Origin of the sequence: Psychrobacter cibarius, assembly GCF_904845955.1 — a bacterium.
GTDB classification, from domain to species: Bacteria; Pseudomonadota; Gammaproteobacteria; order Pseudomonadales; family Moraxellaceae; genus Psychrobacter; species Psychrobacter cibarius_B.
Window position 1 is genome coordinate 230,686 of sequence record NZ_CAJGYX010000001.1, and the last position, 115,343, is coordinate 346,028.

The following is a 115,343-nucleotide window of genomic DNA, read 5'->3' on the forward strand; positions in this document are numbered from 1 at the left end:
CAGTTTTTGTTGTTGATTGGGTAGCGTGGTCTGGCGAGCGACACCAGCGGGCATGATTTTTTGATACATCAGGATTGGAGTAGTAGTTTCAGCCGCTGCATTACTATTATTCTTACTCTCATCAGTAACCAACTGTTTAATCAAATAGTCTTTTATTTGATAGGTAGTCAAACTGTCTAAAAACAGCGGCTCTTGCTGCGACAGTGCTTCTTCACCTTGCACCACATGCACCTTTTGAGTACGCAAAAACGCTTTGGCAGGATGGCGCACTTGGTACGCCAATACTCCTTCAACGTCTATCTCTCCAATATTAAATACGCTATCAGATACAGCTTGGGTGAGCACCTGAGTCATATCACTGATATTGCTAGTATCAACAACACCCTCTAATGCCAATAGTTCAACCAATGCAGACAAGGTTTGGTTGTCTACTCGACCTAACTGACCCAAGCCTTGACCAAGCATCTTAGCGATTGCTTCGTACTGTGTCTTTGTGGGCAAGCCAACCAACTGTACCTGCTCACTAGACACTCTGCCCTTTAGTGTATCAAATATAGCTTGCCAAAGCGGCGCAGGCGGAAATTGCTTTTTTTGCGCCAATTTGGTTTTGCGCATGGCTTTACTTAAGAGAATGTCCAGCTCATCAATCATCTCAACAGGGCTGGAATCCTGAGCATTGATATTAACGTTGGCATTGTCATCAATATCAGAAGACGCTTGCTCAGAAACATTCGTACCTTCAATTTCTGTTTCAAACAGACTCTCATGAAAAGGCAGAGCAGGATGCTCAGTCACTAGCCACTGCTTAATCAATTTAGGCAAATAACGCTTGAGACTCTCGGTAGTGGGATCAATATTCTCAGGTAATGTCGCCAGCGAGTTCACCTGCCACTGCACCTCACCTTGCAAGAACTGTAGCAATTCGCTTACTGGGTTGGCTGGCAGGTGCTCGTGGGTGTCCGTCAGGCTTTGACCGTTGTAAAACATCCAGCATGCACTGCGTGCGCACAGCAGGGCATCTAAAAATGCGCCATTGTCATCATCTTCACTGACTCTATCACCGCGACGTGAGTTAGTCGCTTTCATCAAATCATAGCGGTTATCACGGTCACGCCCAGGGAACTCTGAGAGATCCATGTTGAGCATGACCACCAACTCAAAAGGCACGTTCCTTAAAGCACCAAACTTACCAAAGGTAATCACCCCAGTCGGCTCCGCACTGACTTGCTGACTTTCAAGCTCGTTTTCGATACTGTCTAACATAAAGCTCAACTTTAGTGGCAACTGCTCCACACCTGCCAGCTTTTGCTCTACTTCTCTGTTGTCGCTATCACCATTAGAGTACTGTCTATAGTGACGATTGGCTCGCAGACTGAGAGACAAGTGATTTAAATCCATTCATCGCATTGTAGATGGCTCGCATGGTACGTGTTTGATCCACATCACCAAAGTAACGATGAATCACTTGTCTCTCAATCTGATCGAGCCAATCTTCCGCTTTCATTTTTTGTATATGGTCATCCCGTCGTGCGACCAAACCGGTATAAATGCGGCAAAGCGCTTCAACAATCAACGCATCATTTAAGCTGACTTGTGGTAGCGGTAAAGTCATTTCTGGTAAGGCAGTGCTTGGCCATTCATCCTCATCTAAAGGATACAAGCAGTCGCTCAACTCAGCCTCTGGCATGACCAGACCTAGGGTCAATCTGTCTAACGCTTGCGCAAAACTAAAGCGATAGTCATAGTCATTACTATCCAAAGTTTGCTTAAGATGCAGCTCGTCGAAACCGCGAATAAAGCCTGCCTCTACCAACAAATCACAGCCACGGCTCATCTGCTCATGAGTCAGCCCAAAGCTTTCAAATAAAGGAGGCAACATAAGCCAATCTAAGACTTCAGCCGCTTCAAAACGGGCGCTATGGCTACCCAATAGCTTATAAAAACCAATAATAGCTTCCCATAACTGGCGAATGTCCGCATCAACAACACCCGTCACTTTAGCGGGCAAGGTCAAACCATCCTGACCTTTACCATTGACAAAGATAGAACCAATCAGCGCATGATGACGCTCGACATCGGGTAGCAGCACAACAATGTCAGATATATGACGTTTCTTTTCACCAAGTTTGATAGGTTCATTTAACCAACGACCAATCATAATACGCAGCACTTCAAGCTGACGCTGCAAACTATGACACGAATGAATGCTTAGGCTATTATCTTGCGAAGATATTGCCCAAAAACGGTCTACCTCAAAGCGCTTATTCTCTAACGCTTCATCTTCATACCAAGCTGTCTCTGGCTTATCTTCATCAAAGCTAGATTCTATTTGCTTACTTACCGCTTGCGAGACTGTAGCAGCCGTCGCTTGTTGGGTCGATTGCTCATCAAGCATCAGCACATCATTCTGCAAACGCTTTAACAGACTTGGATTGTTTTGGCTGTTTTGAGCGCTACTAGCATTATCAATATACTCAGTAGCAACCCCATGATTAGAACCAATGCTCAGCGTATCATCAAAATTATCTTGCCATTCAACCAGTGCGTCGTCGTATTGCTCATTACCTGACAGGTTAGCAAGCATGGCAAAAGCATCACGCGATTGCTTACCCAAACGCGACAGCAAACTGTGACCATAATCACGCAAGAACACACTCTCAGGGTTAATAATCTGCTGGCGTTGTAACCAAGATTTATCAACAATATCCGCCCAAAACAGCTTTGATGGGTTGTAATGCAATAACATGATATTCATGTACTTCGATAAACGCTGTAAAAAATCAAGCTCGGTCTGTGGCAACTGTTGAATGGTAAAAATGCGCAGTACTTTGGGCAACTGAGCACGCTCATTCGCCTTATTATCTTTCAAAGCCGACCAGAAGACATCTTCAAGTGCCACACGGTGTAGATGAACGTCAGCAAACAAATGCGACCATAAGAATCGTTGGGCGATTTCTAATTCAACATAATGCTCGACCAACCACTCAGGCGTGCCGCGCGCATACTTATCAAAGCGCAGGGATAAGGCGTCTTTATCCGCTATCAACTCACTTACGCTCAACGGCTTGTTTTGCGACCATAATGCCAACCAATCCTCACGGTGAGTCAAATAGCGGTTAAACACCCTAGCCAAATCGCTTGCCAGCTGCCAAATACGGGCATCTTGTTGCGCTTTATCCTGTTGTAAGCTGTCTTGTTGAGCAGTTGCCTGTGGGTCATCAATCAAAGACGCTAACAATGGATGAACTGGATGCTTTTCATCTGCAACAATCGCCTCTTGATAATAAGTCAAATACCCAAACAATCGCCACTGCATTACTGTCGGTGATAACACCGCCACTTCGGGTACATTTAGAGTTGTCGCTTCGGAGTCATTCTCTAACAAATATGCATTATGGCGGGTTAACACATCCTGCATGAGCGTCCACTGATACTGACCCCAAAACTTAGTACGTACCAAGGTACTAATCCCAGCACGACTGGCAATGGTTTTGTCCAACCAATCGCCCAATACCATTGAGGGCACAATAACAATAAAAGGCTCAAAAACAGGCTGATCCTTAGACTGATATTGCACAAGCAGTTGAGCAACAAGGTTTTCGGTGCGGTGCGATTGAATAATGGTAAACATAGAGAATGGTCTAATTGAAGTTATAATATGAGTGATAGTGTGATGTAGACGGTCGTGAATGCCTGAAATGGAATAGCATTTGCGTTAACTCTCTAATGCATATTGATGGCTGCTAAGGAATACCATGAAGGATACTCACCAATCTATGTTTCGCGGTCGTTACTACAATGTATTTCTGCTAGCATGGCTGTCATAAACACGATGCAAATGACAACAACGATTAACTATCATTGCATCATCAGTGATTATTTATAACAATCATAAAATAGGCTGCTGATTAGTGTGCCATCGATAGCTATCGTTTACTAGTATATGTGCCACTATTATAATATCTTACGACAGATAGTGTCGCATTGATAAGTCTCATATTTATGAATAGAGAAGTCAGTGCTGCTGTCAGATCAATTGCTGTAATTTTTATATCCATAACCCTTTTTTAACGGAATAATTTAATACTATGCCCTTGCGTCCCATTGATGCCATTTTCGTTCATCCTAAACGACGTTTATATGTTGTATACTATCGCGGTGAATTATGGCAATTGCCACGTATGAAAATTGACGACAGATCGTGGCAAAACAGACAGCCCTATACTGATGATAGTCGCTCGCTTTATTTGAGCATCCATCAAGCCATTAATGACCCCATACTTGCACAAAAACTGCGAACATTGAATCTGCCTGTCGCAGTGCGTGGGAGCACGCTGCCACGCTTTGAAGCATGGTGGGAAGCCCATGGTTTTGAATGGCTTAAAGACAAGCTTACGATGGGCGAATCGCCATTGGCTGCGCACCAAATAAAAGCCATTGACAATGATGTTACCTCCCCCTCAAACGATCAACCTGTGCTATCCAATCAAAATAGTACAATTAGTCATAAGAATACTAGCGAGAAAAAACTTTTACCTGATTCAGAAACCGATGTTTTTGCAGATATGCTTGCGGACTTAGCAGATGAAGTGTTACACCAACAGCTTTAAAAATAATACGTTATACACCGCATTTTATGTAAACTTGACACAAACCCATTAAGAGAAGAGCAGTAACATATGAGAGACTACAAGCTGCTACTGGCTGGGCTAATTTTACTGCTGCTGATAATCTTTATTGCAATCTTTACGTGGTTATGGAGCAATAACCGTAAAAATATAGACCCCCTACCGATCATGGCAAATGCAAATGAGCCGTCAGCCGCCACTCAAGACGAGGTAAACACCCTCACCGACAGTACTCTGTATATAAAGGCTGAAGAGGATTTACAAGCACCCTTGGACGATATCATCGTTAGCTTCGAATCTCGTTATCCTCATGTGCAGGTTGTGCCAAGTTATGTACCCGCCAGCGACCTCTTAACCTTATCAAACGCCAATCCTAGCGATAATGAACGCTCAGAATTAGGCGCTGATATAGACATGATCATCGCTAACGACAGCCTATCTGCAGACCGCCTCACACCGTTACAAGCAGAGCTAAAAACGTCTCAAGGTAAGATAAACCAAGACAAAGAAAATATCAGCAATACTGATGATAAAAAAGTAGATACTGCTGAGACTGGTGCCATTGAGACTGACAATGCGGAGGCACGTACCCTAAATTCTTTCAGCTATGCATTGAGAGACAAGCAAGCGCTTGAAGGGGTTATTTTGACAGAGAATACTGCTGCTATTAACTTTCGTAATTTTTTACTTTCGAGTACCGGACAAGATATATTAGAAAAGTACGATTATTATAATATCGAAGGTTATAAAAACAGTGTAAATGACTTGTTTAATCCAACATCACGTGCACAAAAAGCAGCAAATACCAACACTGTGAATGTGGGAGTTTCCCAAACTTTGTGTAACTGCTTATAATCCACTAACCGGAGAATAAGCAATGACTACTCAATCTGACATTAAAAAACTGGACGAGCAAATGGCCAGCAGCATGAACAGCTTTGATGATATCAAAGACTTCCAGAAGCAGCTCATGCAGTCGTTTATCGACACTGCCCTTGAAGCTGAGATGGAAGACCATCTTGGCTACCCCAAGCATGAAAAGGCGGATAAGCCAAACAAGCGCAACGGACATACTAGAAAGACCGTCCGCAGTGATAGCGGCGCGCTTGAGATCTCCACCCCAAGAGACCGTGATGGTGACTTTGAACCTGCGTTAGTGCGTAAGCATCAAACCCGTATCAGTGGCCTTGATGATAAAATAATCATGTTTTATGCCAAGGGTCAAACCACCACTGAAATTGTCGAAACCATCAAAGACATCTACGACGTTGATATATCAAGCTCTCTTGTCTCAAGAGTCACGGATAACCTCTTAGATGACATCACCGCATGGCAGAACAGGCCACTGAGCAGCATCTATCCTATCGTCTATTTGGACTGCATCGTCGTGAAGATACGTCAAGACAAGCAGATCATCAACAAGGCTATCTATCTAGCGCTAGGTGTTGCTCTTAACGGTAAAAAAGAGCTGCTTGGTATGTGGTTATCAGAGAATGAGGGCGCTAAGTTCTGGCTGGGCGTTCTCACTGAGCTACAAGACCGCGGAGTACAAGACATCTTAATCGCTTGTGTCGACGGCTTAAAGGGCTTCCCCGATGCTATCAACACCGTTTATCCCAACGCTCAGGTTCAGCTGTGTATCGTGCATATGGTGCGTTACTCCATGAAGTTTGTACCATGGACGGATAAGAAGGCCGTAGCGGCTGATTTAAAGGCCATCTATGGCGCTGATACGCTTGAGATGGCAGAGGCCAATCTTGAGCACTTTGATGAGGTGTGGGGCGAGAAATACCCGCACGTGGTTAAGTCTTGGCGCAATAACTGGGAGGGCTTAACGGTGTTCTTTGGCTACCCTAAAGACATCAGAAAAGCGGTTTATACCACCAATGCGATAGAGTCGCTAAACAGTGTGATTCGGACGGCGGTGAATAAGCGTAAGGTGTTCCCCTCTGATCAGGCTGCATTTAAAGTGGTCTATTTAGCAACTCAGCAGGCATCCAAAAGTGGTCTATGCCCATTCGTAACTGGACGTCTGCTTTAAATCGCTTTATGATTATGTTTGATGATCGTATTAGTAAGCATTTAATCTAAATGGCAGTTACACAGAATTTGGGATGGTCTCGTGAATGTCGCTGACGCCTTGAGTAATGGCAAGTAATGATAAAATCTTTATATTTTGTTGATTGCTTTTATGAGCGATTTTTCCTACAATGTTATTCCAAAATGCGCCTATAGCTCAACAGGATAGAGCAGTTGCCTCCTAAGCGATCGATCGGGGTTCGAGTCCCTGTAGGCGCACTATCAAACATTGTCAAAAGTAATCAAAAGACCTCATGTAGTGGTCAACTAATTTAGGACACCTGATAAGAGGTTTTGATTAAAGTAACGTCTTTCTGTTTCAGCTGGTGTTAAATAATTGTTGAAAGTGTGCGGTCTCACGGTTTGATAGTAGCCCCAGATATAATCACTAATGGCACTTTTAGCCTCAGCGATATTCTCATAACCGCCCTTTGGCATCCACTCTGTTTTGAAGCTTCTAAAGAAGCGCTCAGTTGGGGCGTTATCCCAACAATTTCCACGACGGCTCATACTCTGTGTCATACCGTCGCAATCATCGATTGATTCAGCAAATTTCTTACTGGTGTAATGCGTGCCCTGATCTGAGTGAAATAACACACCACTTGGTTTGAGTCTCGTCTGATACGCCATTTTCAGAGCGTTACCTGTCAGAATACTATCGGGTGAGTCTGAGACACTAAAGCCCACCACACGACGGGCGTACAGGTCTAAAACAACGGCTAGGTAACACCAGCCGCCTTTAATGCGAATATAAGTGACATCGCCCGTCCAGACTTGGTTGGGCGCCGTTGGGCTAAATCTGCGTTTTAAAAGGTTGTCATGGGTTTTATGTTCCTGATCAGCGTGCTTGTATTTGTGGGTCTTGAGCTGGCAACTGACCAGTTTCATTTGCTTCATAATCTTGGCAGCTAAGTAACGCGTTAGCCTAATACTGTGCTCATTCCACAGGATGGCGACAATGGTGCGAGCCCCAGCTGATTGTTTGGAGTCATTGAATATTTGACGTATCAAGGCTTTGAGTTTGACACGTTCAATATCGATAGGCTTAGTCTGTGTACCATAGTAGTAGCTGCTTTTAATGATGCCAAATAAGTCACATAGTCGGCATTTACTGACGCTTTTGTCTTGCTCTGCAAGCTTGCTTATCAGCGATAGCCGTTCAGGCTGTCCAAGGCCAGCAGAGCAGAAGCCTTTTTAATATGTCGCGCTCCATAGTGAGTCGCTTAACCTGCTTACGCAATTCTTGTAGCTCGCGTTGTTCATCCGTTAAAGCGTTGCCGACTTTAGGTGCTTGGCCATTCGTTTCTTGTCGATACTGACTCAGCCATTTCTGCAGGGCGGATTTGCCAATGCCAAGTGAGCTTGCTACATCAGGTATTTTACGCTTATGCTCAGTCACTAAGCTGATGGCTTCAAGCTTGAATTCTCGGGTATATTGATTGCGATTGTTGGTCATACTAGTTTCCTTCTTTGGGTTATTATAACCTCTTAGAAGCTGTCCAATTTTATTATGCCACTACAGTTTCTAGCTGTCTTTGTAAGTCGATACCAGCAAGAGGATGGTTTGGGTAATCTCGCTCTGGGTCAATGCCTACAACAATAGCACTGTTGGCGTTACGCTCGTTTCTTGAATATTGGCTCATGCCATTAGTGACAACACGACCTTCTTCTGATGCGGCGGCAACCACGGTTCCGCCTGGACACATACAGAAGCTATAGACAGAACGACCATTTTTACAATGATGAACCAGTTTGTAATCCGCAGCGCCAAGTATCTCGTTTCCAGCATTGTCACCAAAGCGTGCTTGGTCTATGGTTGACTGTTTATGTTCAATCCTAAAACCAATCGAGAAAGGTTTTGCTTCAACATACACGCCTTTATCATGGATCATTTGGAAGGTATCACGGGCGCTATGACCAACAGCAAGAACAACATGGTTGGTTTTTAAGGTTTCGCCAGTATTAAGGGTCACGCCAGTTACTTTTGAGTCAGTGATGTGCAAGTCGTCTACGCGAGTCGCAAAACGGACTTCACCACCAAGCGCTATAATCTCGGCACGCATTTTTTCTACCATAGTGACTAACTTATAAGTACCTATGTGCGGTTTACTGACAAATAAAATCTCATCTGGTGCGCCAGCTTTTACAAATTCAGTCATGACTTTACGGCCATAATGATTGGGATCTTTCACTTGGCTATATAATTTACCGTCAGAGAAGGTACCTGCTCCGCCTTCACCGAATTGTACGTTAGATTCTGTGTTTAATTTACGCTGACGCCAAAAGCCAAAGGTGTCTTTGGTGCGTTGTCTGACTTCATTACCACGTTCAATGATAATAGGTTTAAAACCCATTTGAGCCAGGGTAAGTGCTGCTAATAAACCACAAGGTCCAAAACCAATAACAACAGGACGCTCAGTTAAATCTTTTGGTGCTTCACCTACATATTTATAACTGGTGTCTGGTGTTGCCTTAACATGGTTGTCTGACTCAAACTGAACCAGTAAATCATTGGTCAAATTCGAATCGGTCAGTGTGATGTCTAGCGTATAAATTAATTGGATATTTCTTTTATTACGAGCATCATAACCACGTTTAAACATCACAAATGACGCCATTTGCTCAGCAGAAATTTTAAGTTTTGTCGTTATCGCAGTCGTTAAATCTTCAGGTGCATGATTTAATGGCAATTTAATTTCAGTTAAACGTATCATTGGTTACTCATAAACTCGTGTAGAAAACAGTCTCGCATTTTACTGGTACTGGTACAAATAAGCGAATAAATATTTTACTTACGCAGGGTGAATTTACGGTTTCTTCAGCATAGATCAGCATCCTATTATAAAAACTAAATGTCAGACTTCATCCCAAGCTAGCTACCAAGCCTAATGGCTAACGTGCTTTAGCTAAAAAAAACCTACCTTTAGTTAAGTTGACATCATTTAGTACGTTTGCTTCTTAATTTCCTTCTGTTCACACTTCCTGAACTCAAAAAAAAACATCGCTTCTGATGTCATCATTTTTTATACCGCTTTAGCATTCCTTAACCAGACATAAATGGTGCATAGAAAATCATAAAAACCAATTATGGTGCACAAAAGTGCCCTAGCTCCTGATAAAGACCAATATTGGTGCATTTGTCTAGTATTTTATATTGGCATAGATATTGAAGTATTAATAATAGTTAGGAATGGCTCGTTCACTCGGCCTACCATGCTGCTACTTTATCTTTCTGGAGAAATATATGTCTTTATTGCCAACGCTTATCACTGCTACTCCTATAAGTACAAATTATCGTATCGACTCAAAATTGACATCACGTTTGTCTCTACTAGCAGTAGCCGTTGTCGGCAGCTTAAGTCTTATGGGTTGTCAAAAACCTGCGGAAACCAGTGCAGAAACCAATTCTACCGCCACAAAAACGGACACCTCTGAGACGGCTGCTACCACTGCGGCAGATGGTGACACCATCAAAGTTGGTATCTTGCATTCTTTATCTGGAACGATGGCCATCTCTGAGACGTCATTAAAAGATACGGCGCTCATGACCATTGATGAAATTAATGCCAATGGCGGTGTGTTAGGTAAGCAGCTAGAGCCAATCGTCGTAGATCCCGCTTCTGATTGGCCGTTATTCGCTGAAAAAGCTCGTCAGCTGTTAACCCAAGATAAGGTGGATGTGATATTTGGGGGTTGGACGTCGGTATCACGTAAGTCTGTGCTACCTGTCGTTGAAGAACTAAATGGCCTCATGTTCTACCCCGTGCAGTATGAGGGTCAAGAACAGTCAGAAAACATCTTCTACACTGGTGCTGCACCAAACCAACAAGCTATTCCTGCCGTTGAATACTTAATGAGTCCAGAGGGTGGTAGTGCAGAACGCTTTGTCTTACTTGGGACAGATTATGTTTATCCTCGGACTACTAACCAGATACTGCGGGCTTTCTTAAAATCTAAAGGCGTCGCTGAAACAGATATCATGGAAGAGTACACCCCTTTCGGTTTTAGCAACTATCAGACCATCGTTGGCAATATTAAAAGCTTCTCTACTGGTAAAAAGACGGCGGTTATCTCTACCATTAATGGGGATTCAAACGTACCTTTTTATCGTGAGCTTGCCAACCAAGGTATTAAAGCGTCTGATATCCCAGTCATGGCATTCTCAGTGGGAGAAGAAGAGCTTCGCGGTATCGATACCAGCTTATTGCAAGGGCATTTAGCGTCATGGAACTACTTTATGTCGGTTAAAAATCCTGTCAACAGCGACTTCACTAAAAAGTATAAGAAATATGCGCTGGATCATAAGCTACCCAATGCTGACAAAGTCGTGACCAATGATCCTATGGAAGCCACCTACGTGGGTATCAATATGTGGAAACAAGCAGTCGAAAAAGCTGGTACGACTAATGTCGATAAAGTGCGCATTAGTATGGGAGGTCAGACTTTTGACGCGCCATCAGGGTATACATTGAAAATGGATGAGGAAAACCATCATTTATGGAAGCCTGTCATGATCGGTCAAATCCGTGCCGATGGTCAGTTCGATGTGATCAGCAAAACTCCAAAAGTCATTCGTGCTGAGCCATGGAGTCAATACATTCCTAAATAAGGTTGTGATCACCCAAGCCTTAGTCCCTAATCCTTAGCCCCTTAATGGTATCAAAACCAGCAACCCTTTAGCTCCTCTACTGATAAAACAGTTTTTAGTAGAGGTTAAAGGAGTGTTGACTGCAAAAAAGGAACCATCATGTCACATTACCCTTCCTATTATAAAAGTGACGCGCAAGCCAATTATTTTAACAAGACTTTTATACTCGCCTTACTATCTTTACTCCTCCTCATTGCTATCACATCAGCTGCTCATGCTCACGAGACATCAGCAGTACACAGCCATGGCGAGAAACTATCGACTAATACTGTGGCAGCGACATCCAATGCTGTAAGTGAAGAGACCTTACTTGCTCAAGACGACACCTTGCTTGCTCAAAACAAGCAGTCTCTTACTACGCCAGCTAATCTTGCGATAAGTAAAGGGGATGCTATCGAGCAGTTCGTTGCTGCTGACTTCACCATTCGCCAAACCATGCTCAACCAGTGGCCGGGGTCAGTTGAGAGTTTGGATACTTTAGTTGAGCTGATAAAAAACGATGAGCTGTACCAAGGTAATGGTGGGCAAACCTACCTACTTAACAGCGAAGATGAGCTATTTACTTATCCTGCTAAGCAGCTGACCACCGAGTGGCCTAGTGACTTGGCGCAAGTGACTTTGACCAATACGCTACGCTCAGCCTTAGTATTTGGACAAGCCAAGGTTAAGCTTGAGTCAAACGATCCTACGCAACGTGTGCAGGCAGTTGCCATCTTAGCGGACAATATCGAACAGCTAGATCCAGCACTCATAAGTACTGCTGCCACTAATGAGGAAGACGACGACGTCAAAACAGCGTTGAGTACTTTACAAGCGAGGATTGATTTTAGAGATGGCGACGTTACTACCCAAATTGCCGCGCTTACTGTGCTCGCTGATAGCGATAGCCCGCAGGTCTTAGTTGATGTCAAAAAAGCATTGACAGCAAATGATATCGATCCTGTACTCAAATCTGCGCTGTTAGACGCTGAAGAAAGTATTGAGCAGCGCATTACCCTCAGTACTTGGATAGGTCATCTATTCACGGGGCTTAGTACGGCAAGTATCTTACTACTGGCGGCATTAGGGCTGGCCATTACTTTTGGGCTACTGGGTGTCATCAATATGGCTCATGGTGAGCTCATTATGATTGGTGCTTACGCCACTTATATGGTGCAAAATCTCTTTCAAGCGTATTTTCCTAGTATGACTGGATGGTATTTGGTTGCCGCTATACCCGTCGCTTTCTTAGTCAGTGCCATTATCGGCATGATTATCGAACGAATCATTATTCGCCCGCTTTACGGTCGTGAGCTTGAAACCTTACTGGCAACCTTCGGTGTCAGTCTGATTCTCATGCAGTTGGTTCGGATGATATTTGGCGCGCAAAATGTCGAAGTCAGCAATGTCGACTGGTTGAGCGGTGCCTATCAAGTGTCTTCTAGCCTTGTACTTCCCTTCAATCGTATCGCTATTATCGGCTTTACCATCATTATTCTTATGCTACTGGTGTACTTACTGAACAAGACTCGCTTTGGGCTATTTGTGCGCGCTGTGACTCAAAACCGGCAAATGGCACGTGCAGTTGGTATCTCATCTGCTCGCATCGATATGTTGGCTTTTGGACTTGGCTCAGGCCTCGCAGGTCTCGCTGGCTGTGCTTTGGCGCAAGTAGGCAATGTCGGACCCGACTTAGGTCAAACTTATATTATTGATGCGTTCTTAGTCGTCGTGGTTGGCGGTGTTGGGCAAGTATGGGGCGCGGTATTGGCATCTTTAGGTCTTGGTGTCAGTGGTACGGTGCTTGAGATTGGCATTGGTGCTGTGATGGCTAAGATTGTGTTACTGGTTCTTGTGATTTTGTTTATTCAAAAACGTCCTCAAGGTTTATTCGCCCTCAAAGGCCGTTTTGTGGATTAAGGAGAACCTCATGCGTTTGACTCAATTATTATCTGATTCCCCACGTAATGCCATTCTGATTGGTTTGTGTTCTTTAGTGCTACTGATATTGCCTTGGCTCCATTTATTACCTGAAACCTCTAGTTTTCACCTGTCTGCTTATTGGATAACTTTGATTGGTAAAATAATGGCGCTCGCCATGGTAGCACTGGCTTTAGACTTGGTCTGGGGCTATGCCGGCATTCTAAGCTTAGGTCATGGTCTTTATTTTGCGCTAGGAGGTTATGCTTTTGGTATGTATTTGACGCGTGAAACTGCTGGCACAGACTTGCCAGACTTTATGCGTTTCTTAAGTTGGACAGAGCTACCGTGGTATTGGGCAGGCACTCAACATTTCTGGTGGGCGATGGCTCTAGTGGTGCTAGTTCCCGGTCTAGTCGCTTTTATCTTTGGCTATTTTGCTTTTCGCTCAAAGATTAAAGGGGTTTATTTTTCGATTATTACTCAGGCCATGACTTACGCGGCAGCCTTATTATTCTTCCGTAACGAAACAGGCTTTGGTGGTAACAATGGTTTCACAGGTTTTACTACGCTACTAGGTTATGACATCACTGCCTCTTCAACGAGGGCTGTACTGTGTTTTACGACTGCTTTGGCGCTGCTACTGTCATATCTTGGACTACGCTATCTGATGAGCCAGCCTTATGGGCGCGTGCTCGGTGCCATTCGTGATAGTGAAAATCGCTTGCAGTATTTAGGCTATCGCACGCTTTGGTACAAGCTTTCAGCTTGGGTATTGTCTGCAATAATAGCTGGTATCGCTGGTGCTCTATATGTACCGCAAGTTGGCATCATTAATCCAGGTGAGATGAACCCCGTCAACTCTATCGAGATGGCAGTATGGGTGGCTGCTGGAGGTAGAGGTTCATTAATCGGTGCCATTGTAGGCGCTGGTACAATTAATGTGATTAAAACGTATTTTACCGTCGCCTATCCGGAGTTTTGGTTACTTATTCTAGGTGGATTATTTGTGGTGGTTACTTTATTTCTCCCTAACGGCATCATTGGCGTACTTGATCGTTTTAAAAAGGAAAAAGAATAATGTTAATAACTAATGCTGCTACTTCCCAAAAAGTTACTAACGATACGCTTGTTAAAAACAATCCTAGTATCAATAATCCAATGAAAAAATCTAAAAATACACCACACATAACGGTCGCAGAAAACATGCCTACCCGACCAGTCACTACTTTGGCTGAAGATTACGGAGATAGCGGAGGCTTAGCGCATCCTGTTCCCAAATCAGGGCCAGATATGAGACATGGTATTGCGCTGTATTTAGAAGACGTTAGCGTGTGGTTTGACTCGTTCCGCGCACTCAATGATTTATCTTTATACATTGAGGCAGGCGAGCTACGCTGCATCATCGGCCCTAATGGCGCAGGCAAAACAACTTTAATGGATGTTATTACGGGTAAAACGCGCCCCACTAAAGGCAGTGCATTTTTCGGTCAAGTACATAATTTAGCCAAACTATCTACCGAAGAAATAGCGGAAGCAGGCATTGGCCGTAAGTTTCAAAAACCTACCGTATTTGAGAAATTTACCGTACTTGATAACTTAATGCTGGCTGCGCCAAAGGACAAACGGGTATCAAAGAGCTGGTTTACTCGTATTGACACAGAAATCCAAGATACCCTTGACTCAACGCTTGATCAAATACGCCTAAAAGAGCTGATTAACAAGCCAGCAGGATTATTGTCTCATGGTCAAAAGCAGTGGCTAGAGATTGGAATGTTACTGATGCAAAGACCAAAACTTATCTTACTTGATGAACCAGTAGCAGGCATGACCGATGCCGAAACTGAACATACCGCTGAGTTATGTCTACGCCTTAAAAAGAATCACACCTTGATCGTGGTTGAGCATGACATGACCTTTATTGATGCCATAAGTGAGAAAGTAACGGTTTTGGCAAATGGCGCTATTTTGGCTGAAGGCACGTTGAGTGAAGTACAGAATAATGAGGCCGTTATTGAGACCTATTTGGGTCGGTAATAAGCTCAGGTCGATAACAAATAGTAACACTTAGAAATAGACCTAAAAAATAGAGGTGCTTATATGTTAGAAATCAATGCCATAAATCAATATTACGGTGGCAGTCACATTTTACGTGATGTCACCCTCGCCGCCCCTGTAGGAGAATGTAGCGTGGTACTGGGTCGTAATGGCGTCGGTAAAACCACCTTGCTTAAATGCTTGATGGGCATCCTACCAATCAAATCAGGTGAGATTTTATTGGACGGTAAGGATATTAGTCAGATGACACCTGAGCAACGTGTGCGCGCAGGACTCGCTTATGTGCCGCAAGGACGTGATATATTTTCTACTTTGACCGTTGAAGAAAACATTCTGATTGGAATGGCGAAATTTTCTCAACGAAAAGCAAGTAAAGTACCCAAACCCTTGTATGATATATTTCCAGTGCTGGACGAGATGAAGCATCGCCGTGGTGGCGATCTATCTGGCGGTCAGCAGCAGCAACTCGCTATTGCTCGTGCGCTTGCATCAGAGCCTCGAGTACTAGTACTTGATGAGCCGACTGAAGGTATCCAACCGTCCATTATTAAAGACATTGGTAGAGTCATTCGTAGTCTTGCTAATAAAGGCGATATGGCAATTGTTTTAGTCGAGCAGTTTTATGAGTTTGCAGAAGAGCTTGCCGATAACTATACCGTGCTTTCTAGAGGACAAGTCGTAGCTCAGGGGGCTGGATGTGACATGGCAAAAAACAATATTCAAGAGTTGGTGGCAATCTAAAAGGAAACTTTATAAAAAGACACTTTATAAAAGGGAATACAATTTTGACTTGGCAATCCTCACTACAGCTCCATTTCGACTGCGCCTCTACTGCTGCAAAAACTCGGCTGTGTCATCGTGCCCATACTGGCGCACTCATGGTGCAGCGCGCGCTGTATCCTGAGCCTGATAGTACTGATAACAGCCAAGCAGGGATTTGCCATATTTATGTGTTGTATCCTCCTGCTGGTATCGCCGATGATGACCGCTTAACATTGGAGTTTAACCTACACTCTAATAGCCATGCGGTGATTACCACCCCTGGAGCCGGAAAATGGTACGGGCAACGCAAATCGTTGCGATCCTCTAGACCCAGCGACTCATCAAAATTTAACAACGGTACTCAATCGGCAAACAGCAACACTTCTAACGACTGTTTTAATGATGTTGTCAGCGCAGAACAGCATATCGACGCCCGCCTCGATGATCACGCTGTCCTTGAATGGCTACCTCAAGAAAGCATTTATTACGATTATTCCAACTCTAATGCCAATAGCCGCTTTTATTTAGCTAAGACAGCAAGTTTATTGACTTGGGATATTGCGGTATTTGGACGTCAAGCGTATCAAGAGACGTTTGCTAATGGTCATTATGCCAACCGCTTAGAGATATGGCGTGAGAGTAATTTATTGGTCAGCGAATGCACCTCCCAGCCAGCAAATACGCGCTGGTTTACCTCACCATTAGGACTGAATAATCAACATGTGCATGGCTCTTTTTGGGCAATACCTAGCACAGAGATCATTGCACCTGAGTTACAGAATAATCCGCTCAAGCTTGGTCAGTATTTAGATGCCACTATTACCGAGATACGCCATCTCATTGATACGCAGTCACTACCTATTCACTGTACTCACAATTTTCAAGGTATTAATTGCCGTTATTTAGGGGTAGATGTGCGTGCCTGCTTTGAGGCTTTTTACCAAGTCCGCGAGCTTATCAGGTCTAAATGGTACAAGCTTGAGCCTCATCGACCGAGAATTTGGGACACCTAATACCATGTGCTCCTGCATACTCTCATCCCTGAACAATGCTGAATCAAACCAGAATGACTCTACTTAGTACATTTAACTTAGCACCTTTACTTTATGAAGATTAAAAACGGTTCATAGTCTTTAAAGCACAATAATTATTAAGGAAGCTTTATGCAATTAAATCCTACAGAGAAAGATAAACTCTTACTATTTACCGCAGGCATGGTGGCGGAACGTCGTAAAAATCGCGGTGTAAAGCTCAATTATCCTGAGTCTATCGCTTACATTAGCATGTTACTAATGGAAGGCGCGCGTGATGGCAAAACCGTGGCGCAACTAATGAGTGAAGGATCCACTTATCTCTCTGCCGATGACGTCATGGAAGGCATTGCAGAGATGATACACGATGTCCAAGTTGAAGCCACTTTCCCCGATGGCACTAAGCTGGTGACGGTACATAACCCCATCGTATAGCTTGCTTGTTGTAAAGCCGTATAAAACGATATTGAACTAGAGCCATTGCCATAAGACGATTAAGGATAATAAAAATGACGATAAAAGCAGGCGAATATAATATTAAAGCAGGCGATATGGCTTTGAATGCTGGTCGATATGTTCAAACCATAACGGTAATCAATACTGGCGACCGCCCTATTCAAATCGGTTCTCACTATCACTTCTATGAAGTCAATGCAGCACTGAGCTTTGATCGAGAGTCGACGCTTGGCTATCGACTCAATATCCTATCTGGCACTGCGGTACGTTTTGAGCCAGGACAAGCGCGCGAAGTGGAACTGGTTGCCATCTCAGGTAGACAGCACATTTATGGTTTTTCAGGCGAGGTTATGGGCGTTGTAGACCCTAAAACCTCTCAAAACACCTCGAAAAAACGCATTGACCGACGTATCTATGCCGAGCATTTTGGCCCTACCACAGGGGATAAGGTACGCTTAGCCGATACGAATTTATGGCTTGAGGTTGAGTATGATTTGACCAGTCATATTGACCACCAGCCTGATATTGATAGCGTCAGCATTGGTGAAGAGGTCAAATTTGGTGGCGGCAAGGTAATCCGCGATGGGATGGGTCAATCACAGCTGCTGGGTGAGCAAATTGCCGATACTATTATTACCAATGCTTTGATTGTGGACTACAGCGGTATCTATAAGGCAGATGTCGCTATTAAGGGCGGTCGCATTAGCGGCATTGGTAAAGCTGGCAACCCTGATATTCAGCCTAATGTGACGTTACCTATTGGCGCGGCTACCGAAATTATCGCAGGAGAAGGTAAAATTTTGACTGCTGGCGGAATCGATAGCCATATTCACTTCATTGCACCTCAGCAATGTGAAACGGCGCTAATGTCTGGTGTGACTACGATGTTAGGCGGTGGTACGGGACCTGCTGAAGGTACTCTTGCCACTACTTGTACGCCTGGTGCCTATCATATTCACAGCATGCTAAAAGCCACCGACTCTATTCCGATGAATATCGGATTCTTGGGTAAAGGCAACGTCAGTTTACCTGCTCCCATTGTTGAGCAGATTGAAGCGGGTGCTATCGGGCTTAAGCTTCATGAAGACTGGGGCTCCACGCCCAAAGCCATTGATAACTGCCTTAGCGTGGCTGAAGAATATGATGTGCAAGTGGCCATTCATACTGATACGTTAAATGAAAGCGGCTATTTAGATAGCACTCTCGGCGCGTTTAAAGACCGCTGTATTCATACCTTCCATACCGAAGGCGCTGGCGGCGGTCATGCCCCAGATATCTTAAAAGCTATTGGCGAAACCAACGTCTTACCCTCATCAACCAACCCGACGCGCCCTTTCACCATTAATACCATTGACGAGCATCTCGACATGCTCATGGTTTGTCATCACTTAAGCCCAGCCATTGCTGAAGATGTCGCTTTTGCCGAGAGTCGTATTCGTAAAGAAACCATTGCCGCCGAAGATATTTTACAAGACATGGGTGCCATCTCCATGATGAGTAGTGACTCGCAAGCGATGGGACGCGTGGGAGAAGTCATTATTCGCACGTGGCAAACGGCTGATAAAATGAAAGCCCAACGCGGTCATCTGGCTCCTGATCAATCAGCTAAAACGGAGCAGTCCTTAGAAAATATCATGCTAAATCCCACTGACTCTAATAGCAGCAATGATAATTTTCGTATCAAACGCTACCTCGCAAAATACACCATCAATCCTGCCATCACTCATGGCATTAGTGACGAAGTGGGATCCATTGAAGTAGATAAATGGGCGGATTTAATTTTATGGTCGCCTGCATTTTTTGGCGTAAAGCCTGACCTTATCATTAAAGGCGGCTTGATTGCGACAGCGTCCATGGGCGACCTCAATGCTTCCATTTCAACCCCGCAGCCTGTGCACTATCGCAGCATGTTTGGTAGCTTCCCCAAAACAGTGGCGCAGACTTGTATCACCTTTATGTCAAGTGCTGCGATAGACAAAGGTGTTGATAGGCAATTAGGGTTAGAAAAGGTCATCAAAGCAGTACATAACATTCGCAAGGTACGCAAACAAGACATGAAATTCAACAGCTACTGTCCTAAGATGGAGGTTAACCCTGAGACTTATGAAGTGTACGCCGATGGTGAGCTGTTGACCTGTGAGCCTGCCGACTATCTACCGATGGCACAGCGCTATTTTTTATTCTAGCTGCTTTTTATTGTCGTGCTGATAATCCACCATCAGCTGTCAACCATCTACTTTAACGGACTATAAACATAATTATGAACATTTATACGCAACGTCTTGATCTATCAACCCTTAGCGCTGAACAACAGGCGATTATTGATAGGCAAAAACAGGCAGAAAACTTTTTATATTTAGATTTCGATACCCGTCAGCGTAGCCGTTTTAAAGCAGAAACACAGCACCACGCAATCATTGGTGTTGATTTACCACGTACGGAAACTATTAAGAATGGCAGTGTACTGGCAGACCATCAAGGCAACTTGATACAGATTATGGCCGCTAATCAAGCCTTAATCGAAGTGACTGCTGATAATGGTTTTGACCTTATGAAAGGCGCTTACCATTTAGGTAATCGTCATGTGCCATTAATGATTACAACTAAGGCCCTGTACTTTGAGCCTGATCATGTTTTAGAAGCGATGTTAAATCAACTTGGACTACATACCCAAGCCGTACAAGCGCCGTTTGAGCCAGAAACGGGTGCCTATAAAGGCAATCAAGGCGGACATTCTCACTCTCATGGTCATAGTCATCATGGTCACGACCATGACCATTCACATACCCACGGCAACTCTCATGACTAATCACGCCACACACTCACAGCAGACTACCTGTACCGCACAAGGTATAAATGATCTGAATAATACAGAAGTAACTGGACTTTTGTTCATTCTGGCGTCAAGTAACCTACCTATTGGCAGTTATACCTACTCGCAAGGCATCGAACCCGCTATTGAGGCAGGGCTGATTCATAATGAAAGCAGTAGTTTAGCGTTTATGAGTGATTATCTGGAGCTGGCATTATGTCGGTATGAGCTACCGCTACTGGCGCTTATGATTGAAGCACTTATGGTTGATGACGTTGCGCTTGCTGACGCTTTAGGTACAGATTACCATGCCAGCCGTGAAAGTAAAGAGTTTGTCTATGAGTCAAGCCAATTGGCTCTTTCTTTATCAGCATGGCTTGGTGATGTCCTTGAGCTCGACGTGCCTGACAGCTTACTTGCCCATGGATTTTTACCCCTCTTTGCCCATATCAGCTCGCACTGGCAGCTTAAGCCTGTACAAGCCTTGACCACCTACGCCTTTGGTCAAATCGAAAATATGGTGTTGGCTGCGGTCAAGACCGTACCGCTTGGGCAAATGGCAGGACAGCGCATTATTTGGCAGCTACAACAGTTATTAAGTCAGCAGATACAGGCATTGGCTGCCAACGTCAAGCAAAGATTTTTGCAAGTTCAAAATATGCCTTTAGAGGCTAACGTAAAGCTGAATCTACTTTATCAAAAGCTACATATGTCCGCTAACCTACCAAATTTAGCCATACTGTCTTGCCAGCATGAAAGGCAATACAGCCGCCTATTTCGCTCTTAATCGCTAATAAACACAACTCTCATCAAGGAACTTTATTTATGGCACTAACACCCAAAGTCGAAAACAAAAATTTAGAAACGACGCTCTCTCCGCTACGTTTAGGCATTGGTGGCCCTGTAGGCTCAGGAAAAACGGCATTGACGCTGAGACTATGTCAACGCCTGCGGGATGACATCAATATGGCAGTGGTGACCAATGATATTTATACCAAAGAAGACTCTGAATTCTTAACCCGCAATGAGGCGATGCCAGCTGAGCGCATTCGCGGTGTTGAAACCGGTGGCTGCCCGCATACTGCCATTCGTGAAGATGCCTCAATTAACTTATCTGCCATCGCCGAATTACAGCAGCAATTTGCAGGTCTTGAGCTCATTATCATCGAGTCTGGTGGTGATAATTTGGCAGCAACTTTTAGCCCTGAATTGTCCGACTTGACACTATATGTCATTGACGTGTCTGCAGGCGATAAAATTCCTCGTAAAGGCGGCCCTGGTATCATGAAATCGGACTTGCTCATTATCAATAAAACCGACCTTGCCCCTTTCGTAGGCGCGTCACTTGAGGTAATGGCACATGATGCCAAAAAATGCGCGGTGATAAGCCTGTGGTATTCAGCAACATGAAAACAGGCGAAGGTCTTGATGACATTGTTGCTTTTATCTTAGATAAAGGCATGTTAAATGTGGCGTAGAATGCCTTAGGTAATGGCATTAATAAGTGCTCTACAAACCGCTGATGGATCAGTGGATTATGAGTCAGTTTTTATATCGATTTGTTTATTTATTAAGGATTTATCATGACAACAGACACAGCCAAAACGATGACACGCAAAAACCTCTTCCAAAAAACCACCATAATCAGTGGCTTAGCGCTGTTATCGTTACTACCAACACTCGCGTTTGCTCACCCTGGGCATGGCTTGATGGCAGCAGATGGCTCATTTGGCCTTTCAATATTGTCTGGTATGTTGCACCCTTTAACTGGGTTCGACCATCTGATGTTAGCGCTGGGCATGGGGATGCTATTTACTCAAATGCACAGCTTTAAAAAAGGCTTTGTAGCACTGTTAATTGGTCTAGTAACAGGATTTTTACTGAGTTTAAGTGTGAGCTTGAATAGCCTGTTTATTGAATACGGTATTCTACTCTCTATCGTACTCCTGACCATGGCACTTATGAGCCGCTACTTTAATGTAGCATTGAATCAAAACCACGAGATGTCCGTCAAAACCGTGTATAAATTCTTAATCATTGGCTTTGGTGCGCTTGCTATGTTCCACGGTGCTGCTCATGCAATCGAAGTGCCTGCAAACAGTAATACCGCTGGCTTCTTTACGGGTATGATTGTGGCCATGCTAGGTCTATATACTATCGGCAAAGGATTTGCCACTTATCTAAACACTCACCTGCAAGACAGCTTGATTATTCAACGTGTTATAGCTGTTGTCGGTTTATGCGGTGTGCTGTTAGGGTAACTTTGTTAATTTATACACAGAGTTATTGAACACGGTAGTAAGTTGAAGTGTAATGCACGCAGGTGACATTATCTAAATTGCCTTGTGACATTGCCTTATGCCCCTGAGCTTATGACAGCTCTTAAAGAAACTCTTAAAGAAATAAGGCCGCGCAAGCACCGCTTAGCTCACAGCAGGATTAGCATTCAAAAAGGTTTGGGCTATAAGAAGCTTTAGATAATAAGTATGAAATGGTCATCAGAAAAAAAGGACAAATTAATGTCCTTTTTCTGGCTTTTGGTTTACTCAATGCTTACCAGCTAAAGCCCATACCCATGCCACCAGAGTTCTCATCTTTCGTGAAAGCACCACCGAGACTAAAGCTGGTATTGGGATTAATGACACGCTGATACCCCAATGAGACCGCTTGCTCGGAGCCCTGAAACCCTGCGCCCACGCCTATACGGTTCTTACCTTGTAAACCTGACGTGCTGGTTGCCATGTTTAACATCGCAGCACTCATCGCACCTTGACGATCAAAACGATCATCAATTTCCTTAAAGCGCTGTCCATTGTCTTGCAGATAATTTTGAATAGAGTCATTTAGAGCATTAAATTTAGTATCAGTATAAGTGTTCGAGGTTTCGATAGCGCTTGTTTTTGCGTCTTGTAACTGACTGACATTGACTGCGTCATTATCAGCGGTACCATTAGCAACATTGATAATCTGACGTTGGTTAAGATCCGAACCAACCGACACTGTGTTTTCACGGTTAGAGCTAGAGACATTGCCGAGTACCACGGCGTTTTTTGCAGTAGTATTGACATTATTACCGAGCACAAAAGTATTGTCGCCAGACACGGTATTATTATTGCCCATACTATAGCTGTTATTGCCACTGACCGTACTTGGATCGCCAATCGCACCTGAATGATTTCCAGTCACTTTATTACCAGTGCCAATGCTGATAGCTTGCTCGCCGATTGCTTGAGCACCATCTCCCATTGCAATAGATTGCTTGCCCTGCGCCGCCGCATTAGCGCCTAAAGCCATTGCGTTGTCTCCACTAGCAATCGCTTCTGCAGACGTACCACCATTGATGCTTAGGTATTTATGCTGTGCAGCAATGTCCTGTTTAACGCTCAATACCTGATCATTCGTATAAATTTGTGACGATGCTAGAGTCTCGGTGGCTTTGCCATCGGTGTAGCCTTTCGATGCGGTTAAAGTTTCAGTTGCTTTGTCGTCGGTGTAACCTTTTGATGCGGTTAAAGTTTCAGTTGCTTTGTCGTCGGTGTAGCCTTTTGATGCAGTCAAAGTCTCGGTTGCTTTGCCGTCGGTATAACCTTTTGAGGCAGTTATAGTTTCGGTTGCTTTGTCGTCGGTGTAGCCTTTTGATGCAGTCAAAGTCTCGGTTGCTTTGCCGTCGGTATAACCTTTTGAGGCAGTTAAGGTTTCGGTTGCTTTGTCGTCGGTGTAACCTTTTGATGCGGTTAAAGTTTCAGTTGCTTTGTCGTCGGTGTAGCCTTTTGATGCAGTCAAAGTCTCGGTTGCTTTGCCGTCGGTATAACCTTTTGAGGCAGTTAAGGTTTCGGTTGCTTTGTCGTCGGTGTAACCTTTTGATGCGGTTAAAGTTTCAGTTGCTTTGTCGTCGGTGTAGCCTTTTGATGCAGTCAAAGTCTCGGTTGCTTTGCCGTCGGTATAACCTTTTGAGGCGGTTAAAGTTTCAGTCGCTTTGTCGTCGGTGTAACCTTTTGATGCGGTTAAAGTTTCAGTTGCTTTGTCGTCGGTGTAGCCTTTTGATGCAGTCAAAGTCTCGGTTGCTTTGCCGTCGGTATAACCTTTTGAGGCGGTTAAAGTTTCAGTCGCTTTGTCGTCGGTATATCGTTTATTTACCGCATCTGTATCATTTATTGCATCTGCCACGTTAGTGATACGTTTTTCGAAACCCTTGCTACCAACTGAAATCGTATCCCTTTCATCTGCAATGGAGAAACTACCGATGGCGGTTGCGCCTGTCGCAGTGGCTTGGCTATTACTGCCAAACACGCTGCTGTCTGTACCTGATGCGGTATTCTGATAACCAACTGTAATACTATAGTCACCCTCTGATGTATTTTCAAAACCGACGGCACTACTGTCCTCACCTGATGCTGTATTATTATAACCGACGGCACTGCTATTTACATTCGAGGCGGTGTTTTTATAGCCAATTGCACTGCTATTTATGTTCGATGCCGTGTTGTTATAACCAAATGCACTACTATAACCCTCTGATGCGATATTATTAGAGCCTACCGCACTGCTATTGATACGCGATGCGGTATTGTTATAACCAACGGCACTACTGTACTTAACTGATGCTTCATTATTAGCACCTAACGCACTACTATAATCACCTGATGCTGCATTAGTATAACCAACCGCACTGCTATAAATACCCGAAGACTCATTAGAAATACCTGTTGCGCTGCTATAACTGCCCTTTGCTTTATTTGCATAGCCTAGCGCAGTAGCTTCACTCAATGCTTCATTATCAATACCTAAAGCACTGCTATTGAGACCGTCTGCTGCATTATTTATTCCACAGGCTAGTGCAATTACACCTGTTGCTGTACTTCCTCCAGAGACAGGATCCGTTACGCATACCACGCCTGCCCACACTGTAGAGCCACTGATCGCTGCAATACTGAAGGCAAGCCCTTTCACAGTCAACATCTTATAGTTATTTGAGCGAGCTATCAGGGCGATAGTGCCAGTCGTGCCGCTGGTCTTACCAACGCTCTTGGTATTTTCAGACACCACCACTATACAACCTAGTGATTGACTCCAAATCTTTTTAAATACTTTATTCATAGCTCGCTCCATAAGTCCAAAAACTACTCGTTGATAAAATCAAGGCTATCTATGTCACTTACATTAACCATGCTCGTAAATGACAGCTGTCACTTATTAAAGCACAAAGCTAACATACCTGTATATTTACATTAAAGGATATTTAATCTTCAGAGCTGTCTTAGATAAGCAAAATAATCTGGGATAGTTTTATGGAGAAATAGCATTATGAGTAAGATTCGCCTACCCAAACGCTCACAGCACAGTTAGCACAACGATTGTTATATCGGTAAGAGTGAGCGCGTCCGGTAGGATTGCAAGTGCCGTTATGGCACTCGCAAGGTCTGGCAGCAGATCAACCTGATGGCGTATCTAAGGAAATTTGGCATGGCATAGAGAATGTTGAACAAGCAACCATTGAGTAGATGGACTGATTTCATAACCCAAACAATCTACCTAAATGATTCACTCACGTAAATCATCCACGACTGCCAACATAGCCACTAATGAGGCTTCCCCTAACTTCATAGAGCGCTCTGGTGACCAACCTGTATCCGCATCGGGGACATTATTGTTATCTATAAATGGCATCTCCAAGGTATTGGCAAGGCAGTCAAAACGTTCGGCAACCCAGTGAGTCGCAAGCGTCATATTCGCTGTACCCGGTGCATCAACGTCATAGCCCTCTTCCGTCTGAAAGTCAGCACTGGCAATCTTTAACACTTCTGAGAATCTATCACGTAGACGCGCGAGGCGGTCGCTATAATTTGGCGTACCCTGCGAGCCAGCAAGGAATACAAAAGGTATTTCTTCATCACCGTGTACATCATAAAATAGATCAACACCCGTTTCTTCCATTTTATTAATGACATGAAAGACTTCAGGGCTGGTTTCCAAATTTGGATTTGACCAAGCACGGTTTAGGTTAGTCCCAACTGCGTTGGTACGCAGATGACCTCTCACGCTGCCATCTGGGTTCATATTGGGCACGATGTAAAAGTTAGCTTTATCTAATAATAATTTACCCGTGGCATTATCACCATCTAACAGGCTATGCAGTAGACCATCGACCAACCATTCAGCCATCGTTTCACCAGGATGTTGACGTGCCGTAATCCAAATATTGCGTTTAGGCGCATCATTATTGCTAGCGCCATCACTAATTTTGACTAAGGTTAAATCGCGATTATCAAGGGTTTCTCCCAAATGCTCTAACGTCACTAATGGATGCATTTGCACCGCTGCTAATAAATCTTGATGACGCTCATCACTGTAAGGGGCAAAAAACGCAATTTGAATGGTTTCACATTCCAACTCTGCCGTTATGGTTAACTTTCCGTCTTTATAAGAGGTGGGTAGACGAAACCAATAGTCGCGATCGTACGACGCCACCGCTTGGTAATTCTCCCACCCTGCAGGGAATGCTGCATCCCCTGCATTCAGAATATTGAGCACATATTGCTCGCCAACCTGACCTGTCAGGCGAAAATTAAACCACTGAAAAAACTCGCCACCGACGTCCGGACGAATAGCCAATTGGACATTTTTTTTATCTTCTAAATTAATAACCTCAATATTACCAGCATCGAAATTAGCAGTGATATGCATAAATTTTCCTTAATTGTTTTTAGATATCTTAGTGAGTATCTGTAAAATACTTGAGCATAAACGATTAAAAACAAGCAGGATAGAGACGCTAACAAATCATCTTAAAAAATAGTAAAAATAATGATTAATAGTTGTAGCATCGCTGCTTTTTTTAATTAAAAGAACGTAAAAACATTCCAAGCATTATGACAGACATAGCATTAGCTAATTTTTTATATTTATCACATTGCTGAATGAATGTGTCAGATTTTGGATATTATAGCTCATAATCCCATATAGCACTGTTCATCATATATAGTACTATTCTCTATAGCTACAAAAGCCACTCAACTGGTAACCACCCTATTATCGTCAAGATAATGTTAAGCAGGGTACTTTGTCCAGGCTCCGAGACGCTCATCGATCCAGACGAGCCTTCCATTACGCTGCTCTACTCGCCAAGTAAGGCCAACCATGCCCTCGTCAAATGCTTTGTGCAGTTTCTGTGCCATCTGTTCACTGTTAATCATTAAACCCATTTCGGTATTGAGCGCAGTCGAACGGAGGTCAAAATTGAACGAGCCAATAAAAATGCGCTTTCCATCTACCGCAAAGGTTTTCGCGTGAAGACTGGCTTTTGACGATCTGAACGCTCCTAGATGGTCAGCGGGTGCACCAGACGCAGCTTGGCTACGTAGCTCAAAAAGGCTGACGCCACTTTCAAGCATGGCCTTGCTTTGTTATTATTTTATTAGCTAGCGAGCTGAAGCTTTTTTACGTTACCCATAAGTGCGCTAAGATTTTTCTCAAGCTTACTTTTTTCTAGCTTCATTCTAACGACAACCTTAATAATCTCATCAGCTATCTCTTTATTGCCTTCAGCCACTGCCTGCTGCAATGCTAGGCCTTCACGCATAATAGAAACCCTTAAAGGCTCGATCTTATAAATAATACGGTTGATAGATTTATGCAGATCCGACTGTCTATAGCACTCTTTTACCTTAGATGATTTATATAAGAGACTGTTTTTATCACTTTTTGCGCGGGCTAGATCGATATAATCAGCCGATATCTTGTCAGCATAATCATCTTGAATACCAATCTCTAAAATATTTTTTACTAATATGATATCGATTTTTTCTAATTCAGTCTCTTTAATGGCACTTTTTAACATTTCAAACAGTCCTTCGTAAATGTTGGGATTAGGGTTGAATTAAGTGGTTATCGCGTATAAAGAGCAAAGCCATCGGCGTCACTATAATTGGCACGTGGATTCGTTGTTTGCGCACTCTTATATTCACACTCGTATAAAAGTTACTTTAACAACCATGCCAATCAATTCGTAATAGAGGTCACTCAAGAATATTTATATATTGATACACTTATGTTCATTCTAACCTAAGAGTACAAGTGTACACAATAGGCATTCAACCCTTTTAATACAAAGGTTATGAAAAGCGGCTATCAAACTGCCATAGATTGATATTTATTTTGAGAATAGTACTGTTGAGGTCTATCAAAATGATGAGGTTAAACAACTCCCTCACTATTAGGAATAGTTTAATGACGCGTGGATTCTTGCTAGACATATCTAAAATAGATTGATGAAATATTTACAAAGAAATGAGTGAGCTACTTTTGCTAAGAAGGAAAAATCACTGGCTCATCGCCATCTTGCCAAGGTTGAAACTTGGTCATGGCTTGTATAAATAATGGATGTGCAAGCCAGTTTTTTAGCCATATTTGCAGTTTAGGATAAGGCAAACTGTAAAAAACGTCGCGATCTACATGAGCAAATTGGCGGACAAATGGCATAATGCCGATATCGGCAATGGTCACACTGTCTCCTAGCAAATAAGTATTTTTAGTAAGCAACTCTTCTAAAATCTGTAGAAATGCTTCTCCTTTTTTCCGATATTCTGTTTGGGTAATTTCAAGATGACGGTCAGTATATTTATAGCGATCTAGCCAATGCTTAAACTCCTGATCGTTTTGCTCAATTAACGTATTACCTTGATGCAAAGTCTTAGGGTTCATCAGCTCTTGTGGATCTTGCTGTTCAAGCGCCCACTCCATTATTTCCCGACTCTCTTCAATCACAACACCATCAGCGATCTGTAAAACTGGCACGGTGCCTTTTGGGCTAATCGCTAGCATGTGCGCAGGTTTGTTTTTCAAGGTGATCTCCCGTAGCTCTACTGGCAACTCGGCAAACAACAGACCGAGACGCGCGCGCATGGCATAAGGACAGCGACGAAAAGAGTAAAGACAAGAAAGGGAGTAAGCAGTCATATATTTTTTCACAGTTAAAACGAGATCAGTAGCCTTAGAATCACTGACATCAAGAGTCATTTAGTTTCGTTACTGATCTCTATTAAGGGTTGGTAAAATTAATACTTCAAAGCATTGAACAAAGCCAGTATCATAGCGACATTGAAAAACCCTTACCTTATTTATTATAAACAAAAGGAAGATATAGTGTCGCAGGCTCAGACAACTATCACAGAAACACCTCATCTCACAAAAGATCAGAACTCTGTATTAAAGATTCTTACGATCATGGGTTACTTGGAAGGTACGTCCTTCTTATTACTACTTTGCATCGCCATGCCGCTAAAGTACATGATGGGTATTGCAGAAGCGGTCACCTACATAGGGATGGCTCATGGCGGATTGTTCATCGCGTATATTTTAATGCTGTTGATAGCCACCACCAAAATCAAAATGCCGCTTTGGGCGATGCCAGCAGGGGTACTCGGATCCTTTTTGCCCCTTGGTCCGTTTATATTCGATCATTTATTAAAAAAGAACTTGAATAAAAAAGCTTAAAACCCCTTCAAAGTAATGTCAAATGACTTACTGAATATGATAAACGTTGGTGATTTTAAGGTATAGCGCTGTTTAAGCGCTGGACGGTATGTATTAATGACTGATCATGATGGCTGATTATAGTTATTCGTCAGTCATTAATTTCCCATAAAAACTATCCACTCACTGCGACTGGTACTTTACGAATCAGCCATAAAAAGTACGCGCCGCCAATGATAGCCGCAATCGTACCCGCAGGCAGCTCATAAGGGAAAATAACATAACGCCCAATCCAGTCTGCTATTACCATCACCCCTGCGCCTAACAAAGCCGCTAATGGCAATTGGCGCTCAAGCCTTACCGCACCAAGTGACGTCGCCAAATGTGGCACCATTAGACCAATGAAACTCAATGGCCCAACCGCAAGCGTACTGGCAGTACTTAGCGCCGCCACCAACACCAATAACGCGAGTGTCACTGGTGTCACTGCCACCCCTAAATTACGAGCGACCCCTGTACCCAAACCAAGCACTCTTAAGGGTTTGATAAGCAATAAGCTGAGGGCAAATAAAATGAGGGCAATGCCGATAAGATACCACACGGTGCTAGGCTGAGCGCTATAAGTCGTTCCCGATAGCCAGCTAAGCATCGCTTCTAGGCGTGGATCGCCAGACAGCTTGACCATGTGCATCACCCCATCCATCATCGCGGCAATACCGATACCGACCAGTAATAGATAGCCAGAACTTACCTTACGTGCCAGCCAAATAACCAGCAATAACACAGCCATCGCTCCTGATAATCCTGAGATTAATAAAGTACCAGCTCCGGCAGATAGCCCTAAGCTTGGTAGCAGTAAAAATCCTAAGATAACCCCAAGCGCCGCGCCCGAGCTCACACCCAATACTTCTGGACTTGCCATCGGATTGCGGGTGAGTGTTTGCAATAACACACCAGCGATGGCCAACATCAGACCTGTTGCCGCAGCGCTCAAACTGCGCGGTAGCCGATACTGCTGGGTGATCGCCCAATCGGTACTTAGTCCCCAGCCACTGACGTCTTGGACAAAAAAACAGGCAAGTATGATTATCATTACCACGCCAAGAGTCCAGCGCCACCATGCCACAGGTGCATGCTTGCCCGTTAGCATCGGGGTTACTGTTTCTATCCGCTCGCGGCGCTGACGCAAAATCAGCCAAATAATCAGTGGTGCACCAAGAATACCCGTCATCGCCCCTGCTGGAATTTGCATATTTAGTATGGGTTCGAGTAATAAAGCAACATTGCTAGTCAGCCATAAAAGCAACGCCCCTAAGACAAAGGCTGCAAGCAGACGTTTGCTAATAGAAGCGACTCCCAGTGCATTGACCAGACTGGCAGCGCCAAGACCGATAAAACCGATTAGACCAACTTCGCTAACCACCAAAGCGGTAACGACCGCCACAATAAGCACTACCAATGCACGAATACCGTTAATCGGCACGCCCAAGCGCTTGGCTTGTGAGTCATCGAGACTCATCAAGGTTAATGGTTTTAACAAGGGTAGACAGACAACCGCCATCACGACGGCTGTTATCGCTAGCATCGTACTGGTATACCAGCTATTCTGTGCCAAAAATCCCGCCGCCCACGACAGCATACCATTACTACGTTCAGCAAAAAACAACACCAAAACATTGGCAACGGCGGCAAGTAGAATGTTTACCACCAAGCCTGCCAATATTAAAATGAGCGGATTAAAACGACTGGGTGCTGACAATACAAAGACCAGTCCCATACTAATAAGCGCGCCGACAAAGGCCACATAAAGTCCGCCATAAATCGCTAAGCTTGGCAAAAACAAGGTCACAATGAGCATGGCCAATTGTGCACCAACGCCGACGCCCAATGTGGTGTCTGACGCTAATGGGTTTTTGACCAGCTGCTGTAGCAAAATACTGACAACCCCAAGCAGACCACCTGCCAATAGCGCCACTATGCTAGTCGCCACTATATGCAGCTGCGTCGCAAGACTGATAATGTCCAATTGCGAGCTTGGAATAAACAAATCACTGATTGGGCGTGTCCACTCCTGAGCGATTAATGCCCACGTGCTCCATACTGACAATATTACAAGGATAATCATTACTGCCCAGATGCGCCATGTATCCTCAAATACCGAAGGTAGTTTCCTAGGTAATTTTGGTGCTGGATTGGGAGGTTTTTGCATAAGCTTGGAGTGTTGCTCTGATGGTGTTTTCAATGTGGGCGACTGAGACGCTGCAAGTGAAGTCATAGGTTTGACATAATCAGTAGTATTATTGGTATGAGAGTGATGAGTCTGTGCGGCAGTATTAATAGTCATGATGCTGCCCCACCTTTTAATGTCACTGTTGATAAATTATTTGCCAAGCCGACCAGTGACGACATGCCACCATAAATCCATATGGGTGGCAGCTCACCCACGCAGCGCTCGTCGCCATAGCCTAGACGCTGCCAAACCAAACTGTCTTTAATCTCAGCTCGGGTTATCGGACTTAAAGGATCGATGATTAATAGGCAGGTCTCATTATCCAATTGAGCCAAGTCGCCCATTCGAATGGGGACAAACCCCCATTGATTGCCTTTGCCCAATACATCAAGCCCTTTGCCCATCTCTTTTAGCACGGGCTGAAACAAACTATTTTTGACATACATGCGCATGTTATTGGCATCAGCAAACTGTACAACGGCAAATCTCTTTACTTTTGGATAGCGCTGCTGCAGACGCTCACTTGCCAGTTTGATATCTGTCTGACTTTTTGTAATATAGCTTTCAGCCAAGGCTGGTTCATCAATTAGCTGTCCCAACTGACGAGTCGGCTCAGTATAATCTGCCCAAGTTGCAGTATCACCTTTAGCGGCGAACATGACCGACTCAGAGGGCACATCTCCATAGAGATTGCGGGCATGCTCATAAAAAAAGTTATCGATGACCAAATCGACAGGCAATTGGGCAACCAATTCCGCATTAGGCTGATAGCGAATGCCCAAATCAATGATTGAGGTTGGCAGTTCAGGCGTACCTACCCATCTGTCCCACACCCTCACATCACCCGTAGCTATCGGGGGGTAACCCATGGCGGTCAAGGTTGCCGCATTGCCCCAATCAGGTGAGACTATATTGATGTTAGCGTTATCTGTATTGCCCACTTGAGCGTCTTTTTGTGCCGTTATTGGTTGGTGACAGGCCGTCAGCATAGTGGTCAGTGTTAAGCTTGCTATGAGCGGCAAACACTTATATTTACTGATAGTGAGATTTGAGCCAGCTTTTATACAAGGTTTTATGAAAGATTTTATGGCTATTAAAGAGAACAGAGATTTATAAAGAGCAGGAAACATGGCGGCCTATCTTTTGCGCGAATAAGAGAAAATAAATGAAAAAGATGAGGCAAATACTAGGGCATGCCCTCATTTTAAAAACGGTCATAAAAATTTAACCATTTTTAGCCTACTTATTCATTTTCGTTCAGATTGATGATATGCCCTACTAAGCAACGGCGACTGGCTGCCCCGTTATAGGATGACTAAGCAGCTGCATATCGACGTTAAAAATCTTGTGCAATACTGTCGGTTGCATGGTGCTGCCGATATCACCGTTATGGCAAATACGACCGTTTTTTAAGGCGATAACTCGATCGGCATACTGCGCGGCCAAATTAATATCATGCAAAATAATAACCACACTCAAGCCCTGCTCATCCACCAAACGACGTATAAGCTGGATAACTTCAAGCTGATAGTGCATATCAAGCGCGGCTAATGGCTCATCAAGTAATAAATATCTGGTGTCTTGTGCCAGACACATAGCAAGCCAAACGCGAGCGCGCTCGCCACCTGAAAGCGTGGCCGTAATGCGGTCAGCGAACGCCTCTGTTTGGGTGATGCGCATGGCTTCTATTACTTTATCTTTGTCTATTTGGTTGGGCTTTTGCAGCCATTTTTGATGCGGATAACGTCCTATCATGACCAGCTCACGTACTGAAAACCCAGCGGCTTCTGGTAGTTGCTGTGGCAAATATGCCATTTGTCGCGCCAGCGCTTTGCTACTGTAATCACTGATACGGCGCTCATCCAAGCTGATACTACCGCCATTACTTATCATCTCGCCTGCCAGCGCTTTGATTAAAGTCGATTTTCCTGAACCATTATGTCCAACCAAAGCGACCAATTGGTTGCTATCAATCTCACAGCTTACATTGTCTAGTAAGGTATTACCTTGGCGACTGATGGTCAATTGGTTTGCACGTAACATATCTGTACTCATCATTAATTTAAATCGTTGTATTTATATTGGACAGCCAATAAAAACCGATTTTACTCGTAAACGATAATAAAAACAATTATCATTAACTTAAAATATTATTCTTTTTGTTCCCGCTCGCTGTTGCTTGTAAGTATATATACGACCGATTTTCTTTTATCTGTGACACGTAACCCTCAAATACAAGCCTAATTCTTTATCACCTTAATCATTTTTGAACTCGCACAAACCATTACTCATATCAATGAAGAACACTTCGATGAGTTGAGATAAGCTAATTGGTTTTTTAGTCGCTTTTTTTCTTTAACCACCAAAGAGCTATCTAGTACCAACGTCAGTAACAGCTATCTATGCCGAAGCGATGGCTGTACAAGTATCATTGAAAGACACAAAAAAACGTCTGCTCACTCTCTTGAACAAACGTTTTTACTCCCCTGTACAGCGCCTACTACACAACTTAGCGAGCTGCCAACCCGGTAAATTTTGCTCAAACAGTAAGCATATAAAAAGTTCGTTTTGACAGCGCAAGCTGAGAGACAAACCCAGTCTTTAAGCAACACTCACAGCGGGCAAAACATTGTCTGGCTTGCCACTGGGCGTGATATTGCTATGATTGATGAAGTGAAGCGCCTTTTGTTTGATAGCATTTATATTGTAATCGATAAGCTCGGCATGCAGAGTGACCACATCACCCATGATAAGTAAAGCAGGTGTCGGTAGCTTGGCGGTGGCTTGTAATTCAGCGATGCTGGCAAGCGTACCGACAAGCAATTGCTGCGTAGGTAGACTGGCATGACTGATAATAGCAAAAGGCGCTTCACTTCATCAATCATGGCAATATCACGCCCAGTGGCAAGTCATGCAAACGGTGTAAGCCCATATAAAAAACAACCGTTTGGGTAGTATCAAGCAATTCTTTATAATCGTTATTCGGCGCGCCATTTTTTTTGCAAGCAGTGATGAACTTAACCGATTGCGCATGATCACGGTGCGTTAGTGGAATCCCTGCGCGGCTTGCAGCAGCACTGGCAGCCGTAATACCCGGAATAGATTCAAAATAAATACCATGACGTACCACCTCTTGCAGCTCTTCACCACCGCGTCCAAAAATAAAAGGGTCACCACCTTTTAGCCTCACCACCGTTTTACCTGCCAGCGCGTGTTTGACCAATAGCTCGTTAATGCTCTGTTGTGATAAGGCATGATTGGCGCGGCGCTTACCGACGAATATTTTTTCGGCCGTGCTCGCGCACATATCCAAAACATCTTCGGATACTAAACTGTCATATAACACTACTTCTGCGCGCTGCATCACTCGCCATGCTTTTAAGGTTAATAACTCAGGATCACCAGAGCCTGCGCCGACCAAATATACCATGCCTTTTTTATGAGAATTTTTAGCATTTTCTATACAGTTTTGCCCTGCCAAGTCAGATGTTGGGCTGTTTGCAATAAGGACAGATAAATCAATCATGACGATAGTTCCTAATGACAGTATAAATACAGAAAACCATGTAATAAAAATAAGGTTATTCGATAGAAATCGACCGACCAGATAAGCGCTCAGGCTCGGCTAACCTGTGTTAACACAGTGCAACTAATTCTACATAACAAGTTGCAAGCGACGTGCCATCCCATCATTTAAGCTTGCGCCAATGAGGCGTATTCTGCGATTAATGCGTTGATTTGCCCCACGCAAGACCCACAATTAGTACCTGCGCGGCACTGCTTACCCACTGCCGCCGCACTACTACAATTATGCTGCGTAATAGCGTTGAGAATGGCATTTTTTCCAACCGACATACAAGAGCAGACCAAAGGTCCTGGATCAACATAACCACTGGCAGGCCGCCCCGCGAGCAACCACTTGTATCGTTGATTAACAGGTATCTGGCTAGTATCCGTAAAGCAGCTATCGAGCCAGCGTACACTCGGTAATTGCTTTTGCATTGGGGCAATATAGACTGCCATTATCAGTTGTGCGCTAGAGCTTTTACCATCGGACACTTGACGGTTGATAACAGGGCTATCTGCTCCTACCTTAGACTCAGTTTGGGTCACGATAAAACGTAATTGATACTGCACATTATCGACAGTAAACGCCGTATGCATGACACCCTTTTGAGAGTTTGGCGGTGATAATGATTGCATAGAGGTCATAAACTGCTGCCAAAACTCGGGGCACGCTAAGGTACTGCTAGACTCCATCATCGGGCTAGCGAGAGTAATCAAGACGCTGTTACTTTGATGACTCAAGCTCCAAGTAAGTGCAGGTAATGCCTCTGGCACAATATTATTTGAACGTGCTTCGCATTTTGTTTCAGATAATTCTTTCTCTGATGCTTTGGCAGAAAAATTGGCCAAAATAGTACGTAATTGCACTATAACAGCGTCTTGCCACTCAGGATGCACCAAAATCTTGCCAAATGATTGCATAGGAACAGGCGCGACGCTAATGGCTGAATTTTTGAGCTCTGGCTGCCCTGAATATGGATCGACCACTGTTGGAATAAGTGGGCCAACTCGGGCAAAGCTAGCAAAAGCATTGCTCCAATGCATGGGCATAAACGCATCACCAACGCGCAACATATCGCTAATGGCAACTTGAGCTAGTACGGTACTTGTGGACTCGTTGCCATCCATAGCTGTATTCATCGAGGTGTCACTGGCTGCCTCATTACTGGTCATACCGTTCTCATAGCTTTCATACCTGCGATGCAGTTGCACAAAATCATTATCTTGAACGCCAAGCTGCCGTGCATCGTTAGCGTGTATGGAAAGTGTCGGTACTGGCTGATGTTGATTTAACTGCGGTGCAAGGCCAGTGCGAGTCATGGTATGCCATTGATCGCGCAGCCTGCCCGTAATCAGGCGTAAATGAACCGCTTGGCTCTCAAATTGAGTATGATAATCAGATTCATGTTCAAAGGATGCTCGATTCTCAACAATCCGTTGGGTATTCTGCCTTCTTTGACGTCGATGCACATTGGCTACGCTCGCCTCGTCAGAGGGCGTAATCGCGATTAACTGTGACTTGATAACACTAGCAGTGGAATTAACGACCTCATTTGTTAAAGGTTTAATCTCATCAATCATAGAGATACGTGTGCCACCCCATTGAAACGGCAACATCTCCTCGTATGCTTGCTTACTGAGTGCGACTGGGGTATATATTTGATTGACGTTCTGGTTAATAGGCTGGCGAATAGATTGATCGACAGGTACCTCATTTGTCATTTCTGTCATTAAAGCAGACAAGTCTTTACTAAGATTCAGATAGCGAGGATAGTTCTTATTAGAATTGGATGTGCTTTGGTCGTCTGCGTTACCATAAGCGGTCAATGCCACATGCTCATTGAATATCTCGCTTGGCTGTTGGTAATCAAATCCCGTTAACCCCATGCGTGTGGCAACTTGAGACAGTATCCACCAATCTGGTTTGGCAAGCCCTACCGCAGGCATTAATGTCCGCTGCCGAGAAATGCGCCGTTCAGAATTGGTGACCGTTCCAGATTTTTCACCCCACCCTTGAGCGGGCAATACAATGTCGGCACACTGCACCGTGTCACTGTCTACCGAGCAATCAGAGACAATCACTAGATCGCACTCAGCAAGCGCTCGACGAAAATTATCGGCATCTGGCAAGCTGACCACAGGGTTGGTTGCCATAATCCAAATAGCCTTGATACGACCATCTAATATCGCAGCGGCAGCATCGCAGGCTTTCACACCCACGTTTGGCGAGATAGGCTGAGGCGAATGCCAAAAGTCTGCCACGAGCTGACGATGATCGGCATCGTCTAGTTCTAAATGAGCCGCTAATAGATTAGCAAGAGCGCCTACTTCTCGTCCGCCCATCGCATTAGGCTGTCCAGTGAGTGAAAACGGACTGGCCCCTACTTTGCCCACACGCCCTGTGAACAGATGAGTATTAATAATGGCATTGACCTTATCAGTCCCACTTTGTGACTGATTGACACCCATGCTAAAAGCAGTGACTGTTTTATCAGTGGCAGCAACGCATTCATAAAACTGGCGGATACTGTCCGCCGATACTTGGCAGGCGTGTGCAACTTTGTCGATGCTCCATGCTTTGGCCGCATTCACCGCATCATCAACGCCCAAACTTTGGTTAACATATTCATCATTTTGGCAACCGTGCTGATCTAGGTAATGCAGCAACCCATTATATAAATGTGTATCCGTGCCCGCAGCAATTGGTAAATGTAAATCGGCAAATTCACAAGAGTCGGTACGGCGCGGGTCTATCACAATCATTTTTTTATTAGGATTGGCTTCTTTGGCGGCTAAAAATCGACCAAACAAAATAGGGTGGCACCATGCCATGTTTGAACCTATCAGCACCAACAAATCGCAAGCCTCTAAATCCTCGTAATTACCCGGCACAAGGTCTGCGCCAAACGCACGTTGGTGCCCTGCTACTGCGGAAGGCATACACAGGCGAGAGTAGGAGTCGATATTGTTATTACCAATAAACCCTTTAATAAATTTATTGGCGACGTAGTAATCTTCAGTTAGTAATTGACCTGAGACATAAAACATAATGCTGTCTCGACCGTGTTTGTCGATGGTGTCATTTAAACGACTGGCAACATCCTCTAGTACGGTGTCCCAGTCTGTCTGCTTTATAAGTGGCTTGTCAGATTTACGTTTGGCATTAAAATCGTTATCCAATTGCATAGGCTGATGCTGTTGCATTACTGCTTGCTTGTTTTGATAATATGGCTCGGTCAAGCGGCGCGCGGTTCCCAATGTTTGTGCCAGCGCACTCCCTTTGGAGCACAATTTACCAAAATTAGCAGGATGTTCAGGATCTCCTTTGACGCTCAGCACCTCTGTTGCATTCACGCTTGCTAAAACACCACACCCCACTCCGCAATAAGGGCACGTCGTACGGATAGTAATGGTCGAGCTATCAATCAAATCACCATCAGAGGACGACGATAATGATATTGCTTTTTTGATATTTTTGGCGGCACTTATGTCATGTGTCTCAATGACGTGGCCTGTCGTTTTTTGTACGCTATTAGGTAGGTTGTTCGATTTATTAGCTGACACTACTTTGCTAGCAGCAGATTTATTGGCGGTAGCATCATTCATAATGCATCCTCTAACAGTTCGGCCGCTTTATGATGATTGATGTTCTTGTCCGTATCATCAAGCTCTACATCGACTTCCGTAGTTGGCGAATTGTTAAGCGTAATTTCATCCAAATGACAATATGCTTCGCCAAATATGAGTGTGTCTTTGATAGGCGTAATATCAACGTTATCTATAATTAACTGACTATAAAATCTGCCATCACTGGTGTCTCCATAAAGCACAGCACCAATGAGTTTGTTTTCTTTGAGGTACAGACAATGATAATGGTTTAAGTCAGGCTGACGATATACGAGGGTCTCAATGGTGTCAGCTGCTTCGTCATCAAAAGCGATTTGCCCTGCAGAAAATGCCGACATACCAGACACTTTTAATTTTAATGATAGCGGTTTGCTCACAAAAGGAATCCAGTGGTCTGGCACGGCGGCTTTACCATCTATCACATTTATATCATTTTCTATCAAAGCATCTTTTAAAACCGTAACCAATGTATCCACTTGCTGATTGACTGGCGCCACCATTCCAAATAGCTCCCCCTCTCGCTCTATACACTCACCAATGGCATAAACATTGGGACAACTGGTGTGCATAAAATCATCGACGACAATACCGCGATTAACCTCAAGCCCGCTTTGTTTGGCACGGGTGTATTAGGTATCACGCCCACTGCCATCACGATGAAATCGGCCGCTAGCATGCGCCCGTCTTTTAAAGACAATCCACATACTTCTCCTGCATCATTCATCTCAATGGCCTCAGTATGTGCAGAAACCTCAAGACTAACCCCTCGGCGACTGAGCTCAGCTTGCAAAAGCTCAGCAGCTGGCAGGTCTAGTTGACGATTGAGTACATAGCCATCCATATGAATGACCGTCATGCTCGCGCCCTGTGCCGCCAACGCGCACGCAGCCTCCAATCCCAGTACGCCACCACCAATCACCAAACCCGTTTTTCCTTGGCGGGCATAGTCCATCAGGGCGGTCACATCGGCAAGGTCTCGAAACACATGCACACCTTTAGCTGTGTAATTGGGAAACGGAATGACTCGGGCAGTTGATCCTGTGGCCATCACTAACTTGGCATAATTGAGTGTTTGCCCATCATCCAACTCGATACATTGACACTTGGTATCTATTTTCTCTACCGCAACCCCAGCCAATACGGTGATACCTAGCTGCTCATACTCTGTTTTGTCGTACAAATAAGTATCTTCGAACGCTGTATCGCCAGCCAATACGGGTGATAACATAATGCGGTTATAGCCCACGTGCGGCTCTTTACTGATTAAAGTAATTGGCAAACGGGCGGTGTCATCATTCGATTGTGTGCGAGCAAGCTCAATGGCAAAACGACTGCCTGCCATGCCCGCCCCGATGATAACGATGCCAGCGTTTTTTTGATGACCTGATGCTAAGGCGTGAGTGTTGGTATGAGTATCAACCGTAGTGGTGGCTCGCGATATAGATAATGACATAGACAGTAAATCCCTTAGCCGCGCGGAGCAGCATTGAATGCAAAACAGCGTGTCATGAAAAGTACGCCAACAGCAATAAAATGATGACAAACTCTATGAAGCAAATGCCATGCCATACCAGTAGAGGGTTACGCTTAATGAGGGGTTCTGGGTCACGGCTGTGCGCCTTATTATCGGGGTTAAAATCTTGTAAAAACTCGCCAATGGCTTGATAGCGCGCGTTAGTGTTGACATGTAGCGCACGCATGAGTGCCTGTTGGCTGGCGTCCGGTACGTTCTGTTGCCGTAGCGGCTGCGCGGGCATCAGTAATGTTTGGTTTGGCATCATTAGTGTTTGGGTATTAAATGGCAATTGCCCTGTCAGCAATTCATAGCCAATCACTGCAATCGAGAACAAGTCAGAATGCACGCCTTTTGGTGCATCGGTGTAATATTCTGGTGCAGCATAGTGCAAATCACCATTTGGTGGTCGGGTGCTGTCTTTTAAGATAGAGGAACTGGCGGAACCAAAATCAATCAGTTTGACCGCGCCTGATTTGGTTAAAAGAATGTTTTCAGGTTTGATATCTTGATGTAGCAGATAGTTGCGATGCATGACTCGAACCGCCATGCCAATTTTGGTGAGTAAATCAAAGGTTTGCCACACATCACAAGGCGCATGACGATCCATAAAGTCCCGTAAACTCTCACCAGCGATATATTCAGTCAAATGATATAAGTATGTGGTACTTGCTGGTACTGGATAGTAACGCAGCAGCCCTGACTCACTGAGCCCAGAACCCACGTTATGACCAATATTGTTGGATGCAGGATTGACAGGCAATCGATTGGGATCAGCTTGATTGTAAGCCGACTCACCCGCGCGGCGATGTTTTGATAGGCTCAAACCAATTTTGCGTTCTTTTAAAAAATCACGCAGATAGTGACCATCGGCGACCGAATCTAAACTGGGTGATTTTAGAACAAAGTCATGGTTGTATTCATCTTGCACCCAGTACACGTGACTGCGAGCCGTACGAGCAATGATACCAATCACAGTAAAACCATCAATATGGTCGCCTATCTGTAAATCGGTTGGCAGCTGGTAGCGATTCACATCATGTATGATCGTATCCAGATTATCAAAGTCAATACCATCAAAATGACCAACACCTTTAGAGCCATTGATAGAAGTAAAATGGGCTGATCGTGTGTTCATACTCAGCATAACCATGCTTAGATTGTCATGACTGCCTGCACTAAAGGCTTGCTCGCACACGGCTTGACTGGTGTTAAACCCTAGCGGTAATTTGTGCGTAGTAGCCATCAACTGAAATATATCAGTCGCACTGCTGCACAGCTCAAATTGTAGCTCTGTGGGCTCTATATGCTCATAAACCCCATCTGTCATGATGGCCAAACACTCGTTTTGATGGAGGGTAAATACAGATTGTTGTAGCTCTAACTGGCTATCTGCGCCAATAGCTGCAGCAAGCGCTCCTTTGTCTTGGCCGCGGTGCACGCGGTGATCTTTGCTCAATACCGTCAGACAATCTACCCCAGCGCGGTATATTCGAGAGTCGCCTGTATGAAACAGGTGAATACGGTCACCAATACAGAGCAAGCCTGATAACGTAGACAACAATGGCGGTACCCGTTGATACGCTTGAGGGAAATATAGGATATCGTTGGCTTTGTTGACTGCTGTTTTGATGAGACTAGCGACTTGATCATCGTCAAAACTGATGGATGACGTCTCATCTTGTGATTGTGCCAGTGCGGTCAACCCCAATGTGATTTTGTGAGCAATGGTATTCACCACCAATCGACTTGCCTGTTTTGGAAACTGACAAGCGCTGACCCCATCTGCCATCAACACCAATAATGGGGCTGATGATGACGGGTGAGATCTTGCTTGAGATATTGAGCGATTGGCACTAGATGATTCTGTACCTGAACATTGATATGGTAGACAGGTGGTAATAAGTAAACTGTCTTGATTTTCCGTCTTGCGTCCTGCCATCGTGAAAAAATCAAGCCACCATAATGCAGTACTAGCATCATCAAAATTCTTACTTTCACCAGTCTCATCAATAGAGTGCCTATCAATACTCTCCATATTCTTGATGGCCTCATTGGCAACAAACTGATCTGTTTCTATTGCAGATGACGACTGACTGTTATTGATATTAGCTGCCATATCATCAGTGTTTTGGTACACATCACCATCAGCACTTTGACTATTATGTCTATTGGCGTTTGCTACGCTTGCTATCGTCATCTGTCTGCACCCCGTGTTATCTATGACTCACTTGTATTTCGGCAAATGTGCCATCTGGCATCTCTTCAATAATGATGCCTTCTGGCTCTTTTAAGAAAGACAAGGCAAAGAATCCAGCCACTGCTGTCGCGGCAATCACAAAGAAAAACACCTGATAAGACACCAGACTAAGCACCGTTAAATACACCACTGAACCAACATTGCCATACGCGCCTGTCATCCCTGCAAACTGCCCTGTCATACTGCGTTTGATCAGAGGAATCACTGCAAAAACAGCACCCTCACCTGCTTGTACAAAGAATGAGCAAAACATCGTGATTAACAATGCCAATGCAAGTGGCCACGTTGAGTCAAGGAAGCCCATCAACAGATACCCGATGGCCAAACCAGCTGTCAAAATCAATAAAGTTATTTTGCGACCAAACTTATCACTGAGCCAACCGCCACCTGGGCGTGACATGAGATTCATAAAGGCATAGCTCGATGCCAATACCCCTGCCATCACAATCGATAAACTAAAAGTTTCTTGGTAAAACAAAGGTAGCATCGACACGACGGCAAGCTCTGAGCCGAACGTGGCAAAATACAAAATATTTAAGATACCTACTTGCTTAAAATCATAACGATGCGCCGCTGGTACAGGCGTAGTGAATACCTCTTTATTAAAACGGTAGCTACTGATGAACTCGTAAACATACAGTATCGCAAGGCCAATATAGACCACGGTGACACTAGACTGGCTCAGTAAGCTCACACCATCAGGTGATAGTTTCCATGCCAATAATGCCAATGCCAAATACATAGGCAGTTTAAAAACCATCATTAACCAAAAATCACCCGATGACGTCACCATCATGGCACCTGATTTTTTGGGTTTAAAATAAGTAGCCCCTTTGGGTGTATTACGAGCCATCTTATAAAAAATGATGCTATAAAGCGCCATCACCACCCCTGATGTGGCTGTTGCATAACGCCACCCTTCATCACCGCCGAACACTGCTGCGGCACCAATCGCTATAGTTGGTAATAATAGTGCCGCTGCTGCCGAACCAAAATTACCCCAACCCCCATAAATACCCTCAGCTGTCCCCAATTCATTGGTTGGAAACCAATCACTCATCAAACGAATACCCACCACAAAACCTGCACCCACAAAACCCAGTAAAAACCGAGACAGCGCCAAAGTGTTGTAATCCTGCGCGAATGCAAAGGTAAAACAAGGAATAGCACCAATGGCTAAAATAGCGGTATATACAATGCGAGGGCCAAAACGGTCTGTCAGCATCCCGATAATCACGCGGGCAGGAATGGTCAATGCCACGTTTAAAATAAGTAACGTTTTGATTTGATCTTTACTCAGATTGAGTGTTTCTCCAATCGCTGATAGAAATGGTGCATGGTTGAACCATACAAAAAAGGTAAGGAAAAATGCCATCCAACCTAAATGAAGGATTTTATTTTTACCCGTAAATGACAAAACATTAAGCTTGTCTTTACTAGGCGCAACGGGGGCTGATGATGACATAGGCAACTTCCTCAAATGATTAACTTCAGGGTTCTGGCAACGTACTAAATGTTCAAAAAATACAGTATTCAAAAATGATAAGTAGCGATGTTTCAGGCGGTGCAATGGTTATGCCAGTTATTTGTGTACATTGCCAAATCTGTATAAAGGCCAGTGCACGTTAATTATCCAGGCGCCTTTACTAGCGGGTCTATAACCATCGCCACACCTGACGCTTATGCTAATAAAGCATTAACACAGCAGGTTTAAAACATTCCATCAGTCTCCCTTATAAACAGCAATAACATCCAACGTGGGGCACAGTAGTGTCTATTTTGGTGCATTAATTTCTGACATCGCAGTCGGCAATAACGGCATCTATCCTGATTTTTGGCAAGTCATAGCGCTAATTATGCTGACATAAAAACCTTTATACATAAGCGACTGGTCCCGATATGGCATGCCTTTATGCCTAATAGCAACGCGTAAAAACCCAGCTAATCAAAGTGCCATGGCATGATTATTGAATGCTCTGTAATAGTAGGTATTAAATGCTGTTTATCAGCTGTTGTTGAGGGACGGAGCCGTTTATAGCGTGATAAAAAAATAAACGACGACCGTACCCAACCAACCCCATTACTAAGGACAGACGCATGAGTAGCACTGCATTGAGCACAAAAAGTAAAGGCAATTTGGTGGTGATTGGCAACGGTATGGTCGGTCATCACTTTATTGAACGAGCAATTGAGCAAGGTCTACACCAGCAATTTGACATTCATGTATTTGCTGAAGAAGACCGCCCTGCTTATGACCGTGTTTATTTGTCGAGCTACTTTGAACATAAAGATGCCAGTAAGCTGAACCTAGTAGATTTAACGGCTTATGAATTATCAAAAGTTAATTTGCATTTGAATCAGTGTATTGTAGATATCGATTCGGCCAGTCAGCGTATTACTACTGAGGCAGGCGAGATTATTGAGTACTCTGAGTTGGTACTAGCGACTGGTTCATATCCTTTTGTGCCGCCTATCCCAGGCCGCGAGCATCCGCACTGCCACGTATACCGTACCATTGCAGATTTAGATGAGATTTTAGCGATTGCTGAACTGCCCACTGTCAAAAAAGGTGTGGTAGTCGGTGGCGGTTTACTGGGGCTTGAGGCTGCAAAAGCACTCGTGACGCTAGGTCTTGATACCTATGTGGTCGAGTTTGCGCCGCAATTGATGGGTGTTCAGCTTGATGCCGCTGGCGGTGAGATTTTAAAGCGAGAAATAGAAGCACTGGGTGTCAAAGTACTGACGGGGAAAAACACCAAAGAGATTCTATCTAACACTGCGCCGAACTCTGATGACACCAGCGGTGATGATCAACATTTAACCATGCAGTTTACAGATGGCACCTCTCTAACGACCGATATGATTGTGTTTAGCGCCGGTATTAGACCGCAAGATGGTCTCATTAAAAACAACCCCGAGTGCGGTATCGAAATGGGCGGGCGCGGTGGCATCTTGATCAATGAGCAATGTCGCACCAACGCTGATCATGTTTATGCCGTAGGCGAATGCGCAGTATGGGACAACAAAGTATTTGGTCTGGTGGCTCCCGGTTACAATATGGCCAGTATCTGTGCCGCGCAAATTGCTGGTGATAGCAAGCAGATATTTACGGGTGCTGACATGAGCACCAAGTTAAAACTGATGGGTGTGGATGTGGGTAGTATTGGCGATGCACATGGTACGAGTGACGGTAGCTTAAGCTATCTGTATCAAAACCCTGCTGAGGGCATCTATAAAAAACTGGTTACTACACCGGATAACAAGCGCTTGCTTGGTGCCGTATTGGTAGGCGACACCGAAGACTATAACAACCTATTGCAATTGTATTTAAATGACATTGACCTACCTGCACATCCCGAAAGTCTGATATTACCCAATGTCGAAAAACCCGTGATGGGCATCGACAATCTGCCAGATACCGCCACGATTTGCTCTTGTTATAACGTGACCAAAGGCGCTATCTGCTCCGCCGTCGAAAACGGCGCATACTCCGTCAGCGATGTAAAAACCATGACCAGTGCCAGTAGTGGCTGTGGTGGCTGTGCCCCTATGGTCAAAGATACAGTCAGCTATCAACTCACCGCCATGGGCTTTGAAGTAAACAATGACTTGTGTGAGCACTTTGCTTACTCTCGTCAAGATTTATATAGCCTGATTCGCGTGCTCGGTATCAAAACCTTTGATGAGTTACTGACTGAACATGGTAGCGGTCATGGCTGTGAGATCTGTAAACCAACAGTCGCCTCTATTTTAGCATCATGCTGGAATGACTACGTACTCAAAACTGAGCTCACACCACTACAGGACAGTAACGATTACTACTTAGGCAATATCCAAAAAGACGGCACTTATTCCGTCGTGCCGCGTGTACCGGGTGGTGAAATTACTGCAGATAAGCTCATCATACTGGGTCAAGTGGCGAAGCAATTTAATTTGTACACCAAAATCACTGGTGGGATGCGGGTCGATCTGTTTGGCGCGCGCATGGAGCAATTGCCTGATATTTGGACGCAACTGGTACAAGCAGGCTTTGAGACTGGCCATGCCTATGGTAAATCTTTACGTACCGTGAAATCTTGTATTGGCAATAACTGGTGCCGCTACGGCGTCGATGACAGCATTGGCCTAGCCTTGAGGTTAGAGGATCGTTATAAAGGTGTGCGCTCACCGCACAAAATCAAAATGGGTGTATCAGGCTGTATGCGCGAATGTGCTGAGGCGCAAAGTAAAGACTTTGGCATGATTGCGACTGAAAACGGCTGGAATTTATTTGTCTGCGGTAATGGTGGTATTACCCCGCGTCATGGTGAGCTGTTCGCCACTGATCTCGATACCGAGACCATGGTCAAATACATCGACCGCATCATTATGTTCTATATCAAAACAGCAGACAAGCTACAGCGTACCTCAAAGTGGCGTGAAAGCTTAGATGGCGGACTTGACTATCTGAAGGCTGTCATTATCGAAGACAGCTTAGGCATAGCAGATGAGCTTGAAGCTCAAATGCAATTGTTGGTCGACAATTACGTGTGTGAGTGGGCGGCGACGATTAACGACACTGAAAAACTCAAACGTTTCCGTCATTTTGTAAACAGTGAGCAAGGCGATGAAAATGTCGTTTTCGTGACCGATCGTGAGCAGATTCGCCCAGCGACTGATGCTGAGAAAGCAACCATTAAACTGGTTGAATTGGCTTAGCCAGTGATGAATACCTTGTTTGTTATCACAAAATTCAAGGTGCTGTTTTTTCGATGAGTTTCTCGACTCACGCTTTGCAACTCACAACTTGTCGCTCACGATTTATCACTCATACAGAGTAATATTATCATCACTAAGGATACCGCCTCATGAACCAACAGACTATTTGTACACTTGACGATATCATTCCTGAAACTGGTGTGTGTGCACTAATAGATGGCAAACAAATTGCTATTTTTCGTACCAAACAGAACGATTTATTTGCTCTTGATAATTACGATCCATTCAGTCAGGCTAATGTACTATCTCGAGGTTTAATTGGTGGTACCACAGTTACAGATGACACAGGAACAGCAAAAGAAGTACTTTATGTGGCCTCGCCCATCTATAAGCAACGCTTTAACCTAGCTACTGGTCAGTGTTTAGATGATGAGAGCGTGATGCTGGATGCATATCAGGTCGTCTTAAATGACAACAATGTCATGATTGCAAGGGTATAAATAAAAACTAGGGCTTGTTATGTTGTCTTAGAAGACACAAGCCCTAGCGTTTTAATGCAGAGTTTAGAGACAAAAGTTTTTCGGGTCACTGACTCTTGAGTCGGCTGATGGTAATTCCCGTAAAACCAAACAATATCGTTAGTAACAGCGATAAATAACAGAAGAACGCATAAGGCAGATAATCAAGCACGGGCACGCCTAATGCTTGGCTGATAAACACACCGCACACACTCCAAGGCACTAGAGGATTGATGACCGTACCTGCATCTTCAATGGTACGAGACAGGTTTTTTGGGTGTAAATTCAACCGCTCAAACGTCGGACGAAAGGCAGTACCAGATAATAAAATACTCAAATACTGCTCGCCAATAAGCACGTTAATACTCAGAGCAGACATGGCAGCGGCAAATATGGCGCGTCCTGATGTGGTTAATGTGTCTTTAATCCCTGATAACAGTGCTGGCAAAATACCCAATGCTGTGAGCAAGCCACCGAGACTGAGTGCCAATATTACAATCGCTTGAGTGAAGAACATACTCTGCACACCGCCGCGCGATAGCATACCACCGACTTCACCCAGCTCTAACGATTCAGCCGGTGCATAGCCTGCAAATAAATAGCCGCCTAATTGTCCAAAGCTCGGCGAGCTGTGCAAATAAGTAATAATCAATGCTGCCACAATGGTACAAATAATCGTATAAATGGCATTGACACGAAAAACTGCCAACCCAACCAGTACCACAAATGGCAATACCGCATAACCATGTACCAAGCCACTTTCAATCAACTGACCTTGCAATACGGTTACTTGACTCAAGTCAGAGCCTGCGGTCTGCCCAGAGAAAAACCAAAAAATAATGACCGTGAGTATCCACGCTGGTACCGTGGTATACATCATATTGCGAATATGCTCAAACAAATCAATACCCACCACCGATGAAGCAATGGTACAGGTGTCTGATAACGGCGACATTTTATCACCGAAAAACGCCCCTGAAACCACCGCACCAGCCGCAATCGCCACGTTGGCATCAAAGGCATTACTCATACCAATAAAAGCCACACCCAATGTCGCCGCGGTGGTCAAACTACTGCCCAAGGCAATACCAATAATAGAGGTCAATACAAAGGCTGAAATGTAATAATACTCTGGTGAAATCAACTGAAAACCAAAATACATCAGCGTTGGAATAGCACCAGACATCATTAAAGCGGCGACCATCAAACCAATAAAGAAGAATAGATAGATCGCACCGATACCACGCATGACACCCGATGCCATTTGCGCTTGCATGTCATCAAAGGTCAAGCCTTTAAACAGACCAATGCCCAGCAAGACACAAATAGCGAGTATCAATGATAAATGCGGTACCCAGCCAAAACCTATCATGGTAACGCCCATAATAGCGATGACAATGGCAGAAATCATAAATGCCAGTTGAGGTGAAATTTGGGTTAATATTTTTGGAGGCATCACACATCCTTAGCTTGCCAGTCAAATCTGGCGTTAGGGTTGGCTTTGAGTCGGACAAGTTTAATGAGTTGCAATAGCGATTGCTACCCTCATTATTGATCCAGCAGACTATCGGTCTTAGCTGCCATGACAAAATCATTGCGATGCAGACCTTTAATGCTGTGTGACCACCACGTAACCGTCACCTTGCCCCACTCTACCAATATGCCAGGATGATGCCCTTCTGCTTCGGCGATGTCTGCTAATTGATTGGCAAACTCCATCGCCTTGACGAAGTTTTTGAATTTATATTGACGTTGTAATTGCTTGATGCCATCAACCTCGATCAATGACCAATCTGGAATTTGCTGTAATAACTCTTGTGCTTCGATGTCGCTGACCGTTGGCGCGCCAATGCGGCAGGCCTCACAGCTGGCTTGTGATAATGTCGTCATTATAATGTCCTTTTATGTTAACTATTCATTTTTTTAATACTGTTACGTTTAATACAGTTACGTCCATGTTGACGCTGTCATTTACGACTACATCATTCAAATGATGCCGTTTTTCTTAACCATGCATTCGGCGTTTTTTACTGCATAACTAGGCTCGAACAATCCTAGCGACATGGCTTGTTTGACCATTCCCATGATATCGCTATTGACGATATCAAATAATGTATCCAAATCACCAATGACATAATAAATCGGCTGGATATGATCGATACGATAAGGGGTACGCAACACATCAAGCAAGTCAAACGCTCGGTGCTCTGGTTGATTTTGCGGTTGATGCTGAGGTTCTGCTTGCTGCTCAGAACCAGCATTGAGTGCATAAACCGTCTCAGACGGTGAGCTTAAGATGCCTCCGCCATAGATACGGCGACTGCTCTGATTTTGTCCCACCAAACCAAACTCGATGGTAAACCAATAGAGCCGTGCCAAAAACCACCGTTCTTCTTTAGTGGCATTAAGACCCAACTTGCCATAAGTTTCATTGAACATCGCAAAGGCAGGATGGGTCAAAAGCGGACAATGTCCAACGATTTCATGAAAAATATCAGGCTCTTCGATATAGTCCATATCATCAAATCGACGGATAAAAGTTGCCACCGGAAAGGATTTATTGGCAAGCAATTTAAAAAACTTACCAAAACTGATTAATGCAGGGACAGCGGCAGTTTGCCAGCCAGTCGTAGCTTGCAATACTGCATCGATATCATGCAATTGCGGAATACGCGTAGCGGGCAAATTCAGTTTTTTTAAACCGTCTAGATAGGCTGGGCAGGCACGGTTAGGTATTTGCTCGGCTTGACGCTCAAGCAATGCCTGCCACATACCATTTTCATCATCACTATAGTGAATATGACCATGGCTATCTGGCTGATGCGACACGTAAGGTTGTTTTTTAGGCATAGAATCCTGCTTTTTATGAGCAGAATCATCGTGACTGGCATCAGTGCCTAGCGTTTTGCAAGCAACGCTGTTGGCACCGATAGCTTTATTAACAGAATTCGTATGTGGTAGGCGTTCCATGCCTGTATTCCTTTTATTGCCATTGGCACTCTGAATAGCACTCTGAATTTTTGCTAGTCGTTTGCAATCATGACTGAACCATAGCTCAGTCATCGCATTGAGCACACGGCATTACAGAGCGCAGTGGTTGTTAGGGACAAGACAAACTCCTTTTGCCCTGCCCGTTTATTTTATGGATTTTTTCCTAAATGTAGAGGCGCTTACGGTGTTTCAGTTTCTGGCTGACCAACCGTGCCACGACGGACTTGATCGCGCTCGATGGATTCAAATAGGGCTTTGAAATTACCTTCGCCAAAGCCATCTTCGTAATCACCTTTACGCTGGATAAACTCGAAGAATACCGGGCTACCTAAGATAGTTTCAGAGAAAATTTGTAGTAGTAGACGCGGTGTGCCGCCTTCAGTGGTGCCATCTAACAAGACACCGCGCATCTGTAGCTCAGAGACATTTTCGCCATGATTTGGTAGACGCTCACTCAGCACTTCATAGTAAGTCGCAGTTGGAGCGGTCATGAGCGGATACCCGCTGCTTTTAATTTATCGATGCTGGCAAACAAATCATCGCTGGCTAGAGCAATAAGCTGAATACCTTCACCGTTGAAATGCATCAAGTATTCTTCAATTTGACCGCCGCCCTGCTTTGACTCTTCGTTCAATGGAATACGGATTTTGCCATCAGGCGCTGTCATGGCTTTACTGGTCAAACCCGTATATTCACCTTTGATGTCAAAAAAGCGGATTTCGCGGAAATTAAAGATGCGCTCATAAAAGTTTGCCCAATAGGCCATACGACCACGGTAGACGTTATGGGTTAAATGGTCGATAACTTTAAAACCATGCCCAACAGGACGACGGTCTACATCAGCAAAAAATTCAAAATCGACGTCATAAATAGACTCACCATCTTTATAACGATCGATGAGATAAATCAGTGAGCCACCGATACCCTTGATAGCAGGCAGGCGCAGCTCCATCACACCAGTGGGTACGTCTACTGGCTGCGCGCCCATTTCGATGGCACGCTCATAAGCTTTTTTGGAATTCTGCACACGAAAGCCCATGCTACAAGCGCCAGCACCATGCTCTTCAACGAAATAGCTGGCTTCGCTTTTTGGTTCACGATTTAGAATAAGATTGATGTCACCTTGACGGTATAGCGCCACATCTTTTGAGCGATGGTTGGCGACATGGGCAAAGCCAAGCTGTTTGAACAATGCGTCGACCGCATCCGGTTGAGGTGAGGCGAATTCAACAAAATCAAACCCATTCAGGCTCATTGGGTTGTCAAATAAATCTGCCATTGTAATCATCCTTAATTTCAATTGGTGGTAAAAATGCGATAAAAAATGTCTTCAATCAATAATTCTTATTGACGATGTATTTATATTAGATTAGGTTTATTTATAAGACTAATTGTTTTTTATGATTTATTTATCAGGTTTACTTATGAATATCAGCATTCGCCAATTAACCGCTTTCATTCAAGTCGCTGACAATGGCAGTTTTACCCGTGCCAGCGATCAGATGCATTTGACCCAATCTGCCGTTAGCGGCTTGATTAAAGAGCTAGAGTCCAGCCTCGGTATCGTGCTGTTCGACCGTACTACCCGCCAGCTGTCTTTGTCGGTAGTAGGACGTCATTTATTGCCGCAAGCACGGCGTATCTTGAATGAGATGCAGCTGTTTGAAAATGAGGCGAGCAGCTTAACAAGCTTGGCGCAGGGTCAAGTACGGCTTGCTGTTTCGCAGTTTGCCGCCTCCTCTATGCCAGCGGTCATCGCCCAGTTTTCCAAACAACATCCCGAGATTGGCGTGTCGTTATTAGATTGTTCGGCAGAAAACTTACTCAGACATATTCAGGACATTGAAGTAGATTTGGGTGTCGGTACTGAGCTTGGTTTTATGGAGGCTGAGGACGACATCAATGCTGATTTGTTATATCAGCTGCCATTTTGTGTGGTGATGCCTGACAACCATGCGCTGGCACAAAAATATGAAATAATGTGGCAGGATTTATTAGACATTCCGCTCATCACGCTGCAAGGTCCTTTCATTGAACAAGTGACAGCCGAATTGGACGACCGTATCGCCAGTCATATTCAACAGGCGCGTTACAAGGTCAATTTTATGTCCACCGCGCTTGAGATGACCCGTCAAGGCTTCGGCATTACCTTATGTTTGCCCTATATGCCCGAAGTCATTGACTGGGTTAGCGCCAATGGTTTACAAATGAGGCCGCTGGCACAACCCGTTAAAATGCGGCAGTTTTTTATCTATCAGCGTTCCTCTCGTGCGTTATCGCCTGCTACCATTGCTTTTAAAGGCTTCTTGCAGAGCTATTTTTCCAGTCATTTTAATGACTTACAGCATACTTAAGTATCGCTGATACAGACATGATCGGTGCTTAAAGAGCCTTGAAACACAATGGTCGCAATCAACTATTTTATTAATTATGCAAGATAATTGAATCTCATATTGAGTTAACCGTCAATTTGCTCTATGATTTTTGGCGGCTTGATTTATATTTCATAAGGAAACAACATGTTTGAACGTATCGACTATTACGCTGGTGATCCAATTCTAGGGCTGATGGAAAAATATACAGCAGATAACAATCCTAAAAAGGTCAATTTAGGCATTGGTATTTATTATGATGAAAATGGTGTATTGCCTGTACTTGACTGTGTAAAAACAGCCGAAGAACGCATTGCCGATCCTATTGCGCCGCGTCCATATCTACCGATGGCAGGCTTACCAGGACATCGTAAAGGCTGTCAGGAATTACTGTTCGGTAAAGACGCACAGATTTTAAAAGATGGTTTGGTCGCCACTATCGCTACGATTGGCGGTTCTGGCGCGTTAAAAGTCGGCGCTGAGTTCATCCATGAATGGTTCCCACAATCTAAATGCTATGTGAGTGATCCAACATGGGGCAACCACATTGCTATTTTTGAAGGCTCTGATGTCGAAGTGGGTAAATACCCGTACTACGACAAAGCCAACAGCAGCATCAAGTTCGATGAAATGATTGCGTTTTTTGAGACGTTGAACAAAAATGATGTGATCTTGCTGCATCCTTGTTGCCACAATCCAACAGGTCTAGATTTGACCCGTGAGCAATGGGATACCGTGCTGAACGTCGTTCAAGCGCGCGAACTGATTCCATTTATGGATATTGCCTACCAAGGCTTTGGCGAAAACATGGACAGCGATGCTTATGCGACTCGTAAAGCTGTCGATATGGGCTTGCCATTGTTTGTCAGCAACTCATTCTCTAAAAACTTATCGCTATATGGTGAGCGTGTCGGCGGTCTATCAGTTGTTTGTCCAACGGTTGACGAGACAGAGCGCGTCTTCGGTCAGCTGAATGCTACCGTACGCCGTATTTACTCAAGCCCGCCATCACATGGTGGTCGTGTGGTCGATATCGTTATGAACGACGAAGCACTACATAAGCAATGGGTTGGCGAAGTTTATGCGATGCGTGACCGTATCAAAGCCATGCGTTTACAGCTAAGATCAGTGTTAGAGGCCAAAATCCCGAACCGCAACTTTGACTATATTACCCGTCAAAACGGCATGTTTAGCTTTACTGGTCTGACGCCTGAGCAAGTCGAACGCTTACAAAGCGAGTTTGGCATTTACATGGTTTCCAACTCACGTATGTGTGTGGCTGGACTGAACACCAGCAACATCGACTATGTGGCCAATGCCATGGCAGACGTCTTGAAAGACTGAGTGAGCACGCATTAAAGCGGTGCGGTAGTCAGTAATAGCGATTCATAAGAAGGTTGAGCGAGTGCTCAGCCTTTTTTATGTCCTGCGTTTTCCTATTTATTTTACCAAAGAACATCAATGTCCCTAGTATCACGTCTCTTTTAAGAAAACACTGCACAAAAACCCTTGCAATCTCCACTTTGATAAATTACATTATGCGTAAGTAGTTAATTATAACGTAATTCATTATATGCTTTAGCAAGGAGCAACCTATGTCAAAGATTGACAACACCCTCACATCCTTTATCGATATCGCCGCTGATTCTGACTTCTCCATTCATAACCTACCTTATGGTATTTTTAGTGATGCCAAAGACGCTGCTGATAATAAGCGCCGCGCTGGTGTGGCTATCGGTGAGTACGTACTGGATTTGGCTGTGCTCGAAGCAGAAGGTTTACTGAGCTTAGAGGGCGGTCCATATTTTGATCAAGCAACGCTAAACGCTTTTATTGACTCAGGTCGAGACAATTGGACTCAAGCACGCACAACCATCCAAACCCTCCTATCTAGTGTCAGCGACGCCTTGCGTGATAATGCAGACTTGCAGAAAAAAGCGCTATTTAATCAAGCAGACGTCACCATGCATCTGCCTGTTCACGTCCCAGGTTTTACCGATTTCTATTCGTCTAAAGAGCACGCCACCAACGTCGGCACTATGTTCCGTGATCCAAACAACGCGCTACTACCTAACTGGACTGAAATGCCAGTCGGCTATAATGGACGCGCCAGCACCGTCATCGTCAGTGGCACTGATGTGATACGCCCCTCTGGTCAATTAAAGCCAAACGCTGACGACCGCCCTATTTTCTCAGCCTGTAAGCGTTTAGATTTTGAGCTTGAGACTGCTTTTGTGGTTGGTAAAGGTAATAGCATTGGTCAACCAATCGCAGTAGACAATGCCCCTGAGCATATTTTTGGCATGGTTTTGCTCAACGACTGGTCAGCCCGTGACATTCAAAAATGGGAATATGTGCCTTTAGGTCCATTTAATGCTAAAACCTTTGCTTCTGAAGTCTCGCCTTGGATTGTGACTATGGATGCGTTGTCACCTTTTAAAACAGCATGCCCGATTCAAGAGCCAAAACCACTGGCTTATCTAAACGAAAAAGACAGCAATAATAGCTACGACATCCATCTATCAGTTGAGTTATTACCTAAAAATTCTGACGAAGCAACGGTGGTTTGTGAGACCAACTTCAAGCATATGTATTGGTCAATGGCGCAGCAGCTAACCCACCACACCATCACTGGCTGTAAAGTGGAGGTTGGCGATATGATGGGCTCAGGTACAATTTCAGGACCAACGCCAGATTCTTATGGCTCAATGCTAGAGATTGCTTGGAATGCGACCAAACCTGTCACTTTAAAAGGCGGCGAGACCCGCAGTTTTATTGAAGATGGCGACACAGTAATCATGAAAGGCTATAGCGAAAAAGACGGCATTCGTGTCGGGTTTGGTGAAGTACGCGGCAAAGTACTGCCCGCGCTTAACTTTGATTTTGACAAATAGTCTAGAAAAAATGTGAGCACTATTATTTTGAGCTGCCAAGCAACCATCGACCTATAGTCAATCGGTACTGGCAGCCTATTACTCACTGCATTCCCTATCAAAAGGAGTTTGATATGAGCTTTAAAATTGAAAAAATCCATCATGTGGCCTATCGCTGTAAAGACGCTAAAGAAACCGTTGAATGGTATCAAAAATACCTAAACATGGATTTCATCCTTGCATTTGCTGAAGACCACGTGCCTTCGACCAAAGCCTTTGATCCTTATATGCATGTGTTTTTAGATGCTGGTAATGGCAACGTATTGGCGTTTTTTGAAGTGCCCAATCAGCCTGAAATGGGTTTTGATCCGAATACCCCAAATTGGGTGCAACACTTAGCCATGAAGGTAAAAGACCGTGATGCCTTAATGGCAGCAAAAAAGCATTTAGAAGAAAATGGTATTGATGTGGTCGGCGTGACCAATCACGGTATCTTCCATTCTATCTATTTCTTTGATCCTAACGGCCATCGTATGGAACTCACCTACGATGATATTACCTCAGAAGAAAAAGTCTCGATGATTACTGAAGCCATGAAGTATGAGATGTTAGAAGAATGGTCACTTACCAAACGCGCACCAGCTCATACCCAGTTTTTACATGCAGAGGAACTGGCTGAAGCAAGAGAAGGCGCGCCTGTCGGTGAGTGATTGACCTGTTATTGTGTTCGTTATCTCTTTTTATATGACTAATTAGGGCGTGCCATCATTTTAAGACCACTAAATGCATCAATATACTAATTGATGACACGCCCTAGGTAGCGAACAATATCTAACCATCATGAAAGGATTCAATGATGAAAATAAGACCCCCTTTAGGAATACTCTTAGCGACCTCGCTCGCGATGACTGGTTGTTCTAATAACGACCCAGCAATAAACGCTGATGTAGATACAGGCGATGTGACTACTCTAAGATTCTCACACTTTATGACTGCCAATGACAACATAAACACCGAAGCATTGCAGCCATGGGCAAAGAAAATTGAAGAAGAATCAAAAGGCCGCTTAAAGATTGAGATCTACCCTTCTGCTACTCTTAGCAAACCGGGGGCTACTTATGATGCTACCGTAAAAGGTATCGTTGATATTGGTATGCAAGCGCAAGGATATACAGCAGGGCGATTTCCTTTGACTCAAATTGTAGAGCTGCCAGGTATCACCAATACTGCACAGCAGCAGAGCTGCATACTTCATAAACTGTATGATGATGGTGTCATTAAAAATGAGTACGAAGATACTCACCTGCTAGCGCTGATAGGCACTGGACAAGGCGCTCTTCATACGGTTGATAAACCCATTCGCACGCCAGCCGATATGAAAGGTTTGCGTATTCGCCAACCTTCGGCCGTTGCTAGCCACATTATCGAGGCGACTGGTGCCGCACCCGTTGGCATGCCTGCCAGTGATACTTATACCTCGCTTCAGCGCGGTGTCATTGACGGACTCAGCTTTACTTGGCAGCCCATTCAAGCTTTTCGTCTTGATGAGCTCATCAATACACATACCAACATACCTTTTTATAATTCTACTTTTGTTATCAGTATGAACAAAGATAAATATGATAATTTGCCCGATGATCTCAAGAAAGTAATTGATGACAATTCAGGTGCCGAGATGGCAGCACGTGTCTCCAAAGTATTTGACGTCAGTAACGCCAAAGCAATGGCTGCCGCTAAAGAAAAAGGCGATATCATGATCGATATCCCTGATCCACTCAATGACCCAGACTGGAAAGGTCCATTAATGGAAGGCTCGCAGCATTACCTTGACGAAGTGAATGCCACTGGTCTAGATGCTAATAATGTATACGAAAAAGCTAAAGCAGCAAGTAGCGCCTGTCTCGTTTAAAGAAGTAAAATAATTACGCAGTGGTTTTCTACCAAAAAACAGTCGGTTTATATGGTGAAAATTATGTAGCAAAAGCACCAGCTACGCAATTTGATAACGCTGCGCTATCGCTAGAATTTGCTCAACCACGTTGTGTTGTTCACTCATAGGCAATTGCTGTGTCGTTCCAATGATAGTGATGGCATATTCTAGTGGTAGTCCTTTGCTAGCAGTTTTGCCACTAACAGCAGATAGATTAACAGCGCTATTAACAAACGGCGGCACTATGACAGGAATCGTAATGGCATTAATACCCATGAGCATATCACCCGTCACTGTCGCATAGCCTTGGGTACGAATTTTGGCTTGCAAGTGACTGAAATTCTGCCATTTTTCTGTGATTATTGCTTCATTGTCTGTCTGCCATTCAGCTTTGACCAATGGCTGAATGACGGCATCTGGCTGATAACTGGCAAATAATTGCCCCGTCGCCGATGTCGTCAGCGGCATACGTGAACCGATACGAGTGATAGTACTAATCGGGCTATCTGGTTCAACGGACTGAATAATAATAGGACCTTCGCTAAACCGTTTGGCAATCTGCACACCGCAATTCAGGGTGTCTTTGATTTCATTAGCGATGTGCGTCAGCCGCTCTAAAATATTGTTTTGACTAAATCCAGAGTGCCCCAATGCTGCCAATGTGTTAACCCTATCGCCTAGCCCGTAGCGACCATCATCAAGCTTACGCGCATAGTTTTTACGAATGAGACTGACCAAATAACGGTGACACTTTGCTGGATGCATCTGCATCACTTGCGCAATATCTTTTAGCATCATCGGCTCATTATGATCGATAAGAACGTCTAACACCGACAATCCAATCTCCAGTGACTGGACGCCACTTTGACTTTTATTGGTTGTCACGGGATTTTCTAAAGGGCTTTCAGCTGCTGGCATGTTTTGCTCAATGAGTAATTTACTTGGCATATTAATCTAATATATTCATGAAAACTGAACTAAAGAGGTAACGTCATAAGAGTTTTTTAATTGTATAAGATACATTTCGTACCATTAATTATAACCGCTTATCTCATTCACAACCTACCATAATAAAAGGAATTCACAATGATGACACTTTATGGCTACTTTCGCAGCAGCACCTCGTATCGTACTCGTATCGCGATGAATCTAAGAGGCTTAGATTATGACTATATTTCGGTCAATTTAGCAAAAGATGAGCAGTTAGCAGATGCCTTTAAATCACTCAATCCACAAGGATTGGTGCCTGTTTTACAGACCGATGATTTATTACTATATCAAAGCCCAGCCATTTTAGAATGGTTAGAAGAGGTTCATCCTAAAAACCCGCTATTGCCTAAAGACGCGGCTGGACGTATGCAAGTACGAGCCATTAGCGCTATGATTGGTTGTGATATTCATCCGATTAATAACCGCCGTATCTTACAATATCTGCGCAATGAGCTGTCAGTAGACGAAGAAAAAGTCATGGCGTGGTGCAACCGTTGGATGAGTGAGGGCTTTGCGGCGTTAGAAAAAATACTAGCAAAAGACAAAAGCCGTGGAAAATTTTGCTACGGCGACAGCCCTACTTTTGCAGATTGCTATTTGATTCCTCAGGTCTCTTCGGCGCGACGTTTTAACGTGGATTTAAGTGCTTATCCTAATATCGTCGAAATTGACACGCATTGCCGTACGCTCAAAGCCTTTGCTGACGCTGATCCTAGCATGCAGCCTGATGCGCCCAAGTCTCAATAAACAATCAAACAGAGTGCTTTCAGTAAGGGTGTTTTGCTATTAGATGACTAGGGCGTGTCCTCAATTCAATCGAGTATCCTCTAAATGGGCTAAAAATGGCCAAATCTTGCCAAACATCGTCAAATAGCTGGTTAATATCCTGATATTATCTGCGCTATTTTCCTTGTTTGACGGCAATTTATCTCATTTTTATTACCATTTTTAAAATGAGGACATGCCCTAGAAAATTAAATGATTAGAGAATTTAATAACAAAACGCCATTATAATTGCTGGGCTCAGGGCTAAGACAAAGCAATCAAAGCGAATGACTGCCTGAAAACAGGTAAAGCATTGATACTCTTAAGCCTAATATAGTATTCAATATTTCATCGAATCATCACTCCTACTTTTCATCTCAATATAATATTTAATATATTCAAATTATTGGTTGTATAGCAGTCAACTGTTGGCTATTCTTGGTATAGGCGTTGTTATATCTCAAATTTAGAATTGATTTTAGATAAACATACTGTTTTATTCATTTAAAATAAGGTTGGATATTATGAGTTATATACCTTTATCAAGTAACAAAGACGCTCTACCATCCCATGCCGCTCAAGATATTTATGATTTAGCTTTATCGGCTAGAGAAGAAACAGAAACCTGTAGAAGAATTGCACCGACAGTGGTCAAAAAACTGTCAGAGTTGTCGCTATTTAGAATGGGACTGCCAAAATCGTTGGGAGGATGGCAAGGCAATCCTGTGGAAACATTAAAGGTTTATGAGACGCTAGCCAGTGCTGAAGCCTCAGTTGCTTGGATCGTTTGGAACAATCATTTGGCCTGCACATTTGGACGGATTTTAGACGAGCCTAGCATGAAGGAAATATACAGTGACCCCTCTCATGTCTATGCCAACTCAGCACGCCCTGAAGGGATTGCTAAACAAACCGCTGAAGGATATACGGTCTCAGGTCAATGGACATTAGTATCAGGTTGTGAATTGGCAGACTGGTTTGTGCTGCGCTGCTTGGTAGTCTCAGAAGGCTCACCCACCACCCTTGGACCGGGTGCAAATCTAAAGTTGTTCTTTATTCCAAAAAAAGATGTGGAGGTGATTGATACTTGGCATGTTGGTGGACTAAATGGTACAGGCAGTCACGACATCGTCATCAAAGACGCATTTGTGCAGGAACGTTATGCGGTCGATTTTGATAGCCCTGTCACCATCGATAATGCGTATAGCCGCCTACCAATCGGCTGTATTAATGCCGCTGGCTGTGCAGCAATGGCACTAGGTGTCTTAAAAGCAGCGACAGATGAGTTAATCCAAATTTGCCTTGAGAAAGTAACGCCCGGCAAAAGCCCAGATTTGCGTGATCGTGCAGCAGTACAAGCGACTATCGCTAGGAGCAAAACGCTATTAGCATCTAGGCGCGCACAATTACACAATAGTGTCGAGGTATTATGGAACGAAGCACAGCAACAGAATGCCTTTACCGATATACAGCTGGCTGATGTGTGGGCAGCAGCCTGTGAGGCAGCGAGAGAAGCCAGAGCCATGGTATCGGAGATTTATGCGGTCGCTGGTACGGTCTCGCTATATAAAAAACATAGAATAGAAAGAGCGCATCGAGACATTCATGCTATTTTACAACATGGTATCGTGCAGCCACATTGGATGGAGCAAGCTGGCATGGCTTATGTCGGATTGACCCCAAATGCAGCCATGTTCAGAGTATAAAATTGCTTTTATAAAAATAAGTAAGCCCTCATAGAATGAGGGCTTTTTATCGCTTGGCTATTGAGCTAAAGAAAAACAAATCATTGGTAAAAATCATATAGTGACTACCAAATAGTGATTATCAAATAGTGACTACCAAATCATCACGCTGAAAACATCTTCATGCTCATGTCGCAAAAAAGCAAGGCATCCAATGCCTTGCTTTTTTATGACTAATTTTTATAACTAACAAATCACTTTACTTGATAGTAGGCTTGATTGCTTTAATCAAAATGGAAGCCTGCACCAATTGAGCCGCCAGCATTACCTTGGGTATCAGCGGTGCCGTTCACCTTCATGACCCAACGACCATCATTGGATAACTTCGAGAAGCCAATAGCAACTGCACTTTCCCCATTGTACGTTCCTATACCGCCACCGATTAAGGATTTACCAGCGATGTAAGCTTGCGGTAGTGAAGACATTGCCATGGCGGCTGAAATACCAGCATTTGCATCGTCTTCGACTTCACCAATTTTATAACCTAGCTCATTCATGTTGTTGCCAAGTCTTTGACTAACAGCATCTAATTGACCCATATTCACAGCGTCTCTGGGCGCCATACCATCAGCCACATCAGTGATCTTGTTGCCAGCGGCGTTGATACCGCTTGCAGTCATACTAGGACCACCGACAATGCTGACACCATTATTATTGATTGTCGTATTGCCAGTTTTGACGCTATCTATACTAATGTTACCGTTTAGATCAAACTTAATACTACTACCTGCTGCTGTGGTGGTGATGTTATTACCACCTGTGAAGGTGAGGACACTGCCATCGCCTACTGGTTTGTTGATGGTAGCACCGCTATCAGCACCAAAATTGAGACCCGCATCTATTTTATCCTTGTTTACTTTGATATTGGTCGTATTAGTGTCGATGTTTGTTTTATTCGTGGCAATATTCGTGGTATTGGTTTGGATATTGGTAGTGTTGGCTTGGATGTTTTCATTGATAACGACCTCTCCTTGCTTAATAGAAGCAATCGCACCGTCGATACTATTTTGACCAGTACCACCAATATTACTATTGGTAAAGGTGCCATCTACAGGATTGTAGACTGTCTCACCGCCAATGATACTACTGATGCCACTGCCTTGTGCATAGAGCTGACCACCATTGATAGCATCTTTGCTACCTTCAGAGACATCGCCGTTCACAACGTTTGTAATCTTAGTGTCAGCAGCATTGATACCCGCTTTGGTGACACTAGGTCCACCTGTAATAGTCAGTCCATTATTATTCATAATGGTATCACCCGTCGTTACGCTATCTAAATTCAGGTCTGGATTTAAATCGAAGCTAATGTCATTGGCGCCTGCCAATGGTGCAGCGGCACGTAGGTCAGGGCTAACATTATTGTCCGCTGATCTAGATACTTTAATATTACCATCTGTACTGTTCAAATCGATGGCGCTGCCTTGTTTGATCATAGTGGCAACATCACCCTGAGCCGTTAGTCCCCAACCTTGATCAAGGGCAAACGTCGTGGCGTTCAACTGTCCGACAGTCGCCGCATCTGTATCTGCAATACCAGCAGCTACATTGGTGATTCTGTTAAAACCATTGTCAAGACCACTACTGCTCAGTCTAACCGTTCTACCGGGACCATTATCGGTAAAGGTAAAGCCATTACTATTCATAATGCTATTACTAATCTGCATGCTACCCTCATTGCCTAAATTCAACTGGTTATTCAGTTTCACCTGAACACCCGTTGCCGAGGCCATCGTCGTAATGTTGCTATCACCAGTGACGTTGATGGTATCACCTAAAGCAAACTGCTGGTCGTTGGCACTATTGCCATCACCGATTTTGATGCCTTTAGCCACGAGACTATTGGTTGCTGACAATTGGTCGAAGTTTACCGCATCCTTACCTGTGGTCGCTTCTGCAACGTTAGTAATTTTATTGCCACCATTGTTCAGACCATTGGCTGAGATGCTGACACCGCTACCAAAGTTTGCGCTGTTAAGACCAGTTAAATCTTTCGCAAGTTTCACGGTCAATGTGCTGGTACCGTCAGCAACGACGCCAATGTTGTTGCCATTTGACAAGTCACTTGCCACGGTCGCGCCACCTTTGATTGTCAGCTTGTCACCAAGCTGACGATTAACGGTAGTACCCGTGTCACCATCGAAATCAAAACCTTTATCGATGGTCGTGGTCGTGGCTTGTAGTTGACCAAAGTTTACGGCATCGCTGGCTATTGTACCGTTAGCGACATTGGTAATTTGATTGCCACCATTGTCCAGCCCACTATTACTGAGTCTGACCGTTTGATTAGTCCCACCCATAAATGTGACACCATCAGCGTTGACGACTGTAGTTCCTGTGGTCAAGCTGGTTGAGACTAAGTCGGCAGCAGTAGCAACTTTGATACCGCCATTGTCAGCGGTCAAGACAATATTGTCACCAGTAATAAAGTTGGCTGTATTATTGTCTTTATCCAAAGTCTTGACATCAGCACCATTGATTTGTGTCACTACCGTTTGCATCGCACTATCGGCTTTTACCAAGCTTGCCTTACTACCTTCGCTTAGATCAACTTGATAGTCGGTGATATTGGTATCAGGATCTTTGACACTAGTGCTAACTGTTAGTGCATTAGCATCTGCAGTAGAAACACTGGCGCCATTGGCATTGACAGTATAGACATCCTGTCCAGTATCGCTATCGGTTGAAAAGTCAACACTGGCAACATTCGTACCTTTAACTACTTTGGTTCTCGCTCCTGCGGCTGCCATTTGTACATCACCAATATTCGCCGCATTGCTTACTGTATTACCACCGCTTTTTACTCCCTTGATCTGGGTGTCGTTGGCATTGATACCAGTAGTAGAGATACTAACACCACCAAAATCTGCACTAGTGAGGCCCGTTAAAGTTGGAGACAGACCGAGAGCAATTCCATCGCCTGTTGATAAGCCAGTGGTGGTTAAATTGCTGTCTGTATCAAACTTAATTTCTTCACCCAAGGTGAAGGTTTTTTTGAGAGTGCCGCCGCTACTTGCATCATTCACATTAAACTTGATGCCTTTAGCAATATTGTCAGTGTTGGTGCCAATATTGGTAGTATTGGTTGAGATGTTGTTAGTATTGGTCGTAACATTAGTATTAGTCGTTTCTAGCTGACTAAAATTCACCGCATCTTTTGCGTTAACCCCATCATCAACGTTAATAACTCTCTTATTACCCGCATTGACCCCGCTTTTGGTGATGCTTGGACCATTTAAAATGGTCAGACCATTGCTGGTTAACGTGGCATTGGTAGGGTTAAATATGTTTCCACCCGTTACCGTGACACCTGCACCACTAACGGTAGTGACGCCAGTGAGCACGCCGCCAGTGACAATACCTAGACCATTGACCGTTGTGCCGTTTAATAAGTTGCCAGTGCTAACGCTGCCTGTTGTACCTAGGTTTAAGTTGTCATTGAGCTCGACTTCGATTTTGCCATTTTTTACTCGGGTGTCGATGTTGCTGTTAGAGCCAACTACCTCAACGGCTTGTCCCAATGGTTTCTGTACTGTATTACCATCAGCGGCTTTTAGCGCAAAGCCTTTGTTAATAGTCGTGGTATTATTTCCGACCGCTTCATTGGTCGCATATAATTGACTACCATTCACGGCATCTGTACTAGCCGCAGTGACAGCTCCACCAGCGACGTTTTTGATCTGACGCTCAGATCCTACTACGCCCACGGATACTTGCGCACCCTCTCGTAGCATGCCCTTATCATCAATGACATTACCGGCGATATCATATACCACGCCACCAACTGTCATTGTCTTTTCAGAGCTTGCACTTGTTGCTGTTGTAGAGCCTGCACCTAAAGAGACTGAACCATCTTTGCTAGCTGACGCACCAACACCGAACGCTGAAGAAGCCGTTCCCGAGGTATTGGAATGAACACCAACGGCTGTAGACAGATCACCTTTAGACAGCGATTTTGCACCAATGGCTATCGACGCAGCACCTCCAGCTTCGGTATTAACATTGTACTGATTGGTTTCTACCAAATCTTTACCTACGTAGGATTTGAAAACATCGTTAACTGTGCCACTATTTAATGGTGACAACGGACTACCATCGATATTAGTTTTCGATGCAAAATTTAGGTCATCACCGCCTATTGCGATAGACGATGCCCCTCTAGACACGACGTTAGCACCGATAGCAATCGATTGCTCACCACTTGCCATCGTCTGTTGCCCAAATTCTGAGCTGCCAATCGCAATGGTTTGGCTGCCTGTGGCTTTTGCATTTCCGCCCAGCGCCATGGCGTTATAACCTGTCGCTCCGTCGTTATTAGCATTACCGATAGCAGCTGAGTCCACGCTATAATACTTGGTTTTATTATTAGCGACAGTATTCGACAGCCCCGTTAGCTGAGCCACATTGACAGCATCACTGTCACTGCTACCTGCTGCGACGTTTACAATCTGACGGTTGCCACCCGCTGCTCCTGTTCCTACAGAGACCGCGCCAAGTGTAACGCTATCCGTTGCTTGGATGACTGAGCTATCTGCTCCTACTGGCACAAAACCACTGGCACCACCAGCACGATTTGCAATAGAGTTTGAACCTAATGCGATGCCATTTACTGCGTTAGATCGAGAGCCGACACCAAAAGCAAGGCTGTTATCAGCAGTCGCTTTTGCATTACTACCAAAGGCAATCGTATCACTGCCAACTGCTTGAGTCTGTCCATTCGCTCTATAACCTACATTTGCTTGATCAGCCACTGTACCTGCATTTTCAAAATCAGTTGAACCAATCGCAATACCACGTTTGCCTGAGGCAAGTGCTGAATGACCAACAGCAAGAGAGCCTTGACCCGTTGCTGATGAGACATTACCAATAGCCTGAGCAAAGTCAGCAGTCGCTGCCGATTGACGTCCAAGCGCTAACGAGGTATTTCCATTAGAATACGCTGCCGCCCCAATTGCCACAGATGACCGACCAATGGCTTTTGCTTGAGTGCCTAGAGCAGTAGCGACGTCACCGGCTTCTGTCCCAGTGCCAATGGCGGTACTACCAGAGTTGTTTTGTGAACCACCCGTCCAAGTAAATGACGGATTGCCTCTATCGACCAGATTGAAGTTTTGCCCAGCGTCCGCTTCACAGCCAATGGCAACCGAATAGCTGCCTTCAGCATTTGCTTCAGTACTGTTTGTATTACAAGAAGAAATTGCTGTACCAGATCCCGTACCACCGCCGACATTCACTTGCGCAAAAGCTTGCGGTGACATTGTAAATCCAGCCGCCAGCATCCCTATGGCGATCGTAGATAATCGGAAAAATTGGGTAGAAGAAAGATTAGAAGTCGTATTGATGGTCGCGTTTGCGCTCACGCTAGATTTGGAAGATTTGCCGCGCCCCTTTGCATATTCACCAACTGCGGTAAAACAGCTCAAGGCTTCATTCCATATTACTTTATAGATGCGGTTCATAGTGTGCACTCCCTTACAGACTGGTCAGATTTAAAAATCAGAGATAATATCCATCTTGCAGAGAGTCGATATCACAAAATAAAACACGTTATCGGCTGACAATGAGTAAATGTTTTTTGTTCATCATTTACCTTGTTAACCAACAACTAACACTTTTTATCTTGAAAAGCCCTAATCGCTCTCTCTATATATTAGTATTACCGAATATATAGAGAGAGACAATGCCGCTCATCGGGCATTTATTACCGTTCATCCATTTATATAACAAAAAATGAATATATAGATGTTTTTTGCTCCTTGCTTATATTGAATGCTCCCACTTTTTTGAAATAATCCGCTTTGAAACTTAATAAAACACACGCTTATATACACACTTTAGAGATGTTTTAAGCGCGTGTTCGCCACTTTATGCTGCTCTTAGTCCCCTTCAGAGTTAACAGGCAATGTTATTTGCATCACCAGCCCTTGGATATCATCTTGGCGATTATAGACATGAATCTGACCCTTGTGTGCCATTACCACGGCATGAACGATTGCCAGCCCCAAACCATAACCCCCCGTTTCACGATGGCGAGCCGAGTCAAGACGTACAAAGGGCTGAAAAATACGTGCCAAGTCCTTATCCGCGATGCCACCACCCTCGTCTGTGATGCTGATTTGAAGTGCAGGCTTATTGCCCTCCATCTCCACTTTTTTAATGTCAGCAATGACTGTTGAATCGGAGGCAGTATGCATAAAAGCATTACGAATGACATTTTCAAGCGCACTATGCAGCTGTTCTTGGTTGCCAAGTACTGTCCAAGGCGTTGTTGAATCAGTGGTAGATGAAGCGTCTGCCACCAATGCATGACTCGGCTGCCATTGCCAGCGCACGTTTTTATGCTGAAACTCAAAGCAAACGTCTTGTCCAATTTCACTGATGATGTCAGAAATATCAACCGCTTCGTTTTCTATATTGTCGATGGTATATTGCTGCATTTGTAGAGATTGAATATGAATGATTTGCTCAATCAACTCATTCATCCGCGCCGACTCTTTATCTATACGGTCGAGATAACGACTGGCATTAGGTGCAAAGTCGCGAGTCAGCTCAGTCGCAACGTCTAGACGCGCCAGTGGTGATCGTAGCTCGTGCGAGATATCACTGAGCATCTGTTTGCGTGCCAGCTCACTCTCAGCCAACCGTTTTGATAGTTTAGCCACGTCTTTTGCGAGTAAACCAAGCACATCATCTCCCATTTTTGATAGGTCTGGATGGGTCTGATAATCGCCATCAATCAGACGGTGTACGGTATTTTGTACACGGCGGATACGCTGAGTCATTGTACGGCTCAGCCAAATACAAACCAAGACGCTAAAAACGAGAATAAATAGCAAACGTATGGGAAAATTGCCACGTTGCAGCGCCATAACATCAGCAAAACGCAAATGCGGACGTAACTGTATAATGACAGACTGCTCATCTGGTAAGACGACCGTCACATCAGCCAACTCAGGGCGACTGTCGAAATCAGCTAGCGTAGCGCTATTTGGCATCATCGGTTGCAGAATATGGTTTAAGAATGACGACTTATCATTCGACATTTTATTATTATCGTGACTATTAATCCTGTTATTGTCCACATTGGGCTGAGCTGCCATTGATTGCATTGATGGCTGCATTGATAGTTGCCCTACTTCACGCTGACTACCCTGCATACCTTTTTGCCTACGCTCATCTCTATTGCGATAACGCGGAAATATAATCGCCCCTTCTTCATCGTAAACTCTTATCTGATTCATGAGTTGACGGTCCTGACGATACATCTGCTTAACTGTACTTAAATCACCCGCTCTTAATGCCTCAACCATTTCTTGACGCTTAATCAATAAACTATCAATTTGTACGTTCATGCGAGCCGTTAATGCTTTTTCAACCAGCCAACGCTCCACCATGATCGATAAAATAGAGGTGATGATAATTGTTAATAATAGACTTAGAAACAAACGCCAAAATAGTGTGATTCGCACTTTAAACTTTGGTGTTTGCTTAAGCATTTTATGGTTAATAGCTTTCTTGGAAGCGTTCATCGATGAGTCCATCATTACAATCCCAGCTGATAACCTTTACCACGAACCGCTTTGATCGGCTCATCATGAAAAGGTTGGAGTTTTTTGCGGAGTCGTGAGACATGCACATCAAGGCTACGGTCGAAGGGTTGTAATTCACGTTGTAAAACATGCTCTGACAGCCACGCTTTGCTCACCACCTCACCTTTTTGTTTCAGTAGCGCAACCAGTAAATCAAATTCTGTCCCCGTCACTTGTAGTTCTATGCCATCTATCTGACAAAGCCGCTGGTTTTGATCCAGATGCAAACGGCTCTCTGGTAGCGGCGTATGCTCTGATGTCGCTGCGCTGGTGCGTTTGATGACGGCATTAATACGTGCCAGCAGTTCTCTAGGATTGCAGGGTTTGGTAATATAATCATCAGCACCAAGTTCAAGCCCAATGATACGATCAATCTCCTCCCCTTTTGCGGTCAGCATAATGACAGGGATATCACTGATATTGGGCAATTGACGCAAGACACTCAATCCATCGATTTTTGGCATCATAATATCTAGCACTAAAAGGTCGTAAGCAGCAGTACCATTAAGCACATTATTGCTCGCAGTTTTGAGTTTCTGTATGACAGCCTCACCATCGTGAACGCAGTCGCATGTCACCCCATGATTGTGCAAGTATTCTTGTAACAATTGGGTCAATTCTTCGTCATCATCGCCTAGTAGTATGTGTGGCACATCTGTCTCCTTAAGCGTTAAATCGCTTTATGAGCCATATTATCAGTCAATTGCTTATCGATTCGCTATAAACGTTACCTTTCTTAATACTTCATAAATGTTCGTAACCTTTAACTGTCGTAATATAGCGTCTATCAGCGACAAATACTGATAACAAGCTGTGATGGATAGTGGCTATCCGGGACACTTACCACTCATAAGCTGATCAGATAAAAACTGACTTTTTCGCAACCAATAACGTATGCACCATAAATTAAGGTAACGATGATGAAAAAATTATTAATGGGCTCAGTATTAGCAATGTCTAGCATTTTCACCGTAACGGCTTGTACCAGTGTTAATGCAACCACTGATACCACACCAACGACCAGTAAAATGCAGCATAAAGATGGCATGAAAAAAGGCGGCATGAGAGGTCCAATGTCGCAACTAGATCTAACAGCCACGCAACAAGCGCAAATCAAAGCCATCATGCAAGCACAACACGGCGATCGTAAAGCTGACCGTACAAAATACCAAGCAGAACGTACGCAAATGCAGCAACAAATGCAAGCATTGACCAGTGCCAGCACATTGAATACAGCCGCCGTTAATCGTCTAGCTGACCAGCAAGCGGCGAAAACCAAACAACGCTTTATTGAGCGAGTACAGACTCAACATGCTATCTCTCAAGTATTGACTGCTGAGCAGCGCGCCAAGCTTGCCAAATTGCAAGCCGAAAAAATGGCTAAAGGTTATAAAGGCTCAAAGCACGGTAAAATGCATGGCAAACCACATCAAGGCATGTAATTCGTCATTAATAGGCTATTTTGCATTCATGCTGAATGTCCTATGAGACTGATTATGAACACATAAAAAAGCACATCGTATAAACGGTGCGCTTTTTAGTTTTAATGTTGAGGCTCGCATTACTTTGATATTTTAATTAACTGTAAAAAGGCGCTTTCTTCAAGAATTTTGATATCTAAACCACTCTGAATCAGTTCTTCTACTTTGCGATGCTTACTACTTTTTTCATGACCAGCAAGCAACGTTAAATCTTGAGCACCAACCACGAGATAATCTAATTTCTTCGAAGCACCCGCTTTGACATTAAAACCATTTTTGGCTGCTATCTCAGCAATATCTCCTCGACTGATACTAAGGTTACCTGTAAAGCAAATATTGAGTCCGGCATATCGCCCCGACTCATCTCCAACTTTTGTGATATTACTGGGGTAGTTTCTACTATTTGCACGTTGTTGCTGAGGATAATTGCGACTGTATTTACTATATTCTACCCAATCATGAATTGATAAACCATTTTCTCTAAGAATGGTTACAACTATAAAGCCACATGCTTTGGCATCTTCTAGCGCGTCATGATGGTCAAACTGATAACTCCATTCTCTACAGACATTCGCCAGATTATAACCTTTGACCGCAAAACGCTGACACGTCTTACGTACCAACACTGTGGCATCGACCCACTGTAGCTCTGGTATTGGTAATTTGTGAAGCTCTAGACTTTTTGTCAACGCCCTTTGATCAAAGTCAGTATAGCTAACGACAACATTTTCACCGACAAATTTTAATATTTGCCCATAAATGTCATACATAGACGGCGCATCTTTTACCATATTACTGGTAATACCATGCACTTCCATATTTTGACGACTAAAAGAAGTCTGAGGACATACTAACGTACAGTAGGTATCAATTAACTTACCGTTCAAATATTTAGCCAAGCCTATTTGACAAATAGACCCTACGTCGCTGTTTGCAGTTTCAACATCAATGGTCACAAAATTCATTATCTCGTCCTCAATGTCGTAGATTTAGTCTGATTTAATTTTATTTAATCAATCGCCCCAAACTTCTCTTTAGCCATCGGCATGACACTAAACATCATCTTACCCATCGCAGTACCATTGCCATCACGATAATACTGCATCAACTCGCTGCCATACTCGCGCACATCAATACTATTACTGGCATTAGGCACTTGTACCTCGTTTGGTAAATTGGGAAACGCCATGTCTTTAGTACTGATAGCGGAATACTGCTGCAAAATATCCATGACCATATTATTAGAGGAAGTTTCACTCGGAAGCTCACTACGCAGATGCTGCCATTTGAGCTGACCACGCTTATCAAAGCCATACAACTGCTGTGTCTCTGCTTTCGCTAGTATTGTACCTTCTTTCGTCTCTTCTTTTGCCTCTGCCATTGTTTCATCTACTGTCTCACTGCCACTATCTATGTCATTCTTTATCATTGCCAACATTTGCTGCACCAACGCTTTACTGGTAAATTTCTTAGCATTTGTGTCGCCTGCCTCGTAAGCCGCGCTTTCTTTAACCAGTTCTGGATATCGCTGACTTAGCCGCTCGTAGATGATGCGCATGTAGACTTGATAAAACTGCTCATAACTCTCAGCACTTTGTACACGGCGAATGACTTGATTACTTGCCAGCATGGCTGGTAGCTGATGCGCGGGCAGCTTGGGAGAGAGCGAGGCTAGCGTATTAGGGGCGACATAATCAAACTGGCTGACAGGTGCAGCATCAAATGTGGCATCTAACGCTGCAAAGTGGCTTTTTATCAATTCACTACCAAAGCCTTTGGGTAAGGTGCCGTCATCAATGGCTAGTTTTAACCACTTGTTGCGCCACTTTATGCCGAGCTTATCGTCTAACAGTTCTGAATTGAGCATCGCAAAATTATCTGCCCATAGATAAATATTACCGTTTTTCAAATCCAGATAAATCGGCTGATTCATGCTGCTTTGATGATTACGTGCTTGATACTGCACGCTCGCCAACATCGTCGCCTTGCCAGCCATCGGTTGATAGACGCCTTGCGCATTGATAAACAGCGGCTTTAGCACATAAGCATCTAGCAACTTTGCTTTTTTGATATCTTGCGCTGTCGATCGGTCGTCGTAATTATCAAATAACTGTTGGTAAAACGCTGGCGCAGTGATTTCACTATCATACTTACTCTCTACCCATGCCTCATAGGCATCCGTACACTCAAGATAAGTGTCTTTGAGCACCGTTCGCTGAGCATCATAATCTGCTGCCAAAATGTCTTTATTTTGCGCTTCTACTTGGGTAATTAAGGCGGCATACGCTTGATCGTGTGTGTCTTCGCAGTATTCATCGATATAGCCTGAGGCGACTGGCGCTTTGGCATCTATTTTAGTATCAATATCGCTAAACTGCTGCTCGTTACTGATCTCCAGATTGCTATGGTAACTAAAAGACTGTCGGCGCTGTTTCTGTAACGCAGTCGCCAACGCTGTCTTTGCTGCCACTGGCGTTTGCTTAGCAGTCATAGCATTGGATTGGTCAAGACTGGTAGATTGGCAGCCCGTTAACAATAGTGCTCCTGTGACCAACGCGCCAGCGAATAGGCGATTGCCCTTAAGAACTGACGCAAGGCTCGCTGACGGAAGATGACTTGCAATGATTTGATGTGCTTTTTTCATTTTTTATCCTTAATAAATATTGGCTTGAACATGACAAGATAGCGTTATTGATCATCTACCCTGTTGTCAGCATCGTCTTCGATATCAGTGTCATCTTGACTATCAGCACTGTCATATTCTGCTGCATCATAGCCACTATCACCATCTGCATAATCGCTACTATAGTCATCATCATTGTAATCATCACTGCTCCCACTATAGTCATAGCGGGCATCACGTGCCGTTTGCAATCTGTCCTTTTGTTGGCGTTGCTCTGCCATCCATGCATTGCCATCAATAGCAGCTTTAGCATTTGCGCCAAAAGACTCGGTCAATAAAGGCGTTAGTGCATGTTTATTAAAGCTTCTTTTATCATAGCGTATTTGATTCAGCACGCTGGTTGTCGAACCCATCAAGTCGCCACCGATATTCACCCGCTGCTGCTTAGCAAGCAGGCGATCTGATCGGTCTAAATAATAGTAATTTATCTGATTAAAAGATATCGGACCGATGGCCTCAATAAGCTGCAATAGCGCACCCACATCTGCACTTTGGTAGCCTTTATTGTATAGCTGCACTTTCGCAAGCGCAGTTTTTAGCATAGCGCCATCAGGATATTTCTGTGGATTGGCATCGACATAATCCTGCAGCGATTTTGTCATGTATTTTAGGGTTTTGCCGATCATCTCACCGCTTTGCTTGCTGCCAAAATAGACTTTTACCGCTCGGCTCGCCCCGACTTCTTTGGCAAAGGCATCACTGCGAATATCTACCGCGCTAAAATGCTCAGGCGCTAGCTCTGCCATGCTGCTCTGTATGGCAGCAATGGCGGCATCGTAAAGCACTGCTGGCGGCAGCTGCGCGGTAATACTCTCCGGCAACCCAAAACTAACGGTATGTGAGGTCATTTGGTTAGGTAAAGGGGTGTTTTCAGGATTAACAAGCGCCACGATAGGCATGATTGCCGATGGGTCTACCGCGACTTTACTATGGTTAAAATCGAACGCTAACGGTATCTGGATGGATGAGGCAATCGTCGGCGTCACATAGTCATAGCTATAGACGCTTTGCAGTTGTCGCTGTTTGGGTTTGTACTGACTGACACTATTAAACGTTAAATTTTGATATTGATAAGCATTTGACGCAGCTATTTGTTCCGGCGTGCGATGGAACATACTCAGCATTTGACCAATGACGCCCGTAGACGTTGCTGATTGGCTACCTTGTTCTACATCCTCTGGTTGTTGTTTTGCCATTTGTACGGCTTCATACTGCTCTATCATGCTTTTTGGGTTTAATTTTGATAACTTTGAAAAAGCACTGTCTGATTCATAATCATCGGTGTCATAGTTCCCTTCGCCGTAACTCTCTGATTGATAGTCACTGCGACTATAACCGTTTTCGTCATAGTTAACATCCTCTACAACACAGACTTCATAAGCGTCATCGTCCTCATTGTCATTGCATTTATTCGACTCTGCACTTACCGCTGCTAACTCTGCCATAGCCTCAGTTTGCCTGTCCTCATAATCACTTTCATCATAATCACTTTCATCATAATCACTTTCATCATAATCACTTTCATCATAATCACTTTCATCATAATCACTTTCATCATAGTCACCGTCAGGCTTATAAGCATAGGCTTCTATAATTGTTCTAAGCAAGCTACTAGAACCGGCATCGATACTATCTGGATCAATAAAAGGAACGGCTTGATAATTGGCTTGCGCGACTGATACGTGTTCTGTTGCCAAATGCTGACGAATAGCTGCCAGTAAATGTGATTTGGCTTGATTGTCCGTATTGGGATATTTTTCTTGGTAAAATAATTGCTGATAACGCTCAGATTTGGCTGTGAGGCTGGCATTAAATGCGCGTCCTTGTGCTTGGCTCTGCGCGCTATCAGCGGTACTAAAATCAATCATACTTTTTGACAGCGCAGGCGATGATACCGCTGGGCTTGATTGACAGCCCAAAAGAGCCAGAGACGTAGTGCCAACCAGCAAGGCGATAGACGTCAATTTACCTACCTGATATACATGGTCGTTATTATTGATAGACGAATGATGACTCGTCATCTCAGAGTAGCGCTGTCGATTATGATTATTAATATGATTTGATGACATAGTAATCTCTTTGTATAAATAGCCAGTCTATAATTAGTGTGCATTAGTACCGTTATTTATATCACAATGCGTTACAATTTAGTAATATTAGAACCTATTTATTAAGAAAATACTTTGGTTTTTTTATACAAAACAAGTTTCTCACTACTGCTTTCTCGCCCAAGTAAAAAGGACTTAACAATGCCAACCTCTACATCAAAAAACAACATACGCACTGCTGACAATAATTCTCAAAGTAGAGCAAATATTAAAGCGGCTATTTTGTTAATCAGTAGCACATTTTTAGTATCACTATCTGCTCACGCGCTTGAGCCGACAACCAATCAATCAACTACTATCAACCAAACATCGATTAACACTAGCGCCATCAATCTCGCGATTATGGCTGATAATCCTACTGTAATATCTGAAACTCAGCGTGTGACAAGAGCCAAAATCAATGCCCTCACTTCCACGATTAACAATGCCAAGACCGATCAAGCCATCTATTCTGAAGATGCGATTCACCACCCTGTTTGGGCAAAGAACGGCATGGTCGCCACCCAAGAAGCCCTCGCCTCTGATATTGGACTCAAGATTTTAAAAGACGGTGGTAATGCGGTTGATGCTGGCGTCGCCGTTGGCTTTGCGCTAGCCGTTACCTTACCGCGCGCAGGTAACATCGGTGGTGGTGGATTTATGATGATTTATGATGCCAAGCAAGGCAAAACGGTGGCACTCGATTACCGTGAAAAAGCCCCGAGTGCTGCCACTCGTGATATGTATCTCGATGAGGATGGCAATGCGGTCAGCGACTTGTCTCGTTATCACGGTCTAGCAGTTGGCGTACCGGGAACAGTAGCAGGATTACTTAAAGCATTAGAAGAACATGGCACGATGAGCCGCGGACAGGTGATGGCACCAGCCATTGCACTGGCTGAAAATGGTATTGAAGTTACCGCAGGCTTGTCCGAGTCGTTAGAAGCGTTAAGCGATCGCATGCAAAAATGGCCAAGTACCAAAAAGATATTCTTTAAACCTGATGGTAGCGCCTATCAACCCGGTGAGCGTTTAAAACAACCGGAGCTTGCAAAGTCTCTTAAACTGATTGCCGCAAAAGGGGCGGATGGATTCTATAAAGGAGAAACCGCAAGTAAGTTGGTCAAAGCGGTCAATGAGGCTGGTGGTAGCATGAGCTTACAAGATTTAGCCAACTATGAAGCCATCGCTCGCGTGCCCGTCAAAGGCGATTATCGTGGTTATGAGATTGTCTCCATGCCACCGCCGTCTTCTGGTGGCATTCATATCGTGCAGATTTTAAATATCTTAGAAGGTTATCCGCTAAAAGACTACGGTCAAAACAGCGCGCAAACCATTCATTTAATGGCGGAAGCCATGCAGCTAGCTTATGCGGATCGCGCAGAGTATTTGGGCGATTCTGACTTTATCGATGTGCCTGCCAGCGGTTTAGCTTCTCAGGCTTATGCGGATAAACTACGCACCTTAATCAATCCAGACAAAGCCACACCAGCGTCTACCATCAAAGCCAACAACCCTCTACCCTATGAGAGTGATCAGACCACGCATTTCTCTATCGTTGATAAAGATGGCAATGCAATAGCCAATACTTATACGCTGAACTTTTCTTATGGCACAGGTCTTGTCGCTGAAGGTACGGGGATATTGCTCAATAATGAGATGGATGATTTTTCTGCCAAACCGGGTGTGCCTAATGGTTATGGATTATTGGGCGGTGAAGCAAATGCCGTTGAAGCCAATAAACGCCCATTATCTTCTATGAGTCCGACACTGATATTTAAAGACAGTAAACCATATATCGTCACGGGTAGCCCTGGTGGTAGCCGCATCATCACCACCGTTACCCAAATAATATCGAACGTCATCGATCATGATATGAATATTGCTGAGGCTACTCACGCACCGCGTATCCATGACCAATGGCTGCCTGATGAGATTCGGGTCGAAAAAGCACTGAATATTGATACGGTTAAAAAGCTTGAATCAATGGGTCATACGGTCAGTCCAAAATCAGCCATGGGCTCAACCCAGTCGATTATGATTACGCCAAATGGTGTCTACGGCTCGTCTGATCCACGTATCGTTGATGCAGCTGTGGTTGGATACTGATTTAACTTTTTATGATAAATGCATTTGGCGAAATTGGCTGGGCGACAAGCCTGTAAATTGTTTGAACTGGCGGCTAAAGGCGCTATGATCACTATAGCCGCAGTTCAATGATATTTGAGTGACTGACATCTCAGGCATGGCTAATAGCTTAACCGCATATTCTAATCTCAGCTTTTGTACAAACTGTAAGGGCGACATATTGAGCACCGCTTTAAAGGTGCGCTCCAACTGCGATAAGCTCAAATGTGCCAGCTCCGCCAATTCTGCGATATTAATTTTCTGATCAAGATTGCCACGTACAAACTGTGCGACTTCCGCCAAGCGCGCATGCTTACGTAAAATGCGTTCGTTATCTTCATCAATATCGACGGATATCCCAACCATTGCGACCACTTGTTGATTGCTATTATAGATAGGCAGTTTATTGGTAATGCACCAACCTAACTGACCAGATGCATAACTGTGCAGCTCTAAATTATCAACGATTGATTTCCCATCTCGCAACACTTTCATATCCTGCAAGATATAATCCTTACTCTGCTGATGAGAAAACACCTGCTCAGTGGTAAATCCCACGATATCACTATGCTGACTTAACTTACAACGCTTTAACAATGTTTTGTTTGCCAGCTGATAGCGTGCCTGCTCATCTTTCACAAAAAACACCACATTCTTTAAAGTACCAAGTAGAGGTAGTAATAATGAGACATTACCAATAAATGCCTCACTACTTTCTGAATAATAAGTAGCCATGCTCTGCCGCAACGAGGCAGTAAGGCCGACAAGCCCCGCCTCTTCTATTACATCCATCATCCTATGTCATCCCTGTCATCTAAATCCCAGTCATGAACAAGCAATACTGCTTGCTTATCTCTCGCTAAAGATAGTAAACCTCTATCAAAACACTACTTAATCAGAAGCTATCTCACGATGTCTTTTGACCATTAAACACCATCATTATAGCCTCTAGTGTACACCGAGCCACTGTGCAGGAATGCGCATTTTTTCATCAGAAAACAGCAAGACGCTGTATCTAAAAAAGTTCATTCTATATACAGACCGCGTTAACAGGATGGTTTTGACAAGGTCTAACAGACAACAATGGAATGTTACTTTTTCACGGATGAATTAGGATGTCGGTCATGGATTCTTCTCTATTTAACTTCAAAATTATCGACTCGCATACGGGCGGTGAGCCTACTCGCATGGTCTATGACGGATTTCCTGACCTCGTCGGCGATACTATTCAAGACAAGCTGCAATCCTTCAAACAAAATTTTGATCATCTACGTCAAAGCATCATTTTAGAGCCTCGTGGCAATGATGTCCTTGTTGGCGCGCTACTTCTTCCCGCAAGCCATCCTAAAGCCACAGCGGGCGTTATATTTTTTAATAACGCTGGATATCTGGGCATGTGCGGTCATGGCACGATTGGCGTCATCGTCTCTTTAGCTTATCAACAAAAAATATCAGCAGGCGTACATTGGCTTGAGACTCCCGTAGGTCTGGTTAAAGCAACCCTACATGATGATGGCAGCTGCAGTGTACAAAATGTCCCTTCTTATCGTTATAAAAAACAAGTCGAAGTTCACGTTCCTGAGTTAGGGCTTATCTGCGGTGATATCGCTTGGGGTGGCAACTGGTTCTTTTTGGTCAGTGAACATGGACAAGACATTCAAGCAAATAATGTCGAAAAATTGACTCAAGTAACCATGCAAATCAAACAAGCACTGGTCGCTGCTAATATCACTGGCGAAAACAGTAGCGAGATTGACCATATTGAGTTATTTGCCGATAGCGATGATACACAAGTAGATAGTAAAAACTTTGTTTTGTGCCCAGGTTCAGCCTACGATCGCTCCCCTTGTGGTACCGGCACAAGTGCCAAACTTGCTTGCCTAGCGGCTGACAATAAACTCGCTCCTGAAAAATTATGGCAGCAACAAGGCGTCGTCGGCAGCGTATTTACTGGCAGTTATCAGTATGTATCTGAGCTTAATACTGATCTGAGTACCGATCTTAGTACTAGGCTCAATAATCCAGCTGGTGCAGCTTATCCGGCACAAACCATCATCCCAACGATTTGTGGTCATGCTTATGTTTGTGCTGAAACCACGCTCATGGTGCAAGAAGACGATCCCTTTAAATGGGGAATCCCATCTTAATAAAATCGCAGCATTATTTATGAAATGACAGGTTTATTGATAAACGCGTGAACACTCTTAAAACTCCTTAATCGACAGAACGTAATCGAGAAAACCATGACGACCTCAGACTTCGACTTACATATTATTGGCGGCGGTATTATCGGTCTAGCGGCGGCAGTGACGTTGCAAGCACGAGGCGTCAAGGTCGCACTGCTAGACGCCAACGAAGTTGGTCAAGGAGCATCATTTGGTAACGCAGGTCATATCGCTACTGAGCAAGTATTCCCCATTGCAGATGCCAGCATGCTGCGTCATGTACCAGCCATGTTAATCGATCCGACTGGACCACTGCGTATAGACTGGCGCTATCTACCTCGCTTGATGCCTTGGGCAATGAAGCTATTGATGAATATGCGCCCTGAGCCATTTGCGCGTATTCATCAAGCATTATTAAACTTAAATAAAAACAGTCTGCAAGCATGGCAAGGCTTTGCCAATCAGTGGCAATTGGACGAATGGGTACAGGTAAAAGGTTCATTATTGACGGTCGAGAATACAAGTAGCGTCGATCCTCTCATAGCACATGGTAGTCGACTTAACGATATTGGCGTGGATAATGAGCTATTGACCAAAGAAGCGTTATTAGAACGTGAACCTGCTTTACGAGATAACCAATTAGCGGCGTTATTTTTTCCAAATACAGGACATATAACCAATTTAAAAGCTGTTATTAATCAGCTTCACCATACTTTTAGAAAGTTAGGCGGTCATGTCATTGAACATTGCCATGTTCTTGCAGCGACCAATGATACAGACGGTATTCACCTAACAACCAGCCAAGGTGATATGACAGCGTCCAAAGTGATGCTAGCCGCAGGCGCACACTCTAAAGCATTGGCCAAGCAACTGACAGGCGTGAATGTGCCGCTAGATACCGAACGCGGTTATCACTTAATGCTACCGCATGAAAGTACGCGCTTGCAGATACCGGTATCAAGCATGGATCGCCGTTTTATCATGACACCGATGCAAGAGGGGCTACGCTTGGCAGGCACAGTAGAATACGCAGGACTTGATGCCCATGCCAATATGCAGCGCGCGCATATGCTATTACAACAAGCGCAGCCTATGCTCAAAGCCGAGTTAGACGCTACTGATAGTACGCCATGGATGGGGTTTCGACCATCGACCGCAGACTCCTTGCCAGTCATCGACAAAATCGAACGCCTCTTTTTAAGCTTTGGGCATCAACATTTAGGCCTAACGCAAGCTGTCGTTAGTGCGCAAATGATTGCCAACTACTATTTTGATGAAGATCACCCTATCGATCCAAAACCGTATCAACTCTCACGCTTTAAATAAGCAGATTATTAAACGTTTATAAACCCAGAAAAACTAACCGATTCAGCATTGAATCATCACCCGTCAAATCACCAACAATATCAACATCACTAAGGATAGTCTTATGAACATTAATGGAATTTTAGTCCCAATCGTTACTCCTTTTGACAGTAATGGCAACGTTGATGCACAAAAATTAAAGACACTGGTCGAAGCTTTTATTGACAAAGGTGTAGCCGGTATCGTTGCTTGCGGTACTACGGGTGAATACTATACCTTTTCGGCAGTAGAGCGTGAGCTCGTATTAACCACTACCGCTGAAGCAGCAAAAGATAAGGTGACTCTTATCGCTGGTATCAATAGCTTATCGACTGACCATTCTATTGAGCTTTCTGCTCAAGCAAAAGCCTTAGGTTATGACGGTCTGATGCTGTCTGCCACGCCTTATAGCTTGCCTGAACAAGACGGCATTATTGCTCACTTTGAAAAAGTCGCAGATGCAAGTGAGCTGCCTATTATCATGTATAACTTCCCTGCTCGTGTTGGCGTTGCCATTGAATTTGACACCGTCGCTCATCTAGCCAAACACCCTAACATCGTTGGTGTAAAAGAAAGTAGCGGCGACTTTAGTCATGCGTTACGCATGCTACAAGCTGATTTTGACAACTTTGAGGTGGTTTGTGGCTGTGATGATCAACCGGTCGATTTCTTCTTTTGGGGTGCAAAGAGCTGGATTGCAGGCGCAGCCAACGTTTTCCCAGAAGAACAAGTTGCACTATTTAATGCCACTCAGCAAGGCGACTGGGATAAAGCCAAACAAATTATGAGCGAGATTTATCCTGCCATCCATTCTATGGAATCTGGCAACTACAACCAAAAGGCTAAAGCGGGCTGCTTAAAAGGCAGTATGGATGTTGGCTCAGTGCGTGTGCCATTAACTGATATGCCAAAAGATGAGAAAGCAGCGTTTTTAGCCTTATTGGCTAAATAGTACTCAGCTTAGTAAAACAACGTTAAGGATAACCAACGCTATATTTGATGCCGCAATCAAACTTTGAATCTATGGCATCGAAATTAGCAAATAAGGATTAGAAAAATGAGCACTAAAGAGCAAGCTACTAAAGAAAAAATCTCTAAAAAACAAGTATTTGAGAAAGCAAAACAGCAACAGCTCTGGGCTGGTCACTTAATAGCGGCTGATCATTTATCAGACGCTACTTTGGACAATTACACGCCTATTGATAATAGCGTTATCGGTCAGATTGCCTCTGGTACTAGCGGTGATGTCGATATTGCCGTGCAAATAGCCCGCGATAGTTTTGAAAATGGTGAATGGCGTCGCCTGGCTCCAGCAGAGCGTAAGTCTGTTATGCAGCGCTGGTGTGCCCTGATGCATGAGCATTCTGAAGAACTTGCCGCCCTAGATTGTGTAGATGCAGGTAAACCAATTACTGAATGTTTAAACACTGACATGCCAGCGACTATTGAGACGTTCGAGTGGTATGCCGAAGCGGCTGATAAGATATTTGGTAAAGTCGCGCCAACTGGTAGCGCAGCTTTAGGGCTTATTGTCCAAGAGCCTATTGGTGTCGTTGGTGCCGTATTGCCTTGGAATTTCCCAGCCCAAATGTACGCGTGGAAAGTCGCCCCTGCTCTGATTATGGGCAACTCCGTCATTGTTAAACCAGCTGAGCTGACCTCATTATCTGCCTACCGCCTAACCAAGCTTGCCTATGAGGCTGGCGTGCCAAGAGAAGCGCTGCAAATGGTCTGCGGTCTTGGTGAAAATGTCGGCGCGGCGCTTGGTCAACATATGGATGTTGACATGGTGTCTTTCACTGGCTCAACTGAGGTCGGACGTCTGTTTTTACAATACTCAGCACAAAGTAATCTAAAAGAAATCGTCTTAGAATGCGGCGGTAAAAGCCCGCAAATAGTCTTTGACGACGCTGTACTCGATGACGCTGCCATTAACGATATCTTATCAGCCGCATTTTGGAATATGAGTGAAAACTGTAGCTGTGGTTCACGTCTGCTGGTACATAGTAGCCAAAAACAAGTGCTACTTGAGCAGCTAAAAAATGGTCTAAAAGATTGGAATGTTGGCTCACCTTACGACCCTGACACTGCCATTGGTCCTATGATTGAAAAAGCACACTTCGATAAGGTTTGTCATTACTTACAGACTGCAAAAGAGGAAGGTGCAACGATTGTCGCAGGTGGCAATATCCACACAGACTTAGGTAGTGGCTGGTATGTCGAGCCGACTATATTTGACAATGTCAGTGCCGATATGACTTTATTCAAAGAAGAAGTATTTGGTCCTTTGCTTGCGGTGACGAGCTTTGAGACGGAAGAAGAAGCCATCAAATTAGCCAATGAGACCAACTATGGACTCGCTGCTTCTTTTTATACCCAGAACATCAAGCGTGCTTATCGTGTGGCATCGTCTATTAAAGCAGGCACCGTCTCAATCAATGGGTTTTCAGAAGGTGATATCACAACGCCATTTGGCGGTTATAAGCAATCAGGATTTGGCGGTCGCGATAATGGTTTAGAGGCTTTAGAACAATATACACAGACTAAAACCATCTGGGTGGTCAATTAGCATACTTACTCAATAGGCACAGGTTATATAACCGTATTCACTAATAAAAACAGCAGCTTAGTTGATTTAAGCCTTTAGTCACATACTTACAGGGAAGTAAGGTCATGGAAGCGATTATTAATACTATCGTCGGCTATATATGGAGCGATGCTTTAGTTTATTTGGCACTTGGTGTCGGCATTTATTTTACCGTTGTGACTCGCGGTGTACAGTTCCGCTATCTTAAAGAGATGGTTAGGCTCTTATTTGATAAGCAAACCTCAACCCAAGGTATCAGCTCATTCCAAGCCTTTTGTATGGCGTTGTCTGGTCGTATTGGGGTTGGTAATATCGCAGGTGTGGCCACCGCTATTGCAGCTGGTGGTCCAGGAGCGGTATTTTGGATGATCGTTATGGGCTTGCTTGGCGGTGCCAGTGCCTTTATCGAGTCAACCCTTGCGCAGGTATATAAGCATGACGTTGATGGTCAATATCGCGGCGGCTCCCCTTTCTACATTGAGCGCGGCCTAAAGATGAAACCGTTCGCTATTGTAGTAGCAGCGGTGACCTGTCTTTCTTACGGCGTTTTGGTGCCAGGCGTACAAGCCAATACCATCGCCGACTCTTTTAATACCGCCTTTAATATTCCGCCCATCATCACAGGGAGCATTATCATTGCTCTATTGGCCTTTATTATCTTTGGCGGTGTCAAACGTATTGCCAGCTTTGCGGGCACAGTTGTGCCCTTTATGACAATCGGCTATATTTTGCTTATGGTCATTGTTTTAGGCTTTAATGCTTCAAACTTACCTGCCATGTTCACGCTCATTTTCAAAAGTGCCTTTGGCATGGATGCAGTATTTGGTGGTATTGTTGGTCTAGCGATTTCTTGGGGTGTACGCCGCGCAGTCTTTTCAAACGTCGCTGGTGCAGGCGAAGCCACTTTCAGCTCGGCTGCCGCAGAAGTGTCTCATCCTGCCAAACAAGGCTTGGTACAGAGCTTTTCTATCTATGTTGATACGGTTCTCGTCTGTACTGCAACTGCGCTCATGATCTTGTCTACTGGCATGTATAACGTAATTCCAGCAGAAGGATTGGTGCTAGTTGAAAACATGCCAGGCATTGAAGCTGGAACCGCATTTACCCAAGCCGCTGTATCGACAGTATTTAGCCAATATGGTAGCGGTTTTGTCGCTATTGCTATCTTCTTATTTGCTTTTACTTGCTTGATTGCTTATTACTATATCGCTGAAACCACGCTTGTCTATTTAGATAGTAAGTTACGCTATCCGGTGCTAAAGCCGATATTAAAAGTGGTATTTTTAATCATTTGTTTCACTGGCAGTATGCAATCAGTCGGTGTCATGTGGGCATTAGGTGATATTGGCTTTGGTAGTATGTGTTACCTCAACTTTATCGCTATCGTATTACTCAGTAAAACAGCTCTCAAAGTATTAAAAGACTACGATGAGCAAATGAAGCTGGGACTTGACCCTATCTTTGACCCTAGAAAAGCAGGCGTTGAAAATGCAGACTTTTGGATAGAGTATAGTGATAAATATGATAAGCGCTAAACAGCAATGATATGATCTCCCTAAACACAACCTTCTTTCCCAGACGATTAAAGTCCTCTAAACCACTATGATTTAGAGGGCTTTAATCGTATTAATAAACATTAAAATATTATTTAAGAGTCATTATTCAATCAATACAACTTGATCTTGTTGAAGAAGTCATTGTCTAATAACAATTTCGGTCTGGCATTAACCTCTTTTAGACCCACCTTATGTTGCATCATAAGCTCTATGAGATTCATTTGATCGATGAGTATCAAACTGTGCGAATCCGTTGCATTGGCATATTCCTGCGCAGGCTTGGTAAAGCTTGTCGTGGTAATAAACAAGCCATGATGATTAGTTTTTTGTGGTGGATAAGCCCCTATGAAGTTTCTCAAATCGCCATTAGATATATTATTACCGGCACTATATAGTTTGGCTTGAATATAATAGTTATGCACCTCACCATCTGGGAAATCCTGAATAATCAGCCCATCAATGCCATTGTCATTCGAGCGTCCAGTATGACGCGAGGTCAAATTACTCTCAGGACTTTCAATCTCTAAAGATCGTTCAATCATTTTTAGACAAAACCACTCAAATTACAGAGGTGACAAGCTTTCAAGCTGTGCCATAATCATATCAGGCGTTACCTTGACAAAATCATTCCCCACAGTAGCATCTGCATAATTATTCATAAACATAGACGTTCGGCGCTGAGTTCCTTCTATCAAATGATTAATAAGTGCATCGCCGTTTTTACCATAAGCCACAATATTGACTTTTTGCAGATCAGCAAAGGCTTTATTATCAAAACGGGTCAAGTTAGCAATATAATCACTATTTGGAATGCCTTCGTTAATGTATTGAGTAAAATTGTTTCCTGCTAACCAAAAATAGACTTTGCCAAACGGGTCTAAACGTATGATGTTTTTAGGCGTTACTTTTTCATCAAAAGTAATAAAATTAGCAAAATTCTGATTTAAATTGGGTACTAAGCTGAACTTGTCTTCTTTGACCAGCCCCATCGCGGACAAGCACAATAAAATTAGATCAACGATGTCATCATAACAAGGTGAGCCGTTATGACACTCATGGCGTATATCATAATTACTCATGTAATTGATTTCTTTATGATCATTGACAATTTGTGCTAACTTTTCAAACTCTCTATAAAATACCGTGCGACCAACGGTATTCCGCGTACCCAAATTTTTTATGGTTTGTATACCCGCATTTAACATGTCACCAAATGCGGGCAGCTTCGTAATGTTACTCATAATATTATCGTCTTTATTTGATTACATGAACATTATTGTGTGAAATAAGGCGTCAAATGGGCTTTGTTTCGCAATAACTTAAGGACAAATGTTTATGCTACCAACTATTAAGACAAAACACAGCAAAATCTCACCTTTATAAATAAGAAAAACAAATCCTCTCACTCAGATTAAACCCTTTGAATCAGTGGCTGTCTACGGCAAATAATGCTATTATTGACGACCCCATTTAAAACGTATCAACATGGCTATCGAGGTCTTATTTACCTTTGAACATCCATATAAATAACGGATACACATCCTTTATTTTATCGATAGCTTATTGCTTTTGATCGTACTAGTAAGAGTCTTCTATGGCATTTGTACACCTTGGCATCCACAGCGAATATTCAATCACTGATTCTATCGTGCGTATCAAGCCGCTAGTGAAAGCTGCGGCGGCTGACCATCAGCGCGCGCTGGCATTGACCGATTTGTCCAATCTGTATGCCACGGTGAAGTTTTATCGTGCCTGCCTAGGTGCGGGTATCAAGCCCATTATCGGCAGTGAAGTCATCATGGAAAATGAAGACACACGGCTCACCCTACTCGCGATGGACAACGAGGGCTATCAAAACATCACTCGTATCGTATCACTTGGCTTTACCGAAGGGCGCGCCGACGATGCCAATCATGGTGTGCCAGTCGTCAAGCGCAGTCATATTCTAGCGCATGCGGCAGGCGTGATTGTTTTATTTACTGAAAAATCAGATGTCGGTCAGGCACTGGTTGGCTCGATGCCAGAAAAAGCCGATGAGCTGCTAATAGAATGGCAAGCGCAATTTGCTGATCGCTTATATTTTGCGATTAAGCGTACCAATCGCTCAGGTGAAGACGCCTTTATTAAAGCGGCTATTCACTCTGGTGCTAAGCATCATATTCCTATCATTGCTCATAATGATGTGCGGTTTTTAGAGCAGGATGATTTCGATGCTCACGAAGCGCGGGTTTGTATCGCAGGCTCCTACGTACTTGCCGACCAAAATCGCCCGCAGACTTATTCCGATGCGCAATATCTTAAAACCCAAGCGCAAATGCAGCAGCTATTTGCTGATATTCCGCAGGTTATCGACAATACTTTGCACTTAGCAAGCCGCTGTAATGTGACGTTGACGCTTGGTATCAATGTCCTGCCTGACTTTCCTGTGCCTGAAGGTGAGACGATTGAATCGTTTTTCCGTGCAGAATCAATCCGTGGCCTTAATAATCGACTAGATAAACTATTCCCGATCGAGAAACGTAGCGATAATTGGAGCGACTTTCGCCAAAGATATGATGACCGCTTAGAGTATGAGCTAAAGGTTATTCTTTCAATGGGCTTTCCTGGTTACTTCCTCATCGTCATGGACTTTATCCGCTGGGCAAAAGCCAATGGCGTACCAGTCGGTCCTGGTCGTGGTTCTGGTGCAGGCTCGCTCGTTGCTTATTCGCTCAATATTACCGACCTCGACCCTATTCATTACGACTTATTGTTTGAGCGCTTTTTAAACCCTGAGCGTGTGTCCATGCCCGATTTCGATATTGACTTCTGTATTGAAGGTCGCGACCGCGTTATTGATTATGTCGCGCAAACCTATGGTCGTGAAGCGGTCTCGCAAATCATTACCTTTGGTACGATGGCAGCAAAAGCGGTAGTTCGAGATGTGGCACGTGCACAAAGTAAATCCTACTTCCTTGCCAGTAAAATGTCGAAACTGATACCTAAAACACCGGGTATCACCCTCAGTCAAGCGCTTGAGCAAGAGCCGCAGCTCAAAGACTTAATCTCCAATCCTGATAACATGGATTATGAAGATGCCACTGAAGTGTGGGAGATGGCGATTAAGCTTGAAGGCATTTGCCGGAACGTGGGTAAACATGCTGGTGGCGTATTGATTGCGCCGCACAGAATCACAGATTTTAGCGCGATTTATTGTGATGATGAAGGTCACCGTGTCAGCCAATTTGATAAGGATGACGTTGAAGCCGTTGGGCTAGTAAAATTTGACTTTTTGGGTCTACGTAACTTGACGGTGATTGATGCTGCTGTCAGAAATATCAACCTGCGCCGTGCAAAAGAAGGCAAAGATGCGTTGGTGTTAGAAGACCTACCATTAGATGATAAAAAAGCCTACAAGCTCTTGCAAGATGCCAAGACCACTGCCGTTTTTCAGCTAGAAAGTATGGGCATGAAAAAGTATCTGGCGAAATTACAACCGACCAACATCGAAGATGTGATCGCCATGTGTGCGCTTTATCGTCCCGGTCCGCTCGATGCGGGCATGGTAGAGATGTATATCGACCGTAAGCACGGTCGCGAGGAAGTGATTTATGATCATCCCAATCTTGAGCCGATTTTAGAAAATACCAATGGCGTTATTGTTTATCAAGAACAGGTCATGCAAATCTCGCAGGTGATGGCAGGCTATAGCTTGGGCGGTGCAGATATGCTACGCCGAGCCATGGGTAAAAAGAAACCTGAAGAAATGGCTAAGCAGCGCGATATCTTTATTACTGGTGCAACAGAGCAAGGTATTGATGAAGCAACGTCAGGCGGCGTGTTTGACTTGATGGAGAAGTTTGCCGGTTACGGTTTTAACCGCTCACATTCCGCCGCTTATGGCGTGCTCGCTTATCAGACCGCTTATCTCAAACAATACTACCCTGCTGAATTTATGGCGGCGGTATTAACTTCCGATATGAACAACACCGATAACGTGGTGTTCTTTATCAATGATTGCCGTGAAAACTTTGATTTAACCGTGGTTAATCCATCCGTTAACCGTAGTGAATGGCATTTTGTTGCCGATACACCGACCAATATTATTTATGGCTTAGGTGCGATTAAAGGCGTTGGTGAAGGTGCGGTTGAGTCTATCGTTGATGCACGCCGCCGTGAAGGTCCGTTTAAAGATCTCTATGATTTTTGTCGCCGCGTTGATATTAAAAAGGTCAATAAACGCACTTTAGAGGGACTGATAAACGCGGGATGTTTTGATGACTTTGCAGCTACCCTGCGACCAGATTTACCAGCCGATGAAGCGTACGAGATTCGCGGCGCATTAATGAGCCAGCTGCCAAGTGCCGTACAAGCTGCTGAACAAGACCGTCAGAACCGTGAAATCGGCATGATGGATTTGTTTGGTGAAATGGATGGTGTCGTCGCCGCGCCGCCACTGGTTATGACGCCAGAGCTGATTTGGGGTGATAAACATCGTTTAAAAGCAGAAAAGAACACGTTAGGATTGTATTTGACGGGTCATCCAATCAATGAATACTTGGATGAGTTAAAACGCTATACCTCAGGCACTCGTCTCGATAAACTGACTGACACGGGCTATAACGGTAGCTGTTATTTCGCCGGATTGATTATTGATATTGCCAACTTTGGTAATCGCAATGTCATTATCTTAGATGACGGCACTTCAAGGCTGGAAGTAAGCTGCTATGCCGAGCGTTTCAATCGCGTTAAAGAACAGTTAAAAATTGATGAAGTCGTCATCATCAAAGGCAGCATTCGTGAGCGTGATGGGCGTTTATTTGCCCGTCTTGATAGTGCCATGAGCATGGTCGATGCGCGCCTAAGATGGATGAAAAAAATCAGTATTAAAATTCATGGCAGCGACATCAATCTGCTGACGCGACTGCAACCGTTACTCAAGTCTGCACAAGCCAGCATTATTCCGGCACCAAAACTCTCTCATGACAACGAGCAAGACGAGCAAAGTGGCAGCTTTAATGGCAATAGTGGCTACGATGCTGCGATGGGCGGAAGTTTATATGATGAAAATGGCAATGATTTATTGGCGCTAGAAAATGACATGAATCAAAATAGTGCTAATCAAAGTTATGCCAATAATGCTTTGAGCAATACCGACACCTCCATTAATGATAATTGTCTGCCACTGGGACTGAGCATTTATGAGGAATTTGGCATCGCTAACGTAGGGCTATCTGAGCACTGGCGCATCTACCCCAACGATGATAACTTACAGCAATTAAAGAATATGGTTAGTGAAGACAATTTGCATTTCCATTATAGCTAGGGTGTGTCCTCATTTTAAAAATGTTGATAAACATGAGATAAATTGCCGTCAAACAAGGAAGATATCGCCGTTAATATCGAGATATTGATAAGCTATTTGACGATGTTTAACAAAATTTAGCCATGTTTAGCCCATTTACAGAGTAATTGATTGAATTGAGGACACGCCCTAATACCTGAAGAACATTGACGTATTTATAACAAACCCTTTACCGCTTTAACTTTTAGAATTGGACATAAAACCATGGATGAAACCCCAAATAAAAATATGGCTCACCAAGCTGAAGAAATCATTAATCATGAGCAATTTGAAGACATGCGTGATTTGTTAGAAGAAGACTTTGCTGATTTGATACAAGTGTATATCACTGATAGTCAGCAGCGAGTAAGTGCGCTGCGAGTCGCTCAGCAAGAAAATGACAATGCCAATGGTTTTGAGGTTGCTCATGCGCTAAAAGGGGCCAGCGCCAACTTGGGCACGACCCAATTAATGAACTTGAGCAGCCAGTTACAAGAGCGCTGCCGCGAGCGTCTTATCAGCGAGCAAGCGGCACTGATTGAAAATATCGCCGTCGCATTGCAACGCGCAGAACAAGAAATCAATCTAAGACTGGGGTTGTAATGAGTAATGATTCTACCCTTATATTAGCAGCATCTACTGTCAACCATACAGTGAGCGACTATTTGTCTTGTGTTCAAATCGTCATGATTAATACCACTTTGCCTGCCAATATTGGCTCAGCAGCGCGCGCGATGCACACAATGGGTTTGTCTCGTTTGACGGTTGTCGATCCTAAGTTACCAATTGATGAAACCAGTGTGTCTCATGCAGCAGGTGGCAGCGAGCTGCTATCATCAGCCATCATTGCACCTACTTTAGAATCTGCTATTGCGGATTGCCAGCTGGTATTTGCTGCCAGCAGTCGCAGTCGTCATTTGCCTCGCCCTGTCGTGACACCCACGCAAGCTGCTAAGATTATGTTTGATTTCATCGATAAACAGTCGGCGTCGAGCAAAGGCGATAGCAACGCTGATACCCTATCGGCTGCTACTACTAATAAACCAAATATCGCTATCCTATTTGGGCGTGAAGATCGTGGATTAACCAATGAAGAGTTGGCTTATGCCGATTATCATATCCAAATCGATGCCAACCCTGCTTATCCTGTACTCAATGTCGCGTCAGCCGTGCAAGTAATCGCTAGCTTTATTTTTGCCTACGCGCAATCACACACTCAGACAGCGGATAGTTTAGATACTGCTTTGAGTACTACTACTCAGCCAATGCTCGATGTACATTTACGTCAGCAATGGGATGAACCCGCCATTACCCAGCAGCAATTGCAACAGCTGACTCATCGCACAACTGAACTGATGGTTCAACGTGGTTTAGCCGATAGCGAAAACTTGAAGTCATTACCATCGCGGCTGTCACGACTGGGCTCACGCTTACAGCTTGATCAAAAAGAGTATCAGCTATTAAGCGCATTAATTGCCAAACTTGCAAAAGACTAAAACTTTTAATATGCAAGGTTTCCGGCATTGAGTTTCTATTGCATTAGCAGCCGTAGCATTTACAAATCCTATGATTTTAAAAATGATATGATTCAATAATAAAAAGGAATTGATGATGAATTGGAACGTTTATTTGTCTGGAGAAATACACACTGACTGGCGACAAAAAATCATGCAAGGCGCGAAAGACAAAGGTTTAGATATTACCTTTACCTCCGCAGTGACTGAACATGAAGCCAGTGACGCCGCTGGTGACGTACTCGGTAAAGAAGATAATGGGTTCTGGCGCGACCATCAGTCATCAAAGGTGAATGCGATTCGCACCAAAAACATGATTCAAAAGTGCGATATTGCTATCATTCGTTTTGGTGATAAATATAAGCAGTGGAACGCTGCCTTCGATGCCGGCTACTGCGCGGCTTTAGGCAAGCCGTATATTACCCTTCATGCTGAAGATATTATCCATCCGCTAAAAGAAGTCGATGCGGCGGCAATGGCTTGGGCGCAAACGCCAGAGCAAGTTGTTGATCTGCTAAAATATGTTGTCAGTGATAGCTAAATCATAAATAATTGCCTGTAGATAAATTGTCAATGACTGGCATTTTATCTATCAGCCGTCTATTTTTATTTATCGCTCATCGCTATATTTTGTGCTGCAAAGCTGCTATAACTAAATAGATTGTAATCAAAAATACGATAGGACAATTTATGTCATTGCCAACTGCCTTATTCAAATCACTTTCACGCATCAAAAAAGACCTAACAGAAGATATCGATGCGGTATTTAACCGTGATCCTGCTGCGCGTAATAGTCTGGAAGTCATCTTGACTTATCCTGGCATCCACGCGCTCGTCCTACATCGCGGTGCCCATTATCTTTGGAATCATGAACAAAAACTGGCGGCGCGAGTAATTTCTTATGGCTCACGCATCATCACAGGTATTGAGATACACCCTGCTGCCAAAATCGGTCGACGATTTTTTATTGATCATGGTATGGGTATCGTGATTGGCGAAACGGCAGAGATTGGCAATGATGTGACGCTTTATCACGGGGTCACGCTTGGCGGCGTCTCTTGGAATAATGGCAAGCGCCACCCTACTTTGGAAGATGGGGTTATCGTTGGTGCTGGTGCTAAAGTATTGGGACCATTTACTGACGGTAAAGGCGCCAAAATTGGCTCAAATGCCGTCGTAGTAAAGGCAGTACCAGCAGGTGCGACTATGGTCGGCAGCGCAGCTCGGATGATATCAGACCATCATGATGAAAAGGGCAATCCAATTGTCAAAAAAGTCGATGATGCCAAGCAGCAAGAAAAAGTAGCGCAAGCTGCTTCTACAGATAATGGCATAGATAAAAAGGCAGTAGATAAAAAATCAATAGATGAAAAAGCCACCAATCATTTAGCACGCGAAAACGCGTTTCGGGCTTATGGCATCGACCCTATGTCACAAGACCCTGTCGCCGAAGCCTTTGCTAAAATGCTCGAACACATTCAGCAATCAGAAAATCGCTTAGATCAATTACAAGCAGCGATGTGCAAAATCGATCCTGACTTTTGTAAAAAAGAATATGACAAACTTTGCTTAGAGGATATCGATGTGATTGGTCGTGCTGATATGGATGAGATAGACACTGAGCAGAAGTAATCTTCTAGCTGTCGTCGATACTGAATAAAAAAGAGGCCAAATGGCTTCTTTTTACATTTTAATCAATTGATAAACAATGCTTTACTGACTAGCTATTTAACAGACAATATTTATAAAAAAGATGAGTCAGGCTGCGTCAAAAACGCTATTTCTTCACTACTCGAAACCCGTCCCAAAATATCATTACGATGCGGATAACGACCAAAACGATCGATAATCACTTTATGTCTAAGCTCAGCATCCACGGTATCTGCATTGGTATATTGCTTAAATAGCTGTTCCGCCTGCTGATGAATCAGTTTTGATTCGCTGTGCATATAAGGCATCAATAAAAACTTACGCTCATCCATCGTTTCAAGCGCCTCTAATGCACCGGCAGCAACCGCTTCTTGCGCGAGCGCGAGACTCATCGCATCTTGGGCAAAAGCTGCTGGCGTATCACGGTAAATATTGCGTGAAAATTGATCCAATATAATTATTTCTGCTAAACGCCCCTTTATGCTACTACGCCATGTATAAAACTCTGCAGCCTTCGCTTGCTCAAGTATATCGCTGTATCGCTCTATTAATAATTGATCAAACGCTATGTCTTTCTCAAAAAACTTCTCACTACCCGCCTCTTTAAAACAGAAATTTAATATGTCGTTATACATCATTTCCTCACTACATTATTTAAAACAGTCAGCCAAAAGCATTATTCAAAGCTATCATTTAAAAACATCAAGTATTGACTTTTGGTTTCATAATCACTAAGGAGTATTTAGCGATTGTGTCCTATACTCTTTCATTATTCATAACTAAAAAAATAGGAAAACTCATGGCGCGTTTACAAGATAAAGTTATCATTATTACTGGTGCCGCTCAAGGCATGGGCGAGACTCATGTGCGTTTGTGTATGGCAGAAGGCGCTAAAGTCGTCTTGACCGACATCAACTCTGATAAAGGCAACGCATTAGCAAAAGAGCTTGGCGATAGCGCTCTATTTATTAAGCATGACGTTACTAGTGAAGAAGATTGGACGCAAGTTGTTACAGCCACCCAAGATAAATTTGGCAAAATTGATGTACTGGTTAATAATGCAGGTATCACTACGCACAAATCTATTTTAGATACCTCAGTAGAAGCGTATCGCAAGATTCTAGAGATTAACCAGGTGTCGGTCTTTTTAGGCATGAAAGCAGTCATTCCAACGATGAAAGCCGCCAAACAAGGTTCTATCATCAATATCTCATCAATTAATGGCTTGGTTGGCGGCGCTATCGGCTATACCGATTCTAAGTTTGCGGTACGCGGTATGACCAAAGCGGCAGCATTAGAGTGCGCCCCTCATGGCATTCGCGTGAACTCCATTCACCCCGGCGTTATTGCTACACCGATGATTATGCAAGGCGATACCAAAGATGCGGTTGAAGCATTTGCCAAAACTATTCCGATGAGACGTGTGGCACAGCCAGAAGAAGTCAGCGGCATGGTGTTATTTTTAGCGTCTGATGACTCAAGCTACTCGACGGGTTCAGAGTTTGTCGTTGATGGTGGTTTGACCGCACAGTAGGCGTAATAGTTAAAATTTTTAAATGTGATATAGGCTGGGCATTTTGCTCAGCTTTTATTTTGAGAGGTTTTAAGCAAAACACTAGGGCGTGTCCTCAATAACTTTTACTTATTTAGAATAGCATCTAGGCTGCTTCATGTGACCTTTTAAAAAATGACCTTTAATCAACTCCTCTACCCCTGCTCTTTCATGCGCTTTGAATGGGTAACGATCTGCCATTACAATCCAATTAGACTCTTCAAATTCCTTATTACTGCTTAGGCTATTTTTATCAGAAACAACTTCTATTAATAGCTTTTCTATCAATAGAATATCGATATCCATCGTAACTTTTTTTATTGGCGTCTGAGCTTCTGTTAGACGCTGTCTATGACAGTCACCTTCAAGATCTTTGAAAACCTGCTGTAACTGTTGCAGTGTTACAGGTTTTGTTAAACGTAAATAGACACACTGATTGGTATAATCGGGCTTTGGTTGCGCTTTGGTCGATGTAAAGTCAGGATTTTCAAACGCAGTAGATAACTGTATTTCCCCTAGCGCCGCTAGATCCTTTCGGACAAGCGGCAGATAATGTTTAGCTTGATAATTACTACCTAAAGCCAATAATACTGCCGTCACAGATTGTGTTTGCAACTGTTCAGGCGTCTGCTTTTTTAGAGTCTCAAGACTCAAATCAGCCAAATTTTTATGCATATTATGCATCATCGTCCTTGCTTACAACTGGCTTATCTTCGATGACCGTTGCATAACGCGTGATTTGAACCCCAACCGCATCGGCTTGCTTTATAGCAGTGGGCTTAGCAATGCTTAAAGTGATTTTATGACAGCTATATTTTGCAAGCAACTTATCAGCGATTTGCCCCGCTAAATGCTCTAGCAACTGCGCTTTAATCGCTTGGCACCACGCGCTCACATCATCGCAAACCGCTTTATAATTCAGCGCATCATTGACATCATCTGAGATAGCCGCACGGCTGATATCTGTTTCAAGTGCTATATCAATCAGCAGCGGCTGCGTGATTGCGCGCTCCCACGCGTAAACACCGATGACTGCTTCTACTGTTAAGCCTTTAACGAATACTACATCAGATTCGGTATGAAACATGCTCTCATCCTTGTTTGCTAAATTTTAATTAGATTTTGAACTCAGGTTTTTTAATTGGTTTTCTGCAACGCCTCTTCACGCAAACGCGCGGCTTTTAGCGCTTTACTAGGTCGATGACGCCATAAGTCAATGCTAAATAATAACAGACCAAACCAAATCAGACCAAACACTGCAAGACGCTGTAAATCAAATGGCTCGTTATAATAGAACACCGCTAAGAAGAAGATAAAGGTCGGCGTCAGATAATTCATAAAACTTAAAATGCTATAAGCAACGAGCTTGGTAGATTTATTAAACAATAATAGCGGTATCAAGGTAATCGGCCCTGCGATCATTAGTAGCCAAATATTGGGACTAAACCAAAAACTCAATTGACTACTGACCACATCTGATTGCCAGAACCACCATAAGCAAATCGGCACCAACATCGTTGTTTCGACAAACATGGCATCGACAGCCGTCAAAGGCGTCTGCCGTTGAATGGTGCCATAAGTACTAAAACTAAAGGCTAAAATCAGTGATATCCATGGCAAGCTACCAATCATAACTACTTGAATGACCACGGATAATAAGGCGAAACCGATGGCAACCCATTGCAGCGTACGTAAGCGCTCTTTGAATAAAATCATCGATAGTGCAACGCCCACCAATGGTCCGATAAAATAACCCAAACTGGCTTCGAGAATGCGGTCGTGATTGACGGCCCATACATAAGTGAGCCAGTTGGTGGCAATAATCAAACCCGATATAAATGAGAACGCGATCCATCTCGGGTTTTTCTTTAAGGTATCGATCCACTGCCAGCGCTTGGTGACTACCAACACGATAAGCAAGCAAGCAAACGTCCAAATAATACGGTGACCGATAATCTCGGTCGCATCGTAGGCGGCCAATTGTTTAAAATATAATGGAAACCCACCCCAGATAAAAAAGGCAATGAGTGCGGTGATGATGCCACGTCTGGTTGTCTTAATGGGCGTAACTGGTTTTTTGATGACGTTTTGGGTGGTCATAGTACAGTACAACTTTTTAGAGCAAAGCGCACTCTTGCCCCATATTAATTTCTATATCAATTCAATGGCAAAAGCGCAGGGTCACTACAGATAGGATACAAGTTAAAAAGCAATGCGCTCATGCCAATATAGGCATCAACACATTGCTAACGATAACAACTTTAAAAACAACATTTACATCAAGGCTAATGAGCAACTTTTTAGACTTTATTGAATGCTGTAGCCAGCATTTTGCAATTCAGTACTTTAAAGCTCAGTGTTGCAAAAGCCAATAACACTATTCAGCAAGTTAATATAGTTTGTGGTATTAAACCGCAGCATTATCAACTTTAATAGACATTCCAATGTGATTGGCAAGCTCTGCAAATCCTGGGAAACTGGTATTGACGGTCTCAACGCCTTCAATAGTAATTTGCTTGGATGCACGTAAGCTGGCAATGGCAAAACTCATGGCAATGCGATGATCATGGTGCGAGGTAATGTGACCGCCACCAAAGACAGGCTGGCTATTATTGATATTGCTATTTTGACCCTCAATGCCTTTACCTTCGATGATTAGCCCATCTTCCGTCACGGTACAATCAATACCCAGTGTTTGTAATCCTTCTGCCATGACTGCAATACGATCAGACTCTTTTACACGCAGCTCTTTGGCACCAGTCAACACCGTACGACCTTGCGCACAGCTGGCAGCAATGAACAATACTGGGAATTCGTCAATCGCTAATGGCACTAAATGCTCTGGGATTTCAATACCTTTTAGGCTTGAGCTACGAATAGTGATATCTGCGACTGGTTCGCCGCCGACATGTGTCTCATTACTTTAGCTGATATCTGCTTGCATTAATTTTAAGATATCGATAATGCCCGTGCGTGTCGGATTAATACCTACTTGCGTCAAGGTCAGCTCGCTATTTTGGCTGATCGCAGCAGCGACCATAAAAAATGCCGCAGAGGATATATCAGCAGGGACAGCGATATCACCACCTGTGAGTTGTCCGCCACCTGCTACACTGATGCGGTTGCCATCAACCGTTACTGGATAACCAAAAGCTGAAAGCATACGCTCGGTATGGTCACGACTGACTTCCGGTTGGGTAACGGTTGTGGTGCCTTCTGCCCAAAGTCCAGCCAGCAACAAGCAGGATTTAATCTGCGCAGAAGCCACAGGCATCTCATAATCGATACCTTGTAATGGCTTACCAATAGTCGCTCGACCAGTGATACTAAGTGGCGCCGTACCACTATGACCCGTACTTTGAATGACTGCACCCATCTCGCGTAAAGGTGCGGCCACACGCTCCATTGGGCGTTTATTTAGGCTGGTATCGCCTGTCAACACGCTGTCAAATGATTGCGCCGCCAAAATACCAGCCAGCAGGCGCATGCTAGTACCTGAGTTGCCCATATACAATGGTGTTTTACTCGGTTTCAGACCGTTCATACCCACGCCATGAATGGTCAATTTGCCGTTATCAGGCCCTTCAATGGTCACGCCCATATCACGGAATGCTTGCAAGGTGGCAAGCGCATCTTCCCCTTCCAAAAATCCAGTGACATTGGTCACGCCTGTCGCAAGGCTGCCCAGCATAATGCTGCGATGCGAGATAGACTTGTCACCAGGAATGGCAATAGTGCCCAATACAGTATTGCTAGGAGTAATATTATAAGAAGCTGACATGGCAGAAGTATCCGTATAAGGGGTGCTGGCTAACATATGGCCAAAATGTCGCCGTGCGGCTTGCGCGCGGCCCAAAAGTCCCATCAGGGCGGTTGAATCTTTATCGATGATGAGCTGACGCATGGTCTGTAGGTAAACGCCATACTCATCAAGGGCGCTAACAATCGCGCTTTCGTTGGCAAAAAATATATCATGCCACATTTTAGGGTCACTGGCAGCGATACGGCTAAAGTCACGAAAGCCGCCCGCTGCATAGCGAAACATATCTAAATTATCATCATGGCTTGCCAGCTGCTCAACCAAATTGAAGGCAAGCAGATGTGGCAGATGACTGGTGTGCGCCAATATGCGATCGTGGTGTTCCGCATCCATTGACATAACGTTTGCACCTACCGCTTCCCATAACTGCCGCAGCTTAGCAATGGCGCTATTATGGGTCGTTGGTAGCTCGCAGATAATGACACTATGATTAACAAACAATGTCGCACGTCTGGCATGATATCCTGAATTCTCTGCACCCGCAATTGGATGTGCAGGCACCAATCCTGTCGGTAGCGAGCCGAACACCGCTTGAGCCGCATCAATGATATTGACCTTGGTGCTACAAACATCAGTAATGATGCAATCAGTGGCAAGTTGTCCATTATCCATCGCTGCTTTGATATCAATAAATACGGCTTGCACCGCTTGTACTGGTACGGCGATAACAATCAAATCACTACCAAACACTACTTCACTTAAGACAGCACTACCAGCGTCTAATAAGCCGTGCTGAATGGCTTCGTCGATGCTTGGTGTATGTCTATCAACCGCCACTAAGCGCTCACTTAGACCATTGTCTTTAATGGCTTGGGCAAGGCTCGCACCGATAAGCCCTAAACCAATCACACAAATCTGTTTAAATAACGGCGGCTGAGTATTCATAGACTGCATATTATTGTTTTGATTGCTTATGTTTTGATTGCTTATATTGTTTTGCTGGCGACTCACGGCTTTTCTCGTTAAACAAACTAGCGTCAGAATGACTAAAACAAGCCGACGCTAGTGTCATGAAAATGATTAATAAATTATTTACTTATCCAAAACGACCTAACATACTTCTGATCAATTATCAGTCAAGATTGAGCGCAGTGTATCAATCAGGCGCATATTTTCTTCTGCTACCCCTACTGTGATACGCAGCCAATGAGGTAAGCCATAGCCCTCTAATGGACGGACGATAACACCCTGCTCTAGCAATGCTTGATGAATAGAAGCAGCGGTGATGTCTTCCATCTCAACGGCTATTTCCACCATAATAAAGTTAGCATGTGACTTAATGAAACCCAACCCTAATGCGTCAAACTGCTTTTCTAACCAGCGCATTTGCTCATCATTCATCAGACGAGTTTTTTCAATAAAGTCTGAGTCAGCAAGTGCCGCCGCCGCCGCCGCTAAAGCCACTCTACTCACGTTAAATGGTTGACGGATTCGGTTGAGTAAGTCCGCGACAGCCACTGAGCTAAGCGCATAACCGACACGTAAACCCGCCAGTCCATAAGCTTTGGAAAAAGTGCGCACGATAACGACATTATCAAATTCATCTAACAACGCCCGATTATTACTCTCAGGGCTATATTCAATATACGCCTCATCTAATACCACCAATACCGAGCTTGGTATACTAGCCATAAATGCTCGTAACTCTTGAGGTTCAAGCTGTGTGCCAGTTGGATTATTAGGATTGGCGATAAAGACTATTTTAGTATTGGGGTTGTCTTGAACCGCTTGACTCGCTCTTTAAATCATGCCCAGAGCGATGGGCAGGCACTTCTATACCTGTCGCCCCTTGTATTTTAGCCAACATCGGATAAACGATAAAGGCATATTGACTGTAAACGATAGCATCGTCAGCACCAGCAAAACTACGCGCTAAAATATCAAGCAAATCGTCAGAGCCATTACCCAAAGTAATCTGCTCCACACTGACATCATTGAAGTCAGCCAGCGCTTGTTTTAGATAGTAACCGTTGCCATCAGGATAACGTGCCAACTGACCCAATTGCTCAGTAATCGCTAGCGTGACGTGCGGTGAGCAGCCTCTTGGGTTTTCATTACTGGCAAGTTTTACCACATCTGAGACGCCATACTCACGCGTCAACTCTTCAATCGGCTTGCCCGTTTGATAAGGCACTAGCTCTAAAATACTATCGTAGGCAGGTACAAGCGGTGATAAATTTGACTCTACTGAATGAGATGACGGCATGATTTATCCTTAGATATGATTTTGGCAAGTGATGTGAGCCATTCGGCGTTATATCGTTGGTTCAATTTCAGAGCGAGTCAAGGGTAACCAAGGCAACCGAGTGCAGATGATTATGTGATGCTTCACGCAAGGTAAACGCCATGACTCTTTTACAGTAGAGGGACTATAGCACTGCTTTTGGATAAGAACCTAGAACACGCACATCTTTTACCAACGGACGGATATCAGCGATAGCAGCGCTGACGTTTGGCTCGTCAATATGACCATTCATATCGATGAAAAACACGTATGCCCACTTATTCGGACGCTCAGGACGGGTTTCGATACTGGTCATCGACACGCCATGATAAGACAAAGGCTTCAAAATCTCGATCAATGCACCCGCTTTGTCATGTGCTGATACGACGATAGACGTTTTATCCTGACCTGATGGCGCAATCGCTTCGTGACCGATGATAAGGAATCGCGTGGTATTGCTCGGGTTGTCTTCGATATTTGAATATAGCTTATGCAAGCCATATTCAGCAGCAGCCACATCACCTGCGATTGCCGCTGAATGCCATTCGTTTTTCAAGCGGCGGGCCGCTTCGCCGTTGCTCGATACCGCCACGCGCTCGACATTCGGGTAATTGACATCGAGCCAATGACGACACTGCGCTAGTGACTGCTGATGCGAGTAAATACGGCTTAAACCATCAAGTTTGGTATGTTCAGCGACCAAGAAATTCTGATGAATCGGCAGCTCAACTTCTCCAATTATCTTTAAGGTAGAAGACAAAAATCCATCTAACGTATGGTTAACCACACCCTCAGACGAGTTTTCGACTGGCACCACACCATACATCGCTGTGCCTGCTTCAACTTCACGGAATACATCAGTGATGGTGGTCATTGGTACGGTATCAGCGGCTTTACCGAAATGCTTGAGCGCAGCAGCATGAGTAAAAGTACCTACTGGTCCCAAGAAAGCAATGCGCTGCGGTGCTTCTAAGTCAAGGCAGACCGACATAATTTCACGGAACAACCGCGCCATTTTGTCATCAGCGATCGGACCTGTGTTGCGTTCCATCACCGCTTTTAGCACTTGCGCTTCACGCTCAGGGCGATAAAAAATAGGATTGCTATTGTCGGCAGTCGGGTTATTGACAATGTGTTGTTTCTTTACTGCGGCCACTTGCTGAGCCAACTTGGCACGGTTATTAATCAATGTCTGGATTTCGCAGTCTACTGTATCAATACTTTGGCGAATATCGTCCAAAAATGCTTTTTCAGTTGCAGTATCGTTAGCCCCTGCGATGGCTTGATTTAGCTTATCCATGTTTTGCTCTGATGACTGCTCACTCATTACCGCCTATCCTTTTTCTAAAATTATTACTGAGTTTTTTACTAGTTAGGTACTGCTTTTTTAACTTTGAAGGCTTCAAGTATTTCTAATTATCGACAACCAATCATTTCATTATTGAATCAGCACTCAATGACGGTCAAAGGTGTCAAGCATACTAGCAATGATATTCGATAGGAATCACACTAAATAGCAGGCAGCCTCTCAAAAGCACCCTGCACGGCGAGCGCTATCGTCTACTATTGCCGTATGTTAGTCACACACACCAGCATGCAAATGTAGCAGCCAGATCGCTGACCCGCTCTACTATAACAAAAACTATCGACAGTGCCCATGTGTAAATGCGCGTAAATTCGTCAATATTGGCAAACAGAGGCAATATGGCAGCGATGCACGGCAAAACTATGAAGGAACATCCACTCAAAACTATGTTACAGTCTAAAACTGATAGCAAATAGCACTATAAAGTAGAAAATTACCACGTAACTGAACACAATCTGTTTTTGATCAAAAAGGATATCTGATGAGCGCATTACAACAGCTTCGTACCATGACCACCATTGTCGCTGATACTGGTGACCTTGCCGCCATTGCGCGCTTAAAACCTATCGATGCGACCACCAATCCAAGCCTCATTACCAAAGCACTCCTCCATCCTGACAACCAAGGCATGCTGTCAGAAACCATGAGTCGTCATAATGGCAATATAGATGCAGTGATTGACGCGCTGACCATTCAGGTTGGCTGTGATATTTTAGAGCTTATTCAAGGCCGCGTCTCTACCGAAGTGGATGCTCGTTTGTCTTATGACACTCAGGCGACGATTGATAAAGCCTTAGTATTTATGGAAGCTTACCAAAAAGCAGGGGTTAACTCAGAGCGCGTATTAATTAAAATGGCCGCGACATGGCAAGGGATTGAGGCAGCACGCTATCTTGAAACCCAAAATATTCACTGCAATTTAACGTTGTTATTTGGACAGCATCAAGCAATTGCCTGTGCCGATGCAGGTGTGACATTGATATCGCCTTTCGTTGGTCGTATTTTAGACTGGCAAAAACGCCAACAAAATCGTCAAAACGTGCCCGCTTCTGATGATATGGGCGTGCAGTCTGTAAAGCGCATTTATCAATACTACAAGCAGCATAACTATAATACGCAAGTGATGGGCGCAAGCTTTCGCTCGACTGAACAGATATTAGCGCTAGCAGGGTGTGATCTATTGACCATCGCGCCTGACCTTATCGACGCGCTGGCAGCGATGGATACTGAGGTGATACAGCAACTGTCACCTAGCATGTCATTAGATGTAGCCGACATGAAACGCGTGAGTCTAACGCGAGAGGAATATAGTAGCGCCTATCAACAAGACACGGTTACACAAGATTTATTACCAAAAGGTATCGACGGCTTTATTGGTGCTCGTGATGAGCTTGCTCAGACGTTAGCAGCGATGCGTCATTGATATGAGCGTCGAGCGTTATAAACAGTGATGAGTATGATCAACATTTTACAAACCTCAGTCGCAGGTTATAAAAGAAATTTGCCTGCTAATAGTAAGTTGGCTATCATGGCTCACTTCTCACAACAAGAAGCAAGGCTTGATTATGAAACGGCTATCAGTGTTATTAGTGGGTGGTGTTCTAGCAGTCAGCACGCATGCAGTGAACTGGTCAAAAATATCAGAAAGTCCTACTGGATCAATTTTTAGCTTAGACTTGGACTCTATTGAAAGCTCCGACATCAATATCATAGACGAAAAAAATGTCGAAAACATCACCGTATCTATCCGCAGAACATACCCTGCACAAAAAGATGAAACAAAAGTAGATAAGGAAGGTAAAGAAAAAGCGATTCATCATAGCGATCAGCAATTGCTCATCTCTTGTAAAGACGCCAGTTACTATAAACGCGCTTACGTTAACTATGATGCCAATAATAAGGTATTAGAATCTTGGCAATCAGAAAAACCCATATTAACCACCAAAGATTTTAAGATAACCAAGCCAAAAACGATTAGTCGTATGCTAATAGAACAGGCGTGTAAAACTTACCTTACCAGCAAGACAAGTAACGTACGTTAAGACAAAGCAAATACAGGCAATTAAAAAAGCGTTGCCAGTTTTAAGCCTTTAAAACCGTATAGACAGGCACTGGAAATTCGCCATGCAAATCAACCAAATCTAGCAATACTAACGCCCCCACCACGGTATGGTCTGCCGATTTACACAGCTCATAAGCGGTGGTTAAAGTGCCACCTGTGGCTAAAATATCATCGACCAATAGCACGCGCTCAGGCGGTAGATTGTTTTGCATCTCAAGCGTGTCTTTACCATATTCTAGAGCATACGCTTTATTGGCAACGGGCGGTGGCAGCTTACCGGGTTTACGTAGCAAAATCATCCCTTTGCCCAATCGACCTGCAAGCAAACTTGCAAAGACAAAACCACGCGCTTCAACTGCCCCTAGACAATCTACCTCGTCCATCACACCTTCAGGCAGTGCGGCGAGCAATGCATCTATCACCTCATTAATATGACTGCGCAGTAACGGCGTAATATCATAAAAATCAATGCCGACTTTCGGGAAGTCTGGTACTGTGCGAGTCACTTGCCAGAAGGGATGATCCGTATTGAGCTTATTAGACGACTCATTTTCGACATTTTTAGATGTAGCGGCAGCATTAATGCTCATGGTAACCCTTAGCGTATATGACTTAGATAATGTAATTTAGATAATAATATATCAACGATAAATGATGGCTAATACTGTGAATTTAGCGGCGCTTATTATAACATAATTGATAGAAATATCGCAGTTGCGCACGTAAGCGTACAGGTGCTTACTGACAGACAGAAGACCTAAACCCCTTGATAAAAACCAATCAATCTCGATATACAAGTGTAAACTTAACGACGAAAATCACGGTTATATGCTAAACTATGTGCGCTTTTACAGTCTCATTTAACGGCTGTGGTTGCAAGTATGCACGTCAAAAACACCCTGTAACACGGATTATAAACACTGATAATGCTCGATAGGACTATTTATGAAACGTTATGAATGTATCGTCTGCGGCTGGATATATGATGAAGCACTCGGCTGTCCCGAAGAAGGGATTGCGCCAGGCACTAAATGGGATGACATCCCTGATGATTGGACCTGCCCAGAGTGCGGTGTGGGCAAGCTTGATTTTGAGATGCTTGAGCTGTAATAGACGACCCTCTAATTAGGACACTTCATGACAACATCGAATGACATCAAACCATCGGCAACCCTACAAGAAGACTTAGGTGGCTACCCTACTCCTGAGTGGCAAAAGTTTGGCGCGCACCAATGGCGAGACTCTGACCTTAGCAAGCATCTGTATCAATCAATGATTGATATCGGCGATGGCATTGAGCTGTGTGTTGAGGCAGGTGGCAATCCTAATGATCCACCACTGCTCATGATTATGGGACTTGGCTCACAGATGATATTTTGGCCAGATAATTTTATCAAGCGCCTTATTGATGCCGGTTTTTTTGTCATTCGTTTTGATAATCGTGATATTGGTCTGTCTTCTAAAGTGCAGATTGATGGACTACCGCGTATCAGTCAGCTAAAAATGATGATGCGCCTGCAAACGGGGTTGTCCAATAAAGGTACGCAAGTGGCTTATAATTTAACAGATATGGCAGAAGATACCGCTCGTTTGATTAAGGCGTTGCAGTTGGGGAAAACCCATCTGATTGGGGCTTCGATGGGCGGCATGATTGCGCAAATCGTAGCGGCACGTTATCCAAGTTTAGTACAGCGCATGGCGTTGATGTTTACCACGACCAACCGTGCATTTTTAAAACCACCAAAACCTAGGCAGCTATATACCCTGATCAACCGCCCTGAAAGTCATTCTGAGCGCGATATCGTGCGCCATAGCGTGTGGTTTATGAAGACAGTCGGTACGCCTGGGCATGTCAACGTACGTATGGTGCGTGAAATTGCCAAATTGCGTTATCAGCGCAACTTTCATCCGCTCGGCACGGTACAACAGCTCAATGCTATCTTGGCATCAGGCTCTATTAGCAGGTTTAGCAAGCAAGTCAAAGCGCCGACTATCGTACTGCATGGTAGCGCAGATGGACTACTGCCCGCCTCACAAGGTCGTGTGGTTGCCAAGACCATTCCGAATGCCAAGTTTCATTTAATCGAAGGCATGGCGCATGATATTCCTGAATACTATCAACCTTATATGGTCGATTTAATCAGCAATCATTTATTAGACGAATAATTTTAGTTGTCACACAATTCATAAAAAAGAGCGTAAACCCTATGAATCAATAGTAGGATTTACGCTCTTTTTTATGCTGGATATTTTACCTAGGTCATTAGATCATGTAGGTCTTTATATTTGGACGCGCCGCTTAATCACAGCCCACTCCTGTGCCCTCTTTATCGATACACATTTTATTGCCGTTTTTTAGATTGCCAATCCACGCTTTACCACCAGTAAAGGTGAAGGCGGGTTTGCCTTGATAAAGATCACCAGCTGACACACCGCTATTGGCAAAGCGAAAAGGAATCACCAACTCGCCACCAAGATTAACAAAGCCCCAGTTTTCATCGATGCGCACGCCAGCCAAGCCTTCGGCAAAGGGACGCACCTCGTCAAAAGAATAGGTAATCATGGTCACATTATTATCATCGATAAACCCCCATTTGCCATCTTGCTGACGCGGTTGTAGCATCGTAAAGCGATTGGGAAGTGTCTGGTTGGATGAGGATGCATTGCCATTAGCGCTGGCAGGTGCTCGTGGCGTCGTGGATTGCTCGTTGTTACTACCATTTGGGTCACTGGTCGTTTTGCCGTTTTCATCAATCCAACTGATCGCTTGATTTTTACGTACACGGGCGACACCATTTTGGTAATCATCAATGTCACTAATCGCGGATGAAAACGGCACGATGGTTTTGTTACTAGTAGTAATGACCCCATATTTACCATCCTGCTTTACCACGATACGCCCGTTAGAGACGGGACGCGCCCAACCCTGTCCTTCTTTAAGCACATCATACATCGCAGGTACTACTTCACGACCTTGCATATTAAGATAACCGACATGACCATTGCGCAATACAGGCAGTAAACCTGCCGATATCTTACTGGCATCGACTTTTTGATAACGTGATAAATCAACGACGCTTTTGCCCTTACTATTAATCAGAGCAACTGGCGCGCCGAAATCTTTTGTCGCCAAAAAATAGCCGCTATTTGCCGTACAAGCCACGTTTTTATAATAACTTTTTGGAATTTTGCAACTGGCCGCTTGTACGCTTGGCGCCATAAATAGCGTACTAGCAAAGATGGCTATAGCAAAACCAGATGTCGATAGTCGTTGTTGTAGGGATAATGAACGTCGCAACATAGATGAACCTAGGCTAATGGTATTGAAGTACTTGAGGTAAAGACTAATAAGAAACTATCCTGTTTTATTATGCCACTACAGAGATTATAAACCACTAGATTAACAAATAGTGATAACCACGCCAACATCGTTCCTGTAAGGATGTCTCCACCATATATTCGTATTGTTATAGAGATTTTCTTGTATGAGTGAAGCTTAAGGTCATCATTGATTTTATACCTAGCATATACAGAGATAAAACCTAATATCTTGATAATAAATCAAACAATAAGCATAAATGATGGTTTGACCATTTCATTTTAGCGTCAAAACCTAGACAATACGGCTTGTATTAGCGTCAGTATTCATTGGCGTCATCGTTGATACAGTAAGATAAAATAATAATATGGATATAAGGACATTATATGGCGATTGCTTCTTCACGCTCTGCCTCTACTGGGTTGGTCATTGGTTGTATTATCTTTGGTCTAGGTAGTTTGATTGTCGCTCACGTTGATATTGGCGGTTGGGCAATGGCATTTTGGCGCTTGGCTATTTCAGGTGTCGTATTCGCTGTATTGGCCAAAATCATGGGACAGCGTCTACCCCGCTCAAGGCGCGCTATTTTTTATGGTTTATTATCAGGTGTCTTTTTAGGCTTAGATCTGGCGCTCTGGCACGAGAGTATTTATGCAGTCGGCCCTGGCATCTCAACTTTACTGAATAGCCTACAGATTTTCTTTTTAGCCGCCATTGGGTTCTTATATTTTAATGAACTCCAATCTATATTGCAGCTCATCAGTTTGTTTTTAGCCATGTTTGGTGTGGCCATGATAGGCAGTCCTGAGTTTGCGCATAACAGCGCCGCCACTTGGGGGTTCATCTCTGGTATCGTTTCAGGGGCAATGCTAGCGGCATCGATGACCTTTATCCGTAAGACCCATGATACTGAACCCACACCCATATTTATGCTGATGCAGCTGATTAGTATCGGTGGTGTATTGGCGATGATTGTTCCCATGTTTGTGTTTGATATGGGTCATATTTTGCCAAACACTTGGTCTGAGATTGGCTGGGTGCTCATCTACGGTACAGTGATGCAGTGCTTGGCATGGGGTTTAATTGCTTACTCCATTCCTAAGCTGTCTTTGGCGTTAACTGGGTTATTATTATTATCAGAACCCATTGCCGCACTGGTCATTGATTATAGCTGGCTGGACAAACCGATTAATAGCTTACAGTGGAGCGGTGCTCTGTTGACCATGTTTGCAATCTATTTGGGCTCACTGAAACCTAAGCCGCGCGCCCTACGACGTTATCGGTTTTTCTCAAAATTTTACAAGCGAGACTACAAGTAGCTTTTATTCTGCATTTTTATCGTGCACTTGCTGCCACTCCATAAAAAGCGCCCATGCTACCGATAGCATGGGCGCTTTTTATGGAGTGATATACGCTGTTATCGTCGTTATCTGATAGGTATAAAATTCAAGCATCATAAAAGCTGATTACTTAGCCAATGATTGATGAGCAGCCTTCGCTTCAGATCCTTGGTTAAATAACGCATTTAAGACAATCGCTGCCAAAGTCGCCGTACCGATACCGCCCAAATCAAAGCCGCCTAAATGCAAACTAAAGTTACCGGTACCCATAATAACGGTCACGGCCGCGATAATTAGATTGCTGTTTTTGCTAAAGTCGATACGACTGTCTATCCAAATTTTGACGCCTGCAATAGCAATCAAACCGAACACCACAATGGACGCACCGCCCAATAAAGCGGCTGGTATCGTCTGAATGATGGCACCAAATTTCGGTGATAGCCCTAACAAAATAGCTACCACGCCTGCCACGACAAATATTGTTGTGCTATACACCTTAGTCACCGCCATCACACCGATGTTTTCAGCATAAGTCGTCACACCAGTACCGCCAAATCCTGCTGAAAAGGTGGTTGCCAAACCATCAGCAAAAAATGCTCGACCCATATAAGGCGTGACACGAGCTTTGGTCATACCTTCGACAGCCTTAAAATGCCCTAAGTTTTCAGCCACCAAAATAAAGGCCACAGGCGCAATCAGAATAATAGCACTCATCTCAAAGCGAGGCGTATGGATACTAGGTAAGCCAAACCACGAAGCAGCTGCCACACCACTAAAGTCAATCGCCGTACCAAAACCCATGACGTTGGTCATGATAAAATAGGCAAAATAGGATAATATTAAACCAACCAGTAATAGCAGACGACGCAGCATACCACGTGTAAAGACAGCCACACCACTGATGAGTAATACGGTCAAGGTAGCCATCCAAGCATCAAACTGATTGGCAGACACCCCTTGAATGGTCACTGGCGCTAAGTTGAGACCAATAATCATCACAATAGCACCAGTAACGATAGGCGGCATCAAACGCTCAATCCAGCCAGTACCCGTTTTCATCACCAGCAGCCCAATTAACGCATAAATGATACCGCAAGCCATGATGCCGCCCAAAGCGACATTCAAATTACCATTGAACCCTGCGCCTGCATAAGCTGTCACAGCGATAACGGGACCAATGAAAGCAAAACTTGAGCCCAAATAGCTCGGCATGCGCCCACCAGTGATCATAAAGAACATCACCGTACAGATACCTGACATCAAAATGGCTAAGTTGGGATCAAAGCCCATTAACAGCGGCGCAAGCACGGTCGCACCAAACATCGCAAAAGTATGCTGTACACCTAATAGCACGCTTTTTGACGGTGGCAAATATTCATTGATACCGACTGGATCACGATCTAAATCGCCTTGATACGGACGCCATGTCGGAAACCAGCGTCCATTTTCAAAGTCTGGATTGTACGGAGGACTGATCGCCGCAGCCTCTAATCCAGGTTCAGCAGATGGTGCTTGAGCGCTGTTTTCTAAAGGCGAGGAAGGGTCTTTTTGAGAGGGCATACACGCTTGTCCTATGTAAACTGGGCTAAAATAATAGACAACAGTAAATGAAAAATAAAAATTGCTTTAAATCAGGGCATCAATCGGCAAGAATATGTGGCTAGAAATTATAATAACGAGTAAAATCCGCATCTTTTCATTTATAATATGTCGCCCTGACTCATTCATTTATGTTGCAATATGGCAAACCAAAAGTATTATTTGGTATGATGACCATGTTTTGGTAGATGTATGTGGTCGGATATGTTTAACTAAAAAACGGTTATGGTCGCTTATGACTCAGTGTACTCTGCAGCGACAATCAACTTACAGGATGTTACATAGCCATTAGCTCCGAGCATGATAGCGGAGTTTCAAAACAAATAAAAGTTATTATTCAATCACCATTTTTCCTCTTTTGCGTTAATACTTCCATGGGCGGTGCTTCCTCTATACCTTTGTCGGTGCTATAAGCGAGAGCTGCCTGTTATATTCTCAATGAAAGTGCCTAAAGCAGCTATACAACATGTTAGTGCACTTAAAAAACTTGGTAAGTTATTATGATTAGTGTTTTTGATTTATTTAAAATCGGTATTGGCCCATCAAGCTCACACACGGTAGGACCCATGGTCGCCGCCAATCTTTTTTTGGGCTCATTAACCAAGCAAACAGAGCTGAAGGCTATTACAGGTGTTGAGATTGAGCTTTATGGCTCTTTGGCAGCCACAGGCAAAGGACATGCAACCGATACTGCTATATTGTTAGGGCTGCTTGGGCATGCTCCTAGTACGATCGATACCCGTTTGACCAGTCAATATTTGTCACCGATTTTTTCAGACAAACAGCTCAATATAGCAGGCACGCATGTTATTGCCTTTGAGACAGAGCGCGATATTCACTGGTATGACGAAACCGTTTTGCCCTACCACCCTAACGCCTTGACTATCCGTGCATTATTGAACGACGGCAGCCATTACCAACAAACTTATTATTCGGTAGGTGGCGGCTTTGTTATCAATGAAGCAGATGCCACCAATCCGGATGAAGATAACGCCACACCGACCATCAACGCTATTCCGTATCCCTTTAATAGTGCCGCAGAATTGCTAGAGCAATGTCGTCAACACCACTTAAGCGTTAGTGAATTGGTACTGGCGAATGAATGTCATTACCGCAATCAATCAGAAGTCTTTGCTTATTTAGACTCTATTTGGGAATCAATGCAAGACTGCGTGACGCGAGGCTGTCAAAACAGTGGCATATTGCCTGGGGGCTTGGATGTAAAACGCCGTGCACAAGCATTACATCTACAACTGTGCGCCGAGAAAAACCAGCCTATTACCAAAAATGATAAACTCGCCGCCATGGATTGGATTGACTTATATGCCTTAGCAGTTAATGAAGAAAATGCCAATGGTGGAAATGTCGTCACTGCACCCACCAACGGTGCAGCAGGTATTATTCCTGCGGTGATGCATTATTATCGCGACTTTTTGGCAGGCTATAGCCAAGATGGCGCACGCAAATTCTTGTTAAATGCGACTGCTATTGGCAGTTTAATCAAACAAAATGCCTCCATCTCTGGCGCTGAAGTTGGTTGCCAAGGTGAAGTTGGTTCTGCTTGCGCTATGGCCGCTTCTGCATTGGCAGAAATCTTAGGCGGCGATCCTGCCAAGTGCCTCAATGCCGCCGAAATTGGTATCGAACATAACTTAGGTCTGACATGCGACCCTGTTGGCGGCCTAGTGCAAGTGCCTTGTATTGAGCGTAATGCCATGGGTGCTGTCAAAGCCGTCAATGCCGCGCGACTTGCTTGCCGTGGTAACGGACAACACTTCGTCTCTTTAGATAAAGTGATTGAAACCATGAAAGTAACTGGTGCTGATATGCTAGATAAATACAAAGAAACCTCACGAGGCGGTCTTGCTGTTTATGCAGACAATCGTATCCCTACTGCCACTCATGGCGTCAGTGTAAAATACAGTCAGTGCTAATATAACCATTGTTTAATATAGCCTGTTCTGACATCACGCTCCCAAGTATTTGCTAACATAAAAAAAGACCTCTAATAAAGAATTAGAGGTCTTTTTTGTTTTGGCTAAATATAATTAATAACTGGATATGCTCAATGATTCATTATTCAGCTACTTTTGAAACCACTTCGTTCAGAATCCAAACTGGCTTAGCCATGTTACTAACTTTATCCACCACTACTTCTTGGCGAACATCTAGAACATAACGATAGTTTGGCTCATAAGTGAAGCCTTGAATATTACCATTTAAAGGTGTGTAGTTTTTCTGATAAGTCTGGCGATACTGTAGACATTCTGATTCAACCTTAGTGCCATCGGCTGTCGAAAGCTCACAGACGGCTTTAAGTGGTGCTACTTCTATTTTAAAACTTGGGATGTTAACCACTTTAACATTCATAGGTTTCCCATCGACAACCATCGTACGTTCGTTATCCATACCCATGGTAGAACAACCTGAAAGGGCAAATGCTGTCATTACTGCTGCAAGTACTAATTTTTTCATTGTCAAATCCTCAGTTGATTGTTATGAATACATTATTAATGGTTTAAAATTATTGTTTTGGACATTTTATGATGGTAAATATGCTTAAAAAAATTTCAGTGATTGTTGTGACATTACTGTCAATATTGAGTTAAGCAAAACTATTCACTTTATTTAACTTTACCCGATAAATCTATTAAGTCTCAATAATGTCGTCTATTCTTCGTTTACTGAGGTCAGTATAGGGCGCAACTCGTCTTCTGCTCTATAACTGCTTTGTAAAGTAACGTCAGCTTTTGCAACTGATGTTAATAGAACGTATTAGATAACAAGGTGAATTGATACCACCTTAATGTGTGCACTAAAAAAGCCAGAGCAATACATGCTCTGGCTTAAGTATAAATCGACCAAAAAAAATGATTGGTTTTAAGCGCCTCTAACTACGATAATCCGCATTAATCTTGACGTAGTCATAGGATAAATCACAAGTATAAACCGTATCACTGGCATCCCCACGGGCAAAATCGATATGAATGGTAATCTCAGCGCGACTCATGACGGTCTTACCTGCCGCTTCCGTATAACTGGGTGCGACACCACCATTCTGGCAAATCATAACTTCATCTAGATAGACATCTACTTGCTCAGTATCCAAATCTTCGATACCGGCATAACCCACTGCTGCTAAGATACGACCCCAATTAGCATCGCTAGCGAAGAACGCTGTTTTGACCAATGGTGAATGCGCAACCGCATATGCCACATCGCAGCACTCTTGCGTCGTCTTGCCACCAGTTACTTTGACGGTCATAAACTTGGTAGCACCTTCGCCATCACGCACAATTAATTGCGCCAGACGAACAAACACCTCGGTCAAAGCCGCAAATATAGCCTGATAATGCGGATGCTCTTGGTTGTCAATGATACCTGAGCTGGCAGCACCCGTGGCTATCAACACACAGCAATCATTGGTTGAAGTGTCGCCATCAACAGTGATGCGGTTAAAAGATTGTTCGTTGATGGCACTTAGCATCTCCTGTAATAGGTCAGCAGCGATATTAGCATCGGTCGCCACATAGCCCAGCATGGTGGCCATATTAGGGCGTATCATGCCTGAGCCTTTTGACATACCCGTAATATGATAGCTGACACCCGCCACGTCGATTTTTTGGCTAGCGAGTTTCGGAATCGTATCTGTGGTGCGAATACCGTTCGCCGCGGCAAGCCAATTATCAGCAGCCAAATTGGCAAGTGCATTATCTAAGCCCGCGATGACCGCATCACTATTTAATGGCTCACCAATGACACCCGTCGAGAATGGTAATATTGCATTACTATCCACGCCAGCCTTGCTCGCCAGAGCTGCACAGATATCAACGGCGCGACGTTTGCCATCAGCGCCCGTCCCAGCATTAGCATTACCCGTATTGGTGACTAAATAACGCGGACTGGTCTTGGCAAAATGCTCACGCAATACCCGTACAGGCGCAGCACAAAAGGTGTTTTTGGTGGTCACAACCGCAGTAGTCGCAGTATCAACGATCTCAATTACTACTAAATCATCTCGGTCTTTATAGC

Annotated in this window: 81 protein-coding genes, 1 tRNA gene and 7 pseudogenes (2 of these 89 only partly in view); 45 read left to right on the plus strand and 44 right to left on the minus strand. The window is 44.0% G+C overall.

The window, feature by feature from the left end; all coding sequences use genetic code 11:
• Positions 1 to 3,631 (minus strand): annotated as a pseudogene (locus JMV76_RS15220) (exodeoxyribonuclease V subunit gamma); it reaches 891 nt to the left of the window's first position.
• A gap of 457 nt (positions 3,632 to 4,088) precedes the next feature.
• On the opposite strand from JMV76_RS15220, the gene JMV76_RS00905 reads away from it, so the two are divergent.
• From JMV76_RS00905 to JMV76_RS00920, 4 genes and pseudogenes are all read left to right on the plus strand, one after another.
• Positions 4,089 to 4,610, plus strand: coding sequence for a hypothetical protein (locus JMV76_RS00905; RefSeq protein WP_198330917.1), 522 nt, complete (start codon positions 4,089 to 4,091; stop codon positions 4,608 to 4,610).
• A gap of 69 nt (positions 4,611 to 4,679) precedes the next feature.
• The gene (locus tag JMV76_RS00910; RefSeq protein ID WP_201501296.1) at positions 4,680 to 5,483 is read left to right on the plus strand and encodes a hypothetical protein; all 804 of its coding nucleotides are present in this window, start codon (positions 4,680 to 4,682) and stop codon (positions 5,481 to 5,483) included.
• A gap of 22 nt (positions 5,484 to 5,505) precedes the next feature.
• Positions 5,506 to 6,719, plus strand: a pseudogene (locus JMV76_RS00915) (IS256 family transposase).
• A gap of 134 nt (positions 6,720 to 6,853) precedes the next feature.
• Positions 6,854 to 6,926, plus strand: a tRNA-Arg gene (locus JMV76_RS00920).
• Positions 6,927 to 6,974: 48 nt separating this feature from the next.
• On the opposite strand, the gene JMV76_RS00925 is transcribed toward JMV76_RS00920, so the two are convergent.
• Both JMV76_RS00925 and JMV76_RS00930 read right to left on the minus strand, forming a co-directional pair.
• A protein-coding gene (locus JMV76_RS00925) for an IS3 family transposase (protein ID WP_201501297.1) occupies positions 6,975 to 8,163 on the minus strand; the annotation gives its coding sequence in 2 pieces (ribosomal slippage) (positions 6,975 to 7,902 and positions 7,901 to 8,163; 1,191 coding nt in all).
• A gap of 52 nt (positions 8,164 to 8,215) precedes the next feature.
• The gene (locus tag JMV76_RS00930; protein ID WP_265090255.1) at positions 8,216 to 9,421 is read right to left on the minus strand and encodes an NAD(P)/FAD-dependent oxidoreductase; all 1,206 of its coding nucleotides are present in this window, start codon (positions 9,419 to 9,421) and stop codon (positions 8,216 to 8,218) included.
• 584 nt (positions 9,422 to 10,005) lie between these two features.
• On the opposite strand from JMV76_RS00930, the gene urtA reads away from it, so the two are divergent.
• The 12 genes and pseudogenes from urtA to JMV76_RS00990 all read left to right on the plus strand — a co-directional run bounded on the left by urtA (position 10,006) and on the right by JMV76_RS00990 (position 22,634).
• Complete coding sequence (urtA, locus tag JMV76_RS00935) at positions 10,006 to 11,316, plus strand: urea ABC transporter substrate-binding protein (protein WP_201501621.1); 1,311 nt, start codon at positions 10,006 to 10,008, stop codon at positions 11,314 to 11,316.
• A 138-nt stretch (positions 11,317 to 11,454) separates the two neighbouring features.
• The gene (urtB, locus tag JMV76_RS00940) at positions 11,455 to 13,254 is read left to right on the plus strand and encodes an urea ABC transporter permease subunit UrtB (protein ID WP_201501298.1); all 1,800 of its coding nucleotides are present in this window, start codon (positions 11,455 to 11,457) and stop codon (positions 13,252 to 13,254) included.
• Positions 13,255 to 13,264: 10 nt separating this feature from the next.
• The gene (urtC, locus tag JMV76_RS00945; protein ID WP_201501299.1) at positions 13,265 to 14,335 is read left to right on the plus strand and encodes an urea ABC transporter permease subunit UrtC; all 1,071 of its coding nucleotides are present in this window, start codon (positions 13,265 to 13,267) and stop codon (positions 14,333 to 14,335) included.
• Entirely contained in the window at positions 14,335 to 15,291 is a 957-nt protein-coding gene (gene urtD, locus JMV76_RS00950) for an urea ABC transporter ATP-binding protein UrtD (RefSeq protein ID WP_201501300.1), read from the plus strand. Before urtC ends, urtD begins: the two co-directional genes overlap by 1 nt.
• A gap of 63 nt (positions 15,292 to 15,354) precedes the next feature.
• Entirely contained in the window at positions 15,355 to 16,053 is a 699-nt protein-coding gene (urtE, locus tag JMV76_RS00955) for an urea ABC transporter ATP-binding subunit UrtE (protein ID WP_201501301.1), read from the plus strand.
• A 44-nt stretch (positions 16,054 to 16,097) separates the two neighbouring features.
• Positions 16,098 to 17,087 (plus strand): urease accessory protein UreD, encoded by a 990-nt coding sequence (locus JMV76_RS00960; protein WP_045454657.1) that lies wholly within the window; start codon positions 16,098 to 16,100, stop codon positions 17,085 to 17,087.
• A 150-nt stretch (positions 17,088 to 17,237) separates the two neighbouring features.
• Positions 17,238 to 17,540, plus strand: coding sequence for an urease subunit gamma (ureA, locus tag JMV76_RS00965; RefSeq protein WP_045454654.1), 303 nt, complete (start codon positions 17,238 to 17,240; stop codon positions 17,538 to 17,540).
• A 74-nt stretch (positions 17,541 to 17,614) separates the two neighbouring features.
• Positions 17,615 to 19,747, plus strand: a complete 2,133-nt coding sequence (gene ureC / locus JMV76_RS00970; RefSeq protein ID WP_201501302.1) for an urease subunit alpha — start codon at positions 17,615 to 17,617, stop codon at positions 19,745 to 19,747.
• Positions 19,748 to 19,821: 74 nt separating this feature from the next.
• The gene (ureE, locus tag JMV76_RS00975; RefSeq protein WP_201501303.1) at positions 19,822 to 20,370 is read left to right on the plus strand and encodes an urease accessory protein UreE; all 549 of its coding nucleotides are present in this window, start codon (positions 19,822 to 19,824) and stop codon (positions 20,368 to 20,370) included.
• Complete coding sequence (locus tag JMV76_RS00980) at positions 20,363 to 21,160, plus strand: urease accessory protein UreF (RefSeq protein WP_045454652.1); 798 nt, start codon at positions 20,363 to 20,365, stop codon at positions 21,158 to 21,160. The genes ureE and JMV76_RS00980 overlap by 8 nt, the downstream gene beginning before the upstream one ends.
• Before the next feature lie 38 nt (positions 21,161 to 21,198).
• Positions 21,199 to 21,851: pseudogene (gene ureG / locus JMV76_RS00985) on the plus strand (urease accessory protein UreG).
• A 105-nt stretch (positions 21,852 to 21,956) separates the two neighbouring features.
• Positions 21,957 to 22,634 carry a HupE/UreJ family protein gene (locus tag JMV76_RS00990; protein ID WP_045454647.1) on the plus strand — a complete coding sequence of 226 codons (678 nt, stop codon included), beginning with the start codon at positions 21,957 to 21,959 and terminating at the stop codon, positions 22,632 to 22,634.
• Between the two features lie 292 nt (positions 22,635 to 22,926).
• On the opposite strand, the gene JMV76_RS00995 is transcribed toward JMV76_RS00990, so the two are convergent.
• The 5 genes from JMV76_RS00995 to JMV76_RS01015 all read right to left on the minus strand — a co-directional run bounded on the left by JMV76_RS00995 (position 22,927) and on the right by JMV76_RS01015 (position 29,328).
• A complete protein-coding gene (locus JMV76_RS00995) occupies positions 22,927 to 25,470 on the minus strand; it encodes an ESPR-type extended signal peptide-containing protein (RefSeq protein ID WP_201501304.1) in 2,544 nt (847 codons plus the stop codon).
• Between the two features lie 444 nt (positions 25,471 to 25,914).
• Positions 25,915 to 27,057: a M14 family metallopeptidase gene (locus JMV76_RS01000; RefSeq protein WP_201501305.1), complete on the minus strand. Its 1,143-nt coding sequence runs from the start codon at positions 27,055 to 27,057 to the stop codon at positions 25,915 to 25,917.
• Positions 27,058 to 27,419: 362 nt separating this feature from the next.
• The gene (locus JMV76_RS01005) at positions 27,420 to 27,764 is read right to left on the minus strand and encodes a phospholipase D-like domain-containing protein (protein ID WP_201501306.1); all 345 of its coding nucleotides are present in this window, start codon (positions 27,762 to 27,764) and stop codon (positions 27,420 to 27,422) included.
• Positions 27,765 to 27,787: 23 nt separating this feature from the next.
• On the minus strand, positions 27,788 to 28,210 hold the full coding sequence (locus JMV76_RS01010) for a hypothetical protein (RefSeq protein ID WP_201501307.1): 423 nt from the start codon (positions 28,208 to 28,210) through the stop codon (positions 27,788 to 27,790).
• A 467-nt stretch (positions 28,211 to 28,677) separates the two neighbouring features.
• The gene (locus JMV76_RS01015; RefSeq protein WP_201501308.1) at positions 28,678 to 29,328 is read right to left on the minus strand and encodes a glutathione S-transferase; all 651 of its coding nucleotides are present in this window, start codon (positions 29,326 to 29,328) and stop codon (positions 28,678 to 28,680) included.
• Between the two features lie 186 nt (positions 29,329 to 29,514).
• Between JMV76_RS01015 and JMV76_RS01020 the strand changes: the two genes are divergently transcribed.
• The gene (locus tag JMV76_RS01020) at positions 29,515 to 29,865 is read left to right on the plus strand and encodes a DUF3817 domain-containing protein (RefSeq protein ID WP_227689988.1); all 351 of its coding nucleotides are present in this window, start codon (positions 29,515 to 29,517) and stop codon (positions 29,863 to 29,865) included.
• Positions 29,866 to 30,019: 154 nt separating this feature from the next.
• On the opposite strand, the gene fhuB is transcribed toward JMV76_RS01020, so the two are convergent.
• The 10 genes and pseudogenes from fhuB to JMV76_RS01060 all read right to left on the minus strand — a co-directional run bounded on the left by fhuB (position 30,020) and on the right by JMV76_RS01060 (position 44,506).
• Positions 30,020 to 32,188 (minus strand): Fe(3+)-hydroxamate ABC transporter permease FhuB, encoded by a 2,169-nt coding sequence (fhuB, locus tag JMV76_RS01025; protein ID WP_227689991.1) that lies wholly within the window; start codon positions 32,186 to 32,188, stop codon positions 30,020 to 30,022.
• Positions 32,185 to 33,096 (minus strand): ABC transporter substrate-binding protein, encoded by a 912-nt coding sequence (locus JMV76_RS01030; RefSeq protein WP_227681706.1) that lies wholly within the window; start codon positions 33,094 to 33,096, stop codon positions 32,185 to 32,187. Before JMV76_RS01030 ends, fhuB begins: the two co-directional genes overlap by 4 nt.
• A 256-nt stretch (positions 33,097 to 33,352) precedes the next feature.
• The gene (locus tag JMV76_RS01035) at positions 33,353 to 34,117 is read right to left on the minus strand and encodes an ABC transporter ATP-binding protein (protein WP_201501309.1); all 765 of its coding nucleotides are present in this window, start codon (positions 34,115 to 34,117) and stop codon (positions 33,353 to 33,355) included.
• Positions 34,118 to 34,675: 558 nt separating this feature from the next.
• A complete protein-coding gene (locus JMV76_RS14690; RefSeq protein WP_227689993.1) occupies positions 34,676 to 34,897 on the minus strand; it encodes a hypothetical protein in 222 nt (73 codons plus the stop codon).
• A 58-nt stretch (positions 34,898 to 34,955) separates the two neighbouring features.
• Positions 34,956 to 35,600 (minus strand): uroporphyrinogen-III C-methyltransferase, encoded by a 645-nt coding sequence (gene cobA / locus JMV76_RS01040; protein ID WP_227689995.1) that lies wholly within the window; start codon positions 35,598 to 35,600, stop codon positions 34,956 to 34,958.
• A 167-nt stretch (positions 35,601 to 35,767) separates the two neighbouring features.
• Complete coding sequence (locus JMV76_RS01045) at positions 35,768 to 39,247, minus strand: molybdopterin-dependent oxidoreductase (RefSeq protein WP_201501310.1); 3,480 nt, start codon at positions 39,245 to 39,247, stop codon at positions 35,768 to 35,770.
• On the minus strand, positions 39,244 to 39,837 hold the full coding sequence (locus JMV76_RS14695; RefSeq protein ID WP_374190035.1) for a hypothetical protein: 594 nt from the start codon (positions 39,835 to 39,837) through the stop codon (positions 39,244 to 39,246). The genes JMV76_RS01045 and JMV76_RS14695 overlap by 4 nt, the downstream gene beginning before the upstream one ends.
• Positions 39,838 to 39,843: 6 nt before the next feature.
• Positions 39,844 to 40,721, minus strand: a pseudogene (locus tag JMV76_RS14700) (NAD(P)/FAD-dependent oxidoreductase); the annotation flags it as partial.
• A gap of 52 nt (positions 40,722 to 40,773) precedes the next feature.
• On the minus strand, positions 40,774 to 42,981 hold the full coding sequence (locus tag JMV76_RS01055) for a protein kinase domain-containing protein (RefSeq protein WP_307783594.1): 2,208 nt from the start codon (positions 42,979 to 42,981) through the stop codon (positions 40,774 to 40,776).
• 16 nt (positions 42,982 to 42,997) lie between these two features.
• A complete protein-coding gene (locus JMV76_RS01060) occupies positions 42,998 to 44,506 on the minus strand; it encodes a NarK family nitrate/nitrite MFS transporter (protein WP_201501311.1) in 1,509 nt (502 codons plus the stop codon).
• 632 nt (positions 44,507 to 45,138) lie between these two features.
• On the opposite strand from JMV76_RS01060, the gene nirB reads away from it, so the two are divergent.
• Both nirB and nirD read left to right on the plus strand, forming a co-directional pair.
• A complete protein-coding gene (nirB, locus tag JMV76_RS01065; RefSeq protein WP_201501312.1) occupies positions 45,139 to 47,739 on the plus strand; it encodes a nitrite reductase large subunit NirB in 2,601 nt (866 codons plus the stop codon).
• A 149-nt stretch (positions 47,740 to 47,888) separates the two neighbouring features.
• A complete protein-coding gene (gene nirD, locus JMV76_RS01070; protein ID WP_201501313.1) occupies positions 47,889 to 48,239 on the plus strand; it encodes a nitrite reductase small subunit NirD in 351 nt (116 codons plus the stop codon).
• A gap of 85 nt (positions 48,240 to 48,324) precedes the next feature.
• Here the strand turns inward: nirD and nhaC are convergent, their stop codons facing one another.
• From nhaC to hppD, 4 genes and pseudogenes are all read right to left on the minus strand, one after another.
• Positions 48,325 to 49,713, minus strand: a complete 1,389-nt coding sequence (gene nhaC / locus JMV76_RS01075) for a Na+/H+ antiporter NhaC (protein WP_055124079.1) — start codon at positions 49,711 to 49,713, stop codon at positions 48,325 to 48,327.
• Between the two features lie 92 nt (positions 49,714 to 49,805).
• Positions 49,806 to 50,147, minus strand: coding sequence for a 4a-hydroxytetrahydrobiopterin dehydratase (locus tag JMV76_RS01080; RefSeq protein WP_201501314.1), 342 nt, complete (start codon positions 50,145 to 50,147; stop codon positions 49,806 to 49,808).
• 96 nt (positions 50,148 to 50,243) lie between these two features.
• Positions 50,244 to 51,227, minus strand: coding sequence for a phenylalanine 4-monooxygenase (gene phhA, locus JMV76_RS01085; protein ID WP_201501315.1), 984 nt, complete (start codon positions 51,225 to 51,227; stop codon positions 50,244 to 50,246).
• 200 nt (positions 51,228 to 51,427) lie between these two features.
• Positions 51,428 to 52,527, minus strand: a pseudogene (gene hppD / locus JMV76_RS01090) (4-hydroxyphenylpyruvate dioxygenase).
• A 145-nt stretch (positions 52,528 to 52,672) separates the two neighbouring features.
• On the opposite strand from hppD, the gene JMV76_RS01095 reads away from it, so the two are divergent.
• The 5 genes from JMV76_RS01095 to JMV76_RS01115 all read left to right on the plus strand — a co-directional run bounded on the left by JMV76_RS01095 (position 52,673) and on the right by JMV76_RS01115 (position 58,402).
• Entirely contained in the window at positions 52,673 to 53,602 is a 930-nt protein-coding gene (locus JMV76_RS01095; protein ID WP_201501316.1) for a LysR family transcriptional regulator, read from the plus strand.
• A gap of 165 nt (positions 53,603 to 53,767) precedes the next feature.
• Entirely contained in the window at positions 53,768 to 54,964 is a 1,197-nt protein-coding gene (locus tag JMV76_RS01100; protein WP_201501317.1) for an amino acid aminotransferase, read from the plus strand.
• A gap of 251 nt (positions 54,965 to 55,215) precedes the next feature.
• Positions 55,216 to 56,514 carry a fumarylacetoacetase gene (gene fahA / locus JMV76_RS01105; protein ID WP_201501318.1) on the plus strand — a complete coding sequence of 433 codons (1,299 nt, stop codon included), beginning with the start codon at positions 55,216 to 55,218 and terminating at the stop codon, positions 56,512 to 56,514.
• A gap of 113 nt (positions 56,515 to 56,627) precedes the next feature.
• Positions 56,628 to 57,203, plus strand: coding sequence for a VOC family protein (locus JMV76_RS01110; protein WP_201501319.1), 576 nt, complete (start codon positions 56,628 to 56,630; stop codon positions 57,201 to 57,203).
• 146 nt (positions 57,204 to 57,349) lie between these two features.
• Complete coding sequence (locus tag JMV76_RS01115) at positions 57,350 to 58,402, plus strand: TRAP transporter substrate-binding protein (RefSeq protein ID WP_045454627.1); 1,053 nt, start codon at positions 57,350 to 57,352, stop codon at positions 58,400 to 58,402.
• A gap of 81 nt (positions 58,403 to 58,483) precedes the next feature.
• Here JMV76_RS01115 and JMV76_RS01120 read toward each other — a convergent pair whose 3' ends face one another.
• Positions 58,484 to 59,371, minus strand: a complete 888-nt coding sequence (locus tag JMV76_RS01120) for an IclR family transcriptional regulator (protein ID WP_227689997.1) — start codon at positions 59,369 to 59,371, stop codon at positions 58,484 to 58,486.
• 141 nt (positions 59,372 to 59,512) lie between these two features.
• On the opposite strand from JMV76_RS01120, the gene maiA reads away from it, so the two are divergent.
• Both maiA and JMV76_RS01130 read left to right on the plus strand, forming a co-directional pair.
• Positions 59,513 to 60,160, plus strand: a complete 648-nt coding sequence (gene maiA / locus JMV76_RS01125) for a maleylacetoacetate isomerase (protein WP_201501627.1) — start codon at positions 59,513 to 59,515, stop codon at positions 60,158 to 60,160.
• Positions 60,161 to 60,702: 542 nt separating this feature from the next.
• Positions 60,703 to 61,884 carry an acyl-CoA dehydrogenase family protein gene (locus tag JMV76_RS01130; RefSeq protein ID WP_201501320.1) on the plus strand — a complete coding sequence of 394 codons (1,182 nt, stop codon included), beginning with the start codon at positions 60,703 to 60,705 and terminating at the stop codon, positions 61,882 to 61,884.
• 263 nt (positions 61,885 to 62,147) lie between these two features.
• On the opposite strand, the gene JMV76_RS01135 is transcribed toward JMV76_RS01130, so the two are convergent.
• The 3 genes from JMV76_RS01135 to JMV76_RS01145 all read right to left on the minus strand — a co-directional run bounded on the left by JMV76_RS01135 (position 62,148) and on the right by JMV76_RS01145 (position 70,165).
• Complete coding sequence (locus tag JMV76_RS01135; protein ID WP_201501321.1) at positions 62,148 to 67,382, minus strand: YadA-like family protein; 5,235 nt, start codon at positions 67,380 to 67,382, stop codon at positions 62,148 to 62,150.
• 417 nt (positions 67,383 to 67,799) lie between these two features.
• Positions 67,800 to 69,452, minus strand: coding sequence for a sensor histidine kinase (locus tag JMV76_RS01140; RefSeq protein ID WP_227690000.1), 1,653 nt, complete (start codon positions 69,450 to 69,452; stop codon positions 67,800 to 67,802).
• A gap of 14 nt (positions 69,453 to 69,466) precedes the next feature.
• Positions 69,467 to 70,165: a response regulator transcription factor gene (locus tag JMV76_RS01145; RefSeq protein ID WP_201501323.1), complete on the minus strand. Its 699-nt coding sequence runs from the start codon at positions 70,163 to 70,165 to the stop codon at positions 69,467 to 69,469.
• A 267-nt stretch (positions 70,166 to 70,432) separates the two neighbouring features.
• Between JMV76_RS01145 and JMV76_RS01150 the strand changes: the two genes are divergently transcribed.
• Positions 70,433 to 70,954 (plus strand): Spy/CpxP family protein refolding chaperone, encoded by a 522-nt coding sequence (locus JMV76_RS01150; RefSeq protein ID WP_201501324.1) that lies wholly within the window; start codon positions 70,433 to 70,435, stop codon positions 70,952 to 70,954.
• Positions 70,955 to 71,073: 119 nt separating this feature from the next.
• Here the strand turns inward: JMV76_RS01150 and JMV76_RS01155 are convergent, their stop codons facing one another.
• The 3 genes from JMV76_RS01155 to JMV76_RS15020 are packed head-to-tail and all read right to left on the minus strand — an operon-like array spanning position 71,074 to position 75,745.
• Positions 71,074 to 71,958, minus strand: a complete 885-nt coding sequence (locus JMV76_RS01155; RefSeq protein ID WP_201501325.1) for an exonuclease domain-containing protein — start codon at positions 71,956 to 71,958, stop codon at positions 71,074 to 71,076.
• Between the two features lie 44 nt (positions 71,959 to 72,002).
• A complete protein-coding gene (locus tag JMV76_RS01160) occupies positions 72,003 to 73,637 on the minus strand; it encodes a hypothetical protein (protein ID WP_201501326.1) in 1,635 nt (544 codons plus the stop codon).
• 44 nt (positions 73,638 to 73,681) lie between these two features.
• Positions 73,682 to 75,745, minus strand: coding sequence for a hypothetical protein (locus JMV76_RS15020; protein WP_265090257.1), 2,064 nt, complete (start codon positions 75,743 to 75,745; stop codon positions 73,682 to 73,684).
• A gap of 180 nt (positions 75,746 to 75,925) precedes the next feature.
• Between JMV76_RS15020 and ggt the strand changes: the two genes are divergently transcribed.
• Positions 75,926 to 77,872: a gamma-glutamyltransferase gene (gene ggt, locus JMV76_RS01170; protein ID WP_227690002.1), complete on the plus strand. Its 1,947-nt coding sequence runs from the start codon at positions 75,926 to 75,928 to the stop codon at positions 77,870 to 77,872.
• Between the two features lie 9 nt (positions 77,873 to 77,881).
• Here the strand turns inward: ggt and JMV76_RS01175 are convergent, their stop codons facing one another.
• Positions 77,882 to 78,685 (minus strand): helix-turn-helix domain-containing protein, encoded by an 804-nt coding sequence (locus tag JMV76_RS01175; RefSeq protein ID WP_201501327.1) that lies wholly within the window; start codon positions 78,683 to 78,685, stop codon positions 77,882 to 77,884.
• 329 nt (positions 78,686 to 79,014) lie between these two features.
• Here JMV76_RS01175 and JMV76_RS01180 point away from each other — a divergent pair, with 329 nt between their 5' ends.
• The 5 genes from JMV76_RS01180 (at position 79,015) to JMV76_RS01200 (ending at position 85,521) form a co-directional block, all read left to right on the plus strand.
• The gene (locus tag JMV76_RS01180) at positions 79,015 to 80,037 is read left to right on the plus strand and encodes a proline racemase family protein (protein ID WP_201501328.1); all 1,023 of its coding nucleotides are present in this window, start codon (positions 79,015 to 79,017) and stop codon (positions 80,035 to 80,037) included.
• A 96-nt stretch (positions 80,038 to 80,133) separates the two neighbouring features.
• On the plus strand, positions 80,134 to 81,381 hold the full coding sequence (locus JMV76_RS01185) for an NAD(P)/FAD-dependent oxidoreductase (RefSeq protein ID WP_201501329.1): 1,248 nt from the start codon (positions 80,134 to 80,136) through the stop codon (positions 81,379 to 81,381).
• 103 nt (positions 81,382 to 81,484) lie between these two features.
• Positions 81,485 to 82,351 (plus strand): 4-hydroxy-tetrahydrodipicolinate synthase, encoded by an 867-nt coding sequence (gene dapA, locus JMV76_RS01190; RefSeq protein ID WP_201501330.1) that lies wholly within the window; start codon positions 81,485 to 81,487, stop codon positions 82,349 to 82,351.
• Positions 82,352 to 82,456: 105 nt separating this feature from the next.
• Positions 82,457 to 83,968 carry an aldehyde dehydrogenase gene (locus tag JMV76_RS01195; protein WP_201501331.1) on the plus strand — a complete coding sequence of 504 codons (1,512 nt, stop codon included), beginning with the start codon at positions 82,457 to 82,459 and terminating at the stop codon, positions 83,966 to 83,968.
• Positions 83,969 to 84,072: 104 nt separating this feature from the next.
• On the plus strand, positions 84,073 to 85,521 hold the full coding sequence (locus tag JMV76_RS01200; protein WP_201501332.1) for an alanine/glycine:cation symporter family protein: 1,449 nt from the start codon (positions 84,073 to 84,075) through the stop codon (positions 85,519 to 85,521).
• 131 nt (positions 85,522 to 85,652) lie between these two features.
• On the opposite strand, the gene JMV76_RS14705 is transcribed toward JMV76_RS01200, so the two are convergent.
• Positions 85,653 to 86,084 (minus strand): restriction endonuclease, encoded by a 432-nt coding sequence (locus JMV76_RS14705; protein ID WP_227679043.1) that lies wholly within the window; start codon positions 86,082 to 86,084, stop codon positions 85,653 to 85,655.
• Between the two features lie 21 nt (positions 86,085 to 86,105).
• Positions 86,106 to 86,783 (minus strand): hypothetical protein, encoded by a 678-nt coding sequence (locus JMV76_RS14710; protein ID WP_227690003.1) that lies wholly within the window; start codon positions 86,781 to 86,783, stop codon positions 86,106 to 86,108.
• A gap of 353 nt (positions 86,784 to 87,136) precedes the next feature.
• On the opposite strand from JMV76_RS14710, the gene dnaE reads away from it, so the two are divergent.
• The 5 genes from dnaE to cysE all read left to right on the plus strand — a co-directional run bounded on the left by dnaE (position 87,137) and on the right by cysE (position 94,011).
• On the plus strand, positions 87,137 to 90,847 hold the full coding sequence (dnaE, locus tag JMV76_RS01210; RefSeq protein WP_201501333.1) for a DNA polymerase III subunit alpha: 3,711 nt from the start codon (positions 87,137 to 87,139) through the stop codon (positions 90,845 to 90,847).
• 243 nt (positions 90,848 to 91,090) lie between these two features.
• Positions 91,091 to 91,468 (plus strand): Hpt domain-containing protein, encoded by a 378-nt coding sequence (locus JMV76_RS01215; RefSeq protein ID WP_045455494.1) that lies wholly within the window; start codon positions 91,091 to 91,093, stop codon positions 91,466 to 91,468.
• Positions 91,468 to 92,361 (plus strand): RNA methyltransferase, encoded by an 894-nt coding sequence (locus JMV76_RS01220; RefSeq protein WP_201501334.1) that lies wholly within the window; start codon positions 91,468 to 91,470, stop codon positions 92,359 to 92,361. The genes JMV76_RS01215 and JMV76_RS01220 overlap by 1 nt, the downstream gene beginning before the upstream one ends.
• A gap of 115 nt (positions 92,362 to 92,476) precedes the next feature.
• The gene (locus tag JMV76_RS01225) at positions 92,477 to 92,920 is read left to right on the plus strand and encodes a YtoQ family protein (protein WP_045455487.1); all 444 of its coding nucleotides are present in this window, start codon (positions 92,477 to 92,479) and stop codon (positions 92,918 to 92,920) included.
• 188 nt (positions 92,921 to 93,108) lie between these two features.
• Positions 93,109 to 94,011 (plus strand): serine O-acetyltransferase, encoded by a 903-nt coding sequence (cysE, locus tag JMV76_RS01230; RefSeq protein WP_374190036.1) that lies wholly within the window; start codon positions 93,109 to 93,111, stop codon positions 94,009 to 94,011.
• A 110-nt stretch (positions 94,012 to 94,121) separates the two neighbouring features.
• On the opposite strand, the gene JMV76_RS01235 is transcribed toward cysE, so the two are convergent.
• The gene (locus tag JMV76_RS01235) at positions 94,122 to 94,667 is read right to left on the minus strand and encodes a DUF924 family protein (protein ID WP_201501336.1); all 546 of its coding nucleotides are present in this window, start codon (positions 94,665 to 94,667) and stop codon (positions 94,122 to 94,124) included.
• A gap of 161 nt (positions 94,668 to 94,828) precedes the next feature.
• Here JMV76_RS01235 and JMV76_RS01240 point away from each other — a divergent pair, with 161 nt between their 5' ends.
• Positions 94,829 to 95,563 carry a glucose 1-dehydrogenase gene (locus JMV76_RS01240; RefSeq protein ID WP_045455480.1) on the plus strand — a complete coding sequence of 245 codons (735 nt, stop codon included), beginning with the start codon at positions 94,829 to 94,831 and terminating at the stop codon, positions 95,561 to 95,563.
• 108 nt (positions 95,564 to 95,671) lie between these two features.
• Here JMV76_RS01240 and JMV76_RS01245 read toward each other — a convergent pair whose 3' ends face one another.
• From JMV76_RS01245 to pheA, 6 genes and pseudogenes are all read right to left on the minus strand, one after another.
• Positions 95,672 to 96,268, minus strand: a complete 597-nt coding sequence (locus tag JMV76_RS01245) for a 2-amino-4-hydroxy-6-hydroxymethyldihydropteridine diphosphokinase (protein WP_227681700.1) — start codon at positions 96,266 to 96,268, stop codon at positions 95,672 to 95,674.
• Complete coding sequence (gene folB, locus JMV76_RS01250) at positions 96,258 to 96,668, minus strand: dihydroneopterin aldolase (RefSeq protein WP_045455477.1); 411 nt, start codon at positions 96,666 to 96,668, stop codon at positions 96,258 to 96,260. Before folB ends, JMV76_RS01245 begins: the two co-directional genes overlap by 11 nt.
• Before the next feature lie 50 nt (positions 96,669 to 96,718).
• A complete protein-coding gene (rarD, locus tag JMV76_RS01255; RefSeq protein ID WP_045455474.1) occupies positions 96,719 to 97,681 on the minus strand; it encodes an EamA family transporter RarD in 963 nt (320 codons plus the stop codon).
• A 307-nt stretch (positions 97,682 to 97,988) separates the two neighbouring features.
• Positions 97,989 to 100,286: pseudogene (locus JMV76_RS01260) on the minus strand (bifunctional prephenate dehydrogenase/3-phosphoshikimate 1-carboxyvinyltransferase).
• Positions 100,287 to 100,466: 180 nt separating this feature from the next.
• Positions 100,467 to 101,607, minus strand: a pseudogene (gene hisC / locus JMV76_RS01265) (histidinol-phosphate transaminase).
• Between the two features lie 163 nt (positions 101,608 to 101,770).
• Positions 101,771 to 102,952 (minus strand): prephenate dehydratase, encoded by a 1,182-nt coding sequence (pheA, locus tag JMV76_RS01270; RefSeq protein WP_045455471.1) that lies wholly within the window; start codon positions 102,950 to 102,952, stop codon positions 101,771 to 101,773.
• Positions 102,953 to 103,472: 520 nt separating this feature from the next.
• Between pheA and JMV76_RS01275 the strand changes: the two genes are divergently transcribed.
• A complete protein-coding gene (locus JMV76_RS01275) occupies positions 103,473 to 104,414 on the plus strand; it encodes a transaldolase (RefSeq protein ID WP_201501337.1) in 942 nt (313 codons plus the stop codon).
• 142 nt (positions 104,415 to 104,556) lie between these two features.
• Positions 104,557 to 105,033, plus strand: coding sequence for a hypothetical protein (locus JMV76_RS01280; RefSeq protein ID WP_045454922.1), 477 nt, complete (start codon positions 104,557 to 104,559; stop codon positions 105,031 to 105,033).
• 40 nt (positions 105,034 to 105,073) lie between these two features.
• On the opposite strand, the gene JMV76_RS01285 is transcribed toward JMV76_RS01280, so the two are convergent.
• Positions 105,074 to 105,643, minus strand: coding sequence for an adenine phosphoribosyltransferase (locus JMV76_RS01285; protein ID WP_201501338.1), 570 nt, complete (start codon positions 105,641 to 105,643; stop codon positions 105,074 to 105,076).
• Positions 105,644 to 105,998: 355 nt separating this feature from the next.
• Here JMV76_RS01285 and JMV76_RS01290 point away from each other — a divergent pair, with 355 nt between their 5' ends.
• Both JMV76_RS01290 and JMV76_RS01295 read left to right on the plus strand, forming a co-directional pair.
• Entirely contained in the window at positions 105,999 to 106,163 is a 165-nt protein-coding gene (locus JMV76_RS01290; RefSeq protein WP_011280463.1) for a rubredoxin, read from the plus strand.
• A gap of 27 nt (positions 106,164 to 106,190) precedes the next feature.
• Complete coding sequence (locus JMV76_RS01295; RefSeq protein WP_201501339.1) at positions 106,191 to 107,219, plus strand: alpha/beta fold hydrolase; 1,029 nt, start codon at positions 106,191 to 106,193, stop codon at positions 107,217 to 107,219.
• A 133-nt stretch (positions 107,220 to 107,352) separates the two neighbouring features.
• Here the strand turns inward: JMV76_RS01295 and JMV76_RS01300 are convergent, their stop codons facing one another.
• On the minus strand, positions 107,353 to 108,273 hold the full coding sequence (locus tag JMV76_RS01300; RefSeq protein ID WP_374190037.1) for a WG repeat-containing protein: 921 nt from the start codon (positions 108,271 to 108,273) through the stop codon (positions 107,353 to 107,355).
• A 485-nt stretch (positions 108,274 to 108,758) separates the two neighbouring features.
• Here JMV76_RS01300 and JMV76_RS01305 point away from each other — a divergent pair, with 485 nt between their 5' ends.
• Positions 108,759 to 109,691 carry a DMT family transporter gene (locus tag JMV76_RS01305; protein WP_201501341.1) on the plus strand — a complete coding sequence of 311 codons (933 nt, stop codon included), beginning with the start codon at positions 108,759 to 108,761 and terminating at the stop codon, positions 109,689 to 109,691.
• 147 nt (positions 109,692 to 109,838) lie between these two features.
• Here JMV76_RS01305 and JMV76_RS01310 read toward each other — a convergent pair whose 3' ends face one another.
• Complete coding sequence (locus JMV76_RS01310) at positions 109,839 to 111,272, minus strand: solute carrier family 23 protein (RefSeq protein ID WP_201501342.1); 1,434 nt, start codon at positions 111,270 to 111,272, stop codon at positions 109,839 to 109,841.
• Between the two features lie 539 nt (positions 111,273 to 111,811).
• Here JMV76_RS01310 and JMV76_RS01315 point away from each other — a divergent pair.
• Complete coding sequence (locus JMV76_RS01315) at positions 111,812 to 113,245, plus strand: L-serine ammonia-lyase (RefSeq protein ID WP_201501343.1); 1,434 nt, start codon at positions 111,812 to 111,814, stop codon at positions 113,243 to 113,245.
• 142 nt (positions 113,246 to 113,387) lie between these two features.
• On the opposite strand, the gene JMV76_RS01320 is transcribed toward JMV76_RS01315, so the two are convergent.
• Together JMV76_RS01320 and argJ are read right to left on the minus strand one after the other, a co-directional pair.
• Positions 113,388 to 113,786 (minus strand): DUF4377 domain-containing protein, encoded by a 399-nt coding sequence (locus JMV76_RS01320; protein WP_193012802.1) that lies wholly within the window; start codon positions 113,784 to 113,786, stop codon positions 113,388 to 113,390.
• Positions 113,787 to 114,201: 415 nt separating this feature from the next.
• A protein-coding gene (argJ, locus tag JMV76_RS01325) for a bifunctional glutamate N-acetyltransferase/amino-acid acetyltransferase ArgJ (protein WP_201501344.1) crosses the window boundary here: on the minus strand, positions 114,202 to 115,343 show its 3' portion. 82 nt of this gene lie beyond the right edge of the window; only the last 1,142 of its 1,224 coding nucleotides appear in the window; the start codon falls outside the window, past its right edge; the stop codon is at positions 114,202 to 114,204.

Bases quoted from the DNA above. Each gene is read 5' to 3' on its own strand.
- JMV76_RS01160 (WP_201501326.1), bottom strand. From the start codon at position 73,637: ATGAAAAAAGCACATCAAATCATTGCAAGTCATCTTCCGTCAGCGAGC.
- JMV76_RS00930 (WP_265090255.1), bottom strand. From the start codon at position 9,421: ATGATACGTTTAACTGAAATTAAATTGCCATTAAATCATGCACCTGAA.
- urtC (WP_201501299.1), top strand. From the start codon at position 13,265: ATGCGTTTGACTCAATTATTATCTGATTCCCCACGTAATGCCATTCTG.
- JMV76_RS01035 (WP_201501309.1), bottom strand. From the start codon at position 34,117: ATGTTACGTGCAAACCAATTGACCATCAGTCGCCAAGGTAATACCTTA.
- JMV76_RS01155 (WP_201501325.1), bottom strand. From the start codon at position 71,958: ATGAATTTTGTGACCATTGATGTTGAAACTGCAAACAGCGACGTAGGG.
- JMV76_RS01315 (WP_201501343.1), top strand. From the start codon at position 111,812: ATGATTAGTGTTTTTGATTTATTTAAAATCGGTATTGGCCCATCAAGC.
- JMV76_RS01220 (WP_201501334.1), top strand. From the start codon at position 91,468: ATGAGTAATGATTCTACCCTTATATTAGCAGCATCTACTGTCAACCAT.
- nhaC (WP_055124079.1), bottom strand. From the start codon at position 49,713: ATGCCTCCAAAAATATTAACCCAAATTTCACCTCAACTGGCATTTATG.
- pheA (WP_045455471.1), bottom strand. From the start codon at position 102,952: ATGAGTGAGCAGTCATCAGAGCAAAACATGGATAAGCTAAATCAAGCC.
- JMV76_RS01115 (WP_045454627.1), top strand. From the start codon at position 57,350: ATGAAAATAAGACCCCCTTTAGGAATACTCTTAGCGACCTCGCTCGCG.
- JMV76_RS01195 (WP_201501331.1), top strand. From the start codon at position 82,457: ATGAGCACTAAAGAGCAAGCTACTAAAGAAAAAATCTCTAAAAAACAA.
- JMV76_RS01045 (WP_201501310.1), bottom strand. From the start codon at position 39,247: ATGAATGATGCTACCGCCAATAAATCTGCTGCTAGCAAAGTAGTGTCA.
- ureA (WP_045454654.1), top strand. From the start codon at position 17,238: ATGCAATTAAATCCTACAGAGAAAGATAAACTCTTACTATTTACCGCA.
- JMV76_RS14710 (WP_227690003.1), bottom strand. From the start codon at position 86,783: ATGAGTAACATTACGAAGCTGCCCGCATTTGGTGACATGTTAAATGCG.
- rarD (WP_045455474.1), bottom strand. From the start codon at position 97,681: ATGACCACCCAAAACGTCATCAAAAAACCAGTTACGCCCATTAAGACA.
- maiA (WP_201501627.1), top strand. From the start codon at position 59,513: ATGACACTTTATGGCTACTTTCGCAGCAGCACCTCGTATCGTACTCGT.
- JMV76_RS00980 (WP_045454652.1), top strand. From the start codon at position 20,363: ATGACTAATCACGCCACACACTCACAGCAGACTACCTGTACCGCACAA.
- JMV76_RS01080 (WP_201501314.1), bottom strand. From the start codon at position 50,147: ATGACGACATTATCACAAGCCAGCTGTGAGGCCTGCCGCATTGGCGCG.
- JMV76_RS01295 (WP_201501339.1), top strand. From the start codon at position 106,191: ATGACAACATCGAATGACATCAAACCATCGGCAACCCTACAAGAAGAC.
- JMV76_RS01225 (WP_045455487.1), top strand. From the start codon at position 92,477: ATGAATTGGAACGTTTATTTGTCTGGAGAAATACACACTGACTGGCGA.
- dapA (WP_201501330.1), top strand. From the start codon at position 81,485: ATGAACATTAATGGAATTTTAGTCCCAATCGTTACTCCTTTTGACAGT.
- JMV76_RS01280 (WP_045454922.1), top strand. From the start codon at position 104,557: ATGAAACGGCTATCAGTGTTATTAGTGGGTGGTGTTCTAGCAGTCAGC.
- JMV76_RS01060 (WP_201501311.1), bottom strand. From the start codon at position 44,506: ATGTCATCATCAGCCCCCGTTGCGCCTAGTAAAGACAAGCTTAATGTT.
- JMV76_RS01215 (WP_045455494.1), top strand. From the start codon at position 91,091: ATGGATGAAACCCCAAATAAAAATATGGCTCACCAAGCTGAAGAAATC.
- JMV76_RS00990 (WP_045454647.1), top strand. From the start codon at position 21,957: ATGACAACAGACACAGCCAAAACGATGACACGCAAAAACCTCTTCCAA.
- JMV76_RS14705 (WP_227679043.1), bottom strand. From the start codon at position 86,084: ATGATTGAACGATCTTTAGAGATTGAAAGTCCTGAGAGTAATTTGACC.
- JMV76_RS01285 (WP_201501338.1), bottom strand. From the start codon at position 105,643: ATGAGCATTAATGCTGCCGCTACATCTAAAAATGTCGAAAATGAGTCG.
- JMV76_RS01245 (WP_227681700.1), bottom strand. From the start codon at position 96,268: ATGATGCATAATATGCATAAAAATTTGGCTGATTTGAGTCTTGAGACT.
- JMV76_RS00910 (WP_201501296.1), top strand. From the start codon at position 4,680: ATGAGAGACTACAAGCTGCTACTGGCTGGGCTAATTTTACTGCTGCTG.
- JMV76_RS00995 (WP_201501304.1), bottom strand. From the start codon at position 25,470: ATGAATAAAGTATTTAAAAAGATTTGGAGTCAATCACTAGGTTGTATA.
- JMV76_RS01275 (WP_201501337.1), top strand. From the start codon at position 103,473: ATGAGCGCATTACAACAGCTTCGTACCATGACCACCATTGTCGCTGAT.
- JMV76_RS01010 (WP_201501307.1), bottom strand. From the start codon at position 28,210: ATGTTAAAAAGTGCCATTAAAGAGACTGAATTAGAAAAAATCGATATC.
- JMV76_RS01135 (WP_201501321.1), bottom strand. From the start codon at position 67,382: ATGAACCGCATCTATAAAGTAATATGGAATGAAGCCTTGAGCTGTTTT.
- JMV76_RS01015 (WP_201501308.1), bottom strand. From the start codon at position 29,328: ATGACTGCTTACTCCCTTTCTTGTCTTTACTCTTTTCGTCGCTGTCCT.
- nirD (WP_201501313.1), top strand. From the start codon at position 47,889: ATGAACCAACAGACTATTTGTACACTTGACGATATCATTCCTGAAACT.
- JMV76_RS01175 (WP_201501327.1), bottom strand. From the start codon at position 78,685: ATGATGGATGTAATAGAAGAGGCGGGGCTTGTCGGCCTTACTGCCTCG.
- JMV76_RS01180 (WP_201501328.1), top strand. From the start codon at position 79,015: ATGGATTCTTCTCTATTTAACTTCAAAATTATCGACTCGCATACGGGC.
- cobA (WP_227689995.1), bottom strand. From the start codon at position 35,600: ATGATTGATTTATCTGTCCTTATTGCAAACAGCCCAACATCTGACTTG.
- JMV76_RS01100 (WP_201501317.1), top strand. From the start codon at position 53,768: ATGTTTGAACGTATCGACTATTACGCTGGTGATCCAATTCTAGGGCTG.
- JMV76_RS01130 (WP_201501320.1), top strand. From the start codon at position 60,703: ATGAGTTATATACCTTTATCAAGTAACAAAGACGCTCTACCATCCCAT.
- fhuB (WP_227689991.1), bottom strand. From the start codon at position 32,188: ATGACTATTAATACTGCCGCACAGACTCATCACTCTCATACCAATAAT.
- JMV76_RS01140 (WP_227690000.1), bottom strand. From the start codon at position 69,452: ATGAACGCTTCCAAGAAAGCTATTAACCATAAAATGCTTAAGCAAACA.
- folB (WP_045455477.1), bottom strand. From the start codon at position 96,668: ATGTTTCATACCGAATCTGATGTAGTATTCGTTAAAGGCTTAACAGTA.
- JMV76_RS01235 (WP_201501336.1), bottom strand. From the start codon at position 94,667: ATGATGTATAACGACATATTAAATTTCTGTTTTAAAGAGGCGGGTAGT.
- JMV76_RS01095 (WP_201501316.1), top strand. From the start codon at position 52,673: ATGAATATCAGCATTCGCCAATTAACCGCTTTCATTCAAGTCGCTGAC.
- JMV76_RS01240 (WP_045455480.1), top strand. From the start codon at position 94,829: ATGGCGCGTTTACAAGATAAAGTTATCATTATTACTGGTGCCGCTCAA.
- dnaE (WP_201501333.1), top strand. From the start codon at position 87,137: ATGGCATTTGTACACCTTGGCATCCACAGCGAATATTCAATCACTGAT.
- JMV76_RS00905 (WP_198330917.1), top strand. From the start codon at position 4,089: ATGCCCTTGCGTCCCATTGATGCCATTTTCGTTCATCCTAAACGACGT.
- JMV76_RS01055 (WP_307783594.1), bottom strand. From the start codon at position 42,981: ATGACGATAGCAAGCGTAGCAAACGCCAATAGACATAATAGTCAAAGT.
- JMV76_RS01305 (WP_201501341.1), top strand. From the start codon at position 108,759: ATGGCGATTGCTTCTTCACGCTCTGCCTCTACTGGGTTGGTCATTGGT.
- JMV76_RS15020 (WP_265090257.1), bottom strand. From the start codon at position 75,745: ATGTCATCAAATCATATTAATAATCATAATCGACAGCGCTACTCTGAG.
- JMV76_RS01000 (WP_201501305.1), bottom strand. From the start codon at position 27,057: ATGCATATCACTGCTAATTTCGATGCTGGTAATATTGAGGTTATTAAT.
- urtB (WP_201501298.1), top strand. From the start codon at position 11,455: ATGTCACATTACCCTTCCTATTATAAAAGTGACGCGCAAGCCAATTAT.
- JMV76_RS01200 (WP_201501332.1), top strand. From the start codon at position 84,073: ATGGAAGCGATTATTAATACTATCGTCGGCTATATATGGAGCGATGCT.
- JMV76_RS01290 (WP_011280463.1), top strand. From the start codon at position 105,999: ATGAAACGTTATGAATGTATCGTCTGCGGCTGGATATATGATGAAGCA.
- urtE (WP_201501301.1), top strand. From the start codon at position 15,355: ATGTTAGAAATCAATGCCATAAATCAATATTACGGTGGCAGTCACATT.
- JMV76_RS14695 (WP_374190035.1), bottom strand. From the start codon at position 39,837: ATGCACACCAGTTGTCCCAATGTTTATGCCATTGGTGAGTGTATAGAG.
- urtD (WP_201501300.1), top strand. From the start codon at position 14,335: ATGTTAATAACTAATGCTGCTACTTCCCAAAAAGTTACTAACGATACG.
- JMV76_RS01120 (WP_227689997.1), bottom strand. From the start codon at position 59,371: ATGCCAAGTAAATTACTCATTGAGCAAAACATGCCAGCAGCTGAAAGC.
- JMV76_RS01310 (WP_201501342.1), bottom strand. From the start codon at position 111,272: ATGCCCTCTCAAAAAGACCCTTCCTCGCCTTTAGAAAACAGCGCTCAA.
- phhA (WP_201501315.1), bottom strand. From the start codon at position 51,227: ATGGAACGCCTACCACATACGAATTCTGTTAATAAAGCTATCGGTGCC.
- JMV76_RS01110 (WP_201501319.1), top strand. From the start codon at position 56,628: ATGAGCTTTAAAATTGAAAAAATCCATCATGTGGCCTATCGCTGTAAA.
- ggt (WP_227690002.1), top strand. From the start codon at position 75,926: ATGCCAACCTCTACATCAAAAAACAACATACGCACTGCTGACAATAAT.
- JMV76_RS01300 (WP_374190037.1), bottom strand. From the start codon at position 108,273: ATGGCGCCAAGCGTACAAGCGGCCAGTTGCAAAATTCCAAAAAGTTAT.
- JMV76_RS01320 (WP_193012802.1), bottom strand. From the start codon at position 113,786: ATGAAAAAATTAGTACTTGCAGCAGTAATGACAGCATTTGCCCTTTCA.
- JMV76_RS01005 (WP_201501306.1), bottom strand. From the start codon at position 27,764: ATGCTTGAAAGTGGCGTCAGCCTTTTTGAGCTACGTAGCCAAGCTGCG.
- JMV76_RS01150 (WP_201501324.1), top strand. From the start codon at position 70,433: ATGAAAAAATTATTAATGGGCTCAGTATTAGCAATGTCTAGCATTTTC.
- ureE (WP_201501303.1), top strand. From the start codon at position 19,822: ATGAACATTTATACGCAACGTCTTGATCTATCAACCCTTAGCGCTGAA.
- fahA (WP_201501318.1), top strand. From the start codon at position 55,216: ATGTCAAAGATTGACAACACCCTCACATCCTTTATCGATATCGCCGCT.
- ureC (WP_201501302.1), top strand. From the start codon at position 17,615: ATGACGATAAAAGCAGGCGAATATAATATTAAAGCAGGCGATATGGCT.
- JMV76_RS01185 (WP_201501329.1), top strand. From the start codon at position 80,134: ATGACGACCTCAGACTTCGACTTACATATTATTGGCGGCGGTATTATC.
- nirB (WP_201501312.1), top strand. From the start codon at position 45,139: ATGAGTAGCACTGCATTGAGCACAAAAAGTAAAGGCAATTTGGTGGTG.